The sequence below is a fragment of the Clostridioides sp. ES-S-0190-01 genome (genome assembly GCF_020658275.1).
GTDB lineage: Bacteria > Bacillota > Clostridia > Peptostreptococcales > Peptostreptococcaceae > Clostridioides.
Genome location: NZ_JACVWA010000016.1, coordinates 1 through 108,721, shown reverse-complemented (window position 1 = coordinate 108,721; position 108,721 = coordinate 1). Strand labels below are relative to the sequence as shown.

The following is a 108,721-nucleotide window of genomic DNA, read 5'->3' as shown; positions in this document are numbered from 1 at the left end:
CCATTAAAGTTGCTACTATAGGAGAAATCCCATTAGTAAGAGAAAATGCTACAATAGAAGCTCCCATTGTGTAGCTACCATCAGCAGACATATCGGGAAAATCTAAGATTTTGTAAGTTATATAAACCCCCAGTGCCATGATTGATAAAATTAAACTTTGTGTCATTACAGATATAATACCTGACATAAATAAAACACCCCTTTGAAAATATTTTAAAATAATTTTTTAAATATAATTGAAAATTAAATTTTGGATATAAAAAAACCACACAGTACATATAACTGTATGGCAAAAACACGAATGAGCCACACAGTATAATCCATGTGGCTCTCTATAATATGATGATAAAATAAAAACTTTAACAACAATCACTATAGCCAACATAGATACAATCCTTAAAAATGGTAATCCTAAGGGGTCTGTATCTATGTTATGACAATTTGTCTTAACTTAGCTACAAACCCTAACTAAATTGGCTACTAAAAAATCGTACTTGTTTGTTTAATAAAGTCTTCATATTTACCTCTCCTTTTAATTTAATAATTTTGAAAATTTTGTTTTATATTTTGTATAGTAATTAGTTTAATACAGTAAAAAATAAAAGTCAACAATAAATTTTGAAAAATTATTAAATTGTCAGAAAATTGAGTTCGAATAAAAAAAGTTTTATGTATAGGATTGGGTAGTTTTCTTAAATTTTAATTTATAAATAAAAATTAAAATTCATTTGGACTTTAGAAACAAATTGAGCAAAAGGTAAACTTTTTATAGAATTAATGAAAATAGATTTTGAAGTAATATAATGACCAAAATTATATGATATAATAAATTGAATGATTATTTCAATTCAGAATTTTTATTATTTTTTTAATTATTTTTAGGAATCTTATTTTTGATGTTTTTATTCAAGATGTTTACAAGATTAAAAAGACTTCAGTAGATATTTATATGTTTTTATTTAAATATTTTAGGAAGTATTTAATTTTATAGGAGTGATGATATGTGTTGATAGGTACAGCGAATTTAAGTAGAAGTGTTGATAATGCATGCGTAGAAGAATTGGGAATTCCAATGATTGTATTGATGGAAAATGCAGTAATATCTGCAATGAGAAACATGGATATAGATATATATAATGATTATACAATTGTATGTGGTGTTGGAAATAATGGTGGAGATGGTCTTGGAATAGCAAGACATTTAAAGCTAAAAGAAAAAAATGTAAATGTCTTTTTAATTGGTAATATCAAGAAACTAAGTGAATGTTCTAAAATCAATTATAATATACTTTTAAATATGGGGATTAATATTATAAATATTGATAAAAATGATTTAAGCGAGGAATATAATGACTATATAAATAAAAATAAAGTAGATAAAATTATTGAAACAGAAAAACAGAGTATAATTAAAAATAAAAATTTAACAATGTTTAAGGAAGCAGTATCTAAAAGTGATGTTGTAATAGATGCAATATTTGGAACAGGACTAAAGAGAGAAATAACTGGTATTTTTAAAGAAGTAATTGATATAGTAAATGATAACAGCAAAAATACATATTCTATAGATATACCATCTGGTATAGATAGTGACAAAGGAAGTATACTTGGAATTTGTATTAAAGCAAAAAAAACAATTAGTTTTGAGTTTTATAAAAGAGGTTTTTTAAATTATGATGTAAACTCACTTATTGGGGATGTAATTGTAGAAAAAATAGGTATTCCAGATTTTATTACAAGAAAATACCATAATGATGAATTCATAACTGATGAGAGTTTTGTAAAAAATAATATTAGAAGAAGAGATAAGAATGGATTTAAAAGTGATTTTGGAAAAGTATCTATAGTTGCAGGCTCAAAAGGATTTTATGGGGCTAGTTTCATAGCAACTGAATCTGCTGTTAAAAGTGGAAGTGGTCTTGTAACTTTGATTAGTAGTAAAGATGTACAAGAAAAAGTATCTATTAGACTCACTGAAGCAATGACTGTAAATTTTGAAGAAGAGAGAGTTGATAAACTATTGAGTTCTAGCAATGCAATTGGTTTTGGTCCAGGAATGGGAGATAATCACAAAACTTTTGAGAGATTACTTAGAGTAGTAGAAAACTCTAGTTGTCCAATAATATTGGATGCAGATGGATTAAATGTTATGAAGGATAGATGCTATAAGTTTTTAGAGTGGAAAAATAAGTTTGTAATTACTCCACATCTGGGAGAAATGGCCAGGTTGACAGGTGACTCAATTGGGTATATAAGAGAACATAGAGTAGATGTGGCAAAAGAATTTGCTCAAAAATACAATGTAGTTGTTCTTTTAAAAGGATATCAAACTATCATAACAGATGGTAAAGAAACATATATAAATCCTACAGGAAATAGTTGTATGGCAACTGGTGGAATAGGAGACTGTTTACTTGGTATGATTACTTCTTTTGTAGGTCAAGGTATGGATATACTTGAAGCTACAGTGAGTGGAGCATATGTACATGGTTATATAGGAGATAAGTTAGGAAAAAGTATGTATACAGTAAATGCAACAGATTTAATAAGTAACATTTCGTTAACAATGAACAAGTTTTTGATTATTTAATTACTAATATTTGATACTACTTTGTAACAACTTTAACAAAGTATGCTGATATAATACTATTAAATTAATCTCAAATTGACTTATTTTATTGGTTTTTGGTTGATTGTTTAAAATCATATTCAAATATATTGTATAAAGAATATGATTTATATAGTGTTTGATAATTCATATGAAAAGAGGGTAGATAGTATGAAGTTGATATGGTTAATAGTAGCAGTCTTATTTGGAATAGCAGAAATGTTGACTCCAAGCTTAACACTAATATGGTTTAGTGTGGGAGCAGTAATACTTATATTTTTAAGTACTTTTATAAAGAGTATATTTTTACAAGTTTTAATATTTGCTGTAATTTCTATAGCTATGTTAGTTGTAGCTACTAAGAAAATTGTAAAAAAAGATAAAACTTATAAATCTAATACCAATTTACAAGCAATGATATCTAAAAAAGGTGTTGTTACAGAGGAAATTTCTCCAAATCAAACTGGTTTAGTTGTAGTTGAACATGAAACATGGACTGCTATTTCTATAGATGATGAAAAGATTGATAAGGGCTCTACAGTAGAAGTATTAAAAATAGAAGGGGTAAAACTAGTTGTTAAAAAAGTAAATTCTGCAACTAGTGTGACGAATCAATAAAATAAAAGGAGGATATATTTATGGGCATGAAAGTTGTTTTAAGTATTGTATTAATAATAGTAGTAGTAGCAATAAGTTTAACTTGTATAAGAGTAATAAAACAATCTAAAGTAGGTATAATAATGCGACTTGGTAAGTTTCAAAAAGTGGCTGAAACAGGAGTACATTTCTTGATACCATTTTTAGATAAAATGGCATATGTGATTGACTTGAGAGAAATTGTAATAGATTTCCCACCTCAGCCAGTTATAACTAAAGATAATGTAACTATGCAGATTGATACAGTTGTATATTATAAAGTTACAGACCCAGTTAGATATGTATTTGAAATAGCAAATCCAATAGCTGCTATTGAAAATCTAACAGCTACAACTTTAAGAAATATAATTGGTGAACTTGATTTAGATGAAACACTAACATCAAGAGATATAATAAATGTAAAAATGAGAACAATCCTTGATGAAGCAACAGATAAATGGGGAATAAAAGTAAATAGAGTAGAGTTAAAGAACATAATGCCTCCTCATGATATTCAAGTTGCGATGGAAAAGCAAATGAGAGCGGAAAGAGAAAGAAGAGAAGCAATACTTCAAGCAGAAGGTAATAAGTCAGCTGCTATATTACAAGCAGAAGGAGAAAAACAATCTGCTATATTAACAGCAGAAGCAAGAAAAGAAGCTATGGTACGTGTAGCAGAAGGAGAAAAAGAGTCTGCTATATTGGTAGCAGAAGGTGAAGCTGAGGCTATAAGACAAACAGCTATTGCTAAAGCACAAGGTGAAGCTGAAATGATTAAAAGAACTCAAATGGCTACTGCAGAAGGTTTGAAATTAGTATTTTCAGCTATGAAAGAGTCTGACATTGACAATAATATCTTAGCATTAAAATCTATGGAAGCACTTGAAAAAATGGCTGAAGGTAAGTCAACAAAATTGGTTTTACCTTCAGAAGCAGTTAATTTCTTAGGAACATTCAAAGGAATAAAAGAAGTCATGAGTGATGATAAAAATGATATATTAGATGTAAAAGATGCATTTAGTGGAAATGATTCATTAAAAAAATAAAAGAGTTTTTTTATAGTAGGAAGGAAATGGAAATTAAATGTCGAATTAATTAAATATAGTATAGAATGCACATTGAAAAGAAGAAGACTTATAGTTTTTTAGGTCTTCTTCTTTGTTTTTATTTATAAAACGCGATTTTAAAAATAAATTAACAGAATTTTTATACAATTTACCCTTTACTAATGTAAAAAGTGTTATATAATATTAAATAAAACATATAGGAAAAGAAAGTAACTTTAATTTGGATATTTATATTGATAACATATATAGTTATAAAAATATCAAACATAATGAATATGTCTAACAATAGAACTAAAATTTTATAATTCACTGATTTAATCATAGATGAGCAAATAACAAAAAATAAAATTAGCTAGTAATTATTTAAAGATTTTTAGATAATCATGTCATATTATGTTCTATTATTATCAAATCAAAAAAGCATAAAAATTTAAGTATGTTTGTATGATATAAATTGATTTATAAAAAATATTTTTTATATCTATAAAATAAATGTTTATATTATTTTCTAACTAGGAATTGAATATTATAAGTACTATAGCACTTATGGAAAATAATGTATACTTCAATAAAGTAATTATGGGGTATACATTATAGAAATTGTATAGTTTATATTATTTTACTCTTATTACATTATCATTTGGGCAAAATTTATACACAACATTTATTGACTAAAAGTTTATAAAGGTAAAAATGCAATTATAAATATTAATTACTAGATGAGGGGAGTGTCATTAAATGAAAAAAGAGATGTTAGCTATGATTTTGGCAGGGGGGCAAGGTTCAAGACTTGGAGTTTTCACAAAGAGAATTGCAAAACCAGCTGTATCATTTGGAGGAAAGTACAGAATTATTGACTTTGTTTTAAGTAATTGTTCAAATTCTGGTATAGATACTGTAGGTGTTTTAACTCAATATAGACCACTGATATTAAATTCTCATATAGGTATGGGAAGTCATTGGGATTTAGACAGAATAAATGGTGGAGTATATGTATTACAACCATTTATGAATGAAAAAGAGGGAAATTGGTATAATGGTACAGCACATGCTATATATCAGAATATGGATTTTGTAGATACCTATAATCCAGAATATGTATTAATATTATCTGGTGACCATATATATAAGATGGATTATAGTAAAATGCTAAAATTTCATAAAGAAAAAGGCTCTAAGGCTACGATTGCAGTAATTGAAGTACCTTGGGATGAAGCTTCTAGATTTGGCATAATGAATACAAATGAAGATTCAAGTATTTATGAATTTGAAGAAAAGCCAGGTGAACCTAAAAGTAATTTGGCATCTATGGGAGTATACATATTTGATTGGAAAATGTTGAGAAGTTATTTTAAAGAAGCAGAAAAAAATTCAGATATAAATTATGATGATTTTGGAAAGAATTTAATACCTAAAATGTTAGAGGATAATGTTGGAATGTATGCATATCCATTTAAGGGGTATTGGAGAGACGTAGGAACTATACAAAGTTTATGGGATGCAAATATGGATATAATTAAATCTCCAGAAACACTGGATTTATCAGACCCTAAATGGAAGATATATACAAATACAATGGCAATGCCTCCTCAATATATAGGCAAAAGTGCAAATGTTCATAGATCAATGATAGCTGATGGTTGTAGAATTTTAGGAGAAGTAGGAAACTCTGTATTATCACATGGAGTTGTTGTTGGAAAAGGAAGTAAAGTAATTGATTCAGTAATCATGCCAAATGTTGTAATAGGAGAAAATGTAACTATAGAAAAAGCTATGATAGGTGAATGTGCAACTATAAATGACAATGTTCAGATAAAAAATGTAAATAATGAGATAAATGTAGTTTCTGAATATGAAAATATAGAGCCTAGATGCGTATTAATAGAAGGAGGTCTTTAAGATGAGAAATGAATGTTTAGGTATAATAAATTTAAACAAAAAAGGAGACCCTGCAATAAATAAACTTAATTATGGAAGACCGATAGCTTCTACACCAATAGCTGGAAGATATAGAATAATAGACTTTGCTCTATCTAATATGATAAATTCAGGAATCACAAAAGTTGGAATATTCGCAAAAGAAAAGTATAGATCATTGACAGACCATATAGGTAGTGGAAAAGATTGGGATTTAAGTAGAAAAAAGGGCGGTTTATCAATTTTTAGCCCAGAAAATACTAAGTATAGAAATACTTACTCACATAGAGAAGGAGATATATACACAATACTAGCTAATCTTGATTATATAGAGAAAAGTGAAGAAGAATACATTTTAATAGCTCCAAGTTATATGTTATGTAACCTAGATTACTCTCAGGCTTTGGAGTACCATAAAAAATCTCATAATGATATAACTATAATATATAAAAATGTAAACAATGCAAATAAAGATTTTGCTGGTAATCTAACCTTAAACTTAGATAGTAATAACAGAGTAATAAATGTAGGAAATAATTTAGGAAAATTCCCTAGAGCAAATATATGTATGGAAACATATATTATGAAACGTGAAGATTTTGTAGAATGTATATATAATATTGTAAATAAAGGGAATTATTGTTATTTAGAAGAGTTCATTGTTGAAGAAGCAGAAAATATGAAAATAGGAGCTTATGAGTATACAGGATATTTGAAATGTGTAAATTCTGTTGAATCATATTTTCAAATGAGCAAAGATTTATTAGAAATAGAAGTGGCTGATGAATTACTGTATTCTGAAAGAAAAATATTTACTAAAGAAAAGAATGAGTCACCTACAATTTACACAGATAGTGCAAAGGTAGAAAATAGTTTTATAGCATCAGGTTGCTTAATAGAAGGTACTGTAAAAGATAGCATTATATTTAGAAAAGTTAATGTTGAAAAAGGAACAGTTATAGAAAACTCAATAGTAATGCAAAATTGTGTAATAAAGTCAAATGCAAAACTATATAATGCAATACTAGATAAAAATACAAGTGTATCAAAAGGAAAAGAGTTAAAAGGAGATGAAAAATATCCTATTGTAGTAGAAAAAAATACGAATATATAAAAATATTTTTTAGAAGGGGGAATAGCTAGTGAAGGTTTTTTATGTAACAGCAGAGTGTTGGCCCTTTGCTAAAACTGGAGGATTAGGAGATGTATCTTATGCATTGCCTAAAGAATTAAAAAAAGAAGGTGTAGATGTAAGGGTAATAATGCCTAAATATTCAACTATACCAAGTTATTTAAAAGATCAATTAAAAGAAATAGCCGTTTTTAGTGTACGCGTTGGATGGAGAAATCAATATTGTGGTCTTTTAGAAATGGAACTAGATGGTGTTAAATTTTATTTTATAGACAATGAATTTTATTTTAGAAGAGAAGATGAGAGAAAGAGTATTTATGGGTATGGAGATGATGCAGAAAGATATACATTCTTTACAGATGCTGTCTTAGAAGCTATAAGTAGAATTGACTTTTATCCAGATGTAATACATATAAATGATTGGCACACAGGTATGTTACCATTAATTTTAAAAGAGAGATATGCAACCCTTGAGGGGTATAAAAATATAAAAACTATGTATACTATACATAATCTACAATATCAAGGTGTATTTGATAAGTATGTCTTAAATGATATATTAGATTTACCTGAAAAATATTTTGATAATGGAGATATAGAGTATTATGGTTCAATAAATTTTATGAAAGCTGGAATAAATTTTGCAGATAAAGTTATAACTGTTAGTCCTACTTATGCAAATGAGATACAAACATCTTTTTATGGAGAACAATTAGATGGTTTACTTAGAAAGGAATCAGGCAAATTAAAAGGGATATTAAATGGCATAGATTATGACCTGAATAACCCTGAGAAAGATAAGGATATATTTGTCAATTACAATGTAAATTCTATTGAGAAAAAATTGGAAAATAAATTAAGATTACAAGATATATTAGGATTAAAAAAGGATTCATCTATTCCATTAATAGGGATAGTTTCAAGACTAGTTTCTCAAAAAGGATTTGATTTAATAGCCTATATGATGCCTGAGCTTATGAGGGAAGATTTACAAATTGTCATTTTAGGAACTGGGGAACATCAATATCAATCAATGTTTAATTATTATGATTCTAATTTTTCAGATAAAGTATCTGCTAGAATTACATTCAATGCATCGTTGGCTCAACAAATTTATGCTGCAAGTGATATATTCTTGATGCCATCACTATTTGAACCTTGTGGTATAGGTCAAATGCTAGCTATGAGATATGGTTCTTTACCAGTAGTTAGAGAAACTGGAGGACTTAAAGATACTGTAATACCTTACAATCAATTTACTGGAGAAGGTAATGGATTTAGTTTTAAAAATTACAATGCTCATGAGATGTTTTTCTGTTTGCAAAATGCAATTAAAGTTTTTAAAGATAAAGAAAAATGGATTAAAGTAGTTGAAAATGCAATGAATACTGATAATAGTTGGAAAAAATCAGCTAAGGAGTATATAGAAACATATAGAGACATATGTGATTAAAGGAGTGGTTTTTTTGGTAACAATAAGCAAAAAGAAATTCAAGCAAAAATTTGAAGTGAAAATGTATAGCTTATATGCACAGTCTATCAAGGAAGCTACTGATGAACAATTGTTAAATGTATTATGTAGTCTACTGAAAGATGAAATAGCAAAAAAATGGGTTGCTACGAAATTAGATAAGAAAAAAGAGGTTTATTATTTTAGTCTAGAGTTTTTAATAGGAAGACAATTAAAATCTAATTTACTAAATTTAAATATTGAAGAAGAAGTTAGAGAAGGATTACTAGAATTAGGAATTAACTTAGATGATTTAATCAAAGCTGAGGTAGACCCAGCTATAGGGAATGGTGGTCTTGGAAGATTAGCAGCATGTTTTTTAGATTCTATGGCATCTTTGAACATAAGTGGTCAAGGATATGGAATTAGATATAAATACGGTTTATTTGAACAAAAATTTGTAAATGGTTATCAGGTCGAAGTACCTGATAACTGGCTTACAGAAGGACGCTATGCATGGGAAACTGTAAGACCAAATGAAGCGACGATGGTAAAGTTTGGTGGAGAAGTAGAGTTGATTAAGGAGGGAAACCATTTAAAAGTAGTCCATAAAAACTATCTTCCTGTAATGGCAATGCCTTATGATATACCAATAATCGGATACCAAAATCAGTGTATCAATACTTTAAGATTATTTAAAAGTGAGATACCAAAAAGAGACTTTGGAGAACTTACTTCAAATGCTCTAAATTATTCAGGAAGTTATGAAGAGGCCCTAAAACACAAGTACTATACTGAAGAAATTTCACAGGTGTTGTATCCTGATGATTCAAATTATGCAGGAAAATTATTGAGACTGAAGCAAGAGTATTTCTTTGTAAGTGCAGGTGTACAAGATATAATAAGGAAGTATAAAAAGAATAAACTAAACATCAGTAATTTATTTGATAAGGTGGCAATTCATATAAATGATACACATCCTACCTTGTGTATACCAGAACTTATGAGAATTTTACTTGATGAAGAAGGCTTATCTTGGGATGAAGCATGGCAGATAACTAAAAAAACAGTATCTTATACTAATCATACTATAATGTCAGAAGCAATGGAAAAGTGGCCTGTAAGTATGATAAAAGAGTTATTACCAAGAATTTATATGATAATAGAAGAAATAAACAGAAGGTATGTAGAAGAATTAAATAATAAAGGATATGACCAAGATAAAATAAGAAGAATGAGTATAATAGACTGGGACAACATAAATATGGCAAATTTATGTATTGTAACAAGTCACAGTGTAAATGGAGTTGCTAAGCTTCATACTCAAATTCTTGAAACAGAAGTTTTAAAAGATTTTTATCAAGACGAACCAAATAAATTTAACAATAAAACTAATGGAATTGCACATAGACGATGGCTTATAAGTTCAAATCCGCAACTTAGCAATTTAATAACAGATTTAATTGGTGATTCATGGAAAACAGATACTTTACAGCTAAAGAATATTGAAAAATTTAAAAATGATTCTTCTGTTTTAAAAAGACTTGATGATATAAAATACAATAATAAAGTAAATTTAGCAAATTTTATAAATGATAAATACGATTTAAATATCGACCCTAATTCTATATTTGATGTTCAGGTTAAGAGGTTGCATGCTTATAAAAGGCAGCTATTGAATATTTTTAATGTACTCCATATGTATCATGAATTACTTGACAATCCTAATTTAAATATTGACCCAAGAACTTTTATATTTGGAGCAAAAGCTGCACCAGGATATTATTTAGCCAAGTGCATAATTAAATTTATAAATTCAGTTGCAAGTACTATAAATAATGATGTTAGAGTAAAGGACAAGTTAAAAGTCGTATTTATAGAGAATTATGGTGTATCATTAGCAGAGATAATAATACCAGCAGCAAATGTGAGTGAACAAATTTCAACGACAACAAAAGAAGCATCAGGAACAAGTAATATGAAGTTTATGATGAATGGTGCTATAACTTTAGCAACATTAGATGGTGCAAATGTAGAAATATGTGAACAAGTAGGAAAAGAAAATATGTTTTTATTTGGACTTAGTGCAGAGCAAGTACTTAATTATAATAAGTTTGGTGGATATTCTTCACTTGACTTGTATCATTCTAACATGGATATAAAAAGAGTAGTAGATGACTTAATAAATGGATTTATTCCTAACCTAGGTGAAGAAGGTAGAAGTATTTATAATTCACTTACCACTTACAATGATGAATACTTTGTATTGAGGGATTTTGAAAATTATGGGCAAGCTCAAGCAAATATAAACAAACTATATCGTGATAAAGAAAAATGGAATACAATGTCTTTGGTTAATATAGCTAATTCAGGATTTTTTTCTTCTGATAGAACAATTTCTGAATATGCAAAAGACATTTGGTTTAAAAGGGTGTGATTATAAATGCAAAACATAATAGAATATAACTCTTGGGATAAAAATTTTAAGGCTCCGTTTGGAGCTTTAAAATTTGATGAAGAATTGATGATTAATGTCAAAGTAAATGAAGGATATAATGTTGAGTCTATTTCCCTAGAAATAAACAAAGAAGATGAATCAAAAACAATAATTTTAAATGAAGAATTAAACAATAATACACTTAGAAAGTATTTTTATTGTAAGGTTGGAAAATTTGATACAACTGGTGTTTATTTTTATTATTTTAAAGTGATTGCTGAAATAAATGGTGAGAAAAAGACTGTATTCTATGGAAAGAATAGAGAAAATGGATACACTTGTGAATATAATTATAATGATATCAATAAATATCAAATTACTGTTTATAGAGACTTTAAAGTGCCAAACTGGTACAAAGAAGGAGTACTTTACCATATATTTGTAGATAGATTTAACAATGGAAATCGTAATGGGAAGGTTGATAATCCTAAAAAAAACAGCTTTATATATGGCAATTGGGACGATATACCTATGTACATAAAGGACAATAGAGGGGATATTATAAGATGGGATTTTCATGGTGGAAATTTAAGGGGAATAATTAATAAACTTGGGTATCTAAAAAAATTAGGAGTGAGTATATTATATCTGAGTCCTATATTTGAAGCTTCTAGTAATCACAAGTATGACACAGGAAATTATAAAAAGATTGACCCTATGTTTGGAGATGAAGATACATTTAAAGAATTAATTGATAAAGCAAAAGAAAAAGATATATCAATAGTACTTGATGGTGTTTTTAGTCACACTGGAGCAGATAGTAAGTATTTTAATATGTATGGAAATTATGATAGTTTAGGTGCATATCAATCAAAAGAATCACCATATTATTCATGGTATGTGTTTGAAGAATTTCCTCATAAATATAAAAGTTGGTGGGATATAAAGACCTTGCCAAATACAAATGAATTAGAAAAAAGCTATATGGATTATATAATATATGACAAGGATAGTGTCATAAACAAATGGATGAATATGGGGATTAAAGGATGGCGATTGGATGTTGCAGATGAACTGCCAACTGAGTTTATAAGAGAGCTGAGAAAGGAACTAAAAGAAGCTGATAATGACTCTATACTTATAGGGGAAGTATGGGAAGATGCCTCAAATAAGATTAGTTATGGTCAAAGAAGAAGCTATTTATTAGGTGAAGAATTAGATTCTGTTATGGGATATCCATTTAGAAATAATATGTTTTCATTTTTAAAAGGAGAAATTAATTCATATGAACTTAGCAATAAATATATGCAAATTAAAGAAAATTATCCAGAAGAATCATTTAAGTCTAATTTAAATTTAATTGGAACACATGATGTCACAAGAGCTAAAACTGAATTAAATAATGATATAGATTTGATGAAACTTGCTGTAGCTACGCAGATGACATTTGAAGGAGTACCATATATATACTATGGAGATGAGGCAGGTCTTTGTGGAGATGTAGACCCAGACAATAGAAGAACATATCCATGGAAAAATGAAGATGAAGATATGTTAAATTTTTATAAAAATATTATAAAAATCAGGAATAAAAATAAAATTTTAAGTTCTGGAGAAACAGAATTTATATATACTAAAAATGACAATGTGTTTGCATTTATAAGATTTAATGAATATAATGATAGGATACTGATTTTAATAAATAGAAGTAACAATCCTGAAAATATATCATTAAATATAGAAGGTAACTTTATAGAGGAAATACCTATAAAGTATAATCTTAAAAATATAAATAAAAATATACAGATAGAAAACAATGAATTAAAAATTCATATGGATTCTAAATCATTTATTATTTTTAGTGTATTTTAAGTATAATAATTTAAGTTAAAAATAAAAATGTAGCAAAAATTTTGATTTATCAAAGGTTTTGCTACATTTTTGTTTTAAATTATCATAAAAATTTTAGTATTTCAAAATATACAAAGAAGTGTAAAAAATATAGAAGTTATGATATTATATAGATAAGTAAGATAAAACAAAACCTCTCTACTGAAGTTGTAGGGAGATTTAACTTTTATAATCTTAATATGGAGGAGTGTCTTATGAAAGTAGATCCACTTACAACTCAAGTCTATGACTATATATCAAAAAAAATCCAAAATGGAGAGTATGAAGCTAATCAGAGAATTACTGAATCTGAAATTTGTAACTCTATTGGAGTTAGTAGAACACCAGCAAGGGAAGCACTAACGAGGTTGGCAGGTGAAAATTTACTAGAAAAGATACCTAATAAGGGATTTGTGGTAAAAGAGTTTCAGGAAAAGGAAAAACTAGACACATACTCTGTAATTGGTATGTTAGATGCGTTAGCAGGCTCTTCATCTTTAGAAAATTTAACTGAATCAGATTTAATAAAAATGGACGAGTTAACAGAAATGATGGCTATCTCTATAAAGTATAAAAATTACAATAACTACTTAAAACTAAGCAATGAATTTCACGATATATACATAGCAAAATCAGATAATCAGGTGTTAATAAATATGTTGAACTCTCTTAGATATAATTTTATGTCAAAGTCATATACTAGCGACAATGAAGAAGAATTGTATAAAATGCTAACTTACAGCAATAATCAACATATTGAGGCAGTGAAGTTTATGAGAGCAAAGGATTCAGAAAATGTTGAAGCAATTTTAAGAAAACATTGGAAAACGATACCTATAGCAGAGATGGAATAAGAGAAGCTTTTAAAAGCTTCTCTTATTTTTTTATAATTCTATCATTATTTTATTATTTTTAATATATAAATATCAATATAAAATTAATTAAAAATACAATTAATTTTATATTGATATTTATAGGTTAATGTAGTACTATTTTAATGCAAAATATAAAGGGAGGGGATAATATAAAAACATATTTTTCAATAGGAGAAGTGTCTAGACTTTTTGATTTATCAATAAAAACTCTAAGATACTACGATAAAGTAGGTATATTAAAACCAGCATATGTAAATCAAGAAAATAAATATAGGTATTATTCAAGAGAACAATTTATGAGTATAGATGTAATTAAGTACTGTAAGATTATGGGTATGGCTCTTGAAGATATAAAAAAATTAATTGATTCAGACAGTTCAATTGATTCTATGATGAATACAATTGATAGACAAAGTAAAATGATAGAAAATAAAATAAAAGAACTATCAGATGTGAAAAATTATCTAAATGATATAGAATTTAAAGTAAATGAACTGTTAAAATATGATTTAAATAATGTATTTATAAAATACAATAAAGAAAGAAAAGTAAATGTATATAAATGTAATTCAAAGGATGAAGTGGAACTTGAGATGTATCTGAGACATATTATTTTACACATTCAAGATAAGTATAATGATGTATATCCTATAATCTCAGGTAGTATTTCATATGAGAAAGTAATCAAAGAAGGTAAAGCATTATTATATGATGATATAGTAGATTTTAAAGAAAGAGAAGAATATGAGAATGAGCATATTTTACCAGCAGGTGAATATTTAACAATTATATATGATGATAATTGGAATAATGCCTATGATTATTATCAAAAAATAATAGATTATGCAAAGAATAATAATATAGAACTTGTTGGAAATTTTAATGAAATATGGATGCTTTCCAGAGTAGATTCAGATACAAAAGAAAAGACATTGGTTCAATTAGAAATAAGAAAAAAATAGTATACAAAAAAACTTGACTCTACCCTCAGAGGATAGATTAGTATTTTATATAGTGAAATAATATTTATTATAATAATCTATGGGAGGGAGATTTTTAATGGCAAAAAAATTTTTAGAGTATGCTATACCATCAGCTCTTGCTATGTTTGTATCATCATTTAATACAATATTAGATGGAATATTTTTGGGAAAAGGACTAGGCGATTCAGCACTTACAGCTGTTAGTATAGTAATGCCTCTTGTAATGGTATTTTTAGGATTATCCAGTTTAATGGCAGTTGGAGGAGGAGTACTAGTTTCCAAAAAATTTGGTTCTAGAGATGATGAAAGGGCTGTAAATATATTTAGACAAGTGATAAAAATCTTAATAATAGGTAGTTTATCTCTTACAATAATTTGTATACTTTTTTCAGAGCATATAGTTAGAATTATGGGAGCAACAGAAAATTTAGTAGGATTATCTTCTGAATATTTAACATTTTATGCTATTTTCTGTCTACCAAATTTGCTAGGTCTTGTTTTTTGCAGTTTTTTAAGAAATGATGGAAGACCAAAACTTGCTATGATAGCTACTGTGTCAGGAACAATATTTCATATAACTTTAAATTATCTATTTATATTTAAGCTTGGATTTGGTGTAAAAAGTGCAGCAATTGCAAGTGGCTTAGGTCAACTATCTACACTTTTAATAATGTTACCTCATTTCATGTTTAAAAAAGGTAAGTTATCTTTTGGTTCAGCAAAGATAGAAAAGGATGTTTTAAAAGAATTATTTAATATAGGATTTCCCTCATTCTTTGCAGAGAGTGCTTTTTCAATAATTATACTTGCACATAATATAGTTTTGACAAGAGTTGTTGGAGATGTAGGTCTTTCTGCTTATGCTGTAGTAAACTATGTAACTACTAATATTTATAATCTCTTAATGGGTATAACTTTAGGTGTTCAACCACTTATAAGCTATAATTTTGGTTCTAAAGAAAGTAAAAAAATGTTAGGCTATTATAATATGGCAACAAAAATGAGTTTCTTTGTATCTATAATGTTTACAGTAATATGTTTTTTATTTGGAAAAGAAATTATAAAAATATTTACAAGTGATAGAGAAATTATTTTAATGGCCTATGTTGCACTTAATATGGCTAATTTAGCCTATCTTATGATTGGGAAGAATTTGACAACTATGATGTATTATCAGGCGATAGAAATGCCAGTACATTCTAATATTATAGGCGTTTTACGTTCAATCCTACTGTTGCCAATTATACTACTTGTTTTTTCTAAGTTATTTGGAGTAAATGGAATATGGGTAAGTATGGCTGTTTCAGAACTTTTAACAGTTATAATTATGAGTAAAGTAGCAAATATAAAGGAATGTACAAAAAATGCTATAAGTCTATAATGTTATGATACTATAAATCTAGAGTAGTGAATTTATTTACTACTCTATTTTTGTTTGTACAAATAGAATTTATTCTATAGTATTAGATTAAATTTTAATAATTTTTATAAAAAATTTAAATCTACAAATATGAAAATTATTTAGTTACACTAAACTATGGATTTTAATATATAAAATAAAAATAGTATAAAAGTTTAGTAATAGAATACATACTAATTAAAAATATTAAACTTAAAGCGTTAGTAAAACTTGAAAAAAATAAAAATAAGAAATTGACTAAAAATAAGAAAGTTTACAAATACTAATTTTAAAAAAAATTAATATAAACAATAAAAAATATAAAAGTTTATAAATATTGATAACACTAAGGTATAGGTTTTTGATATGAAATAAAAAAATACTTGTAAAAATACTTGTTTGTTAATATAATAAATATCATGAGTTTAATAAAAGTAAAAATAAAAAATAGAAATAATAAATAAAAACAATGAAAATATTAGAATATAGAGAGGGGATGAATTTAAAGTCATGGACAGTGAGTTCGCAAATGCAGTTGAATTGAGCTATGAATGTGCTCCATTATTGGAATCATTAAAAGAATATTCAAAAAGAGATATAGCTTGCTTTGATGTACCTGGACATGTGAAAAATAGAGGTGTAGATATATTAAATAAATATCTAGGTGAAAATCTCATGAAAATGGATATAAACTCATCACCCACTATGGATAATGTATCTAATCCAACTGGAGTCATAAAAAATGCACAAGATTTATTAGCACAGGCTTATATGGCTGATGAAGCATTCTTTATAACTAATGGTACTACACAAGCAATACATGCAATGATTTTAAGTGTAATAAATCCAGGAGAAAAAGTATTGCTACCAAGAAATATTCATAAGTCAGTAATAAATGCTTTAATACTTTGTGGAGGAATACCAATATTTATACAACCAGAATTTGATGAGCAATTAGGTATAAGTTTAAATATTACTATTGAGAAAGTTAAAGAGGAAATAGAGAAAAACTGCGATATAAAAGCTTTATTTTTACTTAATCCAACTTATTATGGTGCTTGTGCAGACCTTGAGAGCATCATAGAATTATGTCATAAAAATAATCTTTTAGTATTAGTAGATGAAGCTCATGGTGCTCATTTTCCATTTCATTTAGATTTACCTCCTTCTGCAATAAGTTTAGGAGCAGATATGGTGGCTGTAAGTATACATAAAACTGGAGGAGCATTGACACAATCTTCAGCACTTTTATTGAATAGAGAAAATATAAGAGTTGAAAAAGTACTTCAGTCAATCAACATGTTACAGTCTACATCTGCATCTTATTTACTTATGGCAAGTATAGATGGAGCAAGAGTTAACCTAGTTGAAAATGGAGAAGAACAATTATCAAAAGCATTAAATTTATCTAGATATGCAAAAGCTAGATTAAATAAAATAGATGGAATAGATGTTTTGTCTACCGAAATATTAAAAAGAAAAGGTGTTAAATTTATAGATGAAACTAAATTATGTATAAATGTAAAAGGGTTAAATTTAACTGGTTTTGAAGTGTATGATTTGTTGTATAAAAAGTTTTCAATTCAAGTAGAACTAGGCGATTTGTACAATATCTTGGCACTTGTGTCTATTGGAACCAACAAATCAGATATTGACAGATTGGTTAAGGCTCTTTCTATAATTGAAAAAAATTATAGAAAAGAAACCAAGTTAAATGAGTTTAATATGATTCAAATAAATCCAACTATTGAGCTTAATCCGCGAGAAGCTTTTTATGCATCTAAAGAAAGCATAGATATTAAGTCATGCATAGGTAGAATTTGTGGAGAATCAATAATGGCATACCCACCAGGCATACCAATTGTTACTCCAGGAGAATTAATAACAAAAGAAATTATGGAGTATATTGTTTTTTTAAAAAAGAGTAATGCATATTTGACTGATATGCAAGATAAAAACTTAGATACAATACTCGTTATAAAATAAATTGTGTTATTGGATAAATACAATAGTACATATAAATATGTAAAAGGAGTTGGGATTGAAATGAAATTTGAAACACTAGGAAGACATATACTAGTAGAATACTATAACTGTGATGAGAGTATACTTAAAGACCCACATCTTATAGAAAATTTTATGAATGATTCAGCATTAAATGCAAAGGCTACAATTGTTGATTCTGTATTTCACCATTTTAATCCTTGGGGGGTTTCAGGTGCTGTAATAATTGCTGAATCTCATTTGACAATACATACTTGGCCTGAATATGGTTATGCAGCGGCGGATTTTTTCACTTGTGGTGATATAGACCCATGGAAAAGTTTTGAATTATTGGAACAGCTTCTAAAATCAGAAAGAAGTGAGTCCACAGAAATTCCAAGAGGATTGACAACAAAAATAAAAAAATATTCAAAAAAAGATTTAGGTAAAATCACTCATAAACCTGAAGCAGTATAAACGTAAAATAGATAAATGAAAGTGAGGATTATTATATGGAACTTTGGTATACAGAGGAATGGACAAAAAATGTAAGATTTTCTATAAAAGTAGATAGACATTTGTTTGAAGGAAAATCTGAATTTCAAAGAATAGATGTGTTTGATAGTGAGGAATTTGGTAAGTTTCTGACAATAGATGGTTTAATGATGGTGACATATAAAGATGAGTTTATATATCATGACATGATAACTCATGTTCCTATGGCTACAAATCTAAATATTAAAAAAGTCTTAGTTATAGGTGGTGGAGATGGTGGTACAGTAAGAGAGTTAAGTCGTTATCCTAAAATAGAAAAAATTGATATGGTTGAAATAGATAAAATGGTTGTGGATGTGTCTAAAGAGTATATAGATATATGTTCATGTAAATTAGATGATGAAAGAGTAAATTTATATTTTGAAGATGGAGTTAAATTTGTTAAGGAAGCTTATGACAAATCTTATGACCTGATAATAGTAGATTCAACTGACCCAATAGGACCAGGAGAAGGACTTTTTTCAAATGATTTTTATAGAGATTGTTATAGAATACTAACTGATGATGGAATTTTGGTAAATCAAAGTGAAAGTCCTTATTTCGAGTTTAATGCTAAGGAAATGAAAAGAGCCAACGATAAGTTAAAAGGGATATTTCCAATAGCTAAAGTTTATCAAGCACATATACCAACATATCCATCTGGACATTGGTTATTTGGCTTTGCTTCAAAAAAACTAGACCCAATAAAGAATCAAGATAGAGATGGCTGGGAAAAATTAAATTTAAAAACGAAGTATTATAATAGTGATATCCATTTAGGTTCATTTATGTTACCTCAATATGTAAAGGAGATGCTAAATGAAGAGTAATTTCTATCATATAAATACATTTATGGGTATGGATAAAAGTTATGAAGAATCAAATCTGATAGTGTTTGGAGTAGGGTTTGATGGAACTACTTCAAATAGACCTGGAGCTAGATTTGCAAGTAGCTCAATGAGAAAAGAATTTTATGGTCTTGAGACATATAGTCCTTTTTTAGACTTGGATTTAGAAGATTATAATATATGTGATTATGGAGATTTGGAAATTAGTGTTGGAGATACAGAACAAGTTTTGAAAGAAATATATGATGAAACTGCTAGTATAGTTGAAGATTTAAAGATTCCATTTATGATTGGTGGAGAACATCTAGTTACTTTACCAGCCTTTAAAGCAGTTTATGAGAAGTATAATGATGTGTATGTAATTCATTTTGATGCTCACACAGATTTAAGAGAAGAATATAATAACAGTAAAAATTCTCATGCAACAGTAATTAAAAGAGTATGGGATATTGTTGGAGATGATAAAATATTTCAATTTGGAATAAGGTCTGGAACAAGAGAAGAATTTAAGTTTGCAATAGAACAAAAACATACCTATATGGAAGTCGGTGGAATAAATACATTTGAAAAGATAATTAATAAATTGAATGGGAAAAATGTTTATTTAACTATAGATTTAGATGTGTTGGATGCATCTGTATTTCCAGGAACAGGCACGCCAGAACCTGGTGGTATAAATTATAGAGAATTTCAAGATGTTTTTAAGATTATAAAAAAATCTAATATAAATATAGTTGGTTGTGATATTGTAGAGCTTAGCCCTGATTATGATACGACAGGAGTATCAACAGTTATAGCATGCAAAGTATTGAGAGAATTATGTTTAATAATATCAAGTAAATTTAGGTAGAGAAGTCTGTATAAATAATATACTATAAAATAAAGAAGTTACTTTAAATAAGTTGTTTTAAGCTTAGTACTTTTTTAAGGTAACTTCTTTATTTTTTAAACAATAAATTTAAACAATAAAAAAGAGCCTTATGTAGCTCCTTTTTCTAAAATATATATATTTAAATTAAATAATTATATTCTATTTACGTTTTCAGCTTGAGGTCCTCTATTACCTTGAGTTATATCAAAGCTAACCTTTTCGCCTTCTTCTAAAGTTTTGTATCCATCAGTTTGTATAGCTGAGAAATGTACAAAAACATCGTCTTCTCCTTCTACTGATATGAATCCAAATCCTTTTTCACTATTAAACCATTTTACTATTCCGTTTTTCATTATAAAAAAACCTCCGCTTTATTAAAAAATACAAACTAAATAAATTAAGTCTGTTCTATTAATATAGCATAAATTTTAAAAAAAAGCAATTGAAATTTTAAAAAAAGTTAATCAATTTTATAATTTAAAAAAATTTATTAAAAAATATATTAATAATGAAAGAAAATAAAATAGAAATCTGAGAGAGTCTGGTAAATTTAATATCAAAAAATGTAATATATAAATTGAAAAATAAAAAATAAAATTTAAAAAAATAATAAAAAATATTATAAAATAGGTTAAAAATAAAATTTAAAAATAGTGAAATTTCAGAAATATCACTATTATTATATAGTAAAATAAAAAAACAATATATGAATTCGATAAAATAAAAATTAAATATATAATATTTTACATATATATTAATAAAAGGAAATATTATGCTATAATAATACCGTATAAAATTATTTACGGGGGTGGTATTAACATGTTTCAATTTGAAACACAAATACACAAATTAAGACATGATGTTTTAACTGCAATAGCTAGGCTTGGAAAAGAAGATAACCTTACAAGAGAAGCAATGGATAATATTCAATATGAAATAATAAAAGGCGAGAAACCTACATACAGATGTTGTGTTTATAAAGAAAGAGCTATAATATCTGAAAGAGTAAATGTAAGTATGGGACTATTGCCAGGTCAAGATAAAATAGATTTAGATACAATGGATGTAGGAGAAGATGAACAAATAATATATATTTTAGAAGCAGCATGTGATAGTTGCCCAATAAATGAATTTACAGTAACTGATATCTGTAGAGGTTGTTTAGCACATAGATGTAAAGAAGCTTGTAAATTTGGGGCTATTACACATGTTGGAGGAATGGCTTATATAAATCATGAATTATGTAAGGCTTGTGGAATGTGTAAAAAAGCTTGTCAGTATGATGCCATCTCAGAGGTTGTAAGACCATGTAAGAGCGTATGTCCAACTAATGCTTTAGGGTTTGATAGAGAAAATATGAAAGCTATGATACATGAAGATAAATGTTTAAACTGTGGTGCTTGTATGTCAGCATGCCCATTTGGAGCGATATCTGATAAGAGTTTGATAGCTCCAGTAGCTAGAAAATTAGTACAAAAAGAAAAAATGTACGCAGTAGTAGCTCCAGCTATAACAGGTCAAGTTGAAGCAAATGTTACATATGGTCAAATAAAAAATGCTATAAAATCATTAGGTTTTGTCGATGTACTAGAGGCAGCTTGTGGAGCAGATGCAGTTACAGTTCATGAAAGTTTAGAGTTTGCTGAAAGAATAGAAAAAGGAGACACTTTTATGACAAACTCTTGTTGCCCAGGATTTGTTGGTTACATAGAAAAGACATTCCCAGACCTTGTAGGAAAAATATCTTCTACTGTATCTCCTATGATAGCTAGTGGAAGATTTATAAAAAATTATGAACCTGATGCAAAAGTAGTATTTATAGGTCCTTGTACAGCTAAAAAGAATGAAGCAGCTAAAAAGGAATTAAAAGGAGCTGTTGACTATGTACTAACTTTTGAAGAAATAATGGCACTATTTGAAGCCTTTGATATAGACTTAGCTAAGTGTTCAAATGAAGATATAGATGATGCATCAATATTTGGAAGAGGCTTTGGTGCTGCTGGTGGACTTACAAAAGCTATAGAAAATTATCTTGCTGAAAAAGGTATTGGAGTTAATTTCGAACCTGTAAAAATTTCTGGTTCAAGAGAGATTAAGAAGACAATGACTATGGCTAATTTAGGGAAATTAGAAGGAAACTTTATAGAAGGTATGATGTGCGAAGGTGGATGTATTAATGGTTCTGGTAAGTTCTTACTAGGAGCAAAAGCTAAAGCTACATTTGATAGAAAAAATTCTCAATCAACTAAGAAAAGTGTTTTAGCAAATACAAAAATAAAAGATTTTAGTGATATAAATCTAGAAAAATAAATCTATAGATAATCATAAAAAATATAGATGGAGAATAGAGTTGTTCTAAGTTGTAATTTAACATTAGGATAACTCTATTTTTATTTAGATTTATATCAAGATGTTTAAGTACTTAAAATAAAAATTAGATATATAATATTTTGTATATAACTTAACAAAAACTATGCCTGTGTTATAATAATTTATGGAAATAAATAAAAAATACAATATACATAATAGTATAAATATAGGTGAAATAGGTGATTTATAGGGAGGAGTACTTATGTTTGAGTTCGAAACACAGCTAAAAAGATTAAAACATGAAGTTTTAACAGTTGTAGCAAAGTTATCAATTGAAGAAAATTTAACAAAAGAAAATATAGAAAAAATTCCATATGAAATAATTAAAGGAGAGAAAGCAAGATATAGATGTTGCGTTTATAAAGAGAGAGAGGTAGTTCTTGAACGAGCACAGCTTGCACTGAGTTTGACACCAAATGCTAAATATGAAAATATAAATCCAGATTCAGTAAATTTAGGTTCTAATGAGCAAATTATGTATATAGTAGAAGCTGCATGTGATAGATGTCCAATAAATGAATTTACAGTAACAGAACTTTGTAGAGGGTGTTTGGCACATAGATGTAAAGAAGCTTGTAAGTTTGGAGCAATTTCTTATATAAATGGAAGAGCTTATATAAACCATGATTTATGCAAAGCTTGTGGAATGTGTAAAAGTTCATGTCAATATGATGCTATCTCAGAAGTTGTAAGACCATGTAAAAGTGTATGCCCAACTGGGGCGTTAGATTTTAACAGGGATACTATGAAGGCTATGATACATGAAGATAATTGTATAAATTGTGGTGCATGCATGTCAGCCTGTCCATTTGGAGCAATATGTGACAAGAGTTTGATAGCACCAGTTGCAAAAAAACTTGCAAGAAAAGAAAATATGTATGCTATAGTAGCTCCAGCAATAACAGGTCAAATTGATAGTAATATTACATATGGACAATTAAAAAATGCTGTAAAATCACTAGGATTTATAGATATGATAGAAGCTTCTTGTGGAGCAGATGCAGTTACAGTTCATGAAAGTAATGAATTTATTGAAAGAATAAAATCTGGAGATAAGTATATGACCAATTCATGTTGTCCTGGCTTCTTTAAGTATATAGAGAAGATGTTCCCAGATGAAGTTGATAAAATATCTTCTACAGTATCACCTATGGTAGCCACAGGAAGATTCGTAAAAAAATTTGATTCTGATGCTAAGGTAGTATTTATAGGTCCATGTACTGCAAAAAAGAGTGAGGCAACTGAGGAATGTTTAAAAGATGCAGTAGATTATGTACTTACTTTTGAAGAATTAATGGCATTATTTGAAGCTTTTAATGTAGATTTGTCAAAATGCTCAAATGATGATATAAATGATGGTTCAATTTTTGGAAGAGGATTTGGAGCATCTGGTGGGCTCACAAAATCAATACAAAATTATATTGCTGAAAAAGGTATCAGTTTTGATTTTGAGCCTATAAAAGTTTCTGGACCAAGACAAATTAAGAAAACAATGACAATGGCTAAATTAGGTAGATTAGAAGGTAATTTTATAGAAGGAATGATGTGCGAAGAAGGCTGTATTAATGGAGCTGGTAAGTTCTTATCAGGTGCAAAAGCTAAAAATACTTTTGATAGAAAAAATGGACAGTCAACTAAGAAGAGTGTTTTATCTAATGATAAAATAAAAGAGTTTGAAGATTTAAATTTAGAAAGATAGTATTAATTAATATTTTAAAAAATACTTAGTTACAATTATAAAACTAAACTATTTGTTATATTTAATGCCACAAATATGCCTAGAATTTGCCCTTTTTCTAGGTGTATTTTATTATGTCAGCATTGCTATACTATAAATATGTAATAAATAAAATTTATAGGAGCTTTTGGATGAAGAAAATAATATTAAAAGACATCATGTTTTTAATTACAACAGTATCTTTGATTGCAGTTCTATTGATTGTAGTAAATGTAACTGCTAATGGTAAGACAGAGTCAACAAGTAAATCTTATTTAGGTAGTGAGAAAAATAGTATGAGTCAAAATAATATTCAAAATGATATAGGAAATACTGCATTTAAAACTACTATACTAAATACTGGAAAGTCAGATTGCATATTAATTGAGATAGGCAAAAAAGCCATAATGATTGATACAGGAGAAGATAAAGATGGTGAACAAATAGTTAATAAGTTAAAAGAAAAAGGAATAAATACACTTGATTATCTAATTTTAACTCATTTAGATAAAGACCATATAGGTGGAGTTGATAGTGTGTTGTCCAGTGTTAAAGTGAATAATTTAATACAAGCAAATTATAAAAAAGACAGTAAACAATATGATGAATATGTTAACTCACTTAAAAAAACTGGTATAGAGCCCATAATATTGAAAGAAAAAATGAATATTGTAGTTAATAATGCAAATATAAGCATACAACCAGCTTTAAAAAGTGAGTATGAGAGTTCAAACGATTACTCAATAATCACTAGTATAAATTATGGCACACACAATTTTTTATTTGCAGGAGATGCAGAAGAAGAACGTTTAGCTGAATTTATAAGTGAAAATACTTTAAAATACGATTTTGTGAAAATTCCTCATCATGGAAGGTATGATAAATTAAGTGAAGCATTTTTAAAATCTATTTCACCAAAATATGCTGCTATTACTTGCTCACAAAAAAAAGAACCTGATAAAGAAGTATTAGAAATATTAAAAAAATTAGATATAAAAACTTTTCTTACTTATAATGGAGAGATAGTTATAGATAGTGATGGAAATAAATTAAGTGTAAGTCAATAGTGTTTTCTGAAAAATTGTATAAAAAAATTTAAAAAAATCATTAGCAAATATAAGACCTTAAACATAGTATATTTTAGGAGCTGAAACTCCACATACAAAATAACTAGGAGGTAACATATTATGTTGGATAGATTTTTTGGTGAAGGCGGATTTGGCGGATGTGCTTGGTGGATAATAATATTATTTTTCTTATTCTTAGCATTCCAAGACTGTTGGGCTGAGATGGACTTATGTGCATGGATACCTTTCTTAATATTATTATTAATACTTTGCGAATGTGGTGACGTTTTTGATGGAGGATGTGGATGCTAAAAAAATCAATTTAAATGATTTAAAAAAGCTTATGGTGGGTATAAACAAAATACCAAACCAATCACAATCTAGTGTTTGAAGGTAGTCGGAGATCCCCCGCTACCTTCTTTTTTTTATTATTTAAAATTTATTTATTCATCATTTTATTTACATACAATAATTTTTTCTATAAAGTTTGGTATAATTAAAAAGAAAATAAATTTTATTTATAGGAGATGTAAATATGGCTATAGTGGATAAGATTTTCAATGAGATAAAATTGATGGTTGCAAGATTCTTATTGGGGAAAAAATACAGTGAATATGAAGAGAAAGATTTAGTATATAATACTGAAGAAGAAGTTATATTAATAACTTTGAAAAGATTAGTTTTCCAGGGAAATGTGAATGAAGCAGAAGAAATTTTATTTGATAAAGCTAAAACTGTAAATAGTGAAAATATGCAGTATATAGCAATAGAATTTTATACTATGCTTATGGAAAAAACTGATGAAGAATTAGAGGCTATGAATTTTTCTAAACAAGAAGTTTATCAAGGTATAGAAGATATTAGGAAAGTTTTAAATTTAGAATAAAGCATGTATAAAGATATTAAAATAAATTAATGTTAAGATGAGAATATTATATTTTATATATTTAAATATAATATTCTTATTTTATTAATAATATAAGTATATCTTATTTACCATAAAACTATCTTGAAAAAAATTAATCTTAAATGTATAATATTACTTTGAGTGAAAAAGTATTAACATTTTTTTATAAGATGTTTTACTAAAAAAATATATATAAATATACTGTTATCAAAAAGAAATTTAATTTAGTGAGGTGTTAAGATGAAAATAGGATTTGACCACAAAAAATATTTAGAAGAGCAGTCTAAATATATCTTAGAAAGAGTAAATAATTTTGACAAGCTTTATTTGGAGTTTGGAGGAAAATTAATGGGAGACCTTCATGCAAAAAGAGTACTTCCAGGGTTTGATGAAAATGCAAAGATAAAAGTATTACAACATATGAAAGAAAAAGTTGAAGTTGTAATTTGTGTGTATGCAGGAGATATAGAAAGAAATAAAATAAGAGGTGACTTTGGTATCACTTATGATATGGAAGTTTTAAGATTAATAGATGATTTAAGAGGTTATGAGCTAGATGTAAACAGTGTAGTAATCACTAGATTTGAGGGACAACCTGCAACGACTGTATTCATAAATAAGTTAGAGCGTAGAGGAATCAAAGTTTATAAACATTATCCAACAAAGGGATATCCTTCAGATGTTGAAACTATAGTTAGTGATGAAGGATATGGAGCAAATGATTATATAGAAACTACAAAGCCAATTGTAGTAGTAACAGCACCAGGACCTAATAGTGGAAAACTTGGTACTTGTTTAAGTCAGTTATACCATGAAAATAAAAGAGGAAATGTAGTTGGATATTCTAAATTTGAAACATTCCCAGTTTGGAATATACCTGTGAAACATCCTTTAAACATAGCTTATGAGGCAGCTACAGTAGATTTAAAAGACGTAAATATGATAGATTCATTCCATCTTGAAACGTATGGTGAAATGTCAGTAAACTATAATAGAGATTTAGAGTTATTCCCAGTGCTAAAAAAAATAATAGAAAAAATAACTGGAAAAGAATCAATTTTCCAATCTCCAACTGACATGGGTGTTAATAGAGTTGGTTTTGGAATAATAGATGATGAAGTAATAAGAAAAGCTTCTATAGAAGAAATTATAAGAAGATACTTTAAAACTGCTTGTGAGTATAAAAAGGGACAAGTTGATAAAGGTGCTTATGATAGAATGAAAATGATTATGGAAGAGCTTAATTTAAAGCCAGAAGATAGAAACGTTGTTTTACCTGCTAGAAATTACAGTAATAAGTTAAAAGAAAATGCTGATAAAAATGATACTTGTCCTGTAGTGGCACTAGAATTAGAAGATGGGACAATATTAACTGGTAAAGGTTCTGACTTAATGAATGGAACAGCAGCAGCAGTACTGAATGCAATTAAGCATTTAGCTAATATATCTGATGATATGCACTTAATATCACCTGTAATATTAGAGCCTATTATAAATTTAAAAACAAAAACTTTAGCAAGTAGAAATGTTTCACTTAGTTGTCAAGAGGTTTTAACTGCTCTTAGTATTTGTGCTGTAACTAATCCAACTGCACAATTTGCTATGGAAAAGTTAGCTTTATTAAAAGGGTGTCAAGCACATTCTACTACTATATTAAATAGAGATGATGAACAAACATTTAGAAAGCTTGGTATAGATGTAACTTGTGACCCAGAGTATCCTTCACAAAATCTTTACTATAGCTAAAAATATAATTATACAAAAAAATATGGGCTGTTTTAAAGTAATAGTTTGAGCAGTCCATTACAATTATAATAAAATCAGTAGACTGTCTTGTATAAGGCAGTCTTTTATTTTTAAAACATCCCATTTAAATTAATATATATACTGTTATCCATAAGGAATTTTAATTTAGTTCCTTGGAATACCTATTGTAAAGCTTTTACCTAGTTTTTGCAAGTGTTTTTTATGATTTTTTATAAATTGTATTGAATTAATTGATTATAAACTGTTTTAGTAAGAGAAAGTATTGACATATAAATAAAATAGATGAAAAAATAGCATAAAGAAACATAAGTTTGGTATAATTAAAACAGTGATGTAAATAAATTTAATCTAGTTATACTTTAAGGTGATAAGAATGGAATTTTATAGAAAAATAATTCATATAGATATGGATGCTTTTTATGCGTCTATAGAACAAAGAGACAATAAAAAATTAAAAGGTAGACCTGTGGTTGTTGGTGGAAATCCACAAAGCAGAGGAGTAGTTGCAACGTGTTCTTATGAGGCTAGAAAATTTGGCATACATTCAGCTATGCCATCCACTGTAGCTTATAATAGATGTCCATATGCAGTTTTTGTAAGACCTAGATTTGAGGTATATAAAAGTGTATCAAATCAAATAAGAAATATATTTTATAGATACACAGATTTAGTAGAGCCACTATCTTTAGATGAAGCATATTTAGATGTAACAAAAAATAAAAAGAATATTGATTCATCAATTGAAATAGCAAAGCAAATTAAAAGAGATATATTTAGGGAAGTTGGACTTACATCTTCAGCAGGTATCTCATATAATAAATTTCTTGCTAAGATAGCATCAGACTTAAAAAAGCCTAATGGTTTGACTGTAATAAATGAAGAAAATGCTCAGGATTTTTTAGATAAATTGCCTGTAAATAAATTTTTTGGTGTTGGAAAAGTCACTTCAAATACTCTTAAAAATTTAGGGATAAAAACAGGATATGATTTAAGGTGTTTAGATTTATTTGAACTTGAGAACATATTTAAGAAAAAAGGATATGACTTATATAAATTTGCAAGGGGTATAGATGATAGACCAGTAGAGCCAAATAGAGTTAGAAAATCTGTTGGAGCAGAGACTACACTAAGTCATAACTTGGATATTGATGAAGAAGAAACACGTAATATCCTTGATGAACTTTGTGAGGAAGTGTGCCATAGATTAAAAAACTCTGAGAAATTTGGAAAGACGTTGACATTAAAAGTTAAGTATGAGGATTTTACACAGATAACTAGAAGTCTTAGTTTAGAACATTATATTGATGAATATAATGATATAAGAAATGGTGTTGACAATTTATTGAGAAATGTTGAAATGAATGGAAAACAAATTAGACTATTAGGAGTTACAATATCAAACTTAAGCGACAAAAAAGAAACTTACAAAGACATTACTTTATTTGAGTATATGGATAGTATTCAGCGATGACTATTTGTTTAAATGAATGAATTAACACTAGCCTTAATTATATATAATTAAGGCTAGTGTTGTATTGTTTTATTAAGATTTTTTTATTTTTTTTTATATCTTTTAAATTTGAGTATTGTATACAAATACTTGATATTTATAGTAATGTTTACTAATATGTATTAACCCAAAAGTCGTACTTTGTTTACATAAAGGGGATATTGTGATATAATTATAAAAACAACTTATTGCGTTGGCAAGGGTTGCTTGTCGAAAGAGGGGATGATAAATTATGATAGAGATAAGAAACGTAACCAAGAAAATGGGAAATAATGTAATATTAGATGATATTTCTCTAGCTGTCGAAACAGGCACATTGGTAGTTTTAATTGGCTCAAGTGGTTGTGGGAAAACTACTACTTTGAAGCTTATAAACAAATTAATAAAACCTACATCTGGTGAAATATATATTAATGGTAAACCAATTTCTCAAGAAAATGAAATAGAACTTAGAAGGAAAATAGGATATGTTATACAGAACACAGGTCTATTTCCTCATCTTACAATAAAAGAGAATATAGAGTTAATTCCACGTTTAAAAAAGGAAAAGTCAGTTGAAGAAATTGAGGCAAGAACTTTACAATTACTTGAAATGGTAGGTCTTGATAGTGATGATTTTTTAAATAAGTATCCTTCAGAGCTTAGTGGGGGTCAACAGCAAAGAATTGGTGTTGCAAGAGCCATTGCAACTGATGCTGAAATAATATTAATGGATGAGCCTTTTAGTGCTTTAGACCCAATAACAAGAACATCTTTACAAGAACAATTATTTTCTCTTCAAGATGAACTGAAAAAAACTATAATATTTGTAACTCATGATATGGATGAAGCTTTAAAGATAGCTGATAAGATTTGTATTATGAAAGATGGAAGAATAGCGCAGTATGATACTCCAGAGAACATACTTAGAAATCCAGCAAATGATTTTGTAAAAGACTTTATTGGAGAAGATAGAGTTTGGGATAATCCAGAATATATAAAAGCAAAAGATATTATGATAAAAAATCCTATTGCTGTTAATTCAACAAGAACTGTAACTCAAGGTATAGAAATTATGAGAACGAGTAAGGTTGATAGTTTACTAATCATAGATAGAGCTAGAACACTAAAAGGTATTGTCACTGTAAAAGATATGAAAGACCGTCATGATAAATCGACATTGCTTGGTGATATTATGTCAAGAGAGCCTTTGCATGTAAATGAAGGTGATAATTTAGTAGAAATACTAAATATAATGAACTGTAATTCAGTTGGATATATTCCAGTTGTTTCAAGTGAAAATAAATTAGTAGGACTGATTACTAGAAGTAGTTTACTTTCTGTTTTAAGTGAGCAATTCCTAGAGATGGAGGTGAGTGTCCTTGGATAATTTTTTTAATTTTATACTATTGCAAAAAGATAAGATTATAGAGCTTTTGATACAACATATGAGCTTAACTGTTACATCTATTTTGATAGCTATACTAGTGGGTGTTCCTCTAGGAATAATTATTTCAAGAATACCATCTCTTAGAAAAATTGTGCTTGGATTTGTAAACTTAGTTCAAGCAGTTCCATCAATGGCACTTTTGGGTCTTCTTGTACCAGTACTTGGTATAGGAAGCAAACCAGCAATATTTATGGTAGTAGTATATTCATTATTACCAATTGTAAAGAACACGTATATAGGTATAACAAGTATTGACCCAGTAGTATTAGAATCGGCTAAAGGTATTGGTCTTACAAGAAACCAAACTTTATTTAAAATACAGTTTCCTTTAGCTTTGCCTATAATAATGGGTGGGGTTAGAATTTCTGCTGTTACAGCGGTTGGTCTTATGACTCTTGCAGCATTTATAGGTGCTGGTGGTCTGGGATATTTAGTATTTTCAGGTGTACAAACTGTAAATAACAATATGATTTTAGCAGGAGCAATTCCATCATGTATAATTGCATTGCTAGTTGATTATTTATTTAGTAAGATTGAAGTTGCAGTTACTCCAAAAGGCTTAAATCCAAAGGCTCCAAAGAAAAATTATATAGGGCTTAAAGTAGTATCTGCTATAATAATTATTGCAATGTTATTTGTTACTTTTGGTTCAAGTTTTTCAAGCAAAAAAGAGACAATAACTATAGGTTCAAAAGATTATACAGAACAACTTATTCTTGGTAATGTTTATGCTGAATTGATAGAGAAAAATACAGACCTTAATGTTAAAAAGAATTTAAATCTAGGTGGTTCATCTGTTGCATTTAATGCTATTAAATCTGGTGAACTTGATATGTATGTAGATTATACAGGTACACTTTTAGTAAATGTAATGAAGCATGCTCCAATTAAAGATGCTGATGAAGCATATAAAGTTGTTAAAGATACTATGGAAAAAGAGAATCAATTAACTTTACTTGACCCTATTGGATTTAACAATACTTATACATTAGCCATGATGCCTAAAACTGCTGAGAAATATGGAATAAACACTATTTCTGATTTAACTAAATATAGTAGTGACTTTACTTTCTCACCAACTTTAGAGTTTGAAAATAGAGAAGATGGTTTTGTAGGTATTTCTAGAGATTATGGTCTAAAATTCAAAGATGTAAAAGCTATGAATGGAAGTTTAAGATATACAGCTTTAGATAATAATGAATCTCAAGTTGTAGATGCGTTTTTAACTGATGGTCTTATTAAGAAGTTTAATCTTAAGATATTAGAAGATGACAAAAACTTCTTTGTTCCATATTATGCGGCTCCATTAGTGAGACAAGATACTCTTAAGAAATATCCTGAGTTAGAAAAAGTGATGAATATGCTTTCAGAAAAAATAAATGAAGAAACTATGAGAGAACTTAACTATCAAGTTGATGAGCTTGGAAAATCACCAGAAGAGGTTGCTCATTCATTCTTAGTTAAAGAAGGTTTAGTATAGAAAATTAATCGTTTATATTATGAACTTAAGTTATAGATAGTATTTTAAATACTATTTATAACTTATTTTTTTGTATACAAAACCTATATTATGATTTTTAATTCATAATTAATTTTTAAATTGAATGAACAAGTACAACCAACTTTGAATATAAATATAGTAAGTGTGCATATATACAATTTGCTTTATCTAGTCAATTGATATTGATACATAGTCTTTTTTCGATTAAGTCGAAGGGAGGAGGTATACAGTTATGGATAATTATAAAAAAGTGAAGCAAGTGTTATGGATAATTTTATTTGCCAATTTTGCTGTAGCATTATTAAAAATAATTATTGGTAATAAAATTAAAAGTTATAGTATGACAGCAGATGGGTTTCATTCTCTGTCAGATGGAGCATCTAATATAGTAGGATTAATAGGTATTTTTTTTGCATCTAAACCAAAAGATAAAGATCATCCTTATGGGCATAAAAAATTTGAAATTATAACCAGTTTATTTATTAGTGGTATGCTATTTGTTATAGCAGTTAAGATAATTCTTAGTTCTATATCAAGACTGGCAAACCCAGTTACACCTTCTATAACTATAGAAAGTTTAATTGCTCTAGTCATTACTCTTTTTATAAATATTTTTGTCTGTATATATGAGTATAGAGTTGGAACTAAACTGAATAGTTATGTCTTAATTTCAGACTCATTGCATACAAGAAGTGATATATTTGTGTCTTTAGGAGTATTGGTTACTTTAGTTGGTGTTAAGTTAGGATTTCCAGTAATAATAGAATCTGTAGTTCCTATTATTATTTCTGGGTTTATAATTTATTCAGCTTATGGAATATTTAAACCGTCTATTGGAATTTTAGTTGATAGAGTAGCTGTAGATGAAGAGTATATAAGGGAAATTGTATTTGAATTTAATGAAGTGAGAGATGTTCATAATATTAGAAGTAGAGGTAGTAAGAGTGTTATTTATATTGATATGCATGTAATGGTAGACCCATTTATAAGTGTAGAGCAATCACATGACTTAACACATAAAATTGAGAAACAAATACAAGAAGAAATTAATGAAAATGCTCAGGTAATAGTGCATATTGAACCTTTTTATAGCTTTTAATTTGATTATAAAGACATAAGTATAAAAATTTATAATTCATAAAAAAAATATTATACCATAAATATTTTCAGAAAATATTTATGGTATAATATTTTTTATAGAGAAATTAAGTCTTAATATACCTAAGGAGGAATTTATTATGAGATACGTTGAATATGGAAAGACTGGGAAAATGGTTTCGGTAGTTGGATATGGAGGATTAAGATTTGATTTAGAAAAAAATGACCAAGAAAATGCAGATTTAATTAAATATGCATATGAAAAGGGCATTAATTATTTTGATACAGCACCGGGGTATTGTGATGACAGAAGCGAAGATATATTTGGACTAGCCTTTAGACAAATGATAAAAGAAGGTAAAACAGACTTTTACGTATCTACAAAAGGAAAGCCAAAAGTATACGACACAGCAGAAAAAGCAATAGATGCTGTGAAAAAGTCAATAGAAAGATTGGGCGTATCTAAAATAAATTTCTATCATATATGGAATATTAGAAAGATGGAACATTATGAATTTGCAATGAGACCTGGAGGTCAGTATGAGGGTCTATTAAAATGTAAAGAAGAAGGATTGATAGACCACATAGTATTTTCATCTCATCAGCCAGGAGATGAGGTCATAAAGGTTCTTGATGAAAATAAGTTTGAAGGTGTTACTATGGGAATTAATATACTAAACTTTCCATATAGATTAAAAGGTGCTAAACATGCTATTGAAAATGGATATGGTGTTGTAGCTATGAATCCATTAAGTGGTGGAACTATTCCAAAGTACAATGAAGAGCTTTCTTTTCTAGCAAGAGAAGGTGAAAGTACTATAGAATCAGCCTTAAGATTTAACATAGGAATTCCACAAATAAATATATCGTTAATAGGAGTTAATAAAAAGCAGGATATAGATGATGCTTGTAAAATTGCAGATGAGCATAAAATATATTCAGATGAAGATATACATGATATTGAAACTAGATTAAGTAAAAATATGAATGAAATATGTACAGGTTGTGGATATTGTAAAGTATGTCCAAAAGATATAAACACTCCAGCATATATGCTTTTTTATAATGAAAAACAGATGTTTAAAAAGAGTGATGAAGAAATGACAAAATCGGTCTATGGGCTAGCACATTGGAATTATACAATGAATAGTAAAGCAAAAGCTAAAGAATGTATAGCTTGCGGAAAATGTGAAATTGAGTGTACTCAACATTTACCGATAATTGACAGATTAAGAGAAATTAAGCAATGGGAAGAACATGGAGTTAATAATGTCACAGTATAGTCAGTTTATATTGTACTTAAAATTTGTATAGTATTTAATAAGGTTTAATATATAAGGAGACAAATTATGATTTTGTCTCCTTATATATTATGCTTTAATTTATTATGGGTAAATTTTATCTATACTAACTGACAGTATCTATTTTCACATTGAATTATTCCAATATTTTACAATAAAATTACTTGCAAACTCTAATTTTATAAGCTTTCAATATATATTACACAAATAATTTTTATTTAATTATAGCTTTTAATAAAGTAAATATTGTGGTTGTAAATAAGGAATTATTCAATTACAATAAAACAAGTAAGGATATTATAAAAGTGATTATTATAATTAAAAGAATAAATTGTAGGTAGTAACAAATCCTATATAATGAATGGAGGGTGATATATATTGAAAAATAATATATTTAAATATAAAAATGAGATGTTTTTATTTATATTAGTCATAATAACTTATTTAATAATAACAATAGCATTCTTTTCTAAAACTACAATATTTTATGATTTGAACAACACTTATGATGTGTTATTAGATACAGATACAGGTGTACTATTCAATTTAAATGTATTTGCTATAAATCAAGACAATAGCAAGCACGTATTATTTTCAGCTATTATATCAATTTTTGCATATCCAATATATTTACTATGTACTTCGATAGCAAATCCAGGGACAACTGATTTTAATACTGCTTATGGATTTGGATTGATTTGTCTACAAATAGTAACTAGTGCTATATCTATAACTTTAGTTTTTAATCATATTAAAAAAATAAAAATGCAGAGGTTAACCTTAATTTTACTTACTATGATAATGATATTTTCTTTTCCACAACTATTTATGACCTTAAATGTAGAAAGATTTATATATAGTCAGTTTACATTAATATTTTTTATATTTATTGCAAATAAAATGAACGGAAAAAACTCTTATTTAGTAGAATTAGCAGCTATACCATTATTTGGAATAACTATTAGTAATATATATTTGTATTTGCTCAACATAATATTTGAATTTAAATTAAAAATAGGAAAAATATTAAAGCATTTAATTACATTTATTTTAATGGCATATATTTGTGTAGTTTCAACAAAATCTTATGAAAGTTTTATGAATCTTGGAAATGTAATACAATATGATACAAAGTTTATAAGTGGAGAGCCTATTTTAGAAAAAGTTGCAATGATTATAGAAAGATTATTGTATTCAGTTTTTTATTTTCCTGGAGCAGAGATTAAAAAAGGACTATTTTTACAAAATGGAGAAGTTGCAACGATACCAGTTATCCTTACTTTATTAGCATTTTGTTTTTGTGTTTTAGCTGTTATTGAGAACTCAGAAAAAAGAGTTCCTAAATTGTGTATGGGAATAATTTTATTTAATTTAGTTTTACATGGTATAATAGGGTACAATCTGACTAATTCAAGTATAATGACTATAAATTTTAGTTTTGCTGTTATAGTTTTGTTAGCTTACTTTACTAAAGCACTTAGAAAAAATGAAAAAAGTATGTACAATATATTTTTATCATTGTTGCTAGTCACTATAATAATTAGTAATATAAATGGATTTATAGAAATTTTAAATATTGGGATAAAATCATATCCTGTTTAAAAAATAATGTTGAAAGGGTAGTAAGTTTATGAAACAGACAAATACAATAATTAATCTTCTTACTAAAATTTCAGATTATATAAGATTAATGAGAATAAAGCAGTATATAAAGAATTTATTTATATTTGCTGCTATAATATTTTCAAACAATATACTAAATATAAGTCTATTGTTAAATACATTTATAGCTTTTGTGTGTTTTTGTTTGATATCATCATCAGCATATGCATTAAATGATGCTATAGATATGGATAAAGATAAAAGACATCCTAAAAAACGTAATAGACCAGTAGCAAGTGGAAGAATAAGTAAAAGAAGTGCGAATATATTATTTGTTGTTTTAGCTTTAATTTCAATTTGCTTGTCAACGGTTATTAATTTTAAATTAACTATAATTCTCATTTTATATTTGATAAATAATATATTATATTCTCTTAAGTTAAAGAATATAATTCTATTAGATGTGTTTTCTATATCTCTTGGTTTTATACTTAGAGTTTATGCAGGATGCGTAGCTATAGATGTTAGATTATCAAACTGGATAATATTATGTACATTTTTTTTATCTCTGTATTTAGCTCTTGGAAAGCGCAAAAAAGAAATCATAATTTTAAAAGATAATGCAGTTGAGCATAGAAAAATACTAGAAGATTATGATATAGAAAATTTAAATCAAATGATGATAGTTATACTAAGTTCTACAATTGTATGCTATGCATTATATTCTACAAGTAATCCAGAAAAACCAGATATGATATTTACAACAATATTTGTAGTTTATGGTGTACTTAGATATAATTATATAATTAACAAAACAAATGAAGGAAATCCTACTGACATTATACTAAAAGATAATGCTTTAAAAATAAACGTAATCTTATGGGTAATTACATGTTTAATAATATTAATTTTTTAGTGATAGGATGGGAAAATACTTATGAAAAAAAGTGTATTATTGCTCGATATAGATTATACTGTTATAAATACTGATAGTATGGTAGACTTTTTTATTTATTCTTTAAAAAATAAAACACTTAAGACTATTATAAAATTGCCATACATAATTTTTACTCTAATGATGTATTTGGTTAAAATAGTACCTTTGAAAAAAGCAAAAGAGGCAATCTTTTATCCAATAGTAGATTTTAGCGAAGACGAGTTAAAAGATTTTTTTGATAGTTGTATAATGAAAAAAATTAATGAGTCTATAAAAAAAGTAATTTATAAAAACAAAGAAGAGCATAATGTTGTAATTATGATAACTGCATCTCCATATGCATATATGAAGTACTTTAAGTATTATGATTTCGCAGATGAGGTTATAGGCACTGAGCTATTTTGTGAAAATTCAAGATACAAAAACCAATTCATTGGCGAAAACTGCAAGGGAATTGAAAAAATACAGAGAATAAATACTGTATTAGATAAACTTGGAATTGAGATTGATTATGAAAATTCATATGCATATTCAGACTCTAAAAGTGATTTACCTATGCTTTCCTTAGCTAAAAATGCATTTTTGGTTAATAAGAAAAATGGTGAGGTTATAGAACAAATAAATTCATAGCTTTATATCACTTAGAATAGGAGGGGATAGTTTGGGATATTTGCACATATTAATTTTGTCTATGGTTCCTGTAACAGAGTTAAGAGGAGCCATTCCTATAGGTATTGCAATGGGCTTAAATCCTATATGGGTTTATGTATTTAGTGTGATTGGTTCTACATTAGTATCAATTCCTTTGATATTGACATTTAGACATATATTGCAATTTTTGAAAGGTAAAAAGTTATTTAAGGGACTTGCTAACACAATTGATAAAAAAATAAATTCAAGAATGAAGAAATTAAAAAGCGTTTCAATAATAGGTATAATACTATTTGTAGGCATACCACTTCCAACAACAGGAACATGGACTGCGTCTGCGATAGCCTCAATACTAAAAATGAGAATAAAAGATGCTTTTATAGGAGTATTTTTAGGAAATTTATTGTCTGGAGTCATAGTGTCAGCCCTTTCTCTACATATAATATAAAACTATCCAAATATACTATTGGATAGTTTTTTTATGAAAATATGTGAAAAATATTTTTTATTTAGACAAAATATTTAAATTCATTTGGTCTTAAAATGTTTACTATCATAAAAGAAATATAGTATAGTAGTATTTATGAGGAAATTAATTTAAACTTGCCTATCAATAAAATAAAGTTTTTATATAAAATGTATTTTTAATAGTAATAGATTTAAACATTAAATTATTAAGGAGGTTTTAAGATGGAAAATTCAAATACTGATTTAGGTCGTGAGAATGTAGGCAAATTGCTTTTTAAATTGGCTACACCAGCTATTATTGCACAAATTGTGAATGTTTTGTACAACATAGTAGATAGAATCTTTATTGGTAGAATGGAAAGTGGCGAAGTTGCTATGGCAGGTGTTGGAGTAGCATTTCCTATAATAATTATAATAACTTCATGTAGTTATTTAATTGGTATGGGGGGAGGACCTTTAGCTGCTATAAAAATGGGGGAACAAGATAATGATGGGGCAGAGAAAATAATGAGTAATAGTTTTTCTGTATTAGTTATTTTGGCGATACTATTGACTATAGGTTTTCAGATTGGAAAAGAACCCTTACTTTGGCTATTTGGAGCAAGCGAATCTACAATTGGATATTCAATGGATTATTTGAATATTTATTTAATAGGGACAGTATTTGTTCAAATTTCACTAGGTATGAATACCTTTATAAATACTCAAGGATTTGCGACAACTGGTATGATTACGGTTGCTATAGGAGCTTTGATAAACATAATACTAGACCCAATTTTTATATTTGGATTTGGTATGGGGGTAAAAGGAGCTGCATTAGCCACTATAATTGCACAAGGAGTTTCTGCTATTTGGGTATTGGTATTTCTATTTGGAAAGAAAAGTATACTTAAGATAAAAAAGAAATACATGATGCCTAAAGCAAGTATTATTTTGCCAGTATTAGGTCTGGGAATTTCTCCATTTATAATGCAATCTACAGAAAGTTTAGTGCTTATAGCCCTAAATAGCAAATTACAGATGTATGGAGGAGATTTAGCAGTAGGTTCAATGGCAATAATGAGTAGTATAATGCAAATTCTTATGCTTCCTAACATGGGATTTACACAAGGGGCACAACCAATAATAAGTTACAATTATGGTTCAGGACAGATTGACAGAGTAAAAAAGACTTTTAAGTTATGTTTATTGTCATGTTTTACATACTCTGCAATTTTGTGGATTTTACTTATGATATTCCCTACGTTCTTTGTAAGTATATTTAACAAAAACCCACAATTACTTAGTATGACTAGTTGGAGTATAAAAATATATTTTGCTGGCTCTTTTATGTTTGGAATACAATTAGCTTGCCAGCAGACATTTTTAGCGCTTGGAAAAGCAAAAATATCTTTAATTTTAGCTCTTCTTAGAAAAGTTGTACTTTTGATACCTTTAATATTTATACTTCCAATGTTTTTTGATGAAAAACTTTTTGCTGTACTTTTAGCAGAGCCAATTGCAGATATAACAGCAGCCACTATTACAGCAATTTGTTTCTTTGTGTTTTATAAATGTTCTCTATCAAAACCTAAAGTAATAGAGGAGTAAAATATAAATAGTAGAAAGTTTTTAGGAGCATATATTATTAGTTAAAAATTAAAATTTGTATTTTAATTTAAGAAGATATTTTTTATAATTTACAAAGATACAAACTAGAATTAAAATTTAAAATTATAGTAAGAAAAATGTAAGTATTTGCAATATTAATGGTATAATATTTACAGATATGATAATCAATAAGAGGAAAGGATGTTTATATAATGGAAAATGATTTAACAATGCAAGAGCTACTTGAGCAACAAGAGCAAGTGTTCAGCAAAGTGAAAGTTGGGGAATTGATAACTGGAAAAATAACTGCAGTGAGAAATGATGAAGTACAACTAGAATTAGGTTATGGGTTTGATGGAATAATACCTATAAGTGAATTAAACATAGAAAAAAATCAATCTATAGAAGAGTTATATCATATAAATGATGAAATAACTGCTATAATAACAAAAGTATCTCAAAAAGATGGAACAATAACTTTATCTAAGTTACAATTAGATAGAAAAAATGATTTTGCTGATTTACACAAAGCTTATGATGAACATAGAATAATAACTGTAAACGTTGAAAAAAATATAGAAAAAGGTGTATTTGCTAATTACAATACATATACATTTTTTATACCAATTTCTCAGCTTGACACAAAGTTTATTACAGATACGTCTAAATTTGTTGGTCGTAACTTAGAAGTATATATAAAAGAAATGGATGCTAGAAAAAATAGATTTGTAGCATCTCATAGAGACGTATTACAAGAACGTATAAATAAAGAGAGAGAAGAAAGAAGAGTTCAAATTAAGGCAGAAAAGGAAGCCGAAAGAGCTAGAATAAAACATGAAAGAGAAGAAGAAAAAGCTCGTATTAAATTAGCTAAAGAAGAATTGTTTAATTCCCTTGAAGTTGGTCAGAAAAGAGATGGTAAAGTAACAAAGATAATGTCTTATGGTGCATTCATAGATATTGGTGGAATTGAAGGATTAGCACATATAAATAACCTATCTTGGACAAGAGTTGAAAGTGTGGAAGATGTTGTCTCTGAAGGTCAAGAAGTGGAAGTTTATGTATTAGATGTAAATCAAGAAACTAAAAAAATTGCACTAGCATTAAAAGATATAAACAATGACCCATGGGATTTAATAGCAAAAGAATTACAAGTTGATGATGTTGTTAATGCTAAAGTTCTTAGAATTATAGAAAAGGGAGCATTTGTTCAAATCGAAGAAGGTGTAGATGCTTATTTACCAATTTCTGAATTGAGTGATACTAGAGTAGCTAAAGTTACTAATGTTGTTAATATTGGAGACGAAATTAAAGTTAAAATTCTTGATTTTAAACCAAAAACTAAGAGAATGTTAGTTTCGATAAAAGAAGCAACTAGAGAGCCAGAAGAGGATATAACAGAGTTTTTAGAAGTAGAAGAATCTCTAGGAAGTATTGGAGAATTATTTAAAGATAAATTTAAAGACTTAGAAATATAAAATAATCAAAAAGGGGGGCTGTTTTAAAACATTACTCTGTCTATTTTGACAGCTTTAGTTTTAAAATAGCCCTTCAACTATCTATAAAAATTTATATACAGTATTAGGAGGAAAATTAATGAAAAAAGCTATTATAGATGTACATTGTCATACTTTAATAAGTGGACATGCACATAGTACTTTTAAAGAAAATGTTGAAGAAGCAATTCAAAAAAATATAAAATATTTAGGCATATCAGACCATGGTCCTAATATGCCAGGAGGACCACATCCATTTTACTTCTATAATTTACATCTACTTCCACGCCAAATACAAGATTTAAAAATTCTTAGAGGTATAGAAGGAAATATCATGGATTATGATGGAAACTTAGATGTTCCAGAAGATATGCTACAACATTTAGATTATATAATTGCAAGTTTGCATAGACCTTGTATAGTTTCAGGTACAAAAGAAGAAAATACAAATGCTATTTTAAAAGTGATGGATAAACCTAGAGTAAAGATAATTGGGCATCCAGATGATAGTAGATATCCTTTAGATTATGAGTCTATAGTAAAAAAAGCAAAGGATAAAAATATTCTTTTAGAAATAAATAACTCTTCATTAAGTTCAAATTCTCATAGAACTGGAACTTGGGAAAATGCAAGTGAAATGTTACTATTATGTAAACAATATGGTGTAAGAGTTATTCTTGGTACAGATTCGCATATATGTTACTCTATAGGTGAATTTGAAAGTGCAGAGAAAGTTTTAAAATCAGTGGATTTTCCAGAAGAACTAGTAATAAATTATCATGAAGATGAAATTGTAGAGTTTTTTAATATAAATTTTTAGAATTTTAGGAGTGAGAAAATTTGAGTAAAAATAAGTTTATCTACATGAATTATTATGACAATGGTTATTTCAAAAAGGGAATGGTTATAAATATGGTTTTAGCTCTTATAATTTTGGCCACAATTTTTATATACTCAACAACATTTTTATATCTTTTATGTATAATAACAGCGGTTTTTCTTTTTAAGCAAGGTCGTGATTTTTCAAATAGATATAAGGGAAAAGTATATCTTACTCTTGATAATCATTCAATATCAATAAATAATCAATGTATTTTCAGTATAAAAGCTAGAAAAAATCAAAAATTTAACTATAAAGTAATAGAAAAAACAGAAGTAACAAAAAATATATTAAATATATGTGCTGATAATTTTAATTACAAAATTAGATTAAATGCATTGAGTTTGGAAGATGAAAAAAAATTATTGAGTACAATAGATGAAAAGATAAAAAAATTTAAGGGGTAATATCATACTATTTTCAATAGTTAGCATGATTTAGAATATTATCTGACAAAAATAAATAATAAAAAAATACAGATAATTATTTTTTTATGTTGACAATACATTTTAATGTGTATATAATAACTATTAAATCAAAATATTTAGAAAATTTAAATGATTTTAAAAGCGATGAATAGAAGTAGTAAGAATCATGAAACTTCCAGAGAGCTAAAGTATGGTGTGATTTAGCAGTTGATAATTCTGAACTTGTCTAGGAGCTGTTTCCTGAGTTGTGTAACTTAGGATAACCGTATTTCCACGTTATAGGAAAAATAGCTATTATAATAATTAGTAGTAGCTATTACTAAGGGAGCTTTTTAAAAAGCTAAATAGAGTGGTACCGCGAGCAAAACCTCGTCTCTAGTTTTACTAGAGATGGGGTTATTTTTATTCTAATGATGAATCTAACATTTGTACTTATGAATTGAAAAGGGGTAGAATTGCGTCGATATAAGGTATACTGAATACAAAAAACAGAAAAGGGGGAAAATAACATGAAATATGGAAAATATAAAAAATATAATAGAATGAAAATGGTAAATCGTAAATGGCCAGATAACGAAATAACAAAAGCTCCATTTTGGTGTAGTGTCGATTTAAGAGATGGAAATCAATCACTGCCAACACCTATGAATGTAGAAGAAAAAGTCAGAATGTTCCGAATGCTTTTGGATACAGGGTTTAAAGAAATAGAAGTAGGCTTTCCATCAGCATCAAATACAGAGTATACATTTTTAAGAAAGCTAATAGATGAAAATATGATTCCAGATGATGTAACTATACAAGTACTTACACAATCTAGAGCTCATCTTATAGAAAAAACATTTGAATCAGTAAAAGGATGTAAGAAAGCAATAATACATTTATATAATTCTACATCTGTTCTTCAAAGAGAAGTGGTTTTTAATATGAGTAAACAAGAAATCATAGATATAGCAGTTGAGGGAGCAAGATTATTCAATGAAGAAGCAAAGAAATATCCTGAAACAGAGTTTATTTTTGAATACTCACCTGAAAGTTTCACAGGTACAGAAATGGATTATGCACTTGAGATATGTGAGGCAGTTATAGATGTGTGGAAACCAACGCCACAAAAGAAAGTTATAATAAATCTTCCATCAACAGTAGAAATGGCAACACCAAATATATATGCAGACCAAATAGAATGGTTTTGTGAAAATATAAGCTGTAGAGATTCTATTATAATGAGTTTACACACTCATAATGATAGGGGAACTTGTACAGCAGCAAGTGAACTTGGATTATTAGCTGGAGCAGATAGACTTGAAGGTACATTATTTGGAAATGGTGAAAGAACTGGTAATATGGACATAGTAAATGTGGGTCTTAATCTTTATACACAAGGAATAAACCCAGAACTAGACTTTAGTAATATTGATAAAATGATAGAAATATATGAAGATTGTACAAAACTTACAGTACATGATAGACATCCATATGCAGGAAATCTTGTACATTGTGCCTTTTCAGGTTCTCACCAGGATGCTATTAGAAAAGGTATGATAGCAATTAGCAATAGAAATGATGGTTGTTGGGAAGTTCCATATTTACCAATAGACCCTCATGATATAGGAAGAGAATACAAAGAAATCATTAGAATAAACAGCCAATCTGGAAAAGGTGGAGCTGTTTATATAATGGAAACAGATTATGGTTTCATGATACCTAAAAATATGCATGCTGATTTTGGAAATGTGGTTAAAATGGAATCTGATAGAATAGGAGCGGAACTTAGCAGTGAGTCAATATTTAACTTATTCAAGAAGGAATATATTGATGTTGAGAGTCCATATAAAGTTAAGAAATATAAGATAAAATCAATGGATGAGATAAACTATGAAAGTGATGATTCTGATGATACTAATATGATTGAGATGACTGCAAGAGTAACTTATATGGGTAATGAACAAAGGATTGTTGGAATAGGAAATGGGCCAGTAGATTCATTTAATAATGCATTAAAACAATGTGGAATGAAAGATTATAAATTTAGATATTATTGGGAACATGCATTAGAGGAAGGTTCACATTCAAGAGGTGTGGCCTATGTGGGAATAGAACATAATGATAAAGTTTATTTTGGGGTAAGCATATCAGAAAATATAAATACAGCAGCTATTAATGCTCTTATGAATGCAATAAATAAAAGTTATATTGAGGAGGAAGCAGAAAATGGGGATGACTATGACGCAGAAAATCTTAGCGAAACATGCTAATTTAAATGAGGTTAAGAAAGGACAATTGATTGAAGCAAACTTAGATATAGTTTTAGGCAATGATATAACATCACCAGTAGCTATTAGAGAATTTGAAAAGTTAGGAATTGAGGATGTTTATGATAAATCTAAAGTGGCAATAGTTTTGGACCATTTTACACCTAATAAAGATATAAAGAGTGCAGAGCAGTGTAAGTTTACAAGAAGTTTTGCAAAATCCAAAGGAGTGGTCAATTTCTTTGATGTAGGGGATATGGGAATAGAACATGTTCTTCTTCCTGAAAAAGGTATAGTAACAGCAGGAGATGTAGTAATAGGTGCCGATTCTCATACTTGCACATATGGAGCATTAGGCGCTTTTTCCACTGGCGTAGGTTCAACTGATATGGGAGCTGGCATGGCTACAGGAAAATGTTGGTTTAAGGTACCTGGTGCAATAAAATTTGTCCTAAAGAATAAGCCAAATAAATGGATAACTGGAAAAGATGTGATACTTCATATAATAGGGAAGATAGGTGTTGATGGGGCACTTTACAAATCAATGGAATTTTGTGGAGATGGAGTAAGTAATCTATCTATGGATGATAGATTTACTATTTGTAATATGGCAATAGAAGCAGGGGCTAAAAATGGAATTTTTCCAGTAGATGATAAAACTATAGAATATATAAATTCACATAAGTGTACAACAACAGAAAAAGTTGTAAATGTATACGAAGCAGATGAAGATGCAATTTATGATGAAGTATATGAAATTGACTTAGCTACATTAAAAGAAACAGTAGCTTTTCCACACCTTCCTGAAAATACTAAAACAGTAGATGAGATTGATAACGATATAAAGATAGACCAAGTTGTAATAGGCTCTTGTACAAATGGAAGAATATCAGACCTTGAAGTTGCAGCTGAAATCATGAAAGGTAAAAAAGTTGCAGATGGGGTTAGAGTGATGATATTTCCTGGAACTCAAAAAGTATATCTTGAAGCAATAGAAAAAGGATATATTACTATCTTTATAGAAGCAGGAGCAGCTGTTTCTACACCAACATGTGGACCATGTCTTGGAGGTCATATGGGTATACTTGCAGCAGGAGAAAGGTCAGTTTCAACAACAAATAGGAACTTTGTAGGAAGAATGGGTCATGTTGATTCAGAAGTCTATCTTGCCAGTCCAGCTGTAGCAGCAGCATCAGCTATAACTGGAAAAATATCAAAACCATCAGAAATAATTTAAGGGAGGTAAAGTTTATGATTGCTAATGGAAGAGTTTTTAAATTTGGTGATAATATAGATACAGATGTAATAATACCAGCTAGATATTTAAATATAGCTGATTATAAGGAACTATCAACACACTGTATGGAAGATATTGATGATAAGTTTGTATCTAAAGTAAAGGCAGGAGATATTATAGTTGCAACTAAAAATTTTGGATGTGGTTCATCAAGAGAACATGCTCCAATCGTAATAAAAGAAAGTGGAGTATCCTGTGTAATTGCATCAACTTTTGCTAGAATATTTTTTAGAAATTCTATAAATATAGGGCTTCCAATACTTGAATGTGAGGAAGCAGCTAATAGCATAGAAGAAGGTGATACTATAGAAGTGGATTTTTCAACAGGTGTAATAAAAAACATAACAAAAGGAACAAAATATAAGGCTGAACCATTTCCTGAGTTTATGCAAAATATCATAACAAATGAAGGTTTAATTAACTCAATAAAGGTAAACAGGGGGTAATGGTGTATGAATTGTAAAGTAGCAGTCATAAAAGGTGATGGTGTTGGGCCAGAAATTATAAAAGAAGGTATAAAGGTCTTAAATAAAATTTGTTATAAATTTAATCATAAATTTGATTGTGAATATGTATTGGCTGGAGGATGTGCAATTGATGAAACTGGAGAACCTCTACCTGATAAAACTGTTGAAAAATGTCGAAAAAACGAGGCAGTATTACTTGGAGCTGTTGGGGGTCCAAAGTGGGATAAATGTAAAGGGGATGCAAGACCAGAAGCAGGTCTTTTGAAATTGAGAGAATCCTTAGGCTTATTTGCAAATTTGAGACCAGCAACTATATATGAAAGTATAAAGGAATCTTCACCACTTAGAGCAGATATAGTAGAAAAAGGCATTGATTTTGTTGTTGTGAGGGAGTTAACAGGGGGCATTTATTTTGGAGAACGTGGAAGAAAGATTATTGATGGTGTTGAAGAGGCTTATGATGTAGAGGTATACAATGAAAATGAAATAAGAAGAATTGGAAGAAGGGCTTTTGAAATCGCTAGAGATAGAAAGAAGAAGCTTGTCAGTATAGATAAAGCAAATGTGCTTGAAAGTTCAAGACTTTGGAGAGGTATTATGGAGAACTTAGCTAAAGAATTTGATGATGTAGAGCTATCACATATGTATGTTGATAATGCTGCTATGCAAGTTGTGAAAGACCCTAGCCAATTTGATGTAATAGTGACTAATAACATCTTTGGAGATATAATATCTGACGAAGCATCCATGGTTACAGGTTCTATAGGTATGTTACCATCTGCATCACTTCGAGAAGATAGCTTTGGAATGTATGAACCAATACATGGGAGTGCTCCTGATATAGCTGGAAAAGATATTGTAAATCCAATTGCAACTATTTTATCTGTCGCAATGATGTTAAGACATAGCTTTAATCTAGAAGATGAAGCTAAATGCATTGAAGATGCAGTACAAAATGTACTTAGAAAAGGATACAGAACTAGTGATATATATAATAGTATAGGAACTGTTGTTGGTACAAAGAAAATGGGAGAATTAATAGTAAATGAAATTTAGAATTATAGTTTAATTTATATAATACGATTTGGTCATATAATGGGGGGCATTAGTAAAAAATTTATTGTGAAATAGTTTTATATTTGGGGTAGAAGAGATATTTTATTTTTAAAGCACAACATGATTTTAGGTAATTTTAATTACATAAAATCACGTTGTGCTTTTTTATAAAATAACACTTTGGATTAAGATTTTAATGCTGAAATAGCCTATTTTTGTTTATTAGAAATTTGCAGGGATTTAATTAATATTATATAATATATTTTAGTATTATGAATATTAAGTGACTGTCAATATTAGTTAGGAGATGGAGTTTTTGGGAAAATATAAGGTTTTAAAAAAGCAAAACAGTAGTAAATCTTGTTTAGTTTGTGGAACGCAAAATGAATTAGGATTAAAAGCAGATTTTTATGAACTTGAAAATGGAGAACTTGTATCAATTTGTAATACAAAAGATTGGCATCAGAGTTATCCAGGAAGAGTTCATGGAGGTATGTCTGCTGCAATATTAGATGAGACTATTGGAAGAGCTGTAAGTATAAATGATGACCAAATATGGGGGGTTACAGTATCTTTGGAATTGAAATATAAAAAGCCAGTACCAACAGATGCTACTATAAAAGTAGTTGGAAGGATAACTAAAGAAAATAGAAAATTATTTGAAGGTACAGGAGAAATAATTTTGCCAAATGGAGAGATAGCAGTAACAGCAACTGGAAAATATATGAAGATGCCTATTGGTCAAATAGCAGAAGGTGATTTTTCTGATGAAGAATGGTTCTTTGCTGAATCAGAAGAAAAAGTTGAATATATTGAGATTTAAGTGATTACATATTTGCTATGTAAAATGATGTGTAAAAAAATATAAAATTGAAAAACATAAGATAAAAATAACTTAGCTATACTTAAAAAAAATTCTTATAATAGCATTAAATTTACACGTTAAAAAAAATAATTTATATATTTAAAAAGTGTATTTTTTTTATAGGTAAAATTCAGAAAATTCAAACTAATGATGAGGTTTAAAATGGATGATTTCACAAAATATAGAAAATAAATTATATATAAAATATAATTTTTATGTTGACATACTTAATTTAGCTTGATATTATAGATATTAAAAATAAGGACAGTAAACACACTATCCATATTACAAACTAAAAAAGGAGGGAATTATAATGAGTAAGAAATTATTTATTCCTGGTCCTATTGATGTTAGAGCAGAAGTCTTGGAAAAGATGGCTACACCAATGATAGGACATAGAGGGAAAGATGCATCTATACTTCAAAAAAGTATAAGTGAAAAAATGCAAAAACTATTCTATACCAACAACACGATACTTTTATCCACGTCGTCCGGAACTGGTTTAATGGAAGGCTCCATTCGTTCCTGTACATCCAAAAAGGCAGCAGTATTTTCCTGTGGGTCCTTTGGTGATAGATGGTACAAAATGGCAGTGGCTAATAATGTCCCAGCGGATATATTTAAAGTTGAATTAGGAGAGGCAACAACACCAGAAATGGTTGATAAGGTGCTTTCTACCGGAGAATATGATTTAATAACCGTAACTCACAATGAAACTTCAACTGGAATAAGAAATCCAATAGAAGAAATTGGAGAAGTTGTTAAAAAATATAAAGATGTGGTCTACTGTGTAGACACTGTAAGTTCAGCCGGTGGAATAAAAGTCGAGGTTGATAAGATTGGAATAGATATTTGTATAACATCATTACAAAAAGCACTGGGATTACCACCAGGAATGTCTATTTGCACATTTTCTCAAAAAGCAATCGATAGAGCTAAGCAAGTACCTTTTAGAGGAGTTTATTTTGATTTGTTAGAAATGTATGAATACTTAATCAAGAAAAACTACCAATACCCTTCAACACCATCTCTTTCTCACATGTTCGCTTTAGATTTCCAATTAGATAATATATTAGATGAAGGCCTAGATAATAGATTCAAACGACATGAAGACATGGCAAACTTAGTTAGAATCTGGGCTAAAAAACACTTCCAAATTTTTACCAATGAAAATCACTTATCCAATACACTTACTGTTATAGAAAATACTCAAGGTATTAGTGTATCAAATTTAAATTCAAAATTACAAGAACGAGGATTCCAAATAGCAAATGGCTATGGCAATTTAAAAGAAAAAACTTTTAGAATTTCACATATGGGTGACTATACTGTCGAAGATGTACAAGAATTATTAGATAATATTGATGATATATTAGGTTTTAATAAGTAATATTACAAAATTATGTGTATTTTAAGTTAAATTTAAAATATATAAAATAAAATGTGTTTTATGAAAATTACATATTAAATTTTTAACAAACATTAATGAAATTTGATATGACTTTAATAAAAAATATTTTGAAAATTATATAAATAGAAAGTGTAATTAAATAAAGTTTTTTAGTGATGAAAATACTTTAAAAAATAAAAATTGGAAAAATTAAGTGAATATAATTGGAGGAGTTTGTTATGTATAATATATTAATTACTGATGGAATAGAGAAAGATGCAGCGAGAAAATTGAGAGAGTTAAATTTTAATGTGATAGAAGAGTTTTATGAAAAAGATGTTTTAGGAGATAAACTTAAAGATGTTGATGTGCTTGTAGTACGTTCAGCTACTAAGGTTACTAAGGATGTAATAGACAAAGCATTAGAAGGTAAAAAGTTAAAATTGATAGTAAGAGGTGGGGTAGGATTAGACAATATAGATGTTAAATATGCAGAAGCTAATGGAATAAAAGTCATGAATACTCCAAATGCAAGCAGTATATCTGTTGCAGAACTTACAATAGGTCAATTATTTGTACTTGCAAGATTCATAAATACTGCAAATGTAACTATGAGAGATGGAAAATGGGAAAAGAAAAAATACAAAGGTACAGAAATTAATGGAAAAACATTAGGACTTATAGGTTTTGGAAGAATTGCAAAAGAAGTTGCAAAGAGGGCAGAACTATTAGGAATGAATGTCATATATACTGATATAATGGGTGAAGCACAAGGCTTTAACAAATATAGATTCTGTGATATGGAAGAAGTTTTACAAAAAGCAGATTTCTTATCTTTACACATACCTTTTGATAAGAATAAGGGGGCAGTAATAACTGAAAAAGAAATAAATAAGATGAAAAATGGAGCTTATTTAATAAACTGTGCAAGAGGCGGTTTGGTGGACGAAAAAGATTTACTAAAAGCATTAGATGAGGGTAAATTATCAGCAGCAGCTATAGATGTTTATGAGCAAGAACCTACATTAAATCTAGATTTAGTAAATCACCCAAGAGTTTCTCCTACACCTCATATTGGTGCATCTACAGTAGAGGCTCAAGAAAGAATTGGAGAAGAAATTGTAAATGTGATTCAAGACTACTTTCTTGACTTCAACAATCTAATAGGGGTAGCATTATAAAATATTTTATACAATTAGGAGGAATTTAGTAATGGCAACGATTAAACCATTTAAGGCGATTAGACCAAATAAATATATAGTAGATAAAGTAGCAGCACTTCCTTACGATGTTATGAATAGTGAAGAAGCTAGAGAAATTGCAAAAGGGAATCCATATTCATTTTTGCATATAGATAAATCAGAAATTGATTTAGATGAAAATATAAATTTATATGATGAAAAAGTTTATTTAAAAGCACGAGAAAATTTGGACGAATTTCGAAAACAAGAAATTCTAGTAAAAGAGGAAAAAGATTGTATATATATATACAAACAAGTTATGGATGGCAGAGCTCAAGTTGGTATAGTTGCATGTATTTCAGTTGATGAAAGCTTAGATGGAACAATAAAAAAACATGAGTACACTAGACCAGAAAAGGAAGTTGATAGAACTAATCATATAAAATACTGTGATGCTAATACGGGAACTATACTTGTAACTTACAAACATCAAAGATTAATAGATGATATGATAAATGATTTTATGGATAATCATGAGCCTTTATATGATTTTATAACAGATGACAAGATAGAGCATACAGTGTGGAAGATTGATAATGATGATATAATATGTAATTTAGTAAATGCATTTGGAAAATTAGATTATTTATATATTGCAGATGGTCATCATAGAACAGCTTCAGCAGAAAATGTAGCTAAAGAAATGAGAGCTAAAAATCCAAACTATACTGGAAAAGAAGAATTTAATTATTTTATAGCAATGATTGCACCAGATGAAAATCTAATGGTTTTAGATTATAATAGAGTTATCAAAGACTTAAATGGTTTAAATGAAGAAGAATTTATAAATAAAATAAAAGAAAATTTTGATGTAGAACAAATGAAAGGTAAAGAAAAATATAAACCTGACAAAAAAGGAACTTTCGGAATGTATCTAGGTGATAAATGGTACAAAATGAAGGCAAATAAGAATTTATTAGACATAGAAGACCCAGTTGACTCATTAGATATTTCTATACTACAAAATTATGTGATTGATGCTATTTTAGGAATTGAAAATCCTAGAGTAGATAAAAGAATTGATTTTATTGGTGGAATTAGAGGTATTGAGGAATTAGAAAGAAGAGTTAATGAAGATATGAAGGTAGCGTTTGCAATGTATCCTACTAGTATTGAGGATTTAATAAAAGTAGCAGATGCAGGCAAGATAATGCCAGCTAAGTCAACATGGTTTGAACCTAAGGTAAGATGTGGGCTATTCTTACACGAAATAAATGAATAATTAATAAAATTAAAGGCTAAAAAGTAAACTCTACTACTTTTTAGCCTTTAATTTTTAATTAAAAATAATAGTATAGTAATTTTAAATTATAAGAGATAGTTTTTCTAAAAAGCTATCTTTTTTTTAGATTTTTATATGGTAAAAATTTACATTTAACAGAAATAGAGTAATATTGTATGTTATAATTTAGAATGGAAATTTATATAAACAGTATTTATAATAAGCGTTAAAAGATATTTGTTATTAGTATAGACTATATTGTTATATGAGCAAAATTAGAAAAATAAAAGGATATTAAAGTGACATGCTAGAATTATTATTCGGAAACTAAGTTTCAAGGATGAGTATGAAGCTTATAATTATTTTATAGTGTTGAAGCTTAAGAAAATGGTAATTCAATCTGGAAATAGGATTGATTATATAAAAAGTATAGTGATTAATTAGAAAAATAATGAATAATAATTAGTATATACTATGTTATTAAGCCTTATTAAAATCAAAAGAAAATTAAGTTATATTTTTAAAATATTCATTAAAATTAAAGTGTTGAAAATGAGGATATATTGAGTTTAATTTTATCTTTAAATTAAAGTGGGACAATGTTAAATAGTATCTTATCTAAGAGGAACTTAAAAAATTGATTGAGGTATTTATAAGCATGAAAAGAATTATAAGGAATTTATTAATATAAGTATTACAAAAGAGAATAATTTTTATACATCAATTAATATATAATTAAAAGAAGTGTAAAATGAAAATTTTATAGATAAATTTAACTATATGTTGTTTGATTCTAATATAGGAAGAAATAAAATATGTATAAAAATAGGAAGATATAATATAAACATATAATATATTATATGTAATGAGGATGTGAGTATGGTGAACAGACTAAAGCCAAAAATTTTAGGTATTAGTATCTTGTTTATTATTATAATTATTTTAACCTGTGGGGCTATTTTTAAGTTTAAGTTTAAATTGGATAATAAGTTGAAAGAGACCACGCATACATATTTGTCAGAATTTACGGAGCATAACATAATTAATCTTAAGACAAAACTTAGTGGTCAATTTGACATGCTTGAATCTATTGCTAGTTTTATGGGAAATTTAGATAATATAAATAATGATATGATGATTAATTTAATGGAGTCTGGAGTAAAGCGAAGTTCTTTAATTAGAATGTCTGTTTCTACACTGGATGGAAAAAGTTATTCTAATGATGGAATTATTACTAATTTAAAAGATAGAGATTATTTTAAAAAAGCTAAAAATGGAGAAAAAAACATATCAGAATCTTTAAAATCCATTATTGATAAGAAAGAAATAATAGTTTTAGCTACTCCTATCTATAAAGATGGAAAAGTAGCAGGTGTTTTAAGTGGAGCTTATGATTCAACTAAATTGAATGAATTATTAGGCTTATCTGCATTTGATAAAAAAGCACACGTTTATATTGCCAAAAAAAATGGAGATGTAATTGCTCAAAATACAAACGAAAATAGTAAAATGTTATCATGTGTATTTAAACTTTTTAATAAGGATAATTGTGAGGAAGTAAATTGTTTAAAAGTTATAAAAGAAAATATTAAAAATGATAAATCTGGATATTCTAACTATAATTTAGATAATGAGAAATTTATGTTAAATTATCAACCACTTGGAATTAATGATTGGTATATTTTTTCTGTTGTACCAAGTGAAGTAGTATATATTCAGTCAGATAATATTTCGTATGATGTATACATATTTGCATTAGAAATATTATTAGTTATATTAATTTTTGTTGTATATATAGCTTATATTATAAATAACAATACTAAGACTATTATAAATGAAAAAGAAAAATTTAAGGCACTTACTGATAATATATTAGGAGGTGTTAAAAACTGCTTAAAAGATAAATATATGACTATGACTTATGTAAGTCAGGGGTTTTTGGAACTTACAGGTTATTCTGAAGAGGATTTAGATGTAGTTTTTAAAAATAAATTTAAAAATATGATTTATAAAGAAGATGTAGACAAGGTTAATAGTATCGTTTTGAATCAATTAAAAAGACAAGATAAAATTGAAGTTGAATATAGAATTGTAAAAAAAGATGGAAGTATAATTTGGGTTTTAGATAGAAGTAAATCTATAAAAGATAGTAAAGGGAATGAGTATATACAGGGAGTCTTAACTGATATAACAGAACTCAAGAAAATACAAGAAGAATTAGACTCAAAAAGGTTTGAAATAGAGACTATCAATGATAGCATTGTTGGTGGAATAGTGATAACTGAGATAAATGATGATTTTGATAGTATATATTTAAATGAAGGTTATTTAAATATGATTGGATACACACGTAAACAGTTAGAAGATGAATTAGATAATAAATTAATCAAGCTGATTTTCAGAGATGATAGAGCTGGAATGATTGATGATATAAATAAGCAACTTAAAGTAAATGATACATTTGCATGCGAACGAAGAGTTGAAAAACGAGATGGTAGTATTATATGGATTTTATTAAAAGGAAGAAAAATAGTTGATGAAAATGGAAACTCAGTACTATGTAGTGTAATTGTCGATATTACTTCTGCTAAATTATTAGAGCAAGAGCTTAAAAAGAGTGAAGAACGTCATGAGATTATTATAAAGCAGACACAAAATATTATAGTTGAATGGAATATAGAAAAAGACCAAATGAGTATTTCTCCTAATTGGTATAATAAATTTGGTTATGACCCTATAACTGAAAATGCAACGAAAAATATAACTAAATCAGTTGATATATATCATGATGATATAGATAAGTTTATTTTATTAACTAAGCTCACTTCATCAGGAAGTGAGTATGAGGAGTGTGAGATTAGACTTAGAGTTAGAGATACCACTTATGCATGGTTTAGTATAAAAGCAACGACACTGTTTGATGATAATGGGATACCTTATAAAGTTGTAGGTAGTTTAACTGATATTGATGAATCAAAACGAGAAGCTGAAAAATTAAAAGAGAGAGCGGAAAAAGACCCACTAACAGGTTTATATAATAAAAAAGCATCACAAGCACTTATAGAAGAATATATAACATTGGATAAAAACAGACAAGGTACTTTAATGATTATTGATATTGATGACTTTAAAGGTATAAATGATAATTTAGGTCATTTATATGGTGATGCTGTATTAAGTGAAATTGCAAGTGATTTAATAAATTTATTTAGAGCATCTGATATAGTAGGAAGAATTGGTGGAGATGAGTTCATTGTTTTTATGAAAGATATTTCTGAAACAAAAGATATTATGAACAAAGCAGAGGAATTGGTCAAAACGTTTGAGAGGTCTTTTGTAGGTAAAGGATATAATTATAAAATATCTTTGAGTGTAGGGATTGCTAGATTTCCAAAAGATGGAACAGATTACATGCAGTTATTTAGAAATGCGGACATAGCTCTTTATTCAGCTAAGGGTAAAGGAAAGAATCGTTATGCCTTGTATGATAAAAAAATTGATAAAGTACAATATATAGCAAATACAAGAAATACAGATGAAAATACCAATGTAGCAAGGTCTTTTAAGGAACATATTACAAATTATATATTTGATATATTGTATGAATCAAATAATATAGAAATGGCTGTAAATTTGATTCTTGATATTGTGGGTAAACATTTTAATGTGAGTCGAGTCTATATATTTGAAAACTCAGATGATAACCTCTACTGTAAAAATACATTTGAATGGTGTAATGAAGGAATAACAGCAGAAATTGATAATCTTAAGAATATTTACTATGGTCATTTAGGCAATTATCTTTTAAATTTTAATGCAGATGGATTATTTTATTGTAATGATGTTGATAATCTCAATAGCGATTTAAAAAATTTGCTTAAAGCACAAGGGATATGTTCAATATTACAATGTAAAATTTTAGAAGGTAATGAATTTAGAGGATTTGTAGGATTTGATGAATGTTCATATAATCGTATGTGGACCAGTGATGAAGTGGATACACTGACATTTATTTCCAAGACGCTTAGTGTGTTTTTATTAAAAATGCGTATCCAAAGTAAGCTAGAAGAATCTTTAGAAGTTCAAAAGTCTGTAATGGATAACATGGACATATGGGCTTATGTTGTTGACAGAAACACATATGAACTGTTATTTATCAATAAAAAGATGCTTGAGTCAGCCCCAGATACACATGTAGGTGATTTATGTTATAAAGTACTATGGAACAATCAGAATAAACAATGTAGAAAATGCCCTATGAGTTGTTTAAAAGATGGAACTGATACTTGTAAATCATTTATGCGTAACAAAAAGTTTGGTGTAAATGTAAATATAACGGCAACAGCTTTAAAATGGTTTGATGGTAAAGATGCATGTTTAATATTTGGTAGTGAAGTAAATAGTGTTGAGTCTGAAGCAAATATTTAAATGAGCTTCTTGTAAAGATTTCCTAACTAATTGAATAAAACGTTTAAACTACTGTATTATAGATTTACTTAAAATCACAATTTTGATTTATTGAACCTAAAACGTTCATATAAATTATTTAAGTTGTGGTTTTAAGTATTTTTTGTGTTATAATTAAGCGTTAAGAACAAAATTAAAAGATACTTTTAATTTTAAGAAAGTATTTGTTAAATATACATTGAGCAGGTGATGATATGGAAAATAGGTTTTTACCAATAAGTAAACAAGATATGATAGATAGAGGATGGGAAGAGCTAGACTTTGTGTTGGTTACAGGTGATGCATATGTAGACCATCATAGTTTTGGTACAGCAATAATATCTAGAGTTTTAGAAAATGCTGGATATAAGGTAGGTATAATAGCACAACCAAATTGGAAGACGACAGATGATTTTATGAAATTAGGAAAGCCTAGACTTGGATTTTTGGTTAATGCAGGGAATATGGATTCAATGGTGAATCACTATTCAGTGAGTAAGAAGCATAGAGATAAGGATATGTATTCTCCTGGTGGAAAAATGGGTTATAGACCAGATAGAGCCACAATAGTCTATTGTAATAAAATAAGAGAAGCATATAGCGATGTTGCAATAGTAATAGGAGGAATTGAAGCTAGTTTAAGAAGATTTGCCCATTATGATTATTGGAGTGATAAGGTTAGAAAGTCAATGTTGATAGATAGTGGAGCAGATTTATTAGTTTATGGAATGAGTGAAAAGCAGATTGTGGATGTAGCTAATGCACTTAATGATGGATATGACCCCAAATATATTAGACATATTGATGGGACATGTTATGTTGCAGATACACTAGAAGAAATATACGATAACTATATATTGATTCCATCATATAAAGAAATATGTGAAGATAAAATGAAATATGTAGAGGCTTTTAAAATTCAATATGATGAACAAGACCCATTTAGAGGAAACATAATTGTTCAACCTCATGGAAGTAAGTATTTAGTTCAAAATAAGCCAGAGAAACCTCTAAATAGAGAAGAATTGGATGAAGTTTATGGATTACCATATCAAAAAACATATCATCCTGTATATGAGAAATCTGGTGGTATACCAGCTATAGAAGAAGTGAAATTTAGCATAGTAAGTTCAAGAGGGTGTTTTGGTAGTTGTTCATTTTGTGCAATAACCTTTCATCAGGGAAGAGCTGTTCAAAGTAGAAGTGAGAAATCAATTATTGATGAAGCAGTAGGAATAACAAAATTAAATGATTTTAAAGGATATATACATGATGTTGGAGGTCCAACAGCTAATTTTAGAAGACCAGCATGTAACAAACAAATTACTAAAGGTGCATGTAAAAATAGACAATGTTTATCACCATCACCATGTAAAAACTTAGATGCAGACCATAGTGAGTATCTACATTTACTTAGAGCTGTAAGAAAATTACCTAACATAAAAAAAGTGTTTGTACGCTCTGGTATTAGGTATGATTATGTAATGGCAGATAAAAATAATAAGTTTCTTAGAGAGCTAATAGAACATCATGTAAGTGGTCAATTGAAGGTGGCTCCAGAACATATATCAGAAGAAGTTTTAGAATATATGCAAAAGCCAGCAGGAAAAACTTATGATAAGTTTAGACAGAAATTTTTTGCTATAAATGAAGAATTAGGTAAAAAACAATATTTGATACCATATTTAATGTCTAGTCATCCAGGGTCTACACTAAATAGTGCCATAGAGTTAGCTGAATATTTGAGGGATACTCATTATCAACCAGAGCAAGTTCAAGATTTTTATCCAACTCCTGGGACACTGTCAACTACAATGTTTTATACAGGAATAGACCCACTTACAATGAAGCCAGTTTATGTCCCAAAATCAAAACGAGACAAAGCAATGCAAAGAGCTTTATTACAGTATAGAGCACCTAGAAACTATGACTTGGTATATTCTGCACTAGTTGAAGCTGGAAGAGAGGATTTGATAGGTTTTGGACATAGATGTCTAATAAAACCAAAGGATGAGAAACCTTATTTTAATAGAAATAATTCTAATAAAAATAAGTCTAAGTCTTCTACTGAAAATAAAAAATATAATGCAAATAATAGAAACAATAAAAAACAACAAAAAAGTCCAAGTAAGAGAAAGAAAAAATATTAAAATAGAGTGTAGGTAAATAGTAAATAAAATTATTTAAATAAGAAGGATTATTCGATAAATTAACAGAAATTAATATAAATAAATATAATTATTTTATAAAAAGTTAGTTTCGGGAGGAAGAGATGAAAAAGTATATTTATATAATGTTATCAGCAGCATTAAGTGTAATTTTTTTAGTGGGGTGTTCACAAGGACAAAATGAAAAGCCAAAAGAAGAACCAGCAGTTGTTAAAGAAGTAAAGGTAGCTGTTCCAGATGGATTGCCAGCGGTAGCAGTAGCGAAATTAGCAAATGAAAATCCAGCAATTAAAGATGGATATGAAACAATTTATAGCATTGAGAAAACACCAGAGGCAATTTCTACTAGAGTAATGAAAAAAGATGTAGATATAGCTATAGTTCCATCAAATATGGCTGCAATAGCATATAATAAAACTTCAAGTTATAATATAGTTGGTACTGTAGGTATGGGGTCTCTTTATTTAGTATCAACAGATGATATAAAGGATTATTCTGATTTAATTGGGAAAGAAGTTGGATGTACAGGGAAAGGTCTTACTCCAGATATAACAATAAGAAGTCTTTTATCACAAAAGGATATAAATCCAGCAGATATAAATTTTAATTATGTAAACTCTGCAAGTGAATTAGTACCATTATTGGCTACAGGAAAAATTACAACAGGGATTGTTCCAGAACCTGCACTTAGTGCTTTAATGTCCAAAAATCCAAATATAAAAATTATAAAAAGTTTAAATGATTCATGGAAAGAAGTAAGTGGTTCAAAGGATGGATATCCTCAATCTACATTAATTATCAAATCTGATTTTTTAAGAGATAATAAAGAATTTGTAGATTCTTTCTTAGGACAATTATCAAATAGTGTAGATTGGGCAAATAAAAATCCTGAGGAATTAGGTAAATATTCTGAGGAGATAGAAATATCTACTGAACCTAAAATAATAGGCAAAGCTCTTGAAAGAGCTAATTTAAAGTATATTCCAGTTAAAGATATGATTAATGATTACAAAAACTACTATGAAAAATTAGCTAATTTTGATGATAAGACAGTAGGAGGCAAAGTGCCAGATGAAGCAATATACTTTGTTGAAAAATAAGAAAATTAAAGAACAATTTATAGACAAATTAGAGGTAACACTTTCTTGTGTTATCCTCTTATTTTTGTGGCAAATTATTGCTTTAAAAATTAACAATGATATATTCTTGCCAACTATAAATCAAGTCTCTAGTAGTATCAAAGAAATAGCATTGAATTCTAATTTCTATATAGACATACTTTACTCAATAGGTAGATGTTTTTTTAGTTTTTTATTTGCTTTGATTTTTGCTATCATATTGTCTATAGTAGCATACTTAAGCAGGATTTTTAGAAATTTATTAAAGCCAATTAATGCTCTAGCACGTTCAATACCAACGATGATATTAGTAATACTTGCACTAATTTGGTTTAAAAAAGATACTACACCTTTTATAGTTGGGTTTACTATAGTTTTTCCAATCTTATACGAGAGTGTTTTAGGAGCAATATTGAATATTGATAAAAATTTATTAGAAATGGCAAGCGTGTATAAGATAAGGTTTATAGATAAGGTGTTGAAAATCTATTTACCAGCTATAAAATTTCAAATTATATCTATATTAGTATCGACATTTTCATTAAGCTTAAAAGTCGCTATAGCAGGAGAGGTATATAGTCAGCCTACATATGGTATTGGGACTATGATACAAACTGAAAAAATTAATTTTAATACATCTGGGATATTTGCATGGATAATTATAATAGTTTTAATATCAGTCATTTTACAAGTAGCTCAAAAATTTTTGTCAAGGAGAGCTTTTTTATGGAAAAGATAAGGTTAAGTATTGAGAATATAAATAAAAAATATGATAATCATATTATATTTAAAAATTTTAATATTGATTTTAATATAGATAATGTTAACTGTATACTTGGGAAATCTGGATGTGGAAAAACTACTCTCTTAAATATAATAAGTGGTATTATAGAAAATGATACTTGTAATTTAAATATTAAAGAAAGTTCAAATAAAATTGGGAGTAAGATAGATGTAAGTTACATATTTCAAGAAGATAGGCTAATAGATTGGCTAACTGTAGAAGAAAATATAAAGATAGTTGTAAATAAACACTACAGTAAAACTCAATTAGATAAAGTTTGTGATGAATATTTAGATTTGGTTGGAATTATTAAATATAAAAAATTTTATCCTCAGATGCTTAGTGGAGGGCTTAGGCAAAGAGTGAATATTGCTAGAGCATTTATCTATCCATCAAAGACTATTATAATGGATGAACCTTTTAAATCTATTGATGCAAAGAATAAACAAATAATAATGGATAATTTTAAAGACATACTTAAAAAAGAAAAAAGAACTGTTTTATTTGTAACTCATGATATTGAAGAAGCATTATTTTTAGCAGATAATATCTTTATTTTAGGAGATTCTCCTATGAGAATAAAAAAAGAACTAAAAAATTCTAGTGAATTGGAAAAAAATGAAGTTTTGAAGTTAATATAGAGTTATAATAATATTGTTGTTTTAAAATATAATTATTTTAACTATAATACTCTATTAAAATAGTACAGAATATTCGAAAATATGGATAATGTTCGTATTTTATAAAAAGGAAGTGAATGTATGATTAAAGTAAAAACTAATGCTATGAGAATTTTAGATTCAAACAAAATTGATTATAAGGTACTATCTTATGAAGTCAAAAGTGAACATGTAGATGGTGTAGAGGTAGCACATGATATAGGAAGAGATGTAAATGAAGTATATAAGACTCTAGTAACTCAAGGAGTTAGTAAGAGTATTTATGTATATGTAATACCAGTACATGAAAATTTAGACTTAAAAAAAGCTGCAAAAGTAGCTAAAGAAAAAAGTGTGGATATGATTCATGTAAAAGATATAAATAAGCTTACAGGATATATTAGAGGTGGTTGTTCTCCTGTAGGGATGAAGAAGCTTTATAAGACTTTTGTAAATGAAAGTGCAAAACAATTAGATACAATTATAGTAAGTGCTGGAAAAATAGGATACCAAATAGAATTATCACCACTTGATTTACAGAAACTTATAAAAGTAGAGTTTACAGATGTAATAAAAAAATAGATATTTCAGATAAAAAATTGATGACAAAAAATTATATGATTAATAAAATAAATAATGACTTAAAAATAAACATTTAACTACTATTATGTAATTGATATAAAAATATTGAGAAATTTTAAAAATGATGGTAAAGTGTAAATATGATTACGAATATTTTTTATAAAGTAATGGAGGGATGTTCGCTTGAGGAAGATAAAATCTGAACAAATTGTTGAACAAGTAAAAAAACTTTGCATAGAAGCTAGTTTATACTTAGGAGATGATGTCTTAAGCTGTATAAAAGAGAAAGCTAAAACTGAAAAAAGTGAAGTTGGAAAAAATATATTAAATATATTAGTTGAAAATGCTGAAATAGCAAAGGGAAAAAATATACCAATATGCCAAGATACTGGTATGGCTGTATTTTTTGTTGAAATAGGACAAGAGGTTTTAGTTGAAGGAGATACAATTACTGATGCTATAAATGAGGGAGTAAGACAAGGGTACGAGGAAGGATATTTGAGAAAATCTGTTGTAAGTCCAATTAGTAGAATAAATACAAAGGATAATACTCCTGCCATTATTCATTATGAAATGGTAAAAGGCGATGAAATTAAAATAGAGTTTGCTGCTAAGGGATTTGGAAGCGAAAATATGAGTAAAATGAAGATGTTAAAGCCATCAGATGGATTAGAAGGAATTAAAAAATTTATTATTGATACAGTTTCAGAAGCTGGACCTAATCCATGCCCTCCTATGGTAATTGGAGTTGGTATAGGTGGAACTGTAGATAAATGTGCTCAAATAGCTAAAAAAGCACTTTTTAGAGAACTAGGCGAATTTAATGAAGATGAAAATATTGCAAAATTAGAAAGTGAATTATTAGCCTCTATTAATAAATTGGGGATAGGACCTCAGGGGTTAGGAGGAACTACAACAGCTTTAGGTTTAAATATAGAGACTTTTCCTACACATATAGCAGGTCTTCCTGTTGTTGTAAATATAAACTGCCATGCATCAAGACATAAAAAGGTAGTAATTTAGGAGGAAAAATAAAATGATAAAGATAACTACACCTGTAAGTGAGATTGATATAGCTAAGTTAAATTGTGGAGATACAATTAGTCTAAGTGGTATACTTTATACAGCAAGAGATGCAGCTCATAAAAGATTGATAGATTGTATAAATAAAGGTGAAGAGTTACCATTCGATGTAAATGGTCAAGGTATATACTATGTAGGTCCTACTCCAACAAAACCAGGAGAAGTTATAGGAGCAGCAGGTCCAACGACGAGTTATAGAATGGATGATTTGACGATACCTCTTTTAGAGAGAGGTCTTAGATTGATGATAGGTAAAGGAAAAAGAAGTGAAGAAGTTATACAAGGTATGGAGAAGTATGGAGCAGTTTACCTTGCAGCAATAGGAGGAGCTGGTGCATACATTTCAAATTCTATAAAATCATGTGAAATTATTGCATATGAAGACTTAGGACCTGAAGCTATAAGAAAGATTGTAGTAGAAGACCTTAAACTTACAGTAGCTATAGATAGTTATGGAAATAATATCTATGAACAAGGAAGAGCAATTTATGAATGTAAATAAATTTTGAAAATTTATATAAATACTAAATATACAAAACAATTTAATTGTAAACATTTTAAGGAGGAAGATTGATGTCTAAGGATTATGCAAAATTGGCATTAGAAATGCATGAAATTAATAAAGGGAAAATAAATGTAGAAAGTAAGGTAGAAGTTAAAACTAAGGATGATTTATCAACAGCATATACGCCAGGTGTTGCAGAGCCTTGTCTAAAAATACATGAAAATCAAGAGGATGTTTATAGATATACTTCTAAAGGTAATTTAGTAGCAGTAGTTAGTGATGGAAGTGCTGTACTTGGATTAGGCAATATTGGTGCTGAAGCAGCTATACCTGTTATGGAAGGTAAATCTATATTATTTAAGCAATTTGGAGATGTAGATGCCTTTCCAATATGTTTAAAGACTAATGATGTAGATGAAATAGTTAAGTCTGTGGAATTAATGGAACCAGTATTTGGTGGAATAAATTTAGAGGATATATCTTCTCCAAGATGTTTTGAAATAGAGGATAGATTAAAAAAATCTTTGAGTATACCTGTTTTTCATGATGACCAACACGGTACCGCAATAGTAGTGGCAGCAGCAATAATAAATGCAATAAAGTTAATTGAAAACAAAAAAATAGAAGATTTAGAAATAGTTATAAATGGAGCAGGTGCTGCAGGTATAGCAATAGCAAAAATATTACTTAAAATGAATGTTAAAAATATAGTATTATGTAACAGAAGTGGTGCACTGGAAGCCAACATGGAAAGATTAAATTTGGTTCAAAAAGAAATGTTAGATGTAACTAATATAAGAAATGAAAAAGGTTCTTTGAAAGATGTTATAAAAGGTAAAGATGTATTCATAGGTGTTTCAGGTCCAAAAACTGTAACAAAAGAAATGGTTGAAAGTATGTCTGAAAAACCAATAATATTAGCAATGGCAAATCCTACTCCAGAAATAATGCCAGAGGAAGCAAAACTAGGTGGAGCGTTTATAATGGGAACTGGTCGTTCAGATTTCCCTAATCAAGTTAATAATGTTTTAGCATTTCCAGGAATATTTAGAGGGGCACTTGATGTGAAAGCTAAAGAAATAAATGAAGAAATGAAAATAGCGGCTGCATATGCAATTGCTAATACAATAACTGATGAAGAAATATGTCCAGAGTATATATTACCAGATGTATTTAACAAAAATGTAGTAAAAAATGTTGCTGAAGCAGTTAAAGAAGCAGCAATAAAGACTAAAGTAAATAGAATATAATTTTTATTTAAGAATCCAAAACTTAAGTGAGTAAATAAAATATAGACTAATAGAATTTATATATTAATATATAATTTTATTAGTCTTTTTATTGTTAATATGACATAATCATGTCATATTAATATTGCTATAATTTAAATATGGTCAAGAGCCAAAGAAAAATATACAAGGAGTGATTATATATGGAAGAAACTAGATTTTGTCAATGTTGTGGCATGCCAATGGGATGTACTAATGAATTGTATGGAACAAATAAAGATGGAAGTAAAAGTGATGATTACTGTAGTTATTGTTTTAAAGATGGTGAATTTACTGCTGATATAAGTATGAAAGAGATGATAGAAATCTGTATACCTCCTATGGTTCAAAGTAATAAAGGTATGACTGAAGATGAAGCAAGAAGTATGATGAATAATTTCTTTCCAAAATTAAAACGCTGGAAATAAGCTTATACAAAATCAATAACTCATATAAACTTCATGAAAACTTAATACTATAAACACATTAACTCTATATACTAATATTATTATATTTTATTAAATAATGTATTGGAGGAGTTAAAGTGAAAAATTTTATTGAGAAGTTGAAAAAAGCTTTTAGAGTTAAACAATTAAAAAAAATATCAAAGGTTTCAATTACAATGTATTGTTTGTCTGTCATGTTGGTTATTTATGGTATATATGTATTTATAAATTGTACTGAATACATATATACTATGCTATCTACAAAACAGTTGGCATTCACAGGAAATGAATATACTATTATAAATTATTATATGAGTAACTTTAGTCAGTATATAATATTTGCTATTTTACTTGCATCAATGGGATTTGTGATACAAAAGCTAGGGAATATGAATTTCGATAAGATGGGAATTAGTGGCAACTATTCAACAAATATTAGAAATATAAGTGATATTTTTATAGATAATAGTAAAGATAGTGAAATGTTTGATAAAGTCAGTATTGAAAATAGTATTTTAAAAAATAAATAATACAAATATATAAAATGTGATTAAAAAAAGCTTAGAATACTTAGTGTATTTTAAGCTTTTTTAATTATTAGGATTTCAAAGTATTAGATTAATGATATAAAATTATATAAAAATAATTTTAAAATATTTAAATCATTGATTTCAAGGTATTGTATTTTTAAAAGAGTAAAAATATAATAAGTTAAGTATATAATAAATGAAAAATAAAAATAAATAAAATGGAAGTGATTGAGATGAGTAGTATATTGTTGGTTGAAGATGATTTAAGCTTGATATATGGATTAGAATTTTCTATACAAAAGAGTGGCTTTAGTGTTGATATAGCAAGAACAGTAAAAGAAGCATTGCGAATGTACAAAGAAAAAAATTATGATTTACTGATTTTGGATGTATCCTTACCTGATGGTAATGGTTTTGATATTTGTAAAAAGGTAAGAGAAGTTTCTAATGTGCCAATTATATTTTTAACTGCTTCTGATGAAGAAGTAAATGTAGTGATGGGGCTTGATATGGGTGGAGATGATTACATAACAAAACCTTTTAAATTAAATGAGTTAATTTCAAGAATAAAAGCTTTACTTAGGCGTTATAATTTTACAAATGAAAATGTAACTGAACTAAAGTCAAATAGTATTACTGTTAAATTACTTGAAAATCGTGTTTTTAAAAATGAAATTGAGCTGGAGCTTACTACAGCAGAATATAAATTATTGTGCCTATTTATGAAAAATAAAAATATCATACTTACAAGAAAAAATATATTGGACAAGTTATGGGATGGAAATGGTAGTTTTGTAGATGATAACACTCTGTCAGTATATGTAAGAAGGCTTAGAAATAAGATTGAAGATAATCCTGAAAATCCAAAATTTCTATTAACATTTAGAAGAATGGGTTACAAATGGAATGTTATAAAGTGAGGGTGTTAATATGAAGATATTTTCTAATAAAGACATAAAAATATTTTTTTGGGTTATTATATCCGTTTTATTGATGTTTATAGTAGTAGGTCAAATAGTAGTTGTAAATATAACCAATGATTATAAAAGAGCATTGGTAGAACATGATTATAATATAGCTGGATACTTACATAGTATGGGTGTTGATAAATCAAAAATACCAGTAGTATTCACTACTAATGAAGATAAATATATTGGAAATATTATAACATCTGAAAATACTTTTACAAATGTAACAGGTATGAAAGACTATGTAATAATTGATACTCAAGTTGATGAAGATGCTCCTGGAAATTTAATTCAAAATATAAGAAGTGTACTAGATGATAATTTAGAGGTTCGAGATAAGCGACAAGGTAACTTAGAAGCTAGAAATTCATTTTACACTATGGCAATTTTTGTATATGGGTTTGTATTTATAATTGCCATTATAAGTATGTTTAATATCATAAACAGTATGAATATAAGTGTTACAAGTAGAATAAATTACTATGGTATTATGCGTGCAATAGGCATGTCCAATAAGCAATTAAGAAAAATGGTAATAGTAGAGTCAAGTACATATGCTTTAAGTGGTTGTTTACTGGGGAGTGTACTTGGATTAATATTACATAGGTATATATTTGTATCTTTAGTAACATTAAAGTTTCATATAGAGTGGCAAATACCTTTTGATTTGCTGTTTATCATTGTGGTAACTATGATAATAATAACTTTACTTTCAGTAAGAAAACCAATTAAAAAGATTTGTGAACTAGACATAATAGATGTAGTAAATGCACAATAAATATAGGTAGTAACCTAAATAAAAAATCGAAGTAAATATGAAATAGAAAATATCTTTCATTTTTACTTCGATTTTTGTGTTATATAATTTATTTTAAATAAGTTCCATCTTCATCTTGATAAATTAAATCTTTCTTCATAAGTACTCCAAGAGCACGTTTGAAATTTTTCTTACTTGAATTAAATAAGATAGAAATATCTTTAGGGTCAGATTTATCATTAAATCTCATATATCCATCTGAACCTTCTAAATAGCTTAAAATTTTATTTTCTAAGGTATCAAGTTCATCTTTTCTGTTTCCTCTAGGAGAAAGCCCTAATTTACCATCATCATATATTTTTATAACATGTAAATTTTCAAGAACATCTCCAGCTTTTAATTCTGTAAAGTATTCATTATGAAGGATTACACCAGCATATTTATTGTCAACACATATCATAGCAGAGTTATTGGTTTGGAACCCATATACAACTCCATTTACCATATCTCCTACATTGTAAGTATGGTCTGTTTCTAAATATGAATCTATGTCTGTAGTAGCAGCGATTCTTCCGCTTTTATCCAAATATATATAAAATAAATATTTTTCATCTCTAAACAATGGATAGGTCTTAGATTTAAAAGGAACTAGTATGTCTTTTGTAAGCCCCATATCTATAAAAGTACCAATGTCAGTGTTATCAACCACTTTTAGATAAGCAACATCTCCAACTTTAGCTAAAGGAGGTATTAAAGTTGCAGCAGTTCTGTCATCAGAATCTTTAAATATGAAAGCATCTACTTCATCGCCTATATTTATTTCATTTTTTCCTATTAATCTATTGTGAAGAAGCACATCATCCTTGGTGTTATTAGTTTGTCCATCTAGGAAATATCCAAATTCTGTTTTTCTTTTTACTATAAGTTTATTAAAATCACCTATTTTTATCAAATTAAAATCATCCTCTCATTTTATATTTACAATTTAGTTATACTACTCTTATGTAGTAGTGTTTCACAGTATATATATTAGTATTAGTGAAATTTATAATAAATAATGTAATTATTCATGCATTTTCAATTATTTAGCTTCTTATATAGTATAAACTCCAATTTCTTTTTTGTCTTTAGATTTCCCTAAAATTTTTACAAAATAAGTTAAAAGTATTGAAATAAATTTTCTTTTAAAGTATAATTGGTATATACCAAAATTGGTATATACCATATTGAAAAGTGGTGATTTTATGAAAATAGTGGATAAATCTAGTAATATACCATTGCATACTCAACTAAGTGCCATAATAAGAGAGATGATAGAAACTGGTGAACTTAAAGAAGGTGATGCAATAATACCAGAAAGAGAACTTTGTAATATACAAAATGTAAGTCGCATGACAGTGAATAAAACTATTGTTGGCTTAGTTACAGAAGGTCTTCTTTATAGGGTACAAGGAAAGGGTACATTCGTCGCAAAGCAAAAAAAGAAGTATCAGTTTTCAAATGTAAAAGGTTTTACTGATGTAATGAAAGAAAAAGGAGTAAACATAAGAACTGATATATTATCCTTTGAGATGGAACTACCAGACGATTTAGTAAAAAGAAAGCTTGGAATAAGTGATAATACAACAAATATATATAAAATTATTAGACTTAGATATACAGATGGAGAGCCATTTGGATTAGAAATAGTGTATCTATCAGAAGAAATGTGTAAAGGTCTTACAAAAGGAATATTAGATAATTCTTCATTATATAGAGTTTTGAATGAGAAATATGGCTATAAGATACAAAAAGCTGAGCAAGTAATGGAGCCAATTATACTTTCAGATGAAGAAAGTAAGCTACTTGAAACAGAAGAAGGTTCTTTGGCCCTTAAACTTCATAGGAATTCTTATAATAAAGAAGGTAATCCTATAGAGTATACCATATCGATATTTAGAACAGATAAATATCAATATGAAATAGTATTGAGTGAGTAGGTGAATAAGGTGAAATGTTTAATTAATGGGAAAATAATATTAAAGAATCAAATTTTAGAAAACAAAGTACTAGTATTTGATGAAAAAATAATTGATATATCTGATGAGATACCAAATGATTGTGAAGTTATAGATGTTGGTGGTAAATATATCTCTCCAGGTCTTATTGATATTCATATACATGGAAACATGGGAAAAGACACAATGGATTCAACTGATGAATCTATAGAGACAATTTCAAAATCAATAATGAGACATGGTGTAACATCTTTTCTTCCAACTACAATGACAATGGATAAAGAGCATGTTTATGATGCACTTGAAGTTATCAAAAAAGCTAAAAGTAGAAAACTTGGAGGAGCTCAAGTATTAGGAGCACATTTAGAAGGACCTTTTATAAATGAAAATTATAAGGGGGCACAAAATGAAAAATTTATAATAAATTCAAAATATGAATTTATCAAAGAATACAAGAATGTTATAAAGGTAATAACTTATGCTCCAGAAAAGGATATAGACTTTGACTTTACTAGAGAAATCAAAAGATGTACAAATATAGTTTTATCTATAGGTCACAGTAATGCAAGTTATGAGCAAGCTAAAGAAGCTATAAACTTAGGTGTAACAAATATAACTCATATGTTTAATGCAATGACTGGATTAAACCATAGAGATCCTGGTGTTGTTGGTGCAGCACTTACAACTGATGTATATAGTGAATTAATAGCAGATACAATCCATATAAATAAAGATTTATTTCAATTTATATTGAACAACAAAGGTAGAGAAAAATTGATTTTAATAACGGATTCTATTGAAGCGGGTGGGCTTGAAGATGGAAATTATGCTCTTGGAGGTCAAAAAGTTATAGTAAAAGGCAATGAAGCAAGACTTGAAAATGGTGCATTAGCTGGTAGTGTATTATCTTTAAATAAAATGGTACTTAACTTTTTAAATAATACAAACCTTAGAGTAAATGAAGCAATTAATTTAGCATCCTTGAACCCAGCAACATCTTTAGGCATAAATGATAAAAAAGGAAGTCTAGATATAGGTAAAGATGCAGATATAGCTGTGTTTGATGAAAACTTGGACTGCAAGATGACTCTATGCTTGGGTGAAGTAGTATACAAAAATATGTAGAATGTAAAAAATAAGCTTTAAATAAAATAAAAGTTATATAAAAATAGTAATAAATTAAACTTATATCAATTAAAGTATTAGCTAAAATTTAGGAGGAACAAAATGAGAGTATTAGTATGTAAAGATTATGATGGAATGAGTAAAAAAGCAGCTGAAATGATAGCAGCTCAAATAGTTTTAAAGCCAAATTCAATATTAGGATTAGCTACGGGAAGTACGCCAATAGGTATGTATAGAGATTTAGTTAAGAAATATAATGAAAATATAGTAGATTTTTCAGATGTAATAAGCTTTAATTTAGATGAATACTATAAGTTGCCAATATCTAATGACCAAAGTTATGATTATTTTATGAAAGAAAATCTGTTTAATCATGTAAACATTAAGTCAGAAAATACTCATTTACCAAATGGAATGGCTGATGATATTGAAAAAGAATGTATAAATTACGAAGCTTCTATTGATAGAGCAGGTGGTATAGATGTACAAGTACTTGGAATAGGTCGTAATGCTCATATAGGTTTTAATGAACCTGATAATAAATTTGCAAAAAGAACTCATGTAGTTGAATTAACAGAATCTACAATAGAAGCTAATGCAAGATTCTTTGAATCAAGAGAAGATGTTCCTAAAAAAGCTGTAAGTATGGGAATTGGTTCAATTTTAAAATCTAAAAAAATATTACTTTTAGCTTCAGGAGAAGAAAAAGCTGATGCAGTATATAAAACTGTTTATGGGGATATAACTCCAGAAGTTCCTGGTTCTATACTTCAACTTCACAAAGATACTATAGTTATAGTAGATGAAGCAGCAGCAAGTAAACTGAATCCAAAAGATTATAAATTAGTATAAGAATATAATTGGGTTTAAGTAAAAAATAGCTATCTTTAAATAATAAAATTTATTTAAAGATAGCTATTTTTTACTTAAGTTATTTAGTTATTATTTTTTACGAAAACTCGTTATCAAGAAGTATCCAAATAATATATTAAAAATTATTATATTAAGTGGTATTCGGTCAAGCATAATAAAACTACCTATAATTGGAATTTTGCCAACTGGAAACATAAATATTAATACAGGCATTAATGTTAGTAAAAAAGATGGAAGACAGAGAAGGATTAATCTTGGAATATCAATATACCAATTGCCAGTTTTTTTATACTCCTTAATAAATAATTCAGTTCCTAACAATAAACCAATGCCACCAGAGGAGATTAAATTAATAAAAATAAATTTTTTAAAGTCTTGCATAAAACCAGTGCCAAATTTACGATAGAAGTCAAAATTTAATTTAACAGCTAAAAAATACATACTTAATAGAATAATTAAAAATAAAAGATATCTAAGAGTTTTTTTCATTTTAAATTCTCCCTTCAGAGATACTTTACCTAGTTTTATTTTGTTGAAATATAATTTTGTCAATGAGTTTAAGAAATCAATAAAATTAATTGAGAATGGAATAAGTATGATATATGAATAAATGTTTTTTATGCTTGAAGTAAACTGTATTACTTAATATAACTATAATATTAATTGTTTGAATATTCAATAAAAAGTCTGAGAAATATAAGTTTTGATAGAAAATGAATAAATATAGTTAGAAGTTGGATTATTATTTTATAACATTTTGTATTGAGTCTGATAAATTCTATAATAATTTGTTTTTGCCTTAAAATTGCCTTAAAATCTAAACAATTTTAAAACTAATGTACCATAAAAAGCTGATATAATTTAAATATAGTAAAAAATATTATTTATCTTATAGATTGGGGTTTTATTGTTTAATCAATGTATTTATACTATTTAATTTAAATTAAGAGTTTATTAAGGAGTGAGTGTATGAATAAGTTAATTTATATAGCAGATGACGAAGATAATATAAGAAATTTGGTAAAGACATTCTTAAAAAATGAAGGCCATGATGTTATGGATTTTAAAACAGGTGACGAACTTTTAGAGCAATTTAATAAAAAAGAGTGTGACTTAGTAATCCTAGATATAATGATGCCTGGTTTAAGTGGTTTTGATGTATGTACGAAACTTCGTGAGAAGAGTACTGTTCCAATAATAATGCTTACTGCAAGAGATACAGATATAGATTATATTACAGGGATAACTTTGGGTAGTGATGATTATTTTACAAAGCCATTTAGCCCAATGTCTTTAGTTATGAGAGTAAAGTCGATATTTAGAAGGATAGAATTTGAAAAGAAACAAATTTATGATAAGTATGGTGATTCTGTAGATATGGAATTGAAATTTGGTGATATAACAATAAATAAAAAAAATAAAATCGTTACAAATAAAAGTGACAATATAGACTTAACACCAAATGAATACAACTTATTAACTTATTTGTTTGAAAATAGAGACAGAGCAGTTTCTAGAGATGAATTATTAAATAAAATATGGGGATATGATATAGAAGTTGAGACAAGAGCTGCTGACGATACGGTAAAGAGACTACGTAAAAAAATTTTAGATACAAATATTTTGATAGAAACTGTCTGGGGTTTTGGGTTTAGATTAAAGGAGAAAAATTCAGATGGAAAATAAAAATGATAAAAAGAGAGGAAATAAGATTAAATCCATATTTAAATTAAAATTTTCAAAGAAAAATATAAGCATAAAAACTAGAATTTTATTGAGCATATTGTGTTTAATAATTGTAGTCTTTATGATAATATTAGTATCTTTTAATATATTGCTTGATACGTACATAAAAACGACTGCAAATGAAGAACTAACAAAATCTACAGAAATAGTAGAACATATGGATAGCAATTTTAGACCTATTAAGCCTCCTCAAGATGATGGAAAGCTTCCTCCAAAAGCATTATCTAATTTTATGAGAAATGTACAAGATAAAGTTAGGATGGCAGAAACACAATCAGATGCTGATGCTATGGTGGTTGATTCAAAGTATAACTTGATATTTCCAACAAGAGAGGATGATTTCTTAAAGAATATTGATGAGATGGAATCGATTAAAAAGTGTATCCAAAATGAAAAACTCGACTTAAACTCAGATGAAAACACACGTATATCCACTGGAAGTAAAGATTATTATATTTCGACTGTAAAAATTACTAGTATATATGGAGAACAAGATAAATATTTGATTCTTTTTATAGATATATCAAAGACTTTAAATCTAGTTCAAAAGATAAATATTGTATTGATATTTGTAATGTGTTTTGCTGGGATATTAGCAATATTTACAGCAGTAGTTTTATCTGAAAAAATTGCTAAGCCGATAAAAGAGTTATGTGGTTTTGCAAAAAAAATGGGTCAAGGAGATTTTAAAAGAACTTACTTTGACTTTTCAGATAAGGAATTAGTAGAACTTTCAAATATTATGAATAAGAGTGCTGAATATCTTGATAAGTATGATAATGAACAAAAAATATTTTTTCAAAATGCTTCTCATGAACTTAGGACTCCACTTATGTCCATTAAAGGTTATGCAGAAGCCATAAAGTATAATGTAATAGATAGCAAACATGCAAGTGATATAATACTTGAAGAAAGTGATAGGTTGAGTGATATGGTTGAAGATTTGTTATATATTTCTAAAATTGATAATATAACTAAAGATTATGACCTTGTAGAATGTGATTTAAGGGAAGTACTTTCAAACTGTGGTTCTAGACAAAATGTAAGAGCGGCAAATAAAGGTATAAAATTTATTTATGAGTTTGATGAAGAAATGGTTCTATTTGAATGTGATGAAAAAAATGTATCCAAAGCATTTATGAATCTTATAGAAAATGCTTTAAGGTATGCTAAGAGTGAAATTAAAATAGTATGTAAATATAATCAAAAAAATATAGTTGTTGTAGTTGAAGATGATGGGATTGGGATTAATAAAGACGATTTACCTCATATTTTTGAACGATTTTATAAGGGAGTTGGGGGAAATCATGGAATTGGATTATCAATAGTTAAATCTATTGTAAATAAACATGGTGGACGTATATATGCGGAAAATGGTAAAAAAGGAGCTAAGTTTACTATAGTATTTAAGTTATAAAGATAATATTGATATATATTAAAGAAATATGTCAATATTTGAAGTTGTTTTTTACATATATCTATTGTATACTGTTGAAAAAAGAACAATATTAAGCTGACATATATTATAATGGTTGACAATTAAAGTAGATGCTTAAATATACATGCAGAAAGGAAAAGTAAAATCTGAAGTGTATTTAGCTTAAGTAAGCTTCTTATTTTATAAAAAATATGTATGAAAGAACAACTGCTTTTTGATATTACAAATTTAGTAACAGTTATCTTTGAAGCTTTTGTTGTCCATATGTTTTTATCAGATTTTTTAGGTCAGAAAGAAGGATATACAAGAACTGTAAGATATGCTAGATTGGGTTTTATAATATGTTTAGGAGCCTGTAATTTAATAACTTTAAATCCTGTAATCACAACACCTTTAATTTTCATCCTTATTTTTTCATCATCATTTTTATATGAAGGAAATACAAAGACACGATTGTTTGCGACTGTTTTATTAAATGTATTCTTTATATTATCAGAAATTGTGGTAACAAGTATTTTTGTTTTATTTATAAAAGAAGGCTTCGAAATAATGTTTGAAAACAATACTATAAGAGTACCAGCCACAATTTTATCTAAGATAGTTTTTTTATTTATATGCAAGATAGTTTGTTTATTTAAAAAAGATGTACATTCAGATATGCCAATAAAGTATTGGGTTATTTTACTTGCAATACCTTTGTTCAGCTTATTTCTGACTATTTCTATCTTTGATGTAAATAATTTTTTTAGTTCTGAAAGTTTAAAATTTCTAAACTTAATATCAAGTGTTGGTATTTTATATATTAATTTTATCGTGTTTTATCTATTTAAATCTATTATAGATAAAACTAAATTATCTATGAAGTATGAAATACTTGAGCAAGAAATAATTCATAAGGAAGAATTAAGGCTCAGTAATGAACGTTATAAAATTATTGTTGAACAGACTGACTCTGTTGTCTTTGAATGGAATGCTAAAGAAAATAAATCATTTGTATCTCAAGCATGGAATGAAAAATTTGGATATAGTAGTAAATGTGACAATCTTTTAAAAGAGATTATGGATAAAGAATTAGTTCATCAGGAAGATTATAGTGGATTTGAAGAGTTTCTTAAGTGTATTAAAGAAAATAACAAACATAATCAGGTAATCTATCGTTTAAAAAAATCTAATGGCGAATACCTTTGGTGTAGAACATCAGTAACAAAGATTTTTAATGATGAAAATGAACTTTTGAAGGTTGTAGGCGTAATTGTAGATGTAGATAGTGATATAAAAAAATACGAAGAGTTGAAAACTAGAGCAGAAAGTGACTCATTGACAAATATATACAATAAAGGTACCTTTGAAAAATTAGTAGAAGAAGTTATATCTACAAATAAAAGCAATAAAAAAGATGCATTATTCATTATTGATTTGGACGATTTTAAGGAAATAAATGATAATTTTGGGCATCCATTTGGTGATTTTGTATTAAAAACTTTTGCTGAGAAGATACAAGATAGTTTTGGGAATGAAGATTTAGTTGGAAGAATTGGTGGAGATGAATTTGTAGTATATATGCAAGATTATCATTCAGAAGTAAATTTGCATAAAAAAGCTAAAGAATTAAATAGAGTACTTTATGAGAACTACAATGATTTAAGTTTTAGCTTTGAGGCTTCTGTTAGTATAGGTATTGCAAGACATCCTCAAAATGGAAATTCATTTTTAGAATTGTTTAAAAATGCAGATAGAGCTCTTTATAATGTAAAGGCCTCTGGAAAAAATTCTTACTGTTTATTTGAAGAAGAATTATATATACAGTGAATTTAGAAGATATAGTTTGAGTATATAGTTAAATTATTAAAAAAGTTGACTCATGTAGTGAATTTGTAAGTATTTGTTAAAGGCTATGACCATAAAAAGCATAGCCTTATTTTCATGTCTAATTAAGAACTATGTATTTTAAAAGAATTCTATTTATTAAAACCAAATTGTCAATAAGTTTTATAGTTTAAAAATATGTAGGATTCATAAATGGTATTGTAAGTTCTGTGACTTCTCCACTTGGAAAATCTGTCTCTCCCACAATGAAGGGTTCAAGTTTGTCGCTTTTCTGAAACAAGTTTTGAAAGAATTCTACTGGATAATTTTCCTGATTTAAAAATTTTAGATTCTTTTCAAATGCTATTTGTGCAGGATGTTTAACTAGTTCTCTAATTTCTTTCCTTGTGTTTGTGTCAATAAAATATTTTCCACTTTTATCAGAGCGAAATTCTAGGTCTGTTCCTATAGGCATATAAAAAATATTTAAAGTAGTTGGTTCAATATTAACAAGAGTATTAAAATCTACAATTGTCATGTTTTTAGGATTATCAATATACTCTTGTGTATCTGTATCTCCAAAAGCAATTAGCATTTTCTTAACTCAAAATAATGTAATACATATTACCAAACCTATAGCGCTGATAGCCAAAAAAATCAATCCAACTCCAACTGATTTTTTTCTAGATTCAATTTCTTTACAATCTTCTTTAGACATATCTATAATAGGGTATTTTCGTCTACCTATTAAGTATATTATTAAACCACTCGAATTATTACCATTCATAGCAAACAATCCCCACAATTTAGGATGTTTTAATCCACGAGCTTTTGCATCAATCACAGTCATATGATAAATTTGATATACAACACCAACTGAACCCACAAGAGCTACAGCAAAACATATCAAAATAAGCATAGTTTTATTCACTTCCATAATGAGTACACCTCCTAAAATTTTCTTATAATTTGGTAGAACAATGCTGATGAACTTATTATTGCTGTACAAAATACACTAACCATAAAGTAGTAGTTGTCTGGTATAAAGCTATTAAATAGCACAAATAAAATAAGTAATATAATATTGATAATAATTGCAGTTATTAACTTTTTATTACTATTAACTAGATTTGTACTTTCTTTTAAATGTTCAATCATTTTATTATCTCCTTTCAATAATTCATCTAAGCTAATGGAATACAAATCACTTAGTTTGATGACGCTTATAATATCTGGATAAGATTTCTCATTTTCCCAATTTGAAATTGTTTGTCGTGATACATTAATTTTTTCTGCAACTTTTTCCTGTGTCAATCCAGAATTTATACGAGCATTTTTCAGTTTCTTTCCAATTTCCATGTAGCTATCGCTCCTTTCATAATTATTTTGTCATATTGAGAGGGTAAAATCTATCAAATATCTTTTACAATAGTGATTTAAGTGTGTCAAAATATTTTTACATGCCTGTATATGTGTTGAAACAGGTCTTATTTCTTGAGTTAATTTCAATCATTTTTATAGAAATATAAATCTGAAGTATTTCATCAGCATAATCTAGTGTAATACCTGTAATTTCTTTTATTTTATTAATTCTATAAAACAGAGTATTTCTATGGATATTTAAAACTTCAGCTGCTTTGCTTGGTGAATTATTAAAGTAGATATATTGCTTTAAGGTCTCTAAAAAATTAGAACCATTTTTTTTATCTTCTTCAATTAGTTTGGTTACAGCAGGATGATTGAGGTCATATAAATCATAGTTGGTACTAAGTAGCTCGTAGAGGATATATGGTATGCTTTTCCCAAATGGAGAAAAGTTTATGTCATATTTTTGAGCAATTTCACTAGCTTTTTTGGCTTGAATATAATACTTCCAACTATCAGATAGCTTTGAAAATCTTGGGCTTATTCCAGCATAAAGTGAATTTAGTTTTAAGTAATTAATAAATTCTTTATTTTCATGCTCAATTAAATTATGAATTAAAGAATCATTAATAAAAACAACTAAAGTAGACTTGTATACTACACAATTATTAGATGGTATAAATGCACTTAAAGACTGCATAATAAAAGGAACTTTACTGTCAAAGTAATTATTATCTTTGTTTACTATTACCATTATGTTTAATGAATTTGACTTAGTCCAATTTAGATAATGAAATCTTCTGCTTATAGTATCATCATCTAGATACTTTTTTTCCAACAAATCAGAAAGTATATAATTAGGAATAAGTTTTTTATCTATATTAAACAGATTATTTTTTTGCAGTTCTAGAGATAAAGCTTTATTAAGTGATTCTAATAATTTGAAGTGAAATTCATTAAATGGAATTTTCCATTCACAGATAGCTATATGAGCTATTTCAATTTCTTCTACACACACGGATGAGATTAATGTACCAAGCCAGCTGTCTGGTTTATTTTCTTCTTTAATAGATTTATTATAATGTATTTTTTTATGTATATTTTGATATTTTATGTAATTTATTGTTTCTTCGTCTAAATATTTATCTCCATTAGAATCTTCAGTAAGTTGCAATATATCACTAACATCATAAGAATGAGCTAAAACTTTGAAGGTAGAGTCACGAATTATCATGGGATAGCCAAATTCTTCATGTGCTATATCAATTAAATATTGTATGCCTTTATTCTCAGAAACCACATCAAAAAACCTTTGAGAACATAAACTAAGACGTATTTCTTGATTCATAATATTTAACAATTCACTAAAAAGGTCATATTTTTCTTTTTTTGATTTTATGATACAAATATCTGAGTTTAAATTATATCTTTCTAAATCAATGTTAACTTCATTTTGTATAAATATACCTAAAAAATTTATATTGTTCAAATCCACAGTAATATCTGATATATTTCCTAAATATAAACATCCAGTAGTAAATTCAGTTTGATTATTCTTATAAATATTCAAGCTAGTAATGTCTATATATTCATCTGGAAATGGCTTTAATACTGAGATATATTGAGATATATCTTTCATTAAATCTACTAATTTCATGTTAAACCTCCTCTAATTATACTTGATTGTACTATAGCACAATCAATATAGTATATTTTACATTAAAGTTTAGATTATAACACATAGTTTAGGTAAATTAATTTATATATAATTAGTTATATAAATTAAGAAAATATCAAAGTAAGAAATTTTTAATTAAATAAGAATTAAATTTTTAATAAATAAAAATAAAGGGAGGGTGAAGTATGGCAATAACTAAAATTACTAATGTTAAAATATTTGATGGAGAAAAACTTTCAGAACAAAGGAGTGTTGTAATAGAAGATGGTGTGATATCATCAAAAACAATATCTGATATTACTATAGATGGAGAAGGATGCACTTTACTTCCAGGATTTATTGATTCTCATATACATTTGGATAGTTTAAAAAACTTGGAGGACGCAACTGATTGGGGTATAACTACTATGCTTGATATGGCAACTAATAGTAAAGATGTAGTAGAATATTTAAGAAATTTAGACGGATTAACTGATATTCGTAGTGTATATGAACCTGTTGCACCAGAATCGCACCCTCATCTTATGGGAATGGGGTTTAAAGATAGTAAAATACACACTATTGAAGATGCTGAAAATTTTGCTAAGAAACAAATTAAACAAGGAGCAGATTTTGTAAAAATCATAATAGAAGACCCTAAAACATCTAAAACGGCTTTTGATTTTGAGACAATAAAAAGAGTAGTTGAAATATCTCATGAACATGGTAAAAAAGTATTTGCTCATGCACCTACAACTATAGCTTATGAATATGCAGAAAAAGCAAATGTTGATGTAATAAATCATATTCCTTTTATAGGTAAATTATCTGATGATGTAGCCAAAAGGATAAAAGAGAAAAATCTTATATCAATTCCAACTATAGTTATGATGGAAAGTATAGTATCAAATATAAAAAAAGCTACAGGAAGAGAAGATGTTAGGTTAGAAACAGCAATAGAAAATACAGCTACATTGAAAAAAGCTGGAGTGATGATATTAGCTGGAACTGATGCAAATAATGATGAAAATTCTATTAGTATAGTGAAACATGGGGAATCTCTTCATCGTGAATTTGAATTATTAGTTAAGGCAGGTCTTAATACAATTGAAGTACTTGAGAGTGCAACAAGTTTACCAGCAAAATTATTAGGTCTTAATGACCGTGGAGTAATAAAAGAGGGAAAAAGAGCTGATTTAGTAATGGTTGAAGGTGATCCAATTAAAGATATAGCAGCAACTAGAAATATAAAAGGTGTATGGATAAAGGGTAATAAAGTAAGATAATGAATTGAGTATTGTTAAAAATAAAAGAAGTTTATGTTAAAGGAGATTGAGAACATGTTATTAAGTAGACCAGGAAAAAATTCTATAGAAGATATAGTGGATAAAAATAGTGTAAAAGAGCTTATAGAATTTGAAAGGTTTTGTAGAGATAATGCGTTATGGGATGAAATGAAAAAATGTTTTGCAAAGGAATCTACTGTTTCAATATCTTGGTATCAAGGTAGTGGAGAGGGGTTCGTAGAAGAATCAAGTAAGATGAAATCTTATGCGCCACATAAAATTTGTGATACATTAGTTTGGGTAAATAAAGATAAGGCAGTATCAATTACAATGGGAGCTATCCATATTAGAAATGAAATAGATGGAAATTTAGTTGAACTTCAGTCAGATGTCAAGTTTCTGTATAAGACTCAAAAGATAGACGATATGTGGTATATAATATCTATGGATGCTATATATGAAAAAGATATAATTTTACCTGTTTATCAGGATGGGGATGTCAAAATTTCTAAGGAAGATATAAAGGATTATAGACCTTCATATGCAAGTCTTTCTTATATGCTTAGTACAGATGGATATAAAATAAATCAAGAACTCCCCGGAATAGATAGACCAGAGAAGGTTGATAGACTTTATAAAGATGCAGAAAAATGGCTATTAGATAACTCTAGAAATTAGTTTAAATATAAATAAAGATGTAGGTGATTTTATATAAAATCACTTACATCTTTTTAAATAAACTTCTGTATGCTTTAGATAATACTATTATAAAATTTATTTAATTTGCTATACTCATTATTAATCTTTACATTCATTTTTGTATTCTTTAGTATCTCCTTTTACATTTTAACTTCTGCTGATATTTGAGTTAGATATTCACTAGAATCTCTTACACTTATATCATATAGAAGATATTCTTCATAAACAAAATCTCCCATATATAAATTATTTTGATTGAAAAATTCTAATAGTTTTTCATAAGTTTTATTAATAGTTTCATAACTTCCTTTATGATAAGCAGTTACATAAAGCCCTTTTGGTTTGATTGATGTAGGATATTTCTTATAGTCTTTATTAACTTTTGTAAATAAATATGAATATGACTCAAAATCTCTATTTATTATATCTTCGCCTTTAATGATTGAACCAATCATACCATCATCACCTAAATCATAGTTATCCATAAAGTTAATACATTCATATAAAAAGTTTTCATCATCATCTCCAAGAAAGGGTTCTTTATAAGTAAGAGGCGTTTTGACTAAATACTCTTCCTCATGTTCTTCTAAAGTAATCGTATTTGCATCTATATTACATGCTTTTTTAGTAAATGAAATAGTAGACTCCATTAAAGCCTTAATATTATTCAATTTTTCAATTTCATTGTTAATATCAAGAGTTTTCTTTTCTAAAAGTTCAATTAGTAAATTCGGAGTTCGTTTATCTATATAAGCTTTAATTTCTTTTAAAGGCATTTTAATTTCCTTAAGAGAAGAAATTATACCAAAAATACTGAGTTGATGGTATGAGTAGTATCTATATCCGTTTTCCTTCTTTAACTCTGGAGAGAAAAGACCTATATCATCATAATGAAAAAGCGTCTTTTTATTGACTCCACAAATCTTTGCAAATTCTCCAGTTGTGAAATAATTTTTCGAAATTTGACTCATAATTAAAATTCCTCCTTGACTATCCTGTTACAGTATAGTTTATCATAATATTCTATAAAGGAGTGTGATTGTATGAAAAAATTAATTCGTTTTTTAAAACCATATAGAGTTTTAATTGTTACAGTGCTGATGTTTACATTTTTACAAACTCTTGGAACTTTATATATACCAACACTTACAGCAAGTATAGTAAATAATGGTGTAGTAAAGGGGGATGTAGATTATATTGTAAAGACAGGTTTAATTATGTTGATAGCAGCAGGTATAACAGCTTTATCAGCTGTTTTAGTTTGCAAAGTATCATCAAATCTCTCATCTGGATTTTGTAGAGATATTAGAGAAGCAGTATTTATAAAATCACAAGATTTATCAATAAATGATTTTAATAAAATAGGAACAGCTTCAATGATTACTAGGAGTACTAGTGATATTACTTTAATAGGTCAATCTTTGTTTATGTTTATTCAGTTGGTATTACCAGCACCAATCATAACAGTTTGTGGTTTATTCTTAGCATATTCTATAGATAAAGTAATGACAATTATTATTGTTACAGTAATGTTTCTATTCATGTTATCTGCGTTTTTGGTTGGTAAAAAAGTTATCAGATTGTTTAAAATGATGCAAATAAAGATGGATAATATGAATAGAGTATTACGTGAAGTAGTAACTGGAGTAAGAGTTATAAGAGCTTTTGATAGAAGTCGTTTTGAAAAAAAGAGATTTGATAGAACTGCAATAGATTATTCTGAAACAGCAATTTCAATAAATAAAATATTTGCAGTACTTATGCCTGTTGTAATGTTAATAATGAACTTAGGTATAGTGAGTATAATTTGGTTTGGTGGTATGAGAGTAAGTAATGGAAATATGGAGATAGGTCATATAATGGCACTGGTTGAGTATTGTATCTTAATATTATTTTATTTAATTATGGGAGTAATGGTATTTATGTACATACCTAGAGCAGGAGCTTGTGCAGATAGAGTAAACCAAATCTTAGACATAGAACCTGAAATTGTAGATGGAAATGGATATAAAGATATTACTTCAGAAAGAGGTCATTTAGTATTTAAAAACGTAACTTTTTCATATTCACAGTCGGAGGAACCTGTTTTAAACAATATAACATTTGAAGCAAAATCTGGAGAAGTAACTGCAATTATAGGAAGCACTGGTTCTGGTAAATCTACTATTGCAAATATAATACCACGTTTTTTTGAAATTCAATCTGGAGAAATATCTATAAATGGTCAAGATATTAAGAACATGCCTCAAAAAGAGCTTAGAGACAAGATTGGATTTGTACCACAAAAAGCCTTTTTATTTAGTGGGACAATAGAAGAAAATATAAGATATGGAAAAGAAGATGCAAGTATTGAAGAAGTAAAATATGCTGCAAATGTAGCCCAAGCTGATGAATTTATTTCTGATATGGAAGATAAGTATGATTCGTTCGTAGCACAAGGAGGAAATAACTTATCTGGCGGCCAGAAACAGAGAATATCTATTGCAAGGGCATTAGTTAGAAAACCAGAAGTATATGTTTTTGATGATAGCTTTTCTGCATTAGATTTCAATACAGATAAAAGGCTTAGAAAAGCATTGAAGAATGAAATTAAAGATTCATCAGCCATAATTATAGCACAGCGTATAAGTACAATTATGGATGCTAATCAGATTATAGTTTTGAATGATGGAGAAATTGTAGGTATAGGAAAACATAAAGAGTTACTTGAAAATTGTGAAGTTTATAAGCAAATCGCAGATTCACAGCTTAGTAAAGAAGAACTTGCATAGAGTGAAGAATCAATCTGTGTATTTGGAGGTGTAATATGAGTGAAAAAATAACAGAAAAACAAGATGTAGATGTACTTAGTTTTGAGGATGGTATGTCAGCAGAAAAAGCTAAAAATGCAAAAAAGACTACTAAAAGATTATTGAAATATATGAAGAAACAAAAATTTAAGTTATTAATGATTTTTATTTCAGTATTAGTAAGTTCAGCTCTTACAGTTTTAGCACCAATGGTTATGGGAAAAGCTATTGACCAATTATTTAATGGGATTAAAACTGCAGTTCAAACAGGTACAAAGTTCAGTGTGAATTTTAGTACTATGGGAGGTATAATATCAATACTTCTAGGGTTATATTTGATTAGTGCAGTATTCATATATATACAACAATATATTATGTCAGGGGTTGCACAAAATTTAGTTCTTAACATGAGAAAAGATTTAAGTGATAAATTAAATAAGCTTCCTCTTAAGTACTATGATTCCCACAAAAAAGGGGAAACACTTAGTATCGTCACAAATGATTTAGAGAAGGTAGCAGATAGTTTACAAGAAGGGTTAATGCAACTTATTACGGCAGTGGTCACAGTGATTGGTTCTATTGTAATGATGATAAGCATAAGTATACCACTTACAATAGTATCAGCTGTAACATTGCTTGTTTCCTTAGGTATTACTGTTATAATTGCAAGAAAATCACAAAATAGATTTTCAGAAAATCAAAAAGCATTGGGAGAATTAAATAGCAATATAGAAGAGATGTTTACTGGTCAAATAGTAGTCAAGGCATTTAGTAAAGAAAAAGATACTATAAAAAACTTCAAAGAATTAAATCAAAATCTTTATAATGCTAGTAGAAAAGCTCAATTCTCATCATATGCTATATCTCCAATTATTAGATTTATAAATCAAATTGGGTATGTTATTATAGCAGTTGTGGGAGGTGTATTTGCATCAACTGGAGCAATGACTCTTGGTAGTATACAGGCGTTTATACAATATGTAAATCAAGCATCAGAGCCTACTACAGAGATATCTTATATTGTAAATATGCTTCAAGCTGCAATTGCATCTGCAGAGAGAGTTTTTAAAGTTATGGATGAAGTTGAAGAAATAAAGGACAAAGAAGATTCAAAAGTTATCAACATGCCTAAAGGTAAAGTGGAATTTGAACATGTTAAATTTGGATATAGTGATGATTCTATTCTTATGAAAGACATTAATATTAAATTGAATGCAGGAGATAAGATTGCAATTGTTGGACCTACAGGAGCTGGGAAGACAACTCTTGTAAATTTACTTATGAGGTTTTATGAGATACAAGGTGGAAGAATTACTATTGATGGAGTTAATATAAAAGACTTAAAACGTGGAGAACTTAGAACTATGTTTGGAATGGTTCTACAAGATACATGGCTATTTAATGGTAGTATAAAAGAAAATATTGCTTATAGTAAGTCAGATGCTACAATGGATGAGATTGTAAATGCAGCAAAATCAGCAAGAGTAGACCACTTTATAAGAACTTTACCTAAAGGTTATGATACCGTATTGACTGAGGATGCTTCTAATCTATCTCAAGGTCAGAAACAACTTTTAACAATTGCCAGGGCAATACTTTCAGACCCATCAGTGTTAATTCTTGATGAGGCAACCTCTAGCGTAGATACTAGAACAGAGGTTGAGATTCAAAAGGCAATGAATAACTTAATGAAGGGAAGAACTAGCTTCGTTATTGCACATAGATTATCCACTATTCGTGATGCGGATTTAATATTAGTAATGAAAGAAGGTACTATTATTGAACAAGGAAATCACAAAGAACTTATTGAAAATAAAGGATTTTATGAAGAACTTTATAATAGCCAATTTTCAAGTGAATATGACGAAGAAGTTGTGTAATTAAAATAATTAATATGATAAGAAATAGATAGACTTATTTTAAATAAGTCTATCTATTTTTCATTTGAAACAACTAAATCAATAAATAATTGCATAAGTGGACTAATCCACTTATTTTTATGATGGCCACATACTGCTACAATGCTTCTATCATCTAACTCTGTATCTATTGCACATAGTTCTCCTGTCTTCAAATCATCTTCTACTGCAAACGTAGGAAGGTATGACACTCCCATATCATTTTTTACTAAATTTTTAATAGTAGGTATACTCCAGAGTTCAATCGTATGGTCTAGAGTAATATTTTTTTCATTTAAATATGATTCAAACATTTGTCTAAAAATACATGCTGGCTCATCTATTATGAAAGGTATATCTAATTCTTGGTTTGGAGTAATAAAATCAGGGAATTGTTTTTTTACTTTTGGAGATGCAACTAGTGTCAAAGGTGATTCTCCAACAGTATAGGTAGAAATAGAATTTCCCAAGCCTCCAATATCTTTATAAAATATTCCTAAATCAATGCTTCCTGCAAGCAAAGAATTTCTAATATCATAGCAATTCATTGAGCGAAGAAATAGCCTTGCATTTGGTGCCATTTCATGAAAACGTTTTAAAATAGGAGGTATTTTATAACAAATAAGAGTTTCTCCCATTGCGATATGTAAATCACCACGTAACTCAGACAAGTCAGTACCAAAATTCTTCATTTTATCAACAGAACATAGAACGTCATCCACATAAGGTATTAGATTTTTGCCAGCTTTAGTTAGAACCATTTTTCTTCCTATCTTTTCAAATAAGTGTGTAGATAGCTCTTGTTCTAACTGTTGCACTTGGAATGTTATTGTTGATTGTGTGTAATTGAGTTTATTTGCTGCTTTAGAAAAACTACCTTCTTCTATTATGGTTTTAAAAGTTTGTAGGTATTTAAAATACATGCTCATCCTCATTTCATTCAATATAATTGAAGTATAGATTTAAATATTTCGATTTTTTTTATTGTTTGATTTATAGTATTATAATATAAAAGGAGAGTGATTACAAGTGTTGAGTGAAGTTTTATTGTCTTTTTTACCATACGCATTTGTTACAGGTTTTACACCAGGACCTAATAATATTCTTGCATTAAACACAATTAGTAATAATGGATGGAAAAAAGGAAAGTCAGTGGTTATAGGAATTAGTATGGGATTTATATGTATTATGTTTATATGTGCTCTTGGATGCCTTGAATTATCAAAGTTTATACCAATGATTACTGGTATTATGAAGTACATAGGAGCACTTTATATTATTTGGTTAGCAATACAAGTAGCTAAGAGTAAACCAAACAATGATAGTGATGTGAAGAAAGAATCCTTTTGGACTGGATTTATTTTGCAGTTTGTCAATGTAAAAATTATAATATTTGCTATTACTGTATATACAGGGTATGTAATACCTGTGTCACAGTCAGTTGAATATTTATTATCAGCAGCAGTTTGTAATAGTATTGTAGGCATATCTGGGACTTTGACATGGGCTCTAGCAGGAGGTATTTTACAAAAATATATAAACAAGCATTATAAAGTAATTAATATTATTATGGCACTAGTACTTGTTTGGAGTGCAGTAAAACTAATTTTAACATAATTAAGCATATAAATTTAATTATTTAGTATTATAAATTTAGAAGATGGAATTATGGATTATATCATTTTGAATAAGAAACTTGATTTTTTATTTGAAATATTTAATTTATCTATAAATAACATCTTCTTTTTTTTACCTCTAAAACAACTATTCATTGACTATACAGAATCTAATACCATATAAAATTTAATAAATTTATAGAAATCTCATCAGCTTAATCTTGTTTGCCACATATATGCCATAAAGATGCACTTATTTTACGGAGATTTAACAAAGTCAAGTGAAGTATACTCTAAATATAAAATAAATCAAACATAGTTAAATGAATTGAGAGGTGATAATAATGGATAAGAAGTTAAACTATAGATTTGAGATGAAACACAAAATAACTGAAGCTGATGTCCTAGCTTTAAAATCAAGGCTTTATCCAATAATGAAAAAAGATAGAAATGCATCAAAAGATGGAAAGTATCTTATCAGAAGTTTATATTTTGACACTCCTGAAGATAAAGCACTTTTAGATAAGTTAAATGGAGTTGCAATGAGAGAAAAGTTTAGAATAAGATTTTATAATAATGACCTTTCTTATATAAAATTGGAGAAGAAAATAAAACATTATAATATGACATCAAAACTGTCAGCTAGTTTAACTAAAAAAGAAGTAGAGAAGATATTAAAAAATGACATTGAGTTTTTAAAAGAATCGACAAACTGCTTATTAAGAGAATTTTATTTAAAAATAAAATGTGAAAGATTGGAGGCAAAAAGTATAGTTGATTATGATAGAGAAGCTTTTGTCTATCCACTTGGAAATGTAAGAGTTACAATCGATAGCAATATTAAGACTTCTGTAAATTCAGTCAATTTATTCAATAAAGAATTGCCAACAGTATCAGTTATTGATGAAAATATGACTGTATTAGAAGTTAAATATGATGAGTTTATACCAGATTTTATAAAAGATTTGGTTCAGATTAATAAAACTACTTCTACAGCAGTTTCAAAGTATGCATCAAGTAGATTGTATATATAGGATTTAAATTCAAATTTTAGGTAAAGAGCGTCCAAATAAAATAAAAAAATTAAAAAATAGGAAGGATGATTTTAGTTATGACGTTTAACGATATTTTTAAATCAAGTTTTATAGAAAATGTATCAGGTTTTTCATTTGTAGATAGTGCTTTAGCTCTAGGTTCAGCATTTTTAGTAGGTTTGTTTATATATATGATTTACAAAAAAACCTATATGGGTATTATGTATTCTCGACCATTTAATGTGTCACTTGTAGCACTTACAATGCTTACAACTTTCGTAATATTGGCAGTTACATCAAATGTAGTTTTATCTCTAGGTATGGTTGGTGCTTTATCTATAGTAAGATTTAGAACAGCAATTAAAGACCCAATGGATTTGGTATTTCTATTTTGGTCATTAGGCTCAGGTATAGTTTTAGGTGCAGGTTTGATTCCATTAGCTGTTATGGGCTCAATAATCATGGGATTGATTCTAATATTCTTTTCAAACAAAACAATATCTGAAACACCATATATATTGATGGTAAATTGTAATAATGAGAATTCAGAAGATATTGCAACTGACAAAATTAAAAAAGTATTTTCTAAATATCAAATAAAATCAAAAAGTGTTACACCAGAAAAAGGTATAGAATTGGTATTTGAAGTAAGAATGAAAGACGGAGAAACAAGTCTTATAAATGACTTAAGCCAAGTCGATGGAGTTACTAATGCAGTTCTTGTAAGTTATAATGGTGACTATGTAGCATAGAGAGGAGTAATCTTTTATGAAAGATAAAAAATTTACCCTTCTTATCTCAATTATGGTTATATTTTTATGTGCAGTAGTTGGAGTTTACAGTACATATGGTAATAAAAATGTTGATTTATATAGCAATGTATATATTGAAAAATATTTTGACAGAGACAAGGTTATAGAAGTTAATATAGAAATAGATGAAAGTGACTTGGAAGACATGAATGAAAATGCTATAAAAGAAGAATTTAAAGTTGCAAAAGTAACTGTAAATGGAGACACATATGGAAACGTTGGTATAAGAACTAAAGGAAATTCAAGTCTTACATCTGTAGCAAATAGTGATAGTGATAGATATAGCTATAAGATTAATTTCGATAAATATAATACTAGTCAAAGTATGGAAGGTCTTACTCAATTAAACCTTAATAACTGTTATTCTGACCCATCTTATATGAGAGAATTTTTAACTTATAGTGTCTGTGAGGAGATGGGATTAGCTACTCCAGAATTTGCATATGCTAAAGTTTCTATAAATGGTGAATATCATGGATTATATTTGGCAGTAGAAGGGTTAAAGGAATCTTATCTTGAAAATAATTTTGGAGATGTAACTGGAGACTTATACAAATCAGATGAAGGAGCCTCATTACAATATGAGGGTGATGACCCAGATAGTTATTCAAATCTAATCGTTGAAAGTGACAAGAAAACTGCTGATTGGTCTAAAGTTACAAAACTACTAAAATCTTTAGATACAGGTGAGGATATTGAAAAATATCTTGATGTAGATTCTGTCCTCAAAAATATAGCAATAAGTACAGCTTTATTAAATCTTGATAGTTATCAAGGTAGTTTCGCTCATAATTACTATTTATATGAACAAGATGGAGTGTTTTCTATGTTGCCATGGGACTTTAATATGTCATTTGGTGGATTTAGTGGTTTTGGTGGAGGTAGTCAATCTATAGCTATTGATGAACCTACAACAGGTAATTTGGAAGAGAGACCTTTAATATCTGCATTATTAAAAAATGATACATATAAAGCTAAGTATCATGAATACCTAGAAGAAATAGTAACCAAGTACTTGGATTCAGATTATCTGGAAAATATGACAACAAAATTACATGACTTGATAGCATCATATGTAAAAGAAGACCCAACAGCATTTTATACTTATGAAGAATTTGAAAAAAATATAACATCTTCAATTGAAGACTCTAGTGATAATAAGGGATTTGGTGATAAAGAATCTAATAATAAAGAATCTAATAATAAAGATTCTAACAATGAAAATAAGAGTTTTGAAAACAAAAGTAATGAAAAAGAAGTTAATGCTGAATTAACATTAAGCAAAGCCAAAACTAATACGGATAATGATACTCAAAATAACACTACAGATAATAGTGAAAATGAGAATAATACAAATACCAATAAAAGTGGTGATGATACTAATGAAAAGTCAGGAGGGCCTATGGGTAAAGGTGGAAAGTCAATACCAGGAGTTTTAGAAGTTGCAGAAAATATGAGTAAAACTATAAAAGCTCAATTAAGTGGAGAATCTTCTTCAACTAAGGAAACTTCTGATGATAATAGTTCAAGTGAAAGTAAAGACACAGAAAATTCTGATGATAAGATGAGTGGCATGCCAGAGCCACCTGAAGGCATGGATGGTAAAACACCACCAGGAATGGGAAATATGGATAAGGGTGATATGAATGGTAAAAATGGAGATATGAATATAGATAGAAGTCAAGGTAATCCAAAGGAAGCTGGGGGTTTTGGTAATAAAGGAGGCGACTCTATGAATAAAACAACAACATACTCTAAATTAATTTTAGGTGGAGTTTCAATGATAATCATGTCAGTTATGCTAGTAGGTGTATCAAAGATAAACCGAAGAAGATTTATAAAGTCAAAATAGATTCAGATACAAATAATATTGATACTGTTAAGTAAATATCTACTTAACAGTATTTTTTTATTTTAATATCTTTGTTTTTAATAAAAAGTATTTTCTTATTAGTGTTAGATTAATAATCGTTGTAATTTCGTACATTTATAATTTTACAATGATATAGTAAAATTTGATTCTATTAAAAAAGTACATAGAAAAAAACGATTAGACAAAGTATGAAAAGTATAATACGATTATTTTGGGGTAAATGGAAAATAAATTTATATTTTGTAGAAATATCCATAAAAATAAATGTTTTAAATTTAACTTATATTAAAGTAAAGAGTGATGTGTAAGTTTAAAAATTATAAAACTAAATTATGGTATATAAATAAAGTTTAAATTCATGTAAATAAAAATATCATCAAGTAATGTACAAATATTTAGAAGAATAGTTATGCCACAGGCTATAAGAGTAGCTATACCTGCATTATCTAATCACTTTGTAGATTTAATTAAGGGTTCATCACTAGCTTTTACTATAGGGGTAATAGAAATAATGGCAACAGCAAATTATAATGGCGGTAGTAAATATAAATATCTAGAAGCTTTCTTAGTAGCAGGATTTGTGTATTGGTTCATATTATTTGTATTTGGATTTATTCAAAAGAAAATAGAAGAAAAACTAAATACTGCATACTAACAATAATATTACATAATAAAATAAAAGCTATTTAAATATAATAAAATATGTTTAAATAGCTTTTATTATTTAATTATAAATAAAATTGAAAATATAGTGTTTAATTGTAGAAAACATAAATTATTTCTTCGAAAAAATAATCTGAAAATTTGTAACCAAATTGTAATAAAATGGTAGTTATTTAGCATAAAATGATGTATCATAGAGTTAGATTATAAAATTTATAAGATAGGATTTTTGCACGAAAACTGCTGACTTTTGGTATTTAAGGTGAGTAGTTAAATTATGTTTAGGAGGGGTAGATTTTGTTACAAAAAGTATTATGGAAATTTTCAAAGCTGGTTTTAGGTCTATTTATATGTTCAATTGGTATAGTATTGACGATAAATTGTAACCTAGGTTTATCTCCTTGGGATGTGTTTCATCAAGGTCTTTCAAATCATGTAGGAATAACTATAGGGACTGCCTCTATAATTGTAGGCTCTATAGTAGTTATAGCTGATGTTATTCTAGGCGAAAATGTAGGATGGGGAACTGTATTCAATATGTTATTAATTGGCTTTTTTATGGACTTACTTCTATATACTAACTTAATTCCAAAGACGGATAGTGTATTAATAGGAATAATTATGTTAATTTTAGGTTTGGGGCTTGTAGCTCTTGGAATGGTATTTTACATGGGAAGTGGTCTAGGAAGTGGACCCAGAGATGGTTTGATGGTTGCTCTTCAAAAGAAAACAGGAAAATCACTTAACTTAATAAGAGGAACTATAGAAGTTGGTGCATTAATAGTTGGATTTTTCTTAGGTGGAAAAGTTGGCATAGGAACTATAATAAGTGCATTTGGTCTAGGATATCTTACACAAATATTATTCAATTTGTTTAAATTAGATTGTAGTAAAATCAAACATAGATTTATAATAGATGATATAAAATTTATAAAATTGTATGTGAGCGGAGATAAAAAACCTGCTACTCAAAATATGGCTAAATAGCTCTATAAAGAATTAATTAGAAGTATATAGTAATTATAAATAAAAATTTTCTTGTAAATATATAAAATTTCAAATATTAAAAGATATGGATTGCTAAAAAACTATAAAATATAGATTTTTAGCAATTTTTTATTTACTTAACATATTCTAAGACTTTAAAAGCTTTTATATATGTTATATGAATTGATTTATTTATAATTAGAGATACTAAACTTTATAGATATTAATATAAACACATTCAAATTGTGTATTTTCAAAGCCTTTAAAATACTTGTATTTATTCTAACTAAAAAAATAAAAAAATTAGCAAAAAAGTCTTGTATTATATCTAAATTTTATATATAATTACCTATGTTGTTTACAAATTTTAAACTCAATGTTTAGTAAACAAAATGTTTAGTAAAATAAAACAAAAATTAGGAGGTGCAACATGGATATAGGTGAAAAGATAAAAAGATTAAGAACAGAAAAACAACTGACCCAGGAAGAGTTAGCTAATAGATGTGAATTGTCAAAAGGATTTATTTCTCAACTAGAAAATAACTTAACATCACCATCCATAGCTACCCTTATAGATATACTTGAGATATTAGGTACAAATTTAAGGGAATTTTTTAATGAAATAGATGACGAAAGAATTAGTTTTACAAAAGAAGACATGTTTGAAACTGAAGATGAAGATTTAAAATATAAATTAAAGTGGTTAATTCCAAATTCACAAAAAAATGAAATGGAGCCAATAATAATAACATTGTATCCAGGTGGACAATATAAAGAAGAAAAGCCACATGAAGGTGAAGAATTTGGATATGTATTAGCAGGTTCAATATATGTTCATATAGGCGAAAAGAAAAATAAGGTAAAAAAAGGAGAAAGCTTTTACTTTAGACCAAGAGCAAATCACTATATATCAAACGAAGGTAAAACGACAGCAAAAGTGATTTGGGTAAGTACGCCACCATCATTTTAGAATAGAGGTGTTTAATAAGTGGTAGAAAATATAATAGAATTAAGAGATATATCTAAGCATTATGAGGAACTTACTGTTTTAGATAATTTCAATTTAGATATAAAGAAAAATGAGTTTTTAACTTTACTTGGACCAAGTGGATGTGGAAAAACTACTACATTAAAAATAATAGCAGGTTTTGAGTATGCTGATGATGGTAAAGTTTTATTTGAAAGTAAAGAGATAAATAATTTGCCACCATATGAAAGACAAGTAAATACAGTGTTTCAAAAATATGCTTTATTTCCACATATGGATGTATATGAAAATGTAGCTTTTGGACTAAAAATTAAAAAGACTCCAAAAGATGTAATAGATGCTAAAGTGAAAGAGGTTTTAAAACTTGTTGCACTAGAAGGCTTTGAAAGACGACAAGTTGACTCATTAAGTGGAGGACAACAACAGAGGATTGCAATAGCAAGAGCTTTAGTTAATGAACCAAAAGTATTGTTACTAGACGAGCCACTTGGAGCATTAGATTTAAAATTAAGACAAGAAATGCAAATAGAATTAAAAAGAATTCAAAAAAAATTAGGAATAACATTTGTGTTTGTAACTCATGACCAAGAAGAGGCTCTTACTATGTCAGATACTATTGTTGTAATGTATAAAGGTAAAATACAACAAATGGGAACACCTCAAGATATATACAATGAACCTAAAAATTCATTTGTAGCAAAGTTTATAGGTGAAAGTAATATATTTGATGGAATTATGATGGAAGATTATAAAGTAAATTTCTGTAATAGAGAGTTTGAGTGCGTAGATAAAGGATTTGAAAAAAATGAAAATATAGAAGTAGTAATAAGACCAGAAGATATAAAAATGGTAAAGCCAGAAGAAGGAATGTTAAAGGGGAAAGTTACATCTACAGTATTTAAAGGAGTGCACTATGAAATAGAATTAAATGAAAATGGAAGATTGTGGATACTTCATAATACTAAAAATGCTGAAGTTGGAGTAGAACTAGGCATGGACATATATCCAGAAGACATCCATATAATGAGAAAAGAGAGTAACTAATATGAAGAAGAAATCTTTTTTAGCATATCCATATGTAGTTTGGAGTGCGATATTTGTAATAATTCCTTTAATACTAGTAGTATTTTTCAGTTTTACAAAAGACTCAAGTACAGGTTATGCATTTACACTTGAGAATTATAAAGAAGTAATAGACCCTATATATATTAAAGTATTTGCTCGTTCTATTCTTTTAGCAGGAGTAGCTACATTGATATGTCTTGTAGTTGGTTATCCAGTGGCATATATAATTTCAAAAGCTCATGTAAGTAGAAGAGGTTCATTAATACTGTTGTTTATTCTTCCTATGTGGATGAATTTTCTTTTAAGAACGTATGCATGGGTAGCTATATTAGGAAAAAATGGACTTTTAAATACGTTTTTAGGATGGTTTGGAATACAGCCATTAGCAATTTTGTATACTAATGTTGCTATACTTTTAGGTATGGTATATAACTTTTTACCATTTATGGTTCTTCCAATATATACAGCACTTTCAAAGATGGATAATGATTTAATAAATGCTGCTCATGATTTAGGTGCAAATAACATGACAGTATTTAGAAAAATTATATTTCCTTTGAGTTTGCCTGGAGTAATGTCTGGAATAACTATGGTATTTATGCCAGCAGTTACTACTTTTGCAATATCAAGACTGCTAGGTGGAGGTAAAATAATGTTAGTTGGAGATTTAATTGAACAACAATTCACAGTTGTTGGAGATTGGAACTTTGGCTCAGCTATATCGATATTTATGATGATAGTAATATTAATATCCATGTCGATAATGTCAAAATTTGGAGATGAATCTGACAAAGAAGGTGGTGGGTTACTATTTTAAAATTAAAGAAAATAACTTCTAATATATATTTAGCATTAGTATTCTTATTTTTGTATGCACCCATATTTGCATTGGTACTATTTTCTTTTAATGATTCAAAATCAATGGCAAGATGGAATGGATTTACATGGAAATGGTATGGTCAATTACTTCAAAATGAAAGTATAATGAGTGCTTTATATTACACTGTTGTTATAGCTATATTAGCATCTGTAATATCAACAATAGTAGGAACTATAAGTGCTATAGGGATACATAAGATGAGAGGGAAGAGTAAAAAATTAATACTGAATGTAAACTACCTTCCTATTTTAAATACAGAAATAGTTACAGCAGTAGCCCTTATGAGTCTATTTGTATTTGTAAAAATGGAATTTGGTTTTACAACAATGTTATTAGCACATATAATGTTTTGTTTGCCATATGTTATACTTTCAGTTTTACCAAAAATGAAGCAATTACCTGATAATATAGAAGATGCAGCTATGGACTTAGGAGCAACACCTATGTATGCTCTTAGAAAAGTAATTTTACCACAAATAAAACCAGGTATAGTTTCTGGATTTTTGATTGCATTTACTATGTCAATAGATGACTTTATAATAAGTTTCTTTAATGCTGGAAATGGTGTAAGTAATCTTTCTATAGAAATCTATGGAATGGCTCGAAGAGGTATAAAGCCTGAAATAAATGCATTATCAACGATAATGTTTGCGGTGGTTTTAGGATTACTTCTATTGGCTAATAAAAAAGAATCTATAGTAAGGGGGACTAAATAATGATTAAGTTTAAGAAAATAATATCCCTTATAACTGTAGGTATGATTACAGCAACTTTATTTACAGGATGTAATAAATCAACAGATTCTACAAAGGTTCTAAATGTATATAATGTTGGTGATTATATAGATGAATCTCTTATAGATAAGTTTGAAAAAGAAACAGGAATAGAAGTTCAGTATTCAACTTATGATACTAATGAAATGATGTATCAAAAGGTTAAGAGTGGTAGCACTCATTATGATTTAGTTTTTCCATCAGATTATATGGTGGAAAAAATGAAAAATGAAGGTCTTTTGGAAAAAATAGATTTTAAAAACATACCTAATATGAAGTATTTAGATAAGAGTTTTTTAAATCCTGTATATGATGACACTAATGAATATAGTGTTGCATATATGTGGGGTACTCTTGGAATCTTATATAATAAAAAAGAAGTTAAAGAGCCTATAGATAGTTGGAATATACTTTGGAATCCAAAATATAAAGGAAACATGATGATGTTTGACTCTGTTAGAGATACTATAGGGATAACCCTTAAAAAATTAGGATACAGTATGAATAGTGTAAATCCAAAAGAAATAAATGAAGCAAAAAATCTTTTAATAAAGCAAAAGGATTTGGTCTTAGCATATGTAAACGACGAAGGAAAAGATAGATTATTAGGTGGAGAAGTTGCAATGGGGATGTTGTATTCTGGAGATGCAGTTACATTGATGGATCAAAATCCTGACCTTGATTATGCTATACCTAAAGAAGGTACAAACAAGTGGGTGGATGCTATGTGTGTACCTACAACAGCACAAAATAAAAAAGAAGCTGAGTTATTTATAAACTTCTTGCTAGACCCAGAAAATGCAAAAGTAAATGCTGAGTATATTGGATATTCAACACCTAATACAGGAGCACTAAAGTTATTGGACCCAGAAATAACTAGCAATCCTGTTGCATATCCATCTAAGGATGTACTTGCTAAATGTGAAACTTTTGAAGATATTGGTGAAAACATCAAGTTATACGATAAGGCTTGGATAGAGTTAAAATCAAAATAGAGTATTATTTATTTAATAATATTTACTTAATAAAACTGTTCTTATTTAGAAATTATTTTCTAATTATTGAACAGTTTTATTTTTTTGCTTATACATAAATATGTGTATGTTATAGATATATATAATTTATTTACTATAAATACATACATGATAATTATTTTAAAGATAAGCAAATAGATAGCATTAATCTTAAATATTTGCTTGTTTTTTTATTATTTATTTATATATATATAATTTAATTTATTTTTATTAAGTTAAAAAATTATTTACATATTGATTTTAATAATAATTAGAAAAAATGGGCAACTTAATAAAATAATTGGAGGTGTAAATTTATAAAAAATGAATGGGACAAATAAAAAGATAGATTTATTAATGTTAAGTTTGTTTGTTTTTATATTTTTAATTGTTGGGATAGTAATACTATCTATTAGAATAGAAAATAAACTGAATGTATTTATAATGTTATCAGTTATTTTTTTTATAATAATGTTAACTTATTTATCAAACTCAGTAGTTGGTTTAATAACAAGTTCAATAACTATATTTATATATACATCCTATATTTTATATAACAATATTACTCACAATATAGATGTTGAGTTTATATCATATATATGGATAATAGCAATACCAATATCTTCAATTATAATGGGGAACATAAATAAAAACATAAATGAATTACAACTTACAAATATAAAATTAACTGAACAATATAAGGAACTAGTAACTATAGATAATGAAACTGGGCTTAGAAACTTAAAAATTTTTTATAATGATGTAAATATGGAAATAAGTAAGTCAGTCAGATATACTACTACTTTTTCTCTTATGATAGTAAAATTACCATATTATGAAAACCTACAGACTATATTTGGTGAAAGTAAAACTAACAAAATAGTAAAATATATTAGTTCAAATATTGTGGAATGTACAAGAAATGAAGATATAATATACAGTTTACAAAAAGATATGATAGGAATACTGATGCCAAACACAGCATTAGAAGGCTCAAAAGTTGTTAGAGATAGAATAAAGAAGAGGATAAAAGAGTTAAACTTAGATTTAAATAATAAAGGAAGATATGTAAATATAGATGTGAAAATTGCAATTTTAGAGTATAAAGATACTTTTGGAGACAGTATAAATTTTAAGAATATGGTTGAAGAGGAATTGCAGTATGATGTTTAAAACTTACAATAAAAATTTATCTAAAGTGTTAATTGTGCTTTTAATAGTATTGATAATGTCAAATTTTAATATATGCTCATATGCGGTAGAGACTTATTCTAATACAAATAAGGTACTGGTTATTTATGATTCTAAGAAAGAAACATCTTACAATCGAGATATCTTGAAAATTGTGAGGACTCTATTAGGTAGATTTAGCTCAAATATAGAGTTATTAAAATTAAGCAACTATGATAATGAGATAAATGAAACTTATTATAGTCATATATTTATTATAGGAATAAATGAAAATTCATATAGTAATGATGAAAAAACTAACACCTTAATTAATTCATTAGATTCCTATAAAGGAGTCATCTGCTGGTTAGGGCATGGTATAGAAAATCTGTTGGAATATAAGAAATATAACTTAGAATATGTAAAAAAAACAAATAATATAAACAGTGTAACCTATAAAGGTAAAGAGTATAACTTGGAGGAACACTATTTATTTAATATTGTAAAATCAACAGATAAAAACAATAAAATTATAGGAACTATTAGTGATACAGTAAATGAATATCCGTATATTGTAAATGATAAAAATCTTTTCTATGTGTCAAAGTTGGATTTAGATGGTGTTTTATTTTATATATTTTGTGATTCACTAAATGATGTGTTTAATGTTAAAACTTTCAATAAAGGTCGTATATTCGTAAGAATAGAAGATGTACATGCATTTAGAGAACCAAAAGAATTAATAAAAATAGCTGATTATTTAAGCAATAAGAATATACCATTTACAATTGCTTTGATACCAGCTTATGTAAATCCTAAAAATCATAAGATAACGACTTTATCAGAAAGCCCTGAGATTGTTAAAGCAGTAAAATATATGCAAGATAAGGGTGGTACAGTGATATTACATGGATACACACATAAATATAAAAATGAAGAAGTTTCTGGAGAAGGATATGAATTTTGGGATGGGGAAAAAGATGAGCCATTAAAAGAAAATATGACAATTTTTGTGAAAGATAGGGTTTTAAAAGGGCTTAGAATATGTATAGAAAATGGAATTTATCCTCTTGCATTTGAAGCTCCTCATTATGCAATAGAATCTGAAGGATATAAAGAATTAAAAAAATATTTTTCTACTTATGTAGGGCAACATCAAAATAATGATAAAAAATTTAGCACAAATACGTATCCATATGTAATTAGAGATACAGAAGAATTTAACATATTCATTCCTGAAAATTTGGGATATATAGACCCAGAAGATAAACTTACTTTTCAAAACATAAAAGAAAATTTAGATACACTATCTATTGTCAGAGGTTTTAGTGGTGGTTTTTTCTTTCATTCGTATTTAGATATAAAATATTTGAAAGATACAATAGAATACCTAGAAAAACAAAATATAGAGTTTTTAGATTTAAGAGATTTTGATAATTGGGTAAAGGTTGATGAGATACAAATAAGAAATAATGGTAATGAAATTAAAGTCAACTATGATAGAAATTTAGAAAAAAATAAAGAAGATGAAACTAGGTTTAAATCTATATCTAAAATCAGCAAAATTTTAATATCAATAGTATCTATAAGTGTTTTAGTTTTTGTAATTATATTTATATATTTTAAAAAAATAGATAAAAAGAAATTTTTAAAATAAAAAAGTTTAGATGAAGTGCTAATATTTAAAAAGATTTTAGGTGAATTTTATGAGAGGATTAAATGTATCAGAGTATCTATTTATATTTAGTTTATTTAGTATATGGTCTTTACTACTTATAAATATAGTTTTAGCTATGGGGGGATATCTATTTTATTTTAAGAACTTTGATAAAAAAATAAAAAAAATTGATAGATATCCAGTGGTATCAATACTTGTTCCTGCTCATAATGAAGCAAAGGTGATAGGTAGGACTGTGGAATCTTTATTACTACTTAATTATCCTAAAGATAAAATGGAACTTATTGTGATAAATGACAACTCTTCTGATAATAGTAGAAAAATTTTAGAAAGCATAAAGAGTAAATATAAAAACTATAATTTTACTATTATAAATACAGATAGCATGACTGGAGGTAAGGGAAAATCAAATGCATTAAATATTGGATATAAAATTTCAAAAGGAGAGTTTATAGCAGTATATGATGCAGATAATACCCCAGATAGAGATGCACTTAGGTATTTAATACAAACAATAGTTCTAGATGATGAATTAGGTGCTGTTATTGGAAAGTTTAGAACTAGAAATAAAAGTAAAAATCTATTGACGAAATTTATAAATATTGAAACCTTAAGCTTTCAATGGATGTCTCAAGCTGGTAGATGGCAATTATTTAATTTATGTACAATACCAGGAACTAACTTTATATTGAGAAAAAGTATTATAGAAGAAATTGGGGGATGGGATAGCAAAGCAATTGCAGAAGATACAGAAATTAGCTTTAGAATATATAAGTTAGGATATAAAATAAAGCTTGTGCCACAGTCGATAACATGGGAACAAGAACCAGAAACTATTAAAGTTTGGATAAAGCAAAGGACCAGATGGGCAAAAGGGAATATATACGTTTTAATGAAATATATAAAAAATATATTTAAACAAGGTAAAAATAAAATTGTATTTGATATAGCCTACTTTTTTTCTGTATATTTTCTATTTTTAACATCTGTTATTATCTCAGATATTTTATTTGTTTTAAGTGTATTTAAATTAATAGAGATTTCTATTCCAATCAACTTTATTATAATATGGATACTATCATACATTTTATTTATCATAGAAGTGAGTATAAGCTTAACTATAGAAAAAGGTGAGGCTACAATTGAGAATATATTTATAGTAGCACTTATGTATTTTACATATTCTCAACTATGGCTATTTGTTGCTATAAAAGGAATGGTAGAGTATTTAAAAGATATAATTTTCAAAAGAGAAGTTAAATGGTATAAAACGGAAAGATTTTAATTCATGTACAGGAGGTATTAACATGAAAAAATTTGTTGTATTAATTGTATCTTTAGTATTGTTTTTTTCAAATATCGCATTTGTAGATGAAGTAAAAGCTGATGAAACCAAAGTCAAAAATTATAAGTTTGAAAGAGATGTAACTATTGATGGAGTTATAGGTAGCAATAGTACTTTTTTTGAAGTAAACAAAAATTGGGATGTTGAGGAAGTATTATTTAATCTTAATTTTAGTAAGAGTCAAATATTAAATGGAGATGTTTCAAGTTTAACTATCTTAATAAATAATGTACCAATAAAATCGATTAAACTAAATGCCAAAAAAGATTATAAAGATACATTAAAAGTATCAATACCTAAAGATTATATAATACAAGGATATAATGAAATAAAAGTAAAAGCATATAAAACAATATCTGACAAAATATGTCAGGATGATTCTAACACTGGGAACTGGATGGTTATTCATAAGGAATCTTATACATCAATTAGATATAAGCAGAAAAAATTGGGCAATTCAATAAATGAGTATCCATATCCATATATAGAAATTGAAGAAAATTTTAAATTAGATACAACTTTAGTAGTTCCAGATAATATGAGTAGAGGTGAATCTACAGCTGTGTTTAATTTAGCATCAGAATTTGGAAAAATAACACAGAACGATAAGTTACAGTTTGACGTTAAATTATATTCAGAAATGAAGAACTGGTCAGATGATAACATTATATACATTGGTAAACCTGAAAATACAGCAGAAGAAATTTTGAATATTCTAAGTGCAAAGGAACAAACTTTATTATCTTCAAATTGTATAATTAAGCAGATAAATTCTCCGTATAACAATAATAAGAAGATGCTGGTGGTAATAGGTAGTAATGAAGAAGATTTAATAAAAGCATCTAAAGTATTGATAGACAATAGACTTTCTAATCAAATTCTATCATCATCAATACTTGTAAATAAAGATACTAATATAAAGATTGATGGTGAACAAGAATTAAATTTAGGACATATGACTTTAGAAGAATTAGGATATGCAGATATTTTATTGGAAGGTGCATTTAGTCAACAAGCTTTATTTGATGTTAGAATACCAAAAGGTAGAAAGTTAAATAATGGTTCAAAGATTGTTTTAAATTTAAGATATTCTGATAATTTGGATTTTGACAAGTCATTAGTTACAGTATATATAAATGATGTTGTTGTAGGAAGTAAAAAATTAGATAGAGCATATTCAGACAATGACAAGCTAGAATTAAAAATACCTAAAGATATAGATAATAAAAACTACTATCAAGTTAAGTTGGTGTTTAATTTAAATATAAAAAATTTAAATTGTGTTACAAGAGAAAGTAATAATCCTTGGGCATACGTGTCAAATAGTTCTTACTTGGAATTATCGACAAAAGAAAATCAGTCACTGAATTTTGAAAGTTATCCATATCCATTTGTTAAGAATGATAAGTTTAATGATTTAACTGTAATAATGCCAGATTATTCTGGGTCTCAAGCAATGACATGGATGTCCAGACTAGGTGTTAATTTAGGTGCAAATATTAGTTCACATGAAGGAAACATAAATGTAATTAGAGGAAAAGAGTTTATCAATAAATATAAAGATACGAATATTATAGTTTTTGGAGTACCACTTAACAACTCTGTTATAAAGATGATAAATAGCAACTTAAATGTAAAGTTCAATAAAAACTATTCTAACTTTTTATCAAATGATAAGATAAGCTTTATTGACGATTATGGTAAAAACATTTCATCAATACAATTGATAAAATCACCTTACAATAATCAAAGAAATATTATGGTAATCAGCTCAATAGATGAAAAAAATTTATATTTAGGAATGGATTATTTATTAAATAAAAGTCAAGGCAATGATTTAAAAGGAGATACACTAACAATTGATGAATATGGAGAAGTAAAAGATTTAAATTACAATACAAAAATAAATAAAGAAATAAAAGATTCAAGTAGAGAATTGAATATAAGTAAAACAGCTAAAGTTTTTTTTGTTGTTTCTTTTATTGTTATAACTGTAGCTATAATTCTATCAATATTATTTATCAAGAAATATAAAAGAAGATAATACAGTAAACTTATTATTTTAAAATGAGGTATATGATTTGAATAAAAATATAAACAAATTTAAATTTAAGAAAAATATTTTAATCTTAGGAATTATTTTAACTTTTGTATTTATAATTTATTTTGTAAATATTGAATTAAAAAATAGAAGTTTAGTAGATAGCCAGTATGAGGGCAAGATTAAATCAGCCAATTTATCTATAGATTATGAAATAAATCAAGTTATGAAGGATATAGATAAGCTAGGATTGAATACAATAAATGTACCTATAGTTATAACTGTAGATGATATTAATTCTGATATCATGTCAATAGATACTAATAGCAAAAAAAAGGCAATCAAACTAATAAAAAAATTAAACAAGCAGGGTATTTCCACAATATTGGAAGCATATCCATGGATAAAAAATGGAGAGTTGTATGAGACAGATTGGAATCCTATGAATAAAAAAAGATTTTTTTATAACTGGCAAAATACTGTATTAAATGAACTTATAGAAGATGTAGCAAATCCATTGGATGTAAAGGTTTTAAATGTAGGCTCTAATTTTGTATACCTAGAAGAATATCAACAAAATTGGGGTGAAATAATAGATTTTGTACAATCAAAATTTGATGGTCTTGTAACATATAGAACTAATTGGTGGTATACAAGAAAAGGTGATTTAAATAGTAAATTATCTTATGAACAAAAACTAAATAATAATTTTTTTGATAAGTTAGACTTTATATCCATAGCAGCGTATTTTGAGTTAAGTGATAAATCTGTCAATACAGTTGATGAATTGGTTTCTGCTTTACATTCATCTACTGTGAATAATAGAGGACAAAATATAAAAGAAGAACTATATAATCTTTATAAGGTTCATCGTAAACCGATATTTTTTGGAGAATTAGGCTTTTCAAATAGAGAAAATGCAAGTTCTCAACCATGGAATCATGTTCCTTCAGAAATTATAAATGATGAAGAACAAGCGAGATGCTTTGAAGCATATAGGAGAGTTTTTGAAAAAGAGGATTGGATAAATGGTTTTTCTGTGTTTTGTGTAGGTAAAATTGATGAAGAAAAAAACTTTTATCCATCAAAAGAGAGTATAAAGATTATTAAATCTTGGTATAAATAAATTTGTTATATAAATAGACAATTATAGTATATAAATAGTTGATTAGGAGAGATATAAATGGATGACATCAAGGTTATGACTGTATTTGGAACTAGACCTGAAGCTATCAAAGTAGCTCCTTTAATTAAGGAACTTGAAAAAAGAGAGCATATAAAAAGTATTGTGTGTGTGACAGCACAACATAGAGAAATGCTTGACCAGGTTATAGAAACTTTCAATATAAATGTAGACTATGATTTAGACATAATGAAAAAAGGGCAAAGTTTAAATGATATAACATGTAAAGTTTTAAATGAACTTCCCATGATTATAGATAAAGAAAAGCCAGACGTAATCTTAGTACATGGAGATACAACGACAACTCTAGCTACTAGTTTAACTGCATTTTATAGTAAAGTTCTAGTAGGTCATATAGAAGCAGGACTTAGAACTTATGATAAATATTCTCCATTTCCAGAAGAACTAAATAGACAACTTACAGGAATTATTGCTGATATACACTTTGCTCCTACTAATTTGGCAAAACAAAACCTAATTTCAGAAGGAAAGTCTGAAGACAATATATTTGTAACAGGCAATACTGCAATTGATGCATTAAAGATGACAATAAGAGAAAATTATACTCACCCTATAATGGATAAGCTTGGTGATGACAGAATGATTTTATTGACTTCTCATAGGAGGGAAAACTTAGGAGAACCTATGAGAAATATATTTAGAGCTGTAAAGCGAATAGTAGATGAATTTGAAGATGTACAGGTAGTATATCCTATACATTTAAATCCTGAAATACGTAGTATAGCCAGTGAAGTATTTGGGAAAAACACTAAAAAAATTCACATTATAGAGCCTTTGGAGGTAGTTGATTTTCACAATTTTTTAAACAAATCATATATGATAATGACTGATAGTGGTGGAATACAAGAAGAGGCTCCATCGCTAGGGAAACCAGTACTTGTGTTAAGAAAAAAGACAGAAAGAATAGAAGGTATTGAAGCAAAAACACTTAAATTAATAGGTACAAATGAAGAAAATATATATAATTCTGTAAAACAATTATTAACAAATAGAAATAATTATATTCAAATGAGTAAAGCTTCAAATCCATATGGGGATGGAAATGCAAGCAAGTATATAGTGGATATAATAGTAAAAAAATTTAATTGAAGATACTTAAATTAGCTTTTGTTAGCTTAATTTAAATTTTATATAAGACAGAATTAAAATATAACGACTTAATATAAAAATTATGATAAGATAAGGAATACAATTAGCAAGGGGGAATAATATGGCTAGAAAATGTATAAAAAATTTAGGCAAAAATAAAGCTGTAAGAAGGTTAAAGCTTGTATTTAAGAAGGTATTTATTACTGTGTTTATAATAGCAAGTATAATAGCTGTTTTTAATATAACAAAATATTTTGAAGACTTATATAAGGTAAGAGATATAAAAACTACTAAAATTGAATACTATATGGATGTAGCTGATGAAGCAGGGGGCGGAAAAGTTCAATTAAGCTGGAAGGAGTTACTTGCTATAGATATGGTAATTTATGATGAAGATTTAAGTAATATAAAAAAGAAAGATACATTAAATGTTGGTGAAAAATTTATAGTAGAAGACAAAAATGATAAAGGAGAAAAAGTATACAAGGTAAAAAAGTTTAAGAAAGTATTGAATGAATTGAAATTTGACGCTTCTCAAAAAAGTAGAGCAAAAAAATACATGAAGGATTTAGAATACACATATCTTGGAAATAAGGAACTAAAAGATAGTGATGAAAAAATTAAGTTTATAAAGAAATTAGAAGACTCAGCTATAAGAGAGTATATCGATTATGGTATATTACCATCTATAACAATTGGACAAGCAATATTAGAATCTGGGTGGGGCAATTCTAAACTTACAAAGCAAAGTAATAATTTATTTGGTATAAAGGCAGATAAAGCGTGGAAGGGAAAAAGTGTAGCAATTTCAACTTCTGAACATTATAATGAAAAAATTGTAGCAAGTTTTAGGTCATATGGTTCATTAGAGGACTCTGTAAAAGACCATGGTTTATTTTTAGTAAATAATAAAAGGTATAGAAAAAATGGATTGTTTGAAGCAAAAGACTATATTAGTCAGGCACAAGCATTAGAAGATGCTGGATATAGTACAGCTGAAGATAAAAGTGGGAATCGTATATATGCAGAACTACTAATAGAGGTTATTAGAAGCTATAACTTACAATTAATAGATAATAAAGTGGAAACAAAATAAGGATTAATTCTACATGAAAGTGTAACAAGATAAATTTGTTTTATACAAAAGAATAGAAAAAATGTAAAAAAACATAAAAAAATGTATTGACTTGTTATTTGAAAGGTGATATTATTATTACTGTACTCGAAAGAGAACAAAATGAACTTTGAAAATTAAACAGTAGGTTAATTTATAAAACAAGAAACAAACCATAAAGCCAGATATTTAGATAACAATAGTATCTGAGCCTGATAAACTTTTATTTGAGAGTTTGATCCTGGCT

Annotated in this window: 93 protein-coding genes and 1 other annotated feature; of the genes, 83 read left to right on the top strand and 10 right to left on the bottom strand. The window is 27.6% G+C overall.

Features of this window, described 5'->3' with window-relative positions; translation table 11 throughout:
* The coding region (locus tag IC214_RS06170; RefSeq protein WP_413926624.1) for an ABC transporter permease subunit at nt 1-187 on the bottom strand (187 nt) is incomplete at its 3' end.
* A gap of 816 nt (nt 188-1,003) precedes the next feature.
* Here IC214_RS06170 and IC214_RS06165 point away from each other — a divergent pair.
* The 15 genes from IC214_RS06165 (at nt 1,004) to speB (ending at nt 20,609) form a co-directional block, all read left to right on the top strand.
* Nucleotides 1,004-2,590 carry an NAD(P)H-hydrate dehydratase gene (locus IC214_RS06165; protein ID WP_227866389.1) on the top strand — a complete coding sequence of 529 codons (1,587 nt, stop codon included), beginning with the start codon at nt 1,004-1,006 and terminating at the stop codon, nt 2,588-2,590.
* Nucleotides 2,591-2,779: 189 nt separating this feature from the next.
* Complete coding sequence (locus IC214_RS06160; protein ID WP_227436772.1) at nt 2,780-3,226, top strand: NfeD family protein; 447 nt, start codon at nt 2,780-2,782, stop codon at nt 3,224-3,226.
* Nucleotides 3,227-3,246: 20 nt separating this feature from the next.
* Nucleotides 3,247-4,290, top strand: coding sequence for an SPFH domain-containing protein (locus tag IC214_RS06155; RefSeq protein WP_227436770.1), 1,044 nt, complete (start codon nt 3,247-3,249; stop codon nt 4,288-4,290).
* A gap of 759 nt (nt 4,291-5,049) precedes the next feature.
* Nucleotides 5,050-6,210 carry a glucose-1-phosphate adenylyltransferase gene (locus IC214_RS06150; protein WP_227436768.1) on the top strand — a complete coding sequence of 387 codons (1,161 nt, stop codon included), beginning with the start codon at nt 5,050-5,052 and terminating at the stop codon, nt 6,208-6,210.
* A gap of 1 nt (nt 6,211) precedes the next feature.
* Nucleotides 6,212-7,342: a glucose-1-phosphate adenylyltransferase subunit GlgD gene (glgD, locus tag IC214_RS06145; protein ID WP_227436767.1), complete on the top strand. Its 1,131-nt coding sequence runs from the start codon at nt 6,212-6,214 to the stop codon at nt 7,340-7,342.
* Between the two features lie 28 nt (nt 7,343-7,370).
* Entirely contained in the window at nt 7,371-8,813 is a 1,443-nt protein-coding gene (gene glgA, locus IC214_RS06140) for a glycogen synthase GlgA (protein ID WP_227824764.1), read from the top strand.
* A gap of 13 nt (nt 8,814-8,826) precedes the next feature.
* Entirely contained in the window at nt 8,827-11,247 is a 2,421-nt protein-coding gene (locus tag IC214_RS06135) for a glycogen/starch/alpha-glucan phosphorylase (RefSeq protein ID WP_227482953.1), read from the top strand.
* 6 nt (nt 11,248-11,253) lie between these two features.
* Complete coding sequence (locus IC214_RS06130) at nt 11,254-13,119, top strand: glycoside hydrolase family 13 protein (protein ID WP_227866388.1); 1,866 nt, start codon at nt 11,254-11,256, stop codon at nt 13,117-13,119.
* Between the two features lie 233 nt (nt 13,120-13,352).
* The gene (locus IC214_RS06125; RefSeq protein WP_227436760.1) at nt 13,353-13,991 is read left to right on the top strand and encodes a GntR family transcriptional regulator; all 639 of its coding nucleotides are present in this window, start codon (nt 13,353-13,355) and stop codon (nt 13,989-13,991) included.
* 143 nt (nt 13,992-14,134) lie between these two features.
* Nucleotides 14,135-14,974: a MerR family transcriptional regulator gene (locus IC214_RS06120; RefSeq protein ID WP_227834712.1), complete on the top strand. Its 840-nt coding sequence runs from the start codon at nt 14,135-14,137 to the stop codon at nt 14,972-14,974.
* Between the two features lie 97 nt (nt 14,975-15,071).
* Nucleotides 15,072-16,376, top strand: coding sequence for an MATE family efflux transporter (locus tag IC214_RS06115; protein ID WP_227482951.1), 1,305 nt, complete (start codon nt 15,072-15,074; stop codon nt 16,374-16,376).
* Between the two features lie 528 nt (nt 16,377-16,904).
* Nucleotides 16,905-18,380, top strand: a complete 1,476-nt coding sequence (locus IC214_RS06110; protein ID WP_227482950.1) for an aminotransferase class I/II-fold pyridoxal phosphate-dependent enzyme — start codon at nt 16,905-16,907, stop codon at nt 18,378-18,380.
* Nucleotides 18,381-18,440: 60 nt separating this feature from the next.
* On the top strand, nt 18,441-18,854 hold the full coding sequence (gene speD, locus IC214_RS06105) for an adenosylmethionine decarboxylase (RefSeq protein WP_227436754.1): 414 nt from the start codon (nt 18,441-18,443) through the stop codon (nt 18,852-18,854).
* 35 nt (nt 18,855-18,889) lie between these two features.
* Nucleotides 18,890-19,741: a polyamine aminopropyltransferase gene (gene speE, locus IC214_RS06100; protein WP_227436752.1), complete on the top strand. Its 852-nt coding sequence runs from the start codon at nt 18,890-18,892 to the stop codon at nt 19,739-19,741.
* Nucleotides 19,731-20,609, top strand: coding sequence for an agmatinase (speB, locus tag IC214_RS06095; RefSeq protein WP_227436751.1), 879 nt, complete (start codon nt 19,731-19,733; stop codon nt 20,607-20,609). The genes speE and speB overlap by 11 nt, the downstream gene beginning before the upstream one ends.
* Nucleotides 20,610-20,782: 173 nt before the next feature.
* Here speB and IC214_RS06090 read toward each other — a convergent pair whose 3' ends face one another.
* Nucleotides 20,783-20,983 (bottom strand): cold-shock protein, encoded by a 201-nt coding sequence (locus tag IC214_RS06090; RefSeq protein ID WP_227436749.1) that lies wholly within the window; start codon nt 20,981-20,983, stop codon nt 20,783-20,785.
* Between the two features lie 466 nt (nt 20,984-21,449).
* On the opposite strand from IC214_RS06090, the gene IC214_RS06085 reads away from it, so the two are divergent.
* From IC214_RS06085 to IC214_RS05890, 40 genes are all read left to right on the top strand, one after another.
* Nucleotides 21,450-22,940, top strand: a complete 1,491-nt coding sequence (locus tag IC214_RS06085) for a 4Fe-4S dicluster domain-containing protein (RefSeq protein WP_227866387.1) — start codon at nt 21,450-21,452, stop codon at nt 22,938-22,940.
* A gap of 262 nt (nt 22,941-23,202) precedes the next feature.
* Complete coding sequence (locus tag IC214_RS06080) at nt 23,203-24,699, top strand: 4Fe-4S dicluster domain-containing protein (RefSeq protein WP_227436744.1); 1,497 nt, start codon at nt 23,203-23,205, stop codon at nt 24,697-24,699.
* Nucleotides 24,700-24,869: 170 nt separating this feature from the next.
* On the top strand, nt 24,870-25,784 hold the full coding sequence (locus IC214_RS06075; RefSeq protein WP_227834710.1) for a ComEC/Rec2 family competence protein: 915 nt from the start codon (nt 24,870-24,872) through the stop codon (nt 25,782-25,784).
* 120 nt (nt 25,785-25,904) lie between these two features.
* Nucleotides 25,905-26,096, top strand: a complete 192-nt coding sequence (locus IC214_RS06070; protein WP_003418667.1) for a hypothetical protein — start codon at nt 25,905-25,907, stop codon at nt 26,094-26,096.
* A gap of 223 nt (nt 26,097-26,319) precedes the next feature.
* Nucleotides 26,320-26,670 (top strand): DUF6483 family protein, encoded by a 351-nt coding sequence (locus tag IC214_RS06065; RefSeq protein ID WP_227436740.1) that lies wholly within the window; start codon nt 26,320-26,322, stop codon nt 26,668-26,670.
* A gap of 261 nt (nt 26,671-26,931) precedes the next feature.
* Complete coding sequence (locus IC214_RS06060) at nt 26,932-28,437, top strand: DUF1846 domain-containing protein (RefSeq protein WP_227436738.1); 1,506 nt, start codon at nt 26,932-26,934, stop codon at nt 28,435-28,437.
* A 394-nt stretch (nt 28,438-28,831) separates the two neighbouring features.
* Nucleotides 28,832-29,929 carry a DNA polymerase IV gene (gene dinB, locus IC214_RS06055; protein WP_227436736.1) on the top strand — a complete coding sequence of 366 codons (1,098 nt, stop codon included), beginning with the start codon at nt 28,832-28,834 and terminating at the stop codon, nt 29,927-29,929.
* 271 nt (nt 29,930-30,200) lie between these two features.
* Nucleotides 30,201-31,337, top strand: a complete 1,137-nt coding sequence (locus IC214_RS06050; protein WP_227436734.1) for an ABC transporter ATP-binding protein — start codon at nt 30,201-30,203, stop codon at nt 31,335-31,337.
* On the top strand, nt 31,330-32,877 hold the full coding sequence (locus IC214_RS06045; RefSeq protein WP_227866386.1) for a glycine betaine ABC transporter substrate-binding protein: 1,548 nt from the start codon (nt 31,330-31,332) through the stop codon (nt 32,875-32,877). Before IC214_RS06050 ends, IC214_RS06045 begins: the two co-directional genes overlap by 8 nt.
* A gap of 253 nt (nt 32,878-33,130) precedes the next feature.
* Nucleotides 33,131-33,997 (top strand): cation diffusion facilitator family transporter, encoded by an 867-nt coding sequence (locus IC214_RS06040; protein WP_227436730.1) that lies wholly within the window; start codon nt 33,131-33,133, stop codon nt 33,995-33,997.
* 139 nt (nt 33,998-34,136) lie between these two features.
* Complete coding sequence (locus IC214_RS06035) at nt 34,137-35,279, top strand: aldo/keto reductase (protein WP_227436728.1); 1,143 nt, start codon at nt 34,137-34,139, stop codon at nt 35,277-35,279.
* Nucleotides 35,280-35,675: 396 nt separating this feature from the next.
* Entirely contained in the window at nt 35,676-36,899 is a 1,224-nt protein-coding gene (locus IC214_RS06030) for a DUF6080 domain-containing protein (RefSeq protein ID WP_227436727.1), read from the top strand.
* 28 nt (nt 36,900-36,927) lie between these two features.
* A complete protein-coding gene (locus IC214_RS06025) occupies nt 36,928-37,815 on the top strand; it encodes a decaprenyl-phosphate phosphoribosyltransferase (protein WP_227824770.1) in 888 nt (295 codons plus the stop codon).
* A 21-nt stretch (nt 37,816-37,836) separates the two neighbouring features.
* Nucleotides 37,837-38,466, top strand: coding sequence for an HAD family hydrolase (locus tag IC214_RS06020; protein WP_227436722.1), 630 nt, complete (start codon nt 37,837-37,839; stop codon nt 38,464-38,466).
* Between the two features lie 31 nt (nt 38,467-38,497).
* Entirely contained in the window at nt 38,498-38,935 is a 438-nt protein-coding gene (locus tag IC214_RS06015) for a COG2426 family protein (protein WP_227436720.1), read from the top strand.
* Nucleotides 38,936-39,177: 242 nt separating this feature from the next.
* Complete coding sequence (locus IC214_RS06010; RefSeq protein ID WP_227436718.1) at nt 39,178-40,545, top strand: MATE family efflux transporter; 1,368 nt, start codon at nt 39,178-39,180, stop codon at nt 40,543-40,545.
* Between the two features lie 212 nt (nt 40,546-40,757).
* Entirely contained in the window at nt 40,758-42,023 is a 1,266-nt protein-coding gene (locus tag IC214_RS06005; protein WP_227436716.1) for a 30S ribosomal protein S1, read from the top strand.
* A gap of 118 nt (nt 42,024-42,141) precedes the next feature.
* Nucleotides 42,142-42,861, top strand: a complete 720-nt coding sequence (locus tag IC214_RS06000) for a phosphatase (RefSeq protein ID WP_227436715.1) — start codon at nt 42,142-42,144, stop codon at nt 42,859-42,861.
* A 20-nt stretch (nt 42,862-42,881) separates the two neighbouring features.
* On the top strand, nt 42,882-43,328 hold the full coding sequence (locus tag IC214_RS05995; RefSeq protein ID WP_227436713.1) for a hypothetical protein: 447 nt from the start codon (nt 42,882-42,884) through the stop codon (nt 43,326-43,328).
* Nucleotides 43,329-43,484: 156 nt separating this feature from the next.
* Nucleotides 43,485-43,729 (top strand) — a binding site (T-box leader).
* A 129-nt stretch (nt 43,730-43,858) separates the two neighbouring features.
* Nucleotides 43,859-45,601, top strand: coding sequence for a 2-isopropylmalate synthase (gene leuA, locus IC214_RS05990; RefSeq protein WP_227866385.1), 1,743 nt, complete (start codon nt 43,859-43,861; stop codon nt 45,599-45,601).
* On the top strand, nt 45,558-46,835 hold the full coding sequence (leuC, locus tag IC214_RS05985) for a 3-isopropylmalate dehydratase large subunit (RefSeq protein ID WP_227436709.1): 1,278 nt from the start codon (nt 45,558-45,560) through the stop codon (nt 46,833-46,835). The genes leuA and leuC overlap by 44 nt, the downstream gene beginning before the upstream one ends.
* A gap of 14 nt (nt 46,836-46,849) precedes the next feature.
* Nucleotides 46,850-47,341 (top strand): 3-isopropylmalate dehydratase small subunit, encoded by a 492-nt coding sequence (leuD, locus tag IC214_RS05980; protein WP_227436706.1) that lies wholly within the window; start codon nt 46,850-46,852, stop codon nt 47,339-47,341.
* 6 nt (nt 47,342-47,347) lie between these two features.
* Entirely contained in the window at nt 47,348-48,418 is a 1,071-nt protein-coding gene (gene leuB, locus IC214_RS05975; RefSeq protein WP_227866384.1) for a 3-isopropylmalate dehydrogenase, read from the top strand.
* Nucleotides 48,419-48,725: 307 nt separating this feature from the next.
* Entirely contained in the window at nt 48,726-49,241 is a 516-nt protein-coding gene (locus tag IC214_RS05970; protein WP_227436702.1) for a PaaI family thioesterase, read from the top strand.
* Between the two features lie 355 nt (nt 49,242-49,596).
* Nucleotides 49,597-50,673, top strand: a complete 1,077-nt coding sequence (locus IC214_RS05965) for a pyridoxal-phosphate-dependent aminotransferase family protein (RefSeq protein WP_227436700.1) — start codon at nt 49,597-49,599, stop codon at nt 50,671-50,673.
* Between the two features lie 239 nt (nt 50,674-50,912).
* On the top strand, nt 50,913-51,854 hold the full coding sequence (locus tag IC214_RS05960) for a D-2-hydroxyacid dehydrogenase (RefSeq protein WP_227824771.1): 942 nt from the start codon (nt 50,913-50,915) through the stop codon (nt 51,852-51,854).
* A 31-nt stretch (nt 51,855-51,885) separates the two neighbouring features.
* The gene (locus IC214_RS05955; RefSeq protein WP_227482941.1) at nt 51,886-53,136 is read left to right on the top strand and encodes a DUF1015 family protein; all 1,251 of its coding nucleotides are present in this window, start codon (nt 51,886-51,888) and stop codon (nt 53,134-53,136) included.
* Between the two features lie 879 nt (nt 53,137-54,015).
* Entirely contained in the window at nt 54,016-57,564 is a 3,549-nt protein-coding gene (locus tag IC214_RS05950) for a diguanylate cyclase domain-containing protein (protein WP_227834705.1), read from the top strand.
* A gap of 233 nt (nt 57,565-57,797) precedes the next feature.
* On the top strand, nt 57,798-59,732 hold the full coding sequence (locus IC214_RS05945) for a YgiQ family radical SAM protein (protein ID WP_227831593.1): 1,935 nt from the start codon (nt 57,798-57,800) through the stop codon (nt 59,730-59,732).
* A gap of 122 nt (nt 59,733-59,854) precedes the next feature.
* Nucleotides 59,855-60,850, top strand: coding sequence for an ABC transporter substrate-binding protein (locus IC214_RS05940; RefSeq protein ID WP_227436690.1), 996 nt, complete (start codon nt 59,855-59,857; stop codon nt 60,848-60,850).
* On the top strand, nt 60,822-61,607 hold the full coding sequence (locus IC214_RS05935; protein WP_227436688.1) for an ABC transporter permease: 786 nt from the start codon (nt 60,822-60,824) through the stop codon (nt 61,605-61,607). Before IC214_RS05940 ends, IC214_RS05935 begins: the two co-directional genes overlap by 29 nt.
* Nucleotides 61,595-62,293 (top strand): ABC transporter ATP-binding protein, encoded by a 699-nt coding sequence (locus IC214_RS05930; protein WP_227866383.1) that lies wholly within the window; start codon nt 61,595-61,597, stop codon nt 62,291-62,293. The genes IC214_RS05935 and IC214_RS05930 overlap by 13 nt, the downstream gene beginning before the upstream one ends.
* 120 nt (nt 62,294-62,413) lie before the next feature.
* Nucleotides 62,414-62,893 (top strand): Cys-tRNA(Pro) deacylase, encoded by a 480-nt coding sequence (gene ybaK, locus IC214_RS05925; RefSeq protein ID WP_227436683.1) that lies wholly within the window; start codon nt 62,414-62,416, stop codon nt 62,891-62,893.
* A 183-nt stretch (nt 62,894-63,076) separates the two neighbouring features.
* On the top strand, nt 63,077-63,916 hold the full coding sequence (locus tag IC214_RS05920) for a fumarate hydratase (protein WP_227855778.1): 840 nt from the start codon (nt 63,077-63,079) through the stop codon (nt 63,914-63,916).
* Nucleotides 63,917-63,929: 13 nt separating this feature from the next.
* On the top strand, nt 63,930-64,478 hold the full coding sequence (locus IC214_RS05915) for a Fe-S-containing hydro-lyase (protein ID WP_227436679.1): 549 nt from the start codon (nt 63,930-63,932) through the stop codon (nt 64,476-64,478).
* Between the two features lie 71 nt (nt 64,479-64,549).
* Complete coding sequence (locus IC214_RS05910) at nt 64,550-65,731, top strand: NADP-dependent malic enzyme (RefSeq protein ID WP_227436677.1); 1,182 nt, start codon at nt 64,550-64,552, stop codon at nt 65,729-65,731.
* Nucleotides 65,732-65,913: 182 nt separating this feature from the next.
* Nucleotides 65,914-66,177: a zinc ribbon domain-containing protein gene (locus tag IC214_RS05905; protein ID WP_227866382.1), complete on the top strand. Its 264-nt coding sequence runs from the start codon at nt 65,914-65,916 to the stop codon at nt 66,175-66,177.
* 116 nt (nt 66,178-66,293) lie between these two features.
* The gene (locus IC214_RS05900) at nt 66,294-66,725 is read left to right on the top strand and encodes a hypothetical protein (protein WP_227824773.1); all 432 of its coding nucleotides are present in this window, start codon (nt 66,294-66,296) and stop codon (nt 66,723-66,725) included.
* A 233-nt stretch (nt 66,726-66,958) separates the two neighbouring features.
* Nucleotides 66,959-67,645: a response regulator transcription factor gene (locus IC214_RS05895; protein WP_227866381.1), complete on the top strand. Its 687-nt coding sequence runs from the start codon at nt 66,959-66,961 to the stop codon at nt 67,643-67,645.
* A 10-nt stretch (nt 67,646-67,655) separates the two neighbouring features.
* Entirely contained in the window at nt 67,656-68,471 is an 816-nt protein-coding gene (locus IC214_RS05890) for an ABC transporter permease (protein ID WP_227866380.1), read from the top strand.
* Nucleotides 68,472-68,559: 88 nt separating this feature from the next.
* On the opposite strand, the gene IC214_RS05885 is transcribed toward IC214_RS05890, so the two are convergent.
* Nucleotides 68,560-69,402 (bottom strand): S1 RNA-binding domain-containing protein, encoded by an 843-nt coding sequence (locus IC214_RS05885; RefSeq protein WP_227482934.1) that lies wholly within the window; start codon nt 69,400-69,402, stop codon nt 68,560-68,562.
* A gap of 292 nt (nt 69,403-69,694) precedes the next feature.
* Between IC214_RS05885 and IC214_RS05880 the strand changes: the two genes are divergently transcribed.
* The 3 genes from IC214_RS05880 (at nt 69,695) to nagB (ending at nt 72,424) form a co-directional block, all read left to right on the top strand.
* Complete coding sequence (locus IC214_RS05880) at nt 69,695-70,429, top strand: GntR family transcriptional regulator (protein ID WP_227436666.1); 735 nt, start codon at nt 69,695-69,697, stop codon at nt 70,427-70,429.
* A 9-nt stretch (nt 70,430-70,438) separates the two neighbouring features.
* Nucleotides 70,439-71,572: an N-acetylglucosamine-6-phosphate deacetylase gene (gene nagA, locus IC214_RS05875; protein WP_227436664.1), complete on the top strand. Its 1,134-nt coding sequence runs from the start codon at nt 70,439-70,441 to the stop codon at nt 71,570-71,572.
* A gap of 102 nt (nt 71,573-71,674) precedes the next feature.
* The gene (gene nagB, locus IC214_RS05870; protein WP_227436662.1) at nt 71,675-72,424 is read left to right on the top strand and encodes a glucosamine-6-phosphate deaminase; all 750 of its coding nucleotides are present in this window, start codon (nt 71,675-71,677) and stop codon (nt 72,422-72,424) included.
* Nucleotides 72,425-72,514: 90 nt separating this feature from the next.
* On the opposite strand, the gene IC214_RS05865 is transcribed toward nagB, so the two are convergent.
* Complete coding sequence (locus IC214_RS05865) at nt 72,515-72,934, bottom strand: hypothetical protein (protein WP_227866379.1); 420 nt, start codon at nt 72,932-72,934, stop codon at nt 72,515-72,517.
* Nucleotides 72,935-73,414: 480 nt separating this feature from the next.
* On the opposite strand from IC214_RS05865, the gene IC214_RS05860 reads away from it, so the two are divergent.
* The 3 genes from IC214_RS05860 to IC214_RS05850 all read left to right on the top strand — a co-directional run bounded on the left by IC214_RS05860 (nt 73,415) and on the right by IC214_RS05850 (nt 77,438).
* A complete protein-coding gene (locus IC214_RS05860; protein ID WP_054269556.1) occupies nt 73,415-74,131 on the top strand; it encodes a response regulator transcription factor in 717 nt (238 codons plus the stop codon).
* On the top strand, nt 74,121-75,608 hold the full coding sequence (locus IC214_RS05855) for a sensor histidine kinase (protein WP_227855769.1): 1,488 nt from the start codon (nt 74,121-74,123) through the stop codon (nt 75,606-75,608). Before IC214_RS05860 ends, IC214_RS05855 begins: the two co-directional genes overlap by 11 nt.
* Nucleotides 75,609-75,824: 216 nt before the next feature.
* On the top strand, nt 75,825-77,438 hold the full coding sequence (locus IC214_RS05850; protein ID WP_227860804.1) for a sensor domain-containing diguanylate cyclase: 1,614 nt from the start codon (nt 75,825-75,827) through the stop codon (nt 77,436-77,438).
* Nucleotides 77,439-77,625: 187 nt separating this feature from the next.
* Here the strand turns inward: IC214_RS05850 and IC214_RS05845 are convergent, their stop codons facing one another.
* The 4 genes from IC214_RS05845 to IC214_RS05830 all read right to left on the bottom strand — a co-directional run bounded on the left by IC214_RS05845 (nt 77,626) and on the right by IC214_RS05830 (nt 80,457).
* Nucleotides 77,626-78,030 carry a DUF2185 domain-containing protein gene (locus tag IC214_RS05845; protein ID WP_227851469.1) on the bottom strand — a complete coding sequence of 135 codons (405 nt, stop codon included), beginning with the start codon at nt 78,028-78,030 and terminating at the stop codon, nt 77,626-77,628.
* Nucleotides 78,031-78,039: 9 nt separating this feature from the next.
* Complete coding sequence (locus IC214_RS05840; RefSeq protein ID WP_227436650.1) at nt 78,040-78,372, bottom strand: hypothetical protein; 333 nt, start codon at nt 78,370-78,372, stop codon at nt 78,040-78,042.
* A 14-nt stretch (nt 78,373-78,386) separates the two neighbouring features.
* Complete coding sequence (locus tag IC214_RS05835) at nt 78,387-78,794, bottom strand: helix-turn-helix domain-containing protein (RefSeq protein WP_227436649.1); 408 nt, start codon at nt 78,792-78,794, stop codon at nt 78,387-78,389.
* A gap of 97 nt (nt 78,795-78,891) precedes the next feature.
* Nucleotides 78,892-80,457, bottom strand: coding sequence for a helix-turn-helix domain-containing protein (locus IC214_RS05830; RefSeq protein WP_227866378.1), 1,566 nt, complete (start codon nt 80,455-80,457; stop codon nt 78,892-78,894).
* A gap of 206 nt (nt 80,458-80,663) precedes the next feature.
* Here IC214_RS05830 and IC214_RS05825 point away from each other — a divergent pair, with 206 nt between their 5' ends.
* Complete coding sequence (locus IC214_RS05825; protein ID WP_227866377.1) at nt 80,664-81,743, top strand: amidohydrolase family protein; 1,080 nt, start codon at nt 80,664-80,666, stop codon at nt 81,741-81,743.
* 54 nt (nt 81,744-81,797) lie between these two features.
* Nucleotides 81,798-82,421, top strand: coding sequence for a hypothetical protein (locus IC214_RS05820; RefSeq protein WP_227482927.1), 624 nt, complete (start codon nt 81,798-81,800; stop codon nt 82,419-82,421).
* A gap of 161 nt (nt 82,422-82,582) precedes the next feature.
* On the opposite strand, the gene IC214_RS05815 is transcribed toward IC214_RS05820, so the two are convergent.
* Nucleotides 82,583-83,413, bottom strand: a complete 831-nt coding sequence (locus IC214_RS05815) for a MerR family transcriptional regulator (protein WP_227866376.1) — start codon at nt 83,411-83,413, stop codon at nt 82,583-82,585.
* Between the two features lie 72 nt (nt 83,414-83,485).
* On the opposite strand from IC214_RS05815, the gene IC214_RS05810 reads away from it, so the two are divergent.
* Both IC214_RS05810 and IC214_RS05805 read left to right on the top strand, forming a co-directional pair.
* Nucleotides 83,486-85,213 (top strand): ABC transporter ATP-binding protein, encoded by a 1,728-nt coding sequence (locus tag IC214_RS05810; RefSeq protein ID WP_227482925.1) that lies wholly within the window; start codon nt 83,486-83,488, stop codon nt 85,211-85,213.
* 35 nt (nt 85,214-85,248) lie between these two features.
* Complete coding sequence (locus IC214_RS05805) at nt 85,249-87,111, top strand: ABC transporter ATP-binding protein (protein ID WP_227824783.1); 1,863 nt, start codon at nt 85,249-85,251, stop codon at nt 87,109-87,111.
* A gap of 53 nt (nt 87,112-87,164) precedes the next feature.
* Here the strand turns inward: IC214_RS05805 and IC214_RS05800 are convergent, their stop codons facing one another.
* The gene (locus IC214_RS05800; protein WP_227436635.1) at nt 87,165-88,052 is read right to left on the bottom strand and encodes a LysR family transcriptional regulator; all 888 of its coding nucleotides are present in this window, start codon (nt 88,050-88,052) and stop codon (nt 87,165-87,167) included.
* Between the two features lie 106 nt (nt 88,053-88,158).
* Between IC214_RS05800 and IC214_RS05795 the strand changes: the two genes are divergently transcribed.
* The 18 genes from IC214_RS05795 (at nt 88,159) to IC214_RS05710 (ending at nt 108,456) form a co-directional block, all read left to right on the top strand.
* The gene (locus IC214_RS05795; protein ID WP_227436633.1) at nt 88,159-88,746 is read left to right on the top strand and encodes a LysE family transporter; all 588 of its coding nucleotides are present in this window, start codon (nt 88,159-88,161) and stop codon (nt 88,744-88,746) included.
* A gap of 343 nt (nt 88,747-89,089) precedes the next feature.
* On the top strand, nt 89,090-89,779 hold the full coding sequence (locus IC214_RS05790; protein WP_227436630.1) for a polyphosphate polymerase domain-containing protein: 690 nt from the start codon (nt 89,090-89,092) through the stop codon (nt 89,777-89,779).
* A 77-nt stretch (nt 89,780-89,856) separates the two neighbouring features.
* Nucleotides 89,857-90,531, top strand: coding sequence for a DUF4956 domain-containing protein (locus IC214_RS05785; RefSeq protein ID WP_407812130.1), 675 nt, complete (start codon nt 89,857-89,859; stop codon nt 90,529-90,531).
* A 16-nt stretch (nt 90,532-90,547) separates the two neighbouring features.
* Nucleotides 90,548-92,443, top strand: coding sequence for a CotH kinase family protein (locus IC214_RS05780; protein ID WP_227866375.1), 1,896 nt, complete (start codon nt 90,548-90,550; stop codon nt 92,441-92,443).
* A 385-nt stretch (nt 92,444-92,828) separates the two neighbouring features.
* Nucleotides 92,829-93,119 carry an ABC transporter permease subunit gene (locus IC214_RS05775; RefSeq protein ID WP_413926641.1) on the top strand — a complete coding sequence of 97 codons (291 nt, stop codon included), beginning with the start codon at nt 92,829-92,831 and terminating at the stop codon, nt 93,117-93,119.
* 305 nt (nt 93,120-93,424) lie between these two features.
* Nucleotides 93,425-94,114 (top strand): YczE/YyaS/YitT family protein, encoded by a 690-nt coding sequence (locus IC214_RS05770; RefSeq protein WP_227436626.1) that lies wholly within the window; start codon nt 93,425-93,427, stop codon nt 94,112-94,114.
* Nucleotides 94,115-94,544: 430 nt separating this feature from the next.
* Nucleotides 94,545-95,084: a helix-turn-helix domain-containing protein gene (locus IC214_RS05765; protein WP_021383760.1), complete on the top strand. Its 540-nt coding sequence runs from the start codon at nt 94,545-94,547 to the stop codon at nt 95,082-95,084.
* 18 nt (nt 95,085-95,102) lie between these two features.
* Nucleotides 95,103-96,146, top strand: coding sequence for a spermidine/putrescine ABC transporter ATP-binding protein (gene potA / locus IC214_RS05760; protein ID WP_227436625.1), 1,044 nt, complete (start codon nt 95,103-95,105; stop codon nt 96,144-96,146).
* A 1-nt stretch (nt 96,147) separates the two neighbouring features.
* The gene (locus IC214_RS05755; RefSeq protein ID WP_227436623.1) at nt 96,148-96,984 is read left to right on the top strand and encodes an ABC transporter permease; all 837 of its coding nucleotides are present in this window, start codon (nt 96,148-96,150) and stop codon (nt 96,982-96,984) included.
* 104 nt (nt 96,985-97,088) lie between these two features.
* Nucleotides 97,089-97,763, top strand: a complete 675-nt coding sequence (locus IC214_RS05750; protein WP_227436781.1) for an ABC transporter permease — start codon at nt 97,089-97,091, stop codon at nt 97,761-97,763.
* Complete coding sequence (locus IC214_RS05745; protein WP_227436621.1) at nt 97,763-98,815, top strand: spermidine/putrescine ABC transporter substrate-binding protein; 1,053 nt, start codon at nt 97,763-97,765, stop codon at nt 98,813-98,815. Before IC214_RS05750 ends, IC214_RS05745 begins: the two co-directional genes overlap by 1 nt.
* Before the next feature lie 342 nt (nt 98,816-99,157).
* On the top strand, nt 99,158-100,006 hold the full coding sequence (locus tag IC214_RS05740; RefSeq protein ID WP_227863198.1) for a diguanylate cyclase domain-containing protein: 849 nt from the start codon (nt 99,158-99,160) through the stop codon (nt 100,004-100,006).
* Nucleotides 99,996-101,660: a DUF2334 domain-containing protein gene (locus IC214_RS05735; RefSeq protein WP_227482918.1), complete on the top strand. Its 1,665-nt coding sequence runs from the start codon at nt 99,996-99,998 to the stop codon at nt 101,658-101,660. Before IC214_RS05740 ends, IC214_RS05735 begins: the two co-directional genes overlap by 11 nt.
* 49 nt (nt 101,661-101,709) lie before the next feature.
* Nucleotides 101,710-102,966, top strand: coding sequence for a glycosyltransferase family 2 protein (locus IC214_RS05730; protein WP_227863199.1), 1,257 nt, complete (start codon nt 101,710-101,712; stop codon nt 102,964-102,966).
* Nucleotides 102,967-102,988: 22 nt separating this feature from the next.
* Nucleotides 102,989-105,070 (top strand): cellulose biosynthesis cyclic di-GMP-binding regulatory protein BcsB, encoded by a 2,082-nt coding sequence (locus IC214_RS05725; RefSeq protein WP_227860808.1) that lies wholly within the window; start codon nt 102,989-102,991, stop codon nt 105,068-105,070.
* A 37-nt stretch (nt 105,071-105,107) separates the two neighbouring features.
* Nucleotides 105,108-106,193: a glycoside hydrolase family 113 gene (locus IC214_RS05720; RefSeq protein WP_227436611.1), complete on the top strand. Its 1,086-nt coding sequence runs from the start codon at nt 105,108-105,110 to the stop codon at nt 106,191-106,193.
* A 57-nt stretch (nt 106,194-106,250) separates the two neighbouring features.
* Nucleotides 106,251-107,360: a non-hydrolyzing UDP-N-acetylglucosamine 2-epimerase gene (gene wecB / locus IC214_RS05715; protein WP_227436609.1), complete on the top strand. Its 1,110-nt coding sequence runs from the start codon at nt 106,251-106,253 to the stop codon at nt 107,358-107,360.
* A gap of 121 nt (nt 107,361-107,481) precedes the next feature.
* Nucleotides 107,482-108,456, top strand: a complete 975-nt coding sequence (locus IC214_RS05710) for a glucosaminidase domain-containing protein (protein WP_227436607.1) — start codon at nt 107,482-107,484, stop codon at nt 108,454-108,456.
* The last annotated feature ends 265 nt before the right edge of the window (nt 108,457-108,721 follow it).

What these genes read in the sequence shown, in the direction of transcription:
- IC214_RS06010 (WP_227436718.1), top strand. Translation starts at nt 39,178, where the DNA reads ATGGAAAATTCAAATACTGATTTAGGTCGTGAGAATGTAGGCAAATTG.
- speB (WP_227436751.1), top strand. Translation starts at nt 19,731, where the DNA reads ATGAAGAGTAATTTCTATCATATAAATACATTTATGGGTATGGATAAA.
- IC214_RS05825 (WP_227866377.1), top strand. Translation starts at nt 80,664, where the DNA reads ATGGCAATAACTAAAATTACTAATGTTAAAATATTTGATGGAGAAAAA.
- IC214_RS05905 (WP_227866382.1), top strand. Translation starts at nt 65,914, where the DNA reads ATGGAAGAAACTAGATTTTGTCAATGTTGTGGCATGCCAATGGGATGT.
- wecB (WP_227436609.1), top strand. Translation starts at nt 106,251, where the DNA reads ATGGATGACATCAAGGTTATGACTGTATTTGGAACTAGACCTGAAGCT.
- IC214_RS05820 (WP_227482927.1), top strand. Translation starts at nt 81,798, where the DNA reads ATGTTATTAAGTAGACCAGGAAAAAATTCTATAGAAGATATAGTGGAT.
- IC214_RS05765 (WP_021383760.1), top strand. Translation starts at nt 94,545, where the DNA reads ATGGATATAGGTGAAAAGATAAAAAGATTAAGAACAGAAAAACAACTG.
- IC214_RS06040 (WP_227436730.1), top strand. Translation starts at nt 33,131, where the DNA reads ATGGATAATTATAAAAAAGTGAAGCAAGTGTTATGGATAATTTTATTT.
- IC214_RS06020 (WP_227436722.1), top strand. Translation starts at nt 37,837, where the DNA reads ATGAAAAAAAGTGTATTATTGCTCGATATAGATTATACTGTTATAAAT.
- IC214_RS05755 (WP_227436623.1), top strand. Translation starts at nt 96,148, where the DNA reads ATGAAGAAGAAATCTTTTTTAGCATATCCATATGTAGTTTGGAGTGCG.
- IC214_RS06090 (WP_227436749.1), bottom strand. Translation starts at nt 20,983, where the DNA reads ATGAAAAACGGAATAGTAAAATGGTTTAATAGTGAAAAAGGATTTGGA.
- speE (WP_227436752.1), top strand. Translation starts at nt 18,890, where the DNA reads ATGGAACTTTGGTATACAGAGGAATGGACAAAAAATGTAAGATTTTCT.
- IC214_RS05735 (WP_227482918.1), top strand. Translation starts at nt 99,996, where the DNA reads ATGATGTTTAAAACTTACAATAAAAATTTATCTAAAGTGTTAATTGTG.
- IC214_RS05725 (WP_227860808.1), top strand. Translation starts at nt 102,989, where the DNA reads ATGAAAAAATTTGTTGTATTAATTGTATCTTTAGTATTGTTTTTTTCA.
- IC214_RS05935 (WP_227436688.1), top strand. Translation starts at nt 60,822, where the DNA reads ATGAAGCAATATACTTTGTTGAAAAATAAGAAAATTAAAGAACAATTT.
- IC214_RS05790 (WP_227436630.1), top strand. Translation starts at nt 89,090, where the DNA reads ATGGATAAGAAGTTAAACTATAGATTTGAGATGAAACACAAAATAACT.
- IC214_RS06035 (WP_227436728.1), top strand. Translation starts at nt 34,137, where the DNA reads ATGAGATACGTTGAATATGGAAAGACTGGGAAAATGGTTTCGGTAGTT.
- IC214_RS06070 (WP_003418667.1), top strand. Translation starts at nt 25,905, where the DNA reads ATGTTGGATAGATTTTTTGGTGAAGGCGGATTTGGCGGATGTGCTTGG.
- IC214_RS05855 (WP_227855769.1), top strand. Translation starts at nt 74,121, where the DNA reads ATGGAAAATAAAAATGATAAAAAGAGAGGAAATAAGATTAAATCCATA.
- IC214_RS06000 (WP_227436715.1), top strand. Translation starts at nt 42,142, where the DNA reads ATGAAAAAAGCTATTATAGATGTACATTGTCATACTTTAATAAGTGGA.
- IC214_RS05845 (WP_227851469.1), bottom strand. Translation starts at nt 78,030, where the DNA reads ATGCTAATTGCTTTTGGAGATACAGATACACAAGAGTATATTGATAAT.
- IC214_RS05745 (WP_227436621.1), top strand. Translation starts at nt 97,763, where the DNA reads ATGATTAAGTTTAAGAAAATAATATCCCTTATAACTGTAGGTATGATT.
- IC214_RS06025 (WP_227824770.1), top strand. Translation starts at nt 36,928, where the DNA reads ATGAAACAGACAAATACAATAATTAATCTTCTTACTAAAATTTCAGAT.
- IC214_RS05910 (WP_227436677.1), top strand. Translation starts at nt 64,550, where the DNA reads ATGTCTAAGGATTATGCAAAATTGGCATTAGAAATGCATGAAATTAAT.
- IC214_RS05810 (WP_227482925.1), top strand. Translation starts at nt 83,486, where the DNA reads ATGAAAAAATTAATTCGTTTTTTAAAACCATATAGAGTTTTAATTGTT.
- IC214_RS05780 (WP_227866375.1), top strand. Translation starts at nt 90,548, where the DNA reads ATGAAAGATAAAAAATTTACCCTTCTTATCTCAATTATGGTTATATTT.
- IC214_RS06130 (WP_227866388.1), top strand. Translation starts at nt 11,254, where the DNA reads ATGCAAAACATAATAGAATATAACTCTTGGGATAAAAATTTTAAGGCT.
- IC214_RS05880 (WP_227436666.1), top strand. Translation starts at nt 69,695, where the DNA reads ATGAAAATAGTGGATAAATCTAGTAATATACCATTGCATACTCAACTA.
- IC214_RS06155 (WP_227436770.1), top strand. Translation starts at nt 3,247, where the DNA reads ATGGGCATGAAAGTTGTTTTAAGTATTGTATTAATAATAGTAGTAGTA.
- IC214_RS06005 (WP_227436716.1), top strand. Translation starts at nt 40,758, where the DNA reads ATGGAAAATGATTTAACAATGCAAGAGCTACTTGAGCAACAAGAGCAA.
- IC214_RS06150 (WP_227436768.1), top strand. Translation starts at nt 5,050, where the DNA reads ATGAAAAAAGAGATGTTAGCTATGATTTTGGCAGGGGGGCAAGGTTCA.
- glgD (WP_227436767.1), top strand. Translation starts at nt 6,212, where the DNA reads ATGAGAAATGAATGTTTAGGTATAATAAATTTAAACAAAAAAGGAGAC.
- IC214_RS05895 (WP_227866381.1), top strand. Translation starts at nt 66,959, where the DNA reads ATGAGTAGTATATTGTTGGTTGAAGATGATTTAAGCTTGATATATGGA.
- IC214_RS05890 (WP_227866380.1), top strand. Translation starts at nt 67,656, where the DNA reads ATGAAGATATTTTCTAATAAAGACATAAAAATATTTTTTTGGGTTATT.
- IC214_RS05860 (WP_054269556.1), top strand. Translation starts at nt 73,415, where the DNA reads ATGAATAAGTTAATTTATATAGCAGATGACGAAGATAATATAAGAAAT.
- IC214_RS05805 (WP_227824783.1), top strand. Translation starts at nt 85,249, where the DNA reads ATGAGTGAAAAAATAACAGAAAAACAAGATGTAGATGTACTTAGTTTT.
- leuC (WP_227436709.1), top strand. Translation starts at nt 45,558, where the DNA reads ATGGGGATGACTATGACGCAGAAAATCTTAGCGAAACATGCTAATTTA.
- IC214_RS05830 (WP_227866378.1), bottom strand. Translation starts at nt 80,457, where the DNA reads ATGAAATTAGTAGATTTAATGAAAGATATATCTCAATATATCTCAGTA.
- leuB (WP_227866384.1), top strand. Translation starts at nt 47,348, where the DNA reads ATGAATTGTAAAGTAGCAGTCATAAAAGGTGATGGTGTTGGGCCAGAA.
- IC214_RS05960 (WP_227824771.1), top strand. Translation starts at nt 50,913, where the DNA reads ATGTATAATATATTAATTACTGATGGAATAGAGAAAGATGCAGCGAGA.
- IC214_RS05945 (WP_227831593.1), top strand. Translation starts at nt 57,798, where the DNA reads ATGGAAAATAGGTTTTTACCAATAAGTAAACAAGATATGATAGATAGA.
- IC214_RS05710 (WP_227436607.1), top strand. Translation starts at nt 107,482, where the DNA reads ATGGCTAGAAAATGTATAAAAAATTTAGGCAAAAATAAAGCTGTAAGA.
- IC214_RS06065 (WP_227436740.1), top strand. Translation starts at nt 26,320, where the DNA reads ATGGCTATAGTGGATAAGATTTTCAATGAGATAAAATTGATGGTTGCA.
- IC214_RS05950 (WP_227834705.1), top strand. Translation starts at nt 54,016, where the DNA reads ATGGTGAACAGACTAAAGCCAAAAATTTTAGGTATTAGTATCTTGTTT.
- IC214_RS05730 (WP_227863199.1), top strand. Translation starts at nt 101,710, where the DNA reads ATGAGAGGATTAAATGTATCAGAGTATCTATTTATATTTAGTTTATTT.
- IC214_RS06115 (WP_227482951.1), top strand. Translation starts at nt 15,072, where the DNA reads ATGGCAAAAAAATTTTTAGAGTATGCTATACCATCAGCTCTTGCTATG.
- IC214_RS05835 (WP_227436649.1), bottom strand. Translation starts at nt 78,794, where the DNA reads ATGGAAATTGGAAAGAAACTGAAAAATGCTCGTATAAATTCTGGATTG.
- leuD (WP_227436706.1), top strand. Translation starts at nt 46,850, where the DNA reads ATGATTGCTAATGGAAGAGTTTTTAAATTTGGTGATAATATAGATACA.
- IC214_RS05815 (WP_227866376.1), bottom strand. Translation starts at nt 83,413, where the DNA reads ATGAGTCAAATTTCGAAAAATTATTTCACAACTGGAGAATTTGCAAAG.
- IC214_RS06125 (WP_227436760.1), top strand. Translation starts at nt 13,353, where the DNA reads ATGAAAGTAGATCCACTTACAACTCAAGTCTATGACTATATATCAAAA.
- IC214_RS05930 (WP_227866383.1), top strand. Translation starts at nt 61,595, where the DNA reads ATGGAAAAGATAAGGTTAAGTATTGAGAATATAAATAAAAAATATGAT.
- speD (WP_227436754.1), top strand. Translation starts at nt 18,441, where the DNA reads ATGAAATTTGAAACACTAGGAAGACATATACTAGTAGAATACTATAAC.
- IC214_RS05750 (WP_227436781.1), top strand. Translation starts at nt 97,089, where the DNA reads ATGGCAAGATGGAATGGATTTACATGGAAATGGTATGGTCAATTACTT.
- IC214_RS05840 (WP_227436650.1), bottom strand. Translation starts at nt 78,372, where the DNA reads ATGGAAGTGAATAAAACTATGCTTATTTTGATATGTTTTGCTGTAGCT.
- IC214_RS06110 (WP_227482950.1), top strand. Translation starts at nt 16,905, where the DNA reads ATGGACAGTGAGTTCGCAAATGCAGTTGAATTGAGCTATGAATGTGCT.
- IC214_RS06080 (WP_227436744.1), top strand. Translation starts at nt 23,203, where the DNA reads ATGTTTGAGTTCGAAACACAGCTAAAAAGATTAAAACATGAAGTTTTA.
- IC214_RS05965 (WP_227436700.1), top strand. Translation starts at nt 49,597, where the DNA reads ATGAGTAAGAAATTATTTATTCCTGGTCCTATTGATGTTAGAGCAGAA.
- nagB (WP_227436662.1), top strand. Translation starts at nt 71,675, where the DNA reads ATGAGAGTATTAGTATGTAAAGATTATGATGGAATGAGTAAAAAAGCA.
- IC214_RS06160 (WP_227436772.1), top strand. Translation starts at nt 2,780, where the DNA reads ATGAAGTTGATATGGTTAATAGTAGCAGTCTTATTTGGAATAGCAGAA.
- IC214_RS05970 (WP_227436702.1), top strand. Translation starts at nt 48,726, where the DNA reads ATGGAGTTTTTGGGAAAATATAAGGTTTTAAAAAAGCAAAACAGTAGT.
- IC214_RS05800 (WP_227436635.1), bottom strand. Translation starts at nt 88,052, where the DNA reads ATGTATTTTAAATACCTACAAACTTTTAAAACCATAATAGAAGAAGGT.
- IC214_RS06075 (WP_227834710.1), top strand. Translation starts at nt 24,870, where the DNA reads ATGAAGAAAATAATATTAAAAGACATCATGTTTTTAATTACAACAGTA.
- IC214_RS05785 (WP_407812130.1), top strand. Translation starts at nt 89,857, where the DNA reads ATGACGTTTAACGATATTTTTAAATCAAGTTTTATAGAAAATGTATCA.
- IC214_RS05955 (WP_227482941.1), top strand. Translation starts at nt 51,886, where the DNA reads ATGGCAACGATTAAACCATTTAAGGCGATTAGACCAAATAAATATATA.
- IC214_RS05740 (WP_227863198.1), top strand. Translation starts at nt 99,158, where the DNA reads ATGAATGGGACAAATAAAAAGATAGATTTATTAATGTTAAGTTTGTTT.
- ybaK (WP_227436683.1), top strand. Translation starts at nt 62,414, where the DNA reads ATGATTAAAGTAAAAACTAATGCTATGAGAATTTTAGATTCAAACAAA.
- IC214_RS05865 (WP_227866379.1), bottom strand. Translation starts at nt 72,934, where the DNA reads ATGAAAAAAACTCTTAGATATCTTTTATTTTTAATTATTCTATTAAGT.
- IC214_RS06085 (WP_227866387.1), top strand. Translation starts at nt 21,450, where the DNA reads ATGTTTCAATTTGAAACACAAATACACAAATTAAGACATGATGTTTTA.
- IC214_RS06050 (WP_227436734.1), top strand. Translation starts at nt 30,201, where the DNA reads ATGATAGAGATAAGAAACGTAACCAAGAAAATGGGAAATAATGTAATA.
- IC214_RS06120 (WP_227834712.1), top strand. Translation starts at nt 14,135, where the DNA reads ATGCAAAATATAAAGGGAGGGGATAATATAAAAACATATTTTTCAATA.
- dinB (WP_227436736.1), top strand. Translation starts at nt 28,832, where the DNA reads ATGGAATTTTATAGAAAAATAATTCATATAGATATGGATGCTTTTTAT.
- IC214_RS05850 (WP_227860804.1), top strand. Translation starts at nt 75,825, where the DNA reads ATGAAAGAACAACTGCTTTTTGATATTACAAATTTAGTAACAGTTATC.
- leuA (WP_227866385.1), top strand. Translation starts at nt 43,859, where the DNA reads ATGAAATATGGAAAATATAAAAAATATAATAGAATGAAAATGGTAAAT.
- IC214_RS05915 (WP_227436679.1), top strand. Translation starts at nt 63,930, where the DNA reads ATGATAAAGATAACTACACCTGTAAGTGAGATTGATATAGCTAAGTTA.
- IC214_RS06060 (WP_227436738.1), top strand. Translation starts at nt 26,932, where the DNA reads ATGAAAATAGGATTTGACCACAAAAAATATTTAGAAGAGCAGTCTAAA.
- IC214_RS05940 (WP_227436690.1), top strand. Translation starts at nt 59,855, where the DNA reads ATGAAAAAGTATATTTATATAATGTTATCAGCAGCATTAAGTGTAATT.